This window comes from Streptomyces sp. NPDC031365 (assembly GCF_055569765.1).
In genome coordinates this window covers 1-90,192 of record NZ_JBVIIM010000031.1, presented here as the reverse complement: position 1 = coordinate 90,192, position 90,192 = coordinate 1, and the positions used below count along the sequence as shown (strand labels likewise).

Sequence of the window (90,192 nt, the reverse complement as noted above, 5' to 3'; positions counted from 1 at the left end):
TTTGTGTCTTGTGCCTTGCTTGCCTTCCCCCCCCCCCCCCCCCCCCCCCCCCCCCCCCCCCTCTTCCCCCCCCCCCCCCCCCCCCCCCCCCCCCCCAAGACCGGCCTCAAGGGCATGGCCCTCGGAGTCAGAGGACTGGGTAGGAGCGCGGGCGCCCTCGGCCGGCAGATGAAGAAGCTCATCACGCGCGGCGATCCGGTCGATCTGGCCACCGGGGAAATGGTCATGTCCGCCACCGACGTGACGCTGGACGGTCTGCTGCCGCTGGTGCTGGAACGCCACCACCGCACGCGCACGCGCAGCGGCCGTCTTCTCGGCCCGAGCTGGACGTGCACGCTCGACCAGCGTCTGGTGCTGGACGCCACAGGTGTGCGGTTCGCCACCGACGACGGCATGGTGCTGCACTACCCGATCCCCGACCCAGATGCTCCGGTCCTGCCGGTCACCGGTCCGCAGTGGCCTCTGAGCTGGGATGGGGCCGCTGACGGAGAGTTGGTCGTACACCGGCCGGAGACCGGGCACCGGCTGCGCTTCCGTCCCCTGCCCGACCGGTCACCCGCCGAACTGCCCCTGGCGTCGATCAGTGACCGCAACGGCAACACCATCGGCGTGGCCTACAGGCCGGATGGCACACCCGAGGAAGTCGTCCATCACGGTGGCTACCGTATCGGCGTGACCTGCGAGAACGGCAGGATCACCGAACTGGTGCTGCGGAATCACCCCGAGCGGCCGACCCTGGTCCGGTACGGCTACGACGACCGCGGCAACCTCTCCGCCGTGTTCAACTCCTCCGGCCTGCCCCTGCGGTTCGCCTACGACGACAGCAGGCGCATCACCCGGTGGGAGGACCGCAACGGAGTCTGGTACCGCTTCGACTACGACGCGGCCGGTCGCTGTGTGGCCGGCCACGGCACGGACGGATTCCTGTCCTACACGTTCACCTACGACGACCGGTCCCGTCGCACGGTCGCCGTCGACTCTCTGGGACATGCCACGCACTACCGGTTCAACGACGCCTACCAGCTGGTCGAGGAGACCGACGCGCTCGGGCACACGGTGGTTCAGGAGTGGGACGACCACGACCGTCTGCTGTGCCGCACCGACCAGCTGGGGCGTTCCCTGCACCTCGAATGGGACGAGGCCGGTCGGCTGGCGGCTGTCCGGCTGCCCGACGGCTCCACCTCGACCACCCGCTACGACGACCTCGGACGTCCGGTGGAGATCACCGAGTACGACGGCGCGGTCGTTCGTCAGGAGTGGGACGACCGCGGCAACTGCACATCGGTGACCACCGCGGACGGCGCCACGACCCGGTTCATCCGTGAGTCGTCGGGCGCACTGGCCACCCTGACGGACGCGAGCGGCGCCGTGTACCGCTTCGCCAACAACGCCGCCGGGCAGCCGACGTCGGCCGTCGATCCGCTCGGGGCGGTGGTCACGTACGCGTACGACTCCTTCGGGCACAACTCTGTCGTCATCGACCCTCTGGGCGGGGAAGTCCGCCGTACCTGGTCCCCGGAGGGTCTTCTCACATCGGTGACCGAGGCGGACGGCACCACCGAGTACTGGACGTACGACGGTGAGGGAAACCAGCTCACCCACACGGACAAGCTGGGCCGCACCACTCGCTTCACCTACGGCGCCTTCGACCTGCTCACCTCGCGCACGACACCGGACGGGGTCCGGCACACCTTCACTCACGACACCGAGCTGCGGCTGCTCCAGGTGGCCGACTCGCGCGGGCTGACCTGGGACCATCGCTACGACGCGGTCGGCAACCTGGTGTCGGAGACGGACTTCGACGGCCGGACCCTCGCCTATGCCTACGATGCCGCACGCCAGTTGCTGAGCCGCACGAACGCCGTCGGGCAGACGGCCGTCTTCTCCTACGACGCGGTCGGCAACCAGGCGGAGGCGGCACTCGACGGCAGTGTCACCACCTATCACCACGACCGGGCGGGTCGCCTCGTCCGGGCCGCCGGCCCCGACGCCACGCTCGTGTACGCCTACGACAAGGTGGGGCGGATCACCGCCGAGAGCGTCGACGGACGGGTCCTCTCCACGGTCTACGACATCGTGGGCCGCCCGATCTCCCGGACCACTCCGAGCGGTGTCGTCACCGCGTACACATACGACGGGGCCGGGCAGCGCACCGCGCTCGCCACGGCCGGCCGCACCCTGTCCTTCGCTCGTGACCCCCTGGGGCGCGAGACCGGGAGGAGGACCGACGCCGGTCTCGCGCTCACCTCGGACTGGGACGCGGGGGACCGCCTGACCAGCCAGCGACTGACCTCGACGAGCAGTGCGCGCACCCTGACCCACCGGACCTACACCTACCGGCCGGACGGTCACGTGACCGCGCTCGACGACCGCGGATCCGGGCACCGCACGTTCGACCTCGATCCCGCGGGACGTGTGCTCACCGTGCGTGCGGAGGAGTGGACCGAGTCGTACGCCTACGACGGGCACGGCAACCAGACCCGGGCCTCGTGGCCGGACCGGTACCCCGCCCAGGAGGGCCGGGGGGAACGGGTCCACCGGGGCAACCGTGTCCTGCGCGCGGGAGGAATCCACTACGAGTACGACGCCGCGGGACGGGTCGTGCTGCGCCGTAGGACCCGGCTGTCCCGCAAGGCCGACCTCTGGCGCTACACCTGGGACGGTGACGACCGGCTCACCTCCGTCGTGACCCCCGACGGCACGGTCTGGCGCTACCTCTACGATCCCCTCGGCCGGCGCGTCGCCAAGCAGCGGCTGACGGCCGACGGGCGGGACGTGGCCGAGGAGACCCGCTTCACCTGGGACGGCCCGCACCTGGTGGAACAGGCCACCACGGGTGCGGGTTCGTCCGAGGCGTCCACACTGACCTGGGAACGGGAGGGCGTCCGGCCCCTGACCCAGACGGAGCGCACCACTCCCGCCGACGCGCCCCAGCACGTCGTCGACGAACGGTTCTACGCCATCGTCACCGACCTCGTCGGCACCCCGACCGAGCTCGTCTCCGAAGGCGGTGAGGTCGTCTGGCGCGCGGACGCCACGCTCTGGGGCCTCATGGCGGGTGAGGGCCGGGGAGCGTCGACTCCGCTGCGGTTCCCCGGCCAGTACACCGACCCCGAATCGCAGCTCCACTACAACTTCTTCCGGTACTACGACCCGGTTGCCGCCACCTACGTCAGTGCGGATCCGCTGGGACTGGACGCAGGGCCCAATCCCCGGGCGTACGCGTCGAATCCGATGACGTGGCTCGACTACCTGGGGCTCCTGAGCTGCGCCGAGAACGCTGAACTGCTTGCCAAGAACCTTGCGAGGGAGGGCCGGGCCAAGGGACCGGGAGAGGCCGCCGCACACATCGTGCCGTCCGGCATGAAGCGCAACGGAGCAGCGCAGGCACGGGCGCTGCTGGAAAAGTACGGTGTCGACATCAACGACGCCGCGAACGGTATCCCGCTGGGGCATCCGAGGCCGCACAACTTCACGCACCGGAAGAAGTTCCTCGAGCGCTTGAACACGCATCTCCAGGACGTCGCCACCGAAATGAAGAACGACGGCTATGGAGCACGTGCCATTCGAGGAGCGCTCCGACGCGAACTGCGCGGCGTCGGTCAGCAGGTCGAGAGGGAGCTCGCGGGTGGACAGCCGGGGCCGGGCGCCGTATGGACGGCACCATAATGACTGGCATGTCAGAGAAGCCCCTGTCGGTGTACCGACTTCTGCCGAGCCTGAGCGACTGCCGACCGCTGCGTCTCGACGATGTCGGGCTCTCCCGGCTCATGCGGTGGCAGCGGAGCGGGGCGGAGGCGGACCGTCCGGTCCGGCTGCGCGCCGAGTGGGGCGGAGAGCGCCGCTGGCCCAAGGGACAGTTCCCGTCGGGCCACCGGGGCGCACCGATTCTCAGTCGTCGGCTCGTCGACTGCTTCGAGGGCGAGTTGGCGGCGTCCGGCAGTCTGGTGCCCGTCGACATCGACGGGGCGGAGGAGGACGAGTACTACCTCCTTCTGGTGGAGCCGATGGTCGACTGCCTGGATCTGCGCAGGTCGTCGAAGCCGAAGAAGGGGAGCGGCGAGGTCAAGAAGGCGGTGTTCCGGGCCGACGCGCTGCCGGTCGGTCTGCCGGCTTTCCGTCTGCCGCAGTTCCCCCGTGCCGTCCAGTGGAACGGATGGGCGGTCGAGCGGCTGATCGGTCTCACCGGTGACGAGATCGAGGCCCGGCTGCTCTGGTCCGAGGATCCGGCGGCGGTGCCGCACCCCGACCCGTGGGGCTTCTGAGAGCGGCCGGCGGACCGGGTGGACACCGGGGCGCACACGCCCACGCGGATCGTCGTGGTCCTCGGACGACAAGGCCACGGTGATTCCCGACAGTAAGGCAGGACGTCATTGCCCCAGAAGCGCGGCAGCCGATGCCACCAGCACAAACCTGCTATCTCGATGTCTCGACTGGGGTCCGGTACGACGGCCACTCATCCCACTCGCTTCCACTCCTGGCAACGGTTGGTTTTGAAGTACTCGCCCTTGGTGAGGGTCACGCGGCCCGGGCCGTTCAAGATGTTGTTGGCGATGATCGAGCCGAACTCGCCGCTGGCGTTCTTGGCCCGCTCCCAGTAGCAGCCGAGCTCGTCCTCCGAGCCTGCGGTCTTGTAGGTGCCGGCCTTGATGTCCTCGCCGACGACGTACTCGCCCTCGCCGGAGAAGCTGGTCGCCTGGCCGGGCTTCTCGGTCTTCTTCGGCTTCGGCTTGGCCGTCACCGTCTCGGTCTCGGTGACCGTGGGGGCGGGTTCGGCCTCGGCGGTTTCGGTGACGGTGGCCGTGGGGCGGGGGCCGGCCTTGGTGCCGGCGGCCGTCGCCTTGCCGGTGTCCGCCGAGCCGCTGCTCGTGCCGATGCCGACGCCCATGAGCAGGGAGACCAGGGCGACCCCTCCGTACTTCAGCCATCGTCTGCGGTCGCCTGCGGGCCGCCCCGGGCCGGTCGGGGTGCCGAGGCCGAAGGGGCCGGCGCCCTGCGGGGGCTGGTCGGGAAGCTGCGGCGGCTGGTGGAAGGTCATGGCGTGCTCCGTTTCGGGCGTGCGTGATGTGTGGTGGTGGGTGCGATGTGGGGTGTCCGGCTGTGCGTGCGCCGGGGCTCAGAGGCCGCGGATCCTGCGGCCCGCCTCGGTCGCCGGGTAGAGGATCGCCTCGGCGACCCGGCCGCCGGAGTCCTTGACGCCGCCGCTGAAGTTGAGGCGTCCGGAGGTGCCGGTCTTGGCGGCGACGCCGTCCCAGTACTTCGCCTCGCGCTCCCAGCGGATGTCGTCGAGGAGCCGGACCAGGTCGTCGGTGCGGAAGGCGGACGCCGTGTCGGTCCACGGCATGGTGTGGTGGGCGGCGATGCCGATTCCGGCGAGGACGGCGGGCGCGGTGATGGCGCTGCGCGAGGTGAAGTGGTGGGCGTGGCGGGCGATGAGCTGCGCCAGGACCGGTACGACGGTGGCCTCGACCTGTTCGGGCCGGTAGGCCGCCGGCAGGTCGTCCTCGTGCACGGACTCGGCGGAGACCTGCACGCCGTTGCGCCCGTAGAGCGTGGTGACGACGAGGGCGCGCAGCGCGGAGAGGGTGACGACCTCGCGGTCGCTCGCGGACACCTGCCGCTTGCTGACGTTCACGAACCGTGCGAAGGAGACGCGCTGTCCGTCCACGTCGACGTGCACCGCGTCGGCGACCAGGTGCGCGAGGCGGGTGCCGTAGTCGCGCTGGTCCATGGACATGGCCAGGTTCTTGGCGACGGCCACGCCCTGCACGTTGCGGTCGTAGAAGATCTGCCGCGCGTCGGCGGGCGCGAGGTCGATGTACAGCTCGAACGGCAGGCGCACCTGGGCCAGTTCGGGGTAGGTCAGGCCGTACGTCTCGGGGTCGTCGTAGAGGTCGTGCCAGGCGGTGGTCTGGGTCTCGCCGTCGATGGCGATGACCATCGTGCCGGGCGCGACGGTGAGCGTGCGCAGGCCGCTGCCGAGGACGAGTTCGTCGCTGAGTGCGGCGAGCGGGCCGGCGTGCCAGAGGGTGACCGGCGGCGTGGACCAGGCGGCGCCGAGCTCGCCCTTCAGTCCGGTGGCGATGTACTCGGCGTACGGGGCGACGTTCTTGCCCTTGTGGGACGACTTCAGCGTGCGCTGCACGGTGGCCCGCAGCTCGGCGTGCCGCCGCACCAGGCCGGACGCCGCCTTCAGTTTGCGCGGGTCCTCCTCGGCACGGGGCGACGGTACGAGCTGGACGAGCGTGGGCACGGACATCGTTCCGACGACGGCGTCGGCGCGGAACGGCATCACGGTGAGCTGGGTTCCTTCGACGACGGCCGTCGGCATGGTCAGAGGCATGGGACTCCCCCCGGAGTGCTTGCGGCTTCCACTCGGAAGCAACACCAGAGAAGCACGGCATTGAAAGCATCGTCAATCACGTTGACAGATTTGACGGGCGCTGTAGGTTGTTGACTGTTCACTCCAGAGAGGCTCAGGACTCCCGCCATGCCCCAGTCATCCGCTCAGGTGACCGCCGCCGAGATCTCCCGCATCGCCGGGGTCACGCGCGCCACGGTCAGCAACTGGCGCCGCCGGCACGAGGACTTCCCCGCGCCGTCCGGCGGCACGGACAGCAGTCCGCTGTACGACCTGGAGTCCGTGCGCGCCTGGCTCGCCTCGCGCGGTCACACCTCGGCGGCGACCCCGTCGGAGGAGCTGCGTACGACGCTGCGTCTGCGCGCGCAGAGCGGCGGCAGCGGTGCCTCGGAAGGGCTGCTGCTCCTCGTCCACGCGGCGGCGGGGCGTACGGCGAAGGAGCTGACGGCCGCCACAGAGCTGCCGGACGCGGATCTCGTGGCGCACGCGCAGCGTGACACGGCGTCCGCGGCGGACGCCGTGCCGGCCGCCGACCCGGTGCGTTTCGAGGCGGGTGACGCGACGGTGCTGCGCGCGCTGTACGCGTGTGTACGGGACGAGGGCGGCCAGGCCGCACTGGGCGTGCTCGCGGAGCGGGAGCTGGAGGACAGCGCCGCGTCCGGCGCGTATCTGACGCCCGCGCCGCTGGCCGAGCTGATGGCCCGCCTGGTCCCGGGGCCCGTGTCGAGCGTGCTCGACCCGGCGTGCGGTGGCGGCACGCTGCTGGCGACCGCCGCCCGCCGGGGGGCGCGTGAGCTGTACGGCCAGGACAGTCTGCCCGTGCAGGCCCGGCGCAGTGCCGTGAGCCTGATGCTGCTGGCACCGGAGGCCACGGTCACCGTGCGCGCCGCCGACAGTCTCCGCGCGGACGCCTTTCCCGGGCTGGTCGCCGACGCGGTGCTGTGCAATCCGCCGTACGGCGTCCGGGACTGGGGGCACGACGAACTGGCCTACGACCCGCGCTGGGCGTACGGCGTACCGGCCCGCGCGGAGTCCGAGCTCGCGTGGGTGCAGCACGCGCTCGCCCATCTGGCGCCCGGTGGTCACGCGGTGCTGTTGCTGCCGCCGGCCACGGCGGGGCGTGCGTCGGGGCGGCGCGTGCGGGCGGAGCTGGTGCGCAGCGGTGCGCTGCGGGCGGTGATCGCGCTGCCGGTGGGCGCGTCGTTGCCGTTGCACGTCGGGCTCCAGGTGTGGGTGCTGCAACGGCCCGAGCCGGGCGGTCCGGAGCGCAAGTCGGTGCTGTTCGTGGACACGGCGGCGGAAGCGGCGGCCGGTGCGGCGGGGACGACGGCGTCGGGCCGTACGCGGGGCGGGAGCCGGTCCGCCTCCCTGGACTGGCCCGGCGTCACGGCGCGTGCCCTGGATGCGTGGCGGGCGTTCACGGAGGACCCCGACACGTTCGAGGGCGAACCCGGTGTCGCGCACGCGGTCGGTGTGGTGGATCTGCTCGACGACGTGGTGGATCTGACCCCGGCCCGGCTCGTACGGGCGTCACGGTCCGAGGCCGATCCGGCGGAACTGTCGGCGGAGGTCGACGCCACCCGCCGGGACCTCGTCCGGGCCGCGAAGTCGCTCACGCGGGCGGCCGGTCACGAGGAGTGGAGCGCGGCGGGGGCCGCGGCGCGGGAGTGGCGCACGGCCACGGCGTCCGACCTGGCGCGCGGTGGGGCGCTCACCCTGCTGCGGACGGTGCCGGAGGGAGGGCGCGGGCGCGCGGAGGACTCAGGCGGGGGGCAGGCGGAGGTCCGTGTGGTGCTCACCGGGTCGGACATCTCGCGCGGGTCCGGTCCCACGGGCGACCCGGCGGAGCTGCGGAGTGACACGGCGCCCGTGATCGCCGTGGGGGACGTTCTCGTACGGGCGGTCGTGGGCGGGGACGGGCCGATGGCCCGGGTGGCGGGCGAGGAGGACGCCGGCGCGCTGCTCGGCCTCCACGTCCACCTGTTCCGTCCGGATCCGAAGCGCCTGGACGCGTGGTTCCTCGCCGGGTTCCTGGGCGCGGACGGGAACATCGCGGGCGCGTCCACGGGCAGCACGGTGCTGAGTGTCAGCCCTGGCCGGCTGCGGGTGCCGCTGCTGCCGCTGGAGGAGCAGCGGCGGTACGGGGAGGCCTTCCGGCACGTGCACGCGCTCCGGGCGGAGGCTCGGCGGGCGACGCGGCTGGCGGAGGAGACGGCGCGGTTGCTGGCGGGCGGGCTCACGGGCGGGCAGTTGCTGCCGTCGCGGGAGGCGGCGGAGGTACGCGGTCAGGGTGGCGATTCGCCCCATTAGGCACGCGGCCCTTCATACATAGACCACACTTGTCGGACCGTCCCGGCCGGCTGATCGGCTCGGGCGGTGGGGTCGGGACATTTCGGAAGGAATCCGGGGATCCAGTTGAACAGCAGTAAGCACACGGAGTTGGCGAACCACGCGTGGTCCGTCGCCGACCTCCTGCGGGGGGACTACAAGCAGTCCGACTACGGCAAGGTCATCCTGCCGTTCACGGTCCTGCGGCGACTGGAGTGCGTGCTCGATCCGACCCGCGAGAAGGTCGCGGAGATCGCGGAGCAGCACAAGGAGAGCGGGATCGACCCGGACCGCTTCCTGCGGCGGGCCTCGGGCCACTCGTTCTACAACCGGTCGAGCCTGACCCTGAAGAAGATCGCCGCGGACCCGCAGAACGCGGCGCAGAACCTCCAGGTGTATGTGGGGGCCTTCTCCGACAACGCGCGGGGAGTACTGGACCGGTTCGAGTTCGCTCAGCAGATCAAGCGGCTGGACAGCGCCGGGCTGCTCTACAAGGTCCTCGGCAAGTTCACGGACCTGGACCTGCGTCCGGAGGTCGTGCCCAACCACAACATGGGCTACATCTTCGAGGAACTGATCCGCCGGTTCGCGGAACAGTCGAACGAGACGGCCGGTGAGCACTTCACGCCCCGCGAGGTCATCCAGCTGATGGTGCGGCTGCTGGTCGCCCCGGACGGCGACGCGTTGCAGCTTCCGGGTGCGGTGCGCACGGTCCTCGACCCGGCCTGCGGCACGGGCGGCATGCTGTCCGCGATGGACGACCTCATCAAGGAGCTGAACCCGGACGCCACGGTGGAGGTGTTCGGGCAGGAACTCAACCCCGAGTCATGGGCGATCTGCCGGTCCGACCTGATGATCAAGGGCCAGGACCCGGAGAACATCGCCTTCGGCAACTCCTTCTCCGATGACGGGCACGCGCGGAAGTCCTTCGACTACATGCTGGCCAACCCGCCGTTCGGCGTGGAGTGGAAGAAGGTCAAGGACGAGGTCGAGCACGAGCACAAGGCGCTGGGCGAGGCCGGCCGGTTCGGGGCGGGGCTGCCGCGCATCAACGATGGATCACTGCTGTTCCTCCAGCACATGATCTCCAAGATGAAGCCGGTGGACGTGAACGGCGGGGGCGGTTCGCGGCTCGCGATCGTCTTCAACGGTTCGCCCCTGTTCACGGGCGCGGCGGGCTCGGGCGAGTCGGAGATCCGGCGCTGGATCCTGGAGAACGACTGGCTGGAGGGCATCGTCGCGCTGCCGGACCAGTTGTTCTACAACACCGGTATTTCGACTTACTTCTGGATTTTGACGAACCGGAAGAGCCCGGACCACAAGGGCAAGGTCGTGCTGCTGGACGCGCGGGACCAGTGGCAGAAGATGCGGAAGTCGCTGGGCGACAAGCGGAAGGCTCTGGGCAAGGAGCACATCGCCGAGGTCGTCAAGCTGTACGGAGAGGCGCTGGCCGTGGCGGGGGATGCGGAGCATCCGTTGCACGGGAAGGTCAAGGTCTTCGCGAACGAAGCCTTCGGGTACCAGCGGATCACGGTGGAGCGTCCGCTGAAGCTGCGGTTCGAGGTGACGGAGGAGACGCTGACGGCGCTGGAGGCGTCCAAGGCGATCCAGAGGCTTCCGCAGGCTTCGGCGTTGGCGGATGCGTGCAAGTCGCTGGTCGGGGCGAGTTGGGGCACGAAGCAGGAGGCTTGGCTCGCGTTGAAGGACGCGGTGGTGCAGGCCGGCGGGACGTGGCCTACGGGGGCGCCGTTCAACAAGGCGCTGCGGGATGTGCTGGGGGTGCGGGATCCGGGGGGTGAGGTGCAGCTCGTCAAGGGGCAGCCTGAGCCGGATGGGGAGCTTCGGGACTACGAGAACGTGCCGTTGGGGGAGGACGTCGAGGAATACTTGGTGCGGGAGGTTCACCCGCATGTGCCGGATGCATGGATCGACAGCAGTAAGACGAAGATTGGGTACGAAATTCCGTTTACACGGCACTTCTATGCGTATGAGCCGCCGCGGCCACTCACGGAGATCGATGCCGAGCTGAAGTCTCTTGAGACCGAAATCCAGGCTCTACTCGGGGAAGTGGCCCGGTGAGCACATCAGCCTTCACTCCGCGGTCCCTTACACTCCCTGACACCTACGAATTCGTGCGCCTCGGCTACGTCGCCCGCTTGCAGAACGGGCTGACCGTCGACGCTAAACGAGACGTCACAGGTGATGTCGTCACACGCCCCTACTTGCGTGTTGCCAACGTCCAAGCAGGAAGTCTGAACCTGGAATCGGTCACTGAGATCACCGTGCCCCGAAATGTGGCCGAGCGCAGCACTCTTCGTCCTGGTGACGTCCTGATGACCGAAGGTGGGGACTTGGACAAGCTGGGCCGTGGAACTGTCTGGCAGGGCGAACTTGAGGGGTGCCTGCACCAGAACCACATCTTCGCAGTTCGTCCCGATCCGATGCGTCTCGACGGTCGGTTCCTCGCCTACGTGACCCAGTCTCGGTACGGACGCCACTACTTCGAAAGTACCGGAACGAGAACCACGAATCTGGCTTCGACCAATAGCAGTAAAATTCAAAGTTTTCCTCTACCGCTACCACCCCTGGTTCAGCAGCGCCGCATCGCCGACTTCCTCGACGCCGAGGCAACCCGCATCGATAAGCTCGCGACGCTAAGGAAACGACACCAGTCACTGCTAGGCGAACGCAATCGACGCGCTATCGAGGATCTAGCAACAGGAGCAAAGCTTCCGTCTAGCCCGTCAGGAAACCCTTGGATCCCTACCGTGCCCGATGGCTGGGCTGTACTGCCACTCAAGCGACGTTGGCAGATCATTGACTGCAAACATAGAACGCCAGAATATGTTGACAGTGGCTACCCCGTCGTGAGCCCAGGAGATGTGTCTCCGGGCCGTTTGAACCTGTCACGCGCTCACCGCTTCGTTAGCGAGCATGACTTTCGCGACTTGGCCGATGATCTGAGGAGACCCCGACGTGGAGACATTGTCTACAGCCGAAACGCCTCGGTTGGCACAGCTGCATACGTTGACATAAGCGCGCCTTTCACCATGGGGCAAGACGTGTGTCGAATCACGAGTTCGGACCAGGATCAGCTCTTTCTGAGCTACGTACTGAACACCGTAGCTTTGGCTGAATTGCAGAGCCTTCAAATCGGTAGCACCTTCACGCGCGTGAACATCGGGACGCTACTTCAGCTGTCAATTCCATGCCCACCGCCCGCAAGGCAGCGTCAAATCGCAAAGCGGATGGATGAGACAAATGAAGCTTGGCATCGTCTCGACAACCTCCTCACCCGTCAACTCAACACCTTGCTTGAACGCCGCCAGGCCCTCATCACCGCAGCCGTGACTGGCCAGTTTGACGTAACTACGGCCAGCGGTCGCAACGTGACCGATGGAGTCGCCGTATGAGTCCCGTGCACGACGAGTCCTCCTTCGGGGCCGCCATCGTTGGCGTCCTCTGCGAGAGAGGCTGGCAAGAGGCGAACCCCGAGGACTATCAGGCCGACCTCGGGCTCGACACCAACGAGCTGTTCACCTTCATCGGCAAGAGTCAGCCTGACGAGTGGAATGAAATCCTTACCGTCTACGGTGGCAATCCCAACGAGGCCCAGCGTGGTTTCGCACAGCGGCTCGACCGGGCCATCGCCGATGACGGGCTACTTCACGTCCTCCGGAACGGCGTCAAGGACCGAGGGGTCCGACTTCGTGTCGCCTACTTCAGGCCCAACCTCATCTCCGCTCCCTCCGTCCTCAACGGCTACCGGGCCAACCGTCTCACCGTCGTCCGTGAACTCCCCTACGCCACCAAGCAGGCCGACTGGGGCCACCGGCTCGACCTGACCCTGTTTCTCAACGGCATCCCAGTCGCCACGGCCGAGTTGAAGAACCCGCTCACCGGGCAGGGTGTCGAGCAGGCCAAGGAGCAGTACCGGACCGACCGGGACCCGACCGAGCTGATCTTCACCCGCCGCGTCATCGCGAACTTCGCCGTCGACCCGGACCTGGTCTTCGTCACCACGCAGCTGCGCGGCAAGAACACCCAGTTCCTGCCCTTCAACACCGGCTCGAACGGCCCCGGCCAGCCCGGCGGATCCGGCAACCCCGCGCCCACCACCCACGGCACATACGCCACCTCCTACCTCTGGGAACAGGTCTGGCAGCGGGACAACTGGCTCGACCTCCTCCAGCGTTTCGTGCACCAGCAGAAGCACAAGACGCCCGGTGGCGGCACCACCAAGACGACGATCTTCCCTCGCTTCCACCAGTGGGACGTGGTCAAGAAGCTCACCACACACGCGTCCGTTCACGGTGCCGGCCAGAACTACCTGGTGATGGCCTCCGCGGGCTCCGGCAAGTCGAACACCATCGGCTGGCTGGCCCACCGACTCAGTGACCTGCACGCCCGGACCGATCCGAGCGTCCTGAACCCCGAGGCTCTCGCCGAGGGCCGTATCAAGCCGGGCGAACCCGTCTTCGACAAGGTCATCGTCATCACCGACCGCCGGAACCTGGACGCCCAGCTCCGGGAGACCGTCGGCAGCTTCAGCCAGACCGACGGCCTGGTCGTCAAGGTCGACGAGAAGCACGGCGCCAAGAGCGAGCAGCTCGCCCGTGCCCTCTCCCGGGACACCGGGAAGATCGTCACGGTCACCCTGCACTCGTTCCCGGCGCTGCTGGACTACATCAAGCGCAACCCCACCGAGATCAAGGGCACCCGCTTCGCGGTCATCGTCGACGAGGCGCACTCCTCGCAGTCCGGTGACGCCGCCACCGCCGTGAAGTCCGCCCTGCGGGACCTCGGCCTGGACGCCGACTCGGGCGACGAGGGCGCGACCACGGTCACCGTGGACGGCCAGCTCAAGGCGAAGGCGGTGGCGCGCTCCCGCGCCACCAACCTCTCCTACTTCGCTTTCACCGCCACACCCAAGTCCAAGACACTCGAACTCTTCGGCACGGAAGGCGTGGAGAACGGCACAACCGTCTACCGCCCCTTCCACACCTACTCCATGCGCCAGGCCATCGAGGAAGGCTTCATCCTCGACCCCCTGCGCAACTACGTCACCTACAACACCTACTGGAAGCTCGCGAACCTCAACCGCGACGAGAAGGAGGTCGACCCCTCCAAGGCGAACAGCCTGCTCGCCCGGTTCGCGCTCATGCACGAGCACACGGTGTCGCAGCACGCCCAGGTGATCGTCGAGCACTTCGTCCACCACACCCGCGGCCGGCTCGGCGGACGCGCCAAGGCCATGGTGGTCACGGCGTCCCGTCACTCCGCCGTCCAGATGGCCCGCGCCATCCGCAGCTACATCGCCGACAGCGAGTACGACACCAAGTACCCGGACCTGGGCGTCCTGGTCGCGATCTCCGGCACCCTCGCCATCGACGGTGAGGAGACCACCGAGGTCAAGGAGAACGGCGGCATCTCCGAGGCCGCGCTGCCGAAGGCGTTCGGCTACACCCGCGCCGACGACAAGGCCGCGAAGGCCGGCGGCAAGGGGCAGCAGGAGTACCGGATCCTGGTCGTCGCCGAGAAGTACCAGACCGGCTTCGACCAGCCGCTCCTCACGACGATGTACGTCAACAAGACGCTGACCGGCATCGCCGCCGTGCAGACCCTCTCCCGCCTCAACCGCACCGCCGAGCGCAAGTCCCAGGCCGACCTCGCCGTCCTCGACTTCGTCAACGAGGCCGAGGACATCCAGGAAGCCTTCCGTCCGTACTTCGAGGAGGCGCACACCCTGCCCTCCGACCCGAATCTCCTCTACACGGCCCAGAGCCGCGTCATGTCCGCGCCGATCATCTCGGAGCAGGACATGGACGAGTTCGTCGCCGCGTACTTCGAGGCGGAGGAGAAGGCAGGCGGCGTCCAGTCCAAGTGGGAGAGGCTGCACGCGGAGTTGTACCGGCTCCTCTCCCCCGCCGTCGTCCGCTTCGCCGCTCTGCTGGAGAGCGAGGAGGAGGACGACGTCGAGACGGCCGAGGAGTTCCGTGCCAACCTCAATGACTACGTCCGCAAGTACGGCTTCCTCGCGCAGATCGTCCCGTACCGCGATGCCGAGTTGGAGCGCCTGCACCTCTACGGGCGCCACCTGCTCAACCGACTCCCCCGCCTCGCGGACGGTGGAGTCGACATAGGCGAGGTCGACCTCAGTCACCTGCGCGTCGAGAAGACCGGCGAGCACGACGTGTCCCTCACGCCCGAGGGTCCCGCCGAGCTCAAGGGCTTCGGTGACGGGGCGGGCGGGGCGAAGGACTCGGACAAGTCACTGCTGTCCGAGCTGATCGAGAAGTTCAACTCCAAATTCGGTACGGAGTTCACCGAGGAGGACGTCCTCCCGGCCTTCAACGCGACGAAGAAGGACCCGAAGGTCCGGGCCGCGGCCGTCGTCAACGACGAGGAGAACTTCGGGATCGTCTTCGACAAGAAGTTCGAGGAGAACATGATGGATCATGTCTCCACCATCGACACCCTCGGCAGGCGGTACTTCGGTACCGACCGGGACTTCAAGTCCAACCTCGACCGCAGCGCTCGCCGCGCGGCCTGGCGGATGATCCGCCGAGAGGAAGGGCTGGACGACTTTTGACGGACGACGAGTGGGGCCCGGTGCGTTTGCCGCACCGGGCCCCACTCGTCGTCCGTCCGCCGGTTCAGCGCTCGGCAGCCATCCGCACGAAACCGCCCCATGCTTCGGGGCCGAAGGCAAGCCTGGCCACTGCGGGCTGCTTCGAGTCCCTGACGAGAACGGCCCCAGAGGCTGCGGCGACCTCGACGCACTCGCCACCGTTGCCTGTGCTGTAGCTGCTCCTGACCCAAGCGGCCTCGGGCACAGCCGCCTTGCTGTGCTGCACGCTCATGTCTCTCCCATCAGTTGCTTGATGAACGCCGCTGACTCGCTCGGTGTCAGGGCTTGTGATCGGAGGATGCCATAGCGTGCTTCCAGCGTGCGCACGTATCCAGCGTCGGTGTAGATGCTGCTGTGATCTTGTACTTCCGCGTACGCGATCCGCTGGCCTCTGTCGGTGTCGATCAACGAGAAGGGGCCACTCAGCGCCCCATTGTCTTCCCGCTCAATCGGCATGACCTGCACCTCCACGTTCCTAGACTGACCCGTGACGAGGATGTGTTCCAGTGTCTCGCGCAAGACTTTCGCTCCACCGATCGGCCTGCGCAGCACGGCCTCTTCGATCACGAAGCTCATCAAGGGTGCAGGGCGACGGGAGAAGATCTCCTGGCGCGCCATCCGTGCCTCAAGCCTCTGCTCGATCACGTCGTCCTCCAGCAACGGCCGCTGCATGTGGAAGACCGCACGTGCGTAGGCTTCGGTCTGCAACAGACCAGGCACTGCGTACATGGCGTACAGGTTCAGGGCCGTGGCTTTCGACTCGATCCCAGCCATGTCCCGGAACATCGCCGGGTACTGAGCCTTCCCCACTTCCTCCTTCAGTGCGCGGAGTACACCCCCTGCCTCCAGAACCTCATCCGCCTTGTCGATGAACGACGCCTGCGGAATCCGCCTCCCCTGCTCGATAGAAGCAACCGTCTCCCCCGAGTACCCCACCCGCTTCCCGAACTCCGCCCGCTCCATCCCCGCCCGCGTCCGCAGCAGCTTCAACTGCCGTCCGAACGCCGTCACCACGCCCGTCCCGGGCTCATCCTCCGGCCGCCGCTGTTGCCGTACCGTCTCCTCGTCCCGCACCTCGGTCACCGCCCTTGCCGCCTCTCCCCGCGTACCGTCCCGTACAGCACCCGCACCCACCCCCGTACGAACGTCCGGAAGTAGCACGCCACCGCCGGTCACGCTAGGCCACAACCAGCCACTGTAAGTACCTGACCGTCACACAACCACCCGTCAAGGTGAACCGGTTCGCGATGGGCTCGCCCGCGACGCTCATCTCTGGAGTACTGATCCGGTCAAAGATCGAGTGAGGCCAGGGCGTTCGCGATCAGCTCCCGTGCCGCCGTTCCCCGCACGGCGTGCTCGGCGAGTCGGTCAAAGGCCCGTACATACAGGTCCACCTGACTGGGTTGGGTCAGGGTCTGGGCCGCGTCCAGGGTGTCCGCGTGGACCCGTCCGCCGTCGAACACGGTGAAGGTGGCCATCGGCCAAACGGCCCGCTCAGCGGCGAACGGGATGATGCCCACGGCGACCCTGGGCCGAGCCATGACGGCCAGCAGGTGACCGTACTGAGCGGCCATCGTTTCGGCGTCGGCGACGCGGTGTCTCAGGACCGACTCCTCCAGCACGATCGAGAACCGGTGGTCGCCCTCCCGGATGACCCGGTTCCGTTCCATGCGGGCCGCTACGGCATCGCTCACATCGTCGGGAGTCCCCCGGAATGCCGCAATGGACGAAAGCAGTGCCGTGGCGTATGCGGGCGTCTGGAAAAACCCCGGCACGACGTCGGAGCAGTAGACACGGAACAGGCCTGTGCGTTCGTAGAGAGACGCTCCTGCCTCCTGAAGGCGGCGCAAGCCGGTGCGCTGCAACCGCTGCCACCGGACATGTGCCTCGGCAGACTGCCGGTTGGCTGCCGTCAGGTCCGCTGCTTCCTCCGCCGATGCCCCACACGCGGCGCACCAGGCCCGGATGTCGTTGTCGGACGGAGGAGTCCGGGCATGTTCGATGCGGGAGGTCTTCGACTCGTGCCAGCCGCACCGGGCGGCCAGTTCGCGCCCTGAGATCCCCGTGTCCAACCGCAGCTCACGAAGTCGCGTGGCCAGGGCTTCGCGTGCCTGCTGGACGCTCGGGGAGGGATGTCGGGACAACGAACCGGTCGATCCGTCAGAGCTCGAAGCGTTCGTGCGGGACGGCGAGCCGCCAGACCTCTTCGAACGCGGAGCGACAAAGCTCCACGGAGGCCGGGTCATCCGTGATCTCGTCCTCCACCACCGCACCATCACCCGAGAAGTGATGGACCCTGAGCAAGGTGTCATCGAACAGCCAGAAGTCGTTCCCCGGAAGCGCAAGGCCTGTTGTCAGTCTTCGTGGCAGCCATCGGACCTGCTCACCCGCCGTCACGTTGGCGTGCGTGACGTAGTGCTCCCACCTGATGTAGTCGCTGACGGGCTGCGAAACGATCCGGGCCCGTCGGATCACCACACCACGGGCCACGGTGTCACTGATCAGTTGGTCGTAGGGATGCCACCAGGACTCTCTGTCCGCCCAGTCGATGCGCTCTCCCCGGCGCCACGCCTCGAAGCGTTCAGTGGGCGCATAAGAATCGCGCGTCTCCAGGTGGACAGCGGAACGCTTGCACTCACCCAGGAGTTCACCGAAGCCGGGCACGCTCGACGGCATCGCAGGCCTCCCTGATCATGGGGATCATCCGGGCCGGGATCCGGATGACCGCTTCCGTTTCCGGTACTGAGCCGTTCGCCGGACTCGTCGCCTCGCATCGGGCCTGAGTCTCGGCGTCAGCCTGCCAGCCCTGAAGCAGGACTTCCTGAGCCTCCGTGTCGACCCACACCGTCGGGCAGTGGTCGCGGTCGGTGTCGGGGTCGATTCCAATGAACTCTACGGACATGTCGGCCTCCTCGCCTGGGCGCTTGCTCAGACTTGCACAAGCCTTCCCGACCTGCCGCTGGAGCGTCAACACGGCACCCGTACAGCTGAATTGGTGTGCAAGCTCGTGCAAGGAAGTGGAGTACCCGGAGCGGCGGTCTCTAGCGTTCCGGGACGGGGCCCGGACTCCGGGCCGACAAGCACCGTTCGACATCGGGAGGAACACCATCGTGAGCACCGCGACGACCGAGCTGCACCGGTTCCTGACCATCACCGGCCGGCTCCTGAAGGACGGCCGGCCCGCACCTGAGATGTTCTCCCCCGCCGTGGACGCCGTCTGGCACGAGATGCTCGGCACTCCCGAGTATGCGGCCCTCTGCCATGAGACCGCCGGGCAGCTGATCCGCCACGTCGCAGCGAGTGGCCACGGCCCGATCTCCTGGGCGGACGCCTACGAGGAGGCGTACGGCCCGTTGCCGGAGATCTGGTTCGCCGACGCCGACGGCACCATGGACCAGGAGGCACTCACCCGCTACCGCGCCACCGGCACCGTGGTCGCCGAGTGGGACTGCACCCCGACCGGCGGGGACGGCGACGACGACTTCGTTCCCGGACAGTCGGAGGCCGGTCGACGGTGACCACCCTCCCCACCACGTCGGCGCCCCGGCCCACTGCCGGGGCGCTGCGCCTCGTAGAGGCCCGCACCACCCGGCCGACGACCGTGGGCATCAGCGACTACGTGCGGCAGATGACCGCGTACTGCCCCTACCTCGCCCCCTCGCTCCGGCAGGACCTGACGACCTGGACGGTCTACCGTGCCGACGGCGACGCGGCCGCGGTGGAGGCGGAGCTCTTCCACGCGGGCGTCCAGGCCGCGGAGTGGCTGCGGCCTCTGCTGAAGCGACCGCACGGCCTTCTGCGATGCGAGAACATCGTCCTCCTCGGCGAGGTGTCCGGCACCACGCACCGCGATCTGCTGGCCTGGCCGCACTGGGTCCTGAAAAATCTGTACGGGCCGGTCGGTGTGATGTTCGGCAAGTTCTGCGCGGGAGCAGAGGAAGTCACCGCGCTCGGTGGGCGGATCCCGCCCGCACCCGCCTCGTTTCTCCCCGTGAGAGCCGCCGTCCGTCGCCGCGACCCGCGTTTCCTGCGCGCGACCCCAGAGCTGGCCGCGGCCCTCGCCGTGGCCGAGGACGACGGCCGCGACGTCTTCGAGCACGTTCCCACGCAGTGGAAGGAGATCCGCACATGGGCCAGCCACCTTCTCCCCCCGGCGAAGCCGTCGACCTTCTCACCGGACACATCGGTGAGCCCACCTCCGCACGGCTGCTGAGCGACCGGCGAGGCTCGCGGGCCTGGAAAATCCAGGGACCCGACGGTGCGGTCGCGCTGAAAGCCAACGACCCCCACGGCGACGACGCCCGTGACAAGGCCGCCGAGATGGCCCAGGAGGACGATCACCTTCTCCGCCTCACCGAAGCCGGCGCCCTCAGCCCCGCCTATCGGGTCGGTGCCGGAACGTGGGAGGGCGGCCGGTGGCTCGCCGTGAACTGGATCGACGGCGCACCCCTGTGGCGCGCCCTGGCCCTCGCCCGCGGGCCGGAAGGAGACCGCCCTTCGACCCGCCCTTGGCTTTTGGGCATCACCCGTACCTGGGCGGAACACCTCGCCCCTATGCATGCCATCGGCTGGGCACACGCCGACGTCCAGCCCACCAACACCCTCATCACCAACGACGGCCGCGCGGCAGTCATCGACTACGCCCTTGCCTGCGGCCCAGGTGACGGCCATCGCCTCCCTTACCGGGGCGCGCTCACCCACACCACCGCCCCCGAAGTCGCCGCCGCGATCCTCACCACCCCTGCCGACGCCCATGTCCAAGCCAGGCCGGCCGCCGACATCTGGAGTCTGGGGGCCTCCCTCTTCTGGTGCTGGACCGGTCACCATCCCGTCCCCTACCCCGATGAGGCCAACCGGACGGACAAGCTGCGGGCCATCGCCAAGGGCAGTACCACGGCCCTCGACGACATCCGGCCATGGCCGTTCGCCGCCTTCGAAGAAGTCATCACCGCCTGCCTGTCCGCTGACCCCGCCGACCGCCCCACCGCCGAGGATCTGGCGGCCTCATGGTGATTCTGCGCAACCTGGCTCCCGACGACGCCCCGGCCCTCCAACGCATCTACGGCGCCGGCTCGGTCCGTTACACGACTGGCAAGCCCCTCACTCTCGGCGAGGCCGAGAACAGGATTCGTACGGCCCTCGCAAGAGCCGCTCAGAATCCCTGTCAGCAGTGGACATGGGGCATCGTCATCGAGAAGGACCTGATCGGTCAGATCACCCTGCGGGAGAGAGCCCCGGCCCTGGCCACCCTGAGCTACATTCTCCGCGAGGACACCTGGGGCAACGGCTACGCCACCGAAGCCGCCCGGCACGTCGTCCGGTTCGCCTTCGCAGTCGTCGGTCTCGACCGTCTGGAAGCCACTCACCATCCTGCCAACATGGCCTCCGGACGCGTCCTGGCCAAAGCCGGGTTCACCCGCATCGGATCCGACCGGCATACTGGGAACGGACCTCCCGTGCCTTACCCGGCGTACACATCGGCAACGTTCATGACGCCGGTCGACCTCCAGAGCCTCCCACCCGCTGCGTCTCCCCTCGTACCGATCCGTACAGCGCCCGCGCCCGTCCCGTACGAACCCTCGGAAGCAGCGCGTCACCACTGGTCACGCTGGGAGATGACACGCGACGGTGAGTGCATGACAGCAACACCATCACCCGTCACTGTGCATCAGTTCTCGATGCGCTTCAGCTCCACCCCGCGCGGTGCCCGCCTCGCCCGGCGCATGTGCGAGCACTGCCTCGACGCTTGGGGCGTCCCGTACGACAGCGACGCCCACGACGTCGTCACGCTCGTGGCGGCCGAGCTGTGCGCCAACGCCGTGCGGCACGGGCACGTCGCCGGCCGGGACTTCCACGTACGCCTGGCCGCCGACCCGGCCGCCCGCACCGTACGGATCGAGGTCACCGACACCCGGGACGAGCGCCTCCCCCATCTCCCCGCCACACCACCGCGGGACGGCGAGAGCGGGCGCGGTCTGCTGCTCGTCGCCGCGCTGGCCGACCGCTGGGGCTGCTCGCCCCGTGCCGGGGGCGGGCCGGGCAAGACCGTCTGGGCGGAGTGCACCGCCTACCCCGCCTGACCTGATCACGCAAGCACCGCCCGCCCTGGTTGGACGCGCACGCCCTCGCCCGGAAGACTGATCCCCGATCACAGCGCAGAGCTCTTCGGGCACTCGACGCGAGCGGGGGCGGGACCAGGTGCCGGACGTACGACGGATCGCGGAACGCTACGAACTGCTGGACCAGTTCGGCCACGGCGGCATGGGGGACGTCTGGCGCGGTTACGACGTCGTACTGGACCGGCCGGTCGCCGTGAAGCTGATCCGGCCGCAGGCCGTGACGTCCCCGCATCTGGCGGAGGAGTTCGAGAAGCGCTTCCGGCGCGAGGCACGCGTCACCGCGCGGATCCAGCACCCGGGCGTCCCGCAGGTGTACGACGCGGTCCTTGACGAGTCGTACGAGCAGCTGTTCCTCGTCATGGAGCTGGTCGACGGCGTGCCGCTGACCGCCTACGTGCGCCCCGACCAGCAGCCGCCCCTCCCCATCGGCTGGGCGGTGTCTGTGGCGGCGCAGGTCGCGACCGTGCTGTCGTACGCGCACGACGTGCCCGTGGTCCACCGTGACCTGAAGCCGGGCAACATCCTGGTCGCCCGGGACGGCACGGTGAAGGTGCTGGACTTCGGCATCGCGGCGATCCTGCGGACGGACGTCACCAAGCTGACCGCGACGGGCAGCCCGGTCGGGACGTACCAGTACATGGCACCGGAGCAGGTGCGCGGCGCCCGGGTCACACCGCGCACCGACCTGTACGCGCTCGGCTGCGTGCTGCACGAACTGCTCTGCGGGCGGCCCCTGTTCGCCGGGGACGGCGAGTGGCAGCTGATGATGCAGCACGTCAACGCGGCTCCCACTCCGCTGCGGCAGCTGCGTGCCGACGTACCGGAGGCCCTGGAAGCGCTCGTCCTGCACCTGCTCCGCAAGGCACCCGAGGCGCGTCCGGCGGATGTGCAGGAGGTGTACGAGCGTCTGCGGCCGTTCCTGCCGGCACCCGGCGAGGAGTCCGCACCGGGCGAGGCGGGGCCTTCCGGGGCGCCCGATCCGACCGGGATCTTCCGCCGCCCCTACGCACCCCGCGCGCGTGCCGGTACCTCGGGCACCCGGCCCGCCACGGCGCCGGACGCACCGCCCGCCCTCCCCGCGGCGGAGAAGGAGGAGCTGCGGGAGCAGCTGCGTGAAGTCGACGCGCACTACCGTGCGTTGCTGGAGGAGGAGCGGTACTCGCAGGCCGCCGAGGTGGTGGGCGAGATGATCGAGCCGGTGGCGCGGGTGCTCGGCCCGGACAACAAGGCCGTGCTCAGACTGCGCAGGCGCCGCGCGGACAGCCGCCAGCTGGCCGGTGACCACCGGGCCGCGCTGCCCGAGTTCGAGTCGCTCGCCGACGCCTACGCCCGGGTGAGCGGTCCGGGTGGCGAGGAGGCTCTGTACTGCCGTGCCCAGGCGGCCCGCTGCCGCGGTGAACTCGGCCGGGTGACCGAGGCGCTGGCCGGCCTGAACGGGGTACTGGACGCCGTACGGGCCGTCGACGGGGACGTGAGCGAGAACGCGGTGGAGCTGCGCCGCGACATCGGCATGATGCTGCTCGCACAGCAGCGTGCGGCGGAGGCGTACGACGTCCTGGAGCCGCTGCACACGGACCTGTGCGTGGTGCTGGGCCCGGACGACGAGCTGACCGCCGAGGTGGCGGAGACGCTGGACGTGATCCGGCTGGATCTCGACGGTGGCGACTCGGGTTCCTCCCCCTGACCTGGCCTTCCTCTCCGGCCCCGCCCGCACGGACACTAGGATCCGCCCATGCCTCGACTCGCCTTCGACATCGGCTTCTTCGCCGAACTGCCCAAGCTCCAGCCGCCGGTCAGGAAGGGCGTGCTGGACGCCTGGGAGAAGTTCGACCGGCTCACCCTCGATCAGCTCTTCAAGGACCCGGGGCTGAAGCTGGAGAGCCTGACGAAGGCGCAGGACAAACAGATCCGGACGATCCGTATCGACCAGTTCTGGCGCGGGGTGGTGCTGGCGCCGGATTCCGGGGACACCTTCGTTCTGCTGCGGGTGCTGCCGCACGACAAGGCCATCGCCTGGGCCATGAAGCAGAAGTCCAGCATCAACGCGGTGACGCGCGCGGTCGAGATCCGGGACGCGGCGACCCTGGACGAGATCACGCCCGCATACGAGCGGGTGGCGGAGTCGTCGCCGAAGCCCCGGCTGTTCGCGAAGTTCTCCGACGGGGACCTCGGCGCGCTCGGTATCGACGCCGAGACGTTGCGGCAGGCGCGGTCGATGGTCGACCAGGAGCAGTTGGACGTCTTCGCGCCGCTGCTGCCGCAGGACCAGCGGGAGGTACTGCAGTATCTCGCCGCGGGCTGCACGGTGGAGGAGGTCTGGCAGGACATCGTGGCGCCCGCCCTCCAGGCGTCCACGCAGCCGGTGGACACGCGGGACTACGAGACGGCGATCCAGCACACCCGGGCTCGGTTCGCGCTGGTGACGGCCTCCGAGGAACTGCGGGACATCCTCGAGAAGCCCTTCGCGGCCTGGCGGGTCTTCCTGCACCCCTCGCAGCGGAAGGTGGCGTACCGGGCGTCGTACTCGGGGCCCGCGCAGGTCACCGGCGGGCCTGGCACCGGCAAGACGGTCGTCGCGCTGCACCGGGTCAAGCATCTGCTCGGGCATCTGCGGGACGGCGACCGCATCCTGTTGACGACGTACACCAACGCCCTGGTCAACGCGCTCCGGTCGGGTCTGGAGTCGCTGGTGGACGATCCTGAACTGCGCGACCGCGTGGACATCTCGACCGTGGACGGCTTCGCGAGCCGTGTCGTCGCGGAGGTACCGGACGCGGTGGCCCTGCGTCCGCTGATGAGCAACGAGGAAGTGAGCCGCTGGGGGAAGGCCGCGAAGGCGACCGGCTTCACCGGCAGCGCGCAGTTCCTCGTCCAGGAGTACCGGCACGTCGTCCTGGCGCAGGGCATCGGCAGCCTCACCGAGTACGAGGCGGCGGACCGGCGGGGCCGGGGCAGCCGGCTGACGGCGGCCGAACGTCCGCTGGTGTGGCGGACGGTGGAGCGGTTCACGGCGGACCTGGCGGCGGACGGGTGCCGTACCTGGCTCCAGACGTGCGCGGAGGCGGCGCGGCTGCTGGAGGCGAAGGGGCCCCGGTACCGGCACGTGGTGGTGGACGAGGCGCAGGACCTGCACCCCGCGCAGTGGCGGCTGCTCCGCGCGGCCGTGCCGGTCCGCCCGGACGACCTGTTCATCGCGGGCGACCCGCACCAGCGCATCTACGACTCCAAGGTGTCGCTGAAGTCGCTCGGCATCAAGGTGACCGGGCGGTCGGTGAAACTGCGCAAGAACTACCGCAGCACACAGGAGATCCTGCGCTGGTCCACCGCCCTGCTGATCGGCCGGCCGGTCGACCGGCTCGAGGACGAGGGCCGCCACGAGACCCTGCTCGGCTACCGCTCCGCCCTGCACGGCGACGGGCCCGTCGTGCACGCCGCGGCGAGCGAGGAAGCCGAACTGGACGCGCTCGTCGACCAGGTGCGGGACTGGATGGACGCGGGTGTCGGCGCCGGGGAGATCGGAGTGAGCGCCCGGTTCAACAAGACGTGCGCGAAGGCGGTGGCGCGTCTGAAGGACGCGGGCATCCTCGCGGTCAGCCTGCGCAACGCCTCCGGCGACTCCTCGGCGGGCGAGGTGACAGCCGTACGGGTCGGCACCATGCACTCCTTCAAAGGGCTGGAGTTCCGCTGCGTCGCGGTCATCGGCGTCGACGACGAGGCACTGCCGTTCCAGAAGGCGGTCACGCCTGCCGAGGTCGACTCCAAGCAGCACGAGACGGACCTGATGTCCGAACGCTGCCTGCTGTTCGTCGCCTGCACGCGCGCCCGGGACAGCCTCTCCGTGTCCTGGTCGGGTGACCCGAGCACCTTCCTGACCGAGGCGGGCGTCACCGCCGCCTGAACCGTCGACGACCGGCGCCGCGCGTGATGCGCGGCCGCTTCGGCGTTCCCTCGCCACCGTGGCGCTTCTCTGAGCCCCAGCCCTTCAGCACTGCAACCACCACACCCTCGAACACATTCGATTGACAGTGCTTTCAGCGCCATGGTTAGGTAACCATGCTTGCGGTGATGCCTGCGGAACAGCACCGCAAGCGCCTGCCCCTTGCACCCGAAGGGCCTCCAAGTGCCTTGCACTTGCGGCTCGTTCGTTCGAAACCGCACCGCAGCCGTGGGCCTTCCACGCCGCCACACGTCAGGAACACCATGAAGATCAAGCGCGCCCGTATCGAGAACTTCTGCTGCCTACGCAGCCTCGACGTCTCCTTCGACTCCATCACCTCGCTCATCGGCCCGACGGGTGTCGGCAAGTCCACCGTGCTGCGCGCCCTGGACTGGTTCTTCAACGGTGAGAAGGGCGGCGTACTCGGTGAGGAGGACGTGCACTCCGCCGCGGACACCAAGCGGATCCGCGTGGAAGTCGAGTTCGACGGCCTCACCGCCTCCGACCGCGAGGCCCTCGGCCACTACGCGCCGGACGGCGTCGAAAGTCTGAGTATCTGGCGCACCTGGGAGAACGGGGAGGACCGCATCACGGGCAAGGCCCTGGCCTACGCCCCCTTCGAGAGGATCCGGGCGTGCGCGGGGAACCGGGAGAGGACGGCCGCGTACAAGGCCTTACGTGACCATGACCCTGCGCTCGGGCTGCCTGCCGTCCGCAGTTGGGACGCCGCCGAAGCCGAAATGCGCTCCTGGGAGGCCAGGAACCGGGACAGGCTCACCAAGGCGGAGGTGGAGGGCACGCACTTCTTCGGCTTCGCCGGCCAGGGCCTCCTCGGCAAGCTGATCGACTTCGTCTTCATCTCGGCCGATCTGCGGGCCTACGAGGAGACCGACGACAACAAGGCCTCGGTGGTGGGCCGGATCCTTGAGCACGCCGTCGACCGCTCGGAGGCCGAGGCTCAGTTCACGGCCATCGACGAGGACGCGCAGGCGGCCCGCGAGAAGGTGCACAAGGAGATCTACGAGCCGGTGCTCGCGAAGTTGTCCGGCGCCCTGTCTCAAGAGGTCGGCCGGTTCACCACCGGACGGGACGTCGTCGTCACCCCGACTGCTCAGGTCCCGAAGCGGGCCAGGACCGCGTTCGCGGTCAACATCCGTGACGGGGCGGCCCTGACCCCGGTCCGCCGCCAGGGGCACGGGTTTCAGCGCGCGCTGATCATCGCCGCGCTCAGGTATCTCTCGGAGTGCCGCCGCCCCGAGAGCGGTACGCGCTCCCTGTGCCTGGCGATCGAGGAGCCCGAACTGTTCCAGCACCCGGCACAGACCCGGGTGTTCGCTCAGGTGCTGCGCAGCCTGGTCGAATCGGCCGAGGACCAGACCCAGGTGATGTACGCGACGCACAGTCCGGTGTTCATCGACCCGAGCGACTACCAGCAGGTGCGCAGGCTGTACCGCATCGGGGGTGGTGAGCATCCGGAGGTGCGCCTGCGGGAGCTCACCGAAACGGAGCTGCGGCAGTCCCTCGACGGCCATGTACCGGAAAGGTCCATCGCGCGACGAGGAGCCACGCGGTACATCAAGGAGCTTGCCGAGGCGCTCTTCGCCGACGTCGCCGTCCTGGTCGAGGGCGCCACGGACGAGAGCGTCCTCCTGGCCTTCGCCGAGCGTCAGGGCTTCAGCCTCGGCGCCGAAGGCATCTGCGTGGTGAACGCCGAGGGCAAGGGCAACATGATCCTCTGCCACGCCGTCCTCACCGGGTTCGGCGTAGCCTGCCACCTCGTCTTCGACGCGGACACGGGGCCGAGGAAGGTGGCCGACGCAGACACGGAAAAGAAGGCGACGAGCATTCGAGAGAGCATCGGGAAGAACGCGAGGATCTTCGGCTACCTGGGGGTCAACGCAGAAGCCAGTCCCACGAGCATGAGCGAGGCCACCCATACCCTCTTCGAGGACGACCTCGACACCTACCTCAAGGACGACTGGCCCGCTTGGAACGCCTGCCGCCAGGAACTGATCGCGCAGGGCGATGGATACGTGGACGGCAAGCACGGGCCGACCTACGCCGAGGCCGCACGCACCGCCGGCGGTGAGCCCAAGCTGCTGCACGCGCTGCTGGAGAACGTACGGGCCATGACCGGGCGGCCGACGCCCGGCAGGTCACACCATCCACGGGATTCATACCGTTCCTGTCGGGCGCCGACCGTAGGCTGTGGCCGGAGAAAAAGGGGAGACGATGACTGACGACCGTAAGGGAACCGTTCCGGTGTGGACGCTGGCGACCGGTGATGTCCGGGTGCCCGTGTTGACCGGGGACGGGCCGATGACGGCTGAGCGCCTGACGGAGCTGCGCAGTGCGCTGGCGATCCTGGCCGAGGAGCCGATCGCCACGCTCGAGGTGCACCCGCTGCCCGACCGGATCGACCGCGGCCGAGGCATCCCGCTCGATGCCACGAGTCCCTTGGCGCAGCACCTGTCGCAGCTCATCACGCAGTCAGCGCGTGGTTCCTCCGCGTCGGTGACAGCAGGGACCGCTTCCGGCGAAGGTCTGTATCGCATGGTGATTCCGGCGAAGGTCGCCGCGCAGTGCGGTCAGGGCATCATTCGCCCGATGGTGGCGAAGGGCGCGGACGGCGCCATCCGCGGCCCATTGGTGAACTCGGCGGGAAAGATCGTCGGCGCCGCGACGTTCGTGCCGGCCGGTCAAGCGGCGACGGCCGGCGCGGTCGGTGGAGCCGGTGCGACAGCCGGTGTGGCGATCGGCGGCAGTGCGATGCTCACCGTGGCCGCGCCACTCGTCCTCATGGCCGTGGCGGTGGGGGTGAGCGCGCATGCCGACGGCAAGCGCCAGCAGGCCATCGAGCACATCACCGAACTGCTGGAGCAACTGCACGAGCAGAAACTCGTGGAGGAGCACAGCGAACTCGACGGCTGCCGTGACGCCATCGACAAGGCCACCGCCATTCTGCTCGACCAGGGCAAGCCCGGTGTCTCGCTGGGCCTGGACTCGGCCGTGCACGCCATCAACTCGGCGCTGGGCGCCGCCGACCGCCGCCTTGCCGGGTGGCGGAGCGCACTCGACAAGCTGCCCGAGGACAAGGCCGTCGATCTCGGCACGCTGACCAAGTCGTTCCCCGGCATCGACGACCACGGCGGCATCTTCCGCGCCCACCTCGAACTCGCCTCCCTGGCGATCGCGTTGAAGCGGCGGGTCGTCGTCCTCCAGGCCGTCGAGCACGCCCAGTCCGACCCCGGCAACCTGTTCGAGAACTTCACCCGCACGCTCAAGAGCGACCAGAAGCGCCTCGACGAACTGGAGTCGAGCATCGCCGAGGTCCTGGTCCGCCTGTCGGCACTGGAGTTGGCGCGCCCGCACGGTCTGCGGCCCGTCTTCACGACCGCGGAGGTAGACCGCCTCATGCGGGCGGCACACCGGATTCGTCAACTGGGCGACGGCGCCGTGGTCGACGGCCGCGCGACGGACGTGGCGATCGAGATTGCCCGCGACGAGGACGGCTCGGTGATCGTGTTCCCCGCGCTGCCGGCGTCGGCGTAGGGGGCTCTCACCAGTCAGCCGGAAGCTCGGACCCGCCGTTGACCAGACAGTCCGGGGGCATGGCCGGTGAACCGCGGCTCACCGGCACCGCGCCGAACTGTCCGGTCCACACCCGCAACCCAGTTCTACGGTGCCAGGCTGCGCAGTTTGGACACCTCGTCCTCGGTACTGGGGTCGACCGGGCTGGCGTCGAGGTGGAGCTGTACTTCAAGGGCTGCAACACCGGTGCAGCGAGCTCTGTCTGCGAGATGAAGACAGCCGTAGCCCCGGGCCCTCGGGTCAGTGGACGGGGTGCCAGTGCTCCAGCGCATCGTCCAGCAGCGGCGCCTCGGGGTCGTCCCAGATCAGGCAGCCCCACACCAGGCCAGGCACATCCGGGCCCCTGGCATCGGCCGGCCCTTCGGTGAGCGTGCGGTGCACGGCGTCGAGATACGCGGCGATCGACGGATGGCCCGGCTTGTCGCAGGCCACGTTGTCCGGCAGCGACCAGCGGCCGACGCCGTCCGCGCCCACGTAGTGCCCGGATTCGGGACCCGCTTCGTCGCCGGTCAGCCACGGCACCACCGCGGCACCCCACACGTCGCCGCGGCCGGTCTCGGGCAGCCGCGCCCTGAGCGCGTCCGCCGGGCCGAGCAGAATCCCGCCGGGCAGGAACGCCCCACAGCCGACCTCGCCCTCTTCCTCATTGGCCTCGATGTACTGGTGCTCCACACCGCCGCAGAGCCGCCAGAGAGCACCCAGCTCAGCGGGAAGACCGAAGCCGAGGTACTGCCTCAGCTGGGCGTCGGCAGCCTCAATGGCCTGCTCCGGGGCGGGCGGCAGCAGGGAGGCGTACGAGACCGGGGCGTTCGCCTTCAGCCAGTCGGTGAGGCGGCGCCAGGCCATCTCCAGATTCCATTGGTCACTCACCCCGCCAACCTACTGTTTTCCCGTCCAAAGTTGACGGTGGGCTTCAGCCCCGAATGAGTCGCGTACCGGGCGGAAAGGCGTGCAGCGGCCAGGAGCGCGCTGCCGACGCTGGAATTGGCCCGCCCCGGCGATCCGCGGCCCGTCGTCACGACCTCGGAAGCCGACCGCCTGATGCGCGCGGCACGTCGGATTCACCAGCGGGGCGACGGTGTCATGGTCGATGACCGCGCGGCAGACGTGGTGATCGAGGTCGCCGCGAAGAGGACGGTTCGGTGGTCGTGCTCCCTGCGCTGCCCCCGTAGGTGGTGGGCCCGCTCGCACTCACTTGGGCGGCGCTTCTGCACCGTGCGCGAAGCAGCGTGGTCCGGAGAAGCAGCTCACGCCCTTCGCGGGTGCCGCTGTCAAAGTGCCGTTCGCGGCGCTGGTCACCTCGCCGCATCACCATGAGGTGTGATCACCGATGACGTTCAGGGCGCGGTCAGCGGGAACAGCATGCACGTGCTGGTGGCGTGGGCGAGGACGCGGTCCGTCGCGTCGAGCAGCCGGGCCTCGGCGAGGGCGGTCCGGCGGCCGCTGTGCACGACCGTGCCGATGGCGCGGACCCGGCCGGTGTCGACCGTGATCCGGCGCAGGAACTTCACGTTCAAATCGAGCGAGGTGTAGCCCGTGCCCGGCGGCAGGGTGGACTGGACGGCGCAGCCGGCCGCCGAGTCGAGCAGGGTGGCGTAGATCCCGCCGTGCACGCTGCCGATGGGGTTGTAGTGCTCCTCGCCCGGGAGCAGTGAGAAGACGGCGCGCCCCTTCTCCACCTCGTCGAGGCTCATGCCCAGCGTCGCGCCCACTGGCGGCGCGGGCAGGTTTCCCGCCTGCAGTTCGCGCAGGAAGTCCAGGCCGGAGGAGAGCCCGACGGCGGCTGCCGAGGATGCGGGATCCCCCCACTCGTACGTACGCGTCCGTCCCACAGCCCCGCTCCTCCCGGTCTGACTTCCGAAAGCGAAGTTAGTGGTGTGTCACCCTGGCTGTCAATCACGAAGCCAGGCTCCTACGATGGTGGGATGGAGTGGCTTGAGACGAGCACGGAGAACTGCCCGGTCCAGCTCACGCTCGGCGTGGTCGGCGAGAAGTGGACCCTGCTGATCCTGCGTGACGCCTGCAACGGGGTCCGTCGCTTCGACGAGTTCCGCCGTCACATCGGCCTGTCGGAGGCCGTCCTCAGCGACCGCCTCCGGAAGCTGACCGCCGCGGGCATCCTGCGGTCCGTGCCGTACCAGGAGCCCGGCAGCCGTTCCCGCAACGAGTACCGGGTGACGCGCAAGGGCTGGGACCTGTGGCCGGTGCTGGTGGCGCTGAAACAGTGGGGTGAGACGCACCTGGGGGACGGGGGCGGGGACGGGTCGGTCCTCGATCTGCGGCACGAGGAGTGCGGGACCCTGGTACGCGTGGTGGTCGAGTGCGAGCGGGGGCACACCGCGCTGTCGCCCGGCGAGGTCGTCGCGAGGCCGGGCCCCGCGGCCCTGCCCCACTCCTGACGTACGCGACGGCGTCAGCCGTGCGGGACGTCCTTGACGAACACGACCCCGTCGGTGCGCGGCAGACGGTCCGGGTCGAACGGGGCGTAGCCGAAGTACGGGGAGACGCGGGGAGCGGGGCACGCGTCGCCGAGGGCGGCGGACAGGCGGCCGGCGTCGAGTACGTACCGGTCCTCGGGGAGGGCGTACAGGAGCCCTTCGAGGGTGTCCGGGGGCGGGGTGTCCACTCCGTGGTGCCGGATGGTGCCGAGGGCCGTGGCGAGGAAGGCGTACTGGTCGCCGAGCCGGGCGCTCACGAGGGCACCGGCGCTCCACCACTCGAGCAGCGGATGGTCCCACATGCGCATCGTGCTCCTGTCCCGCTGGAGGTGGCTGTTGTGGGCGTGGACGAGTACCGGTCCCCGTGCGGCGAGGGCGAGGAGGTTGCCCGCCATCATCGCGTCCCGCGTGGCCAGGAGGCGGGTCATGCGGGCCGGTGAGGGGTCGGCCATCCAGGAGTGGTAGCGCAACAGGCCCGTGGCGGTACGTCCGTGCAGGTGTGCCCGGTCCCAGTCGTCCCGCGATGCCGCCTTGAGCAGGTGCGGCGTCCGGGTGTCGAGCAGCGCCACCAAGTCGTCGGTGAGCAGCCGCAGTTCCTGTGCCCCGGCCGACCGGCCCACGGACCGGGACGGGTCCCTCATGGCGGCCGGGTCGGTCCACGGATCGTCCGTTCCGAGGAGCTGGTCGAGTACTTCCGCCGTGCAAGGGAGCAGGGCCGCCTCGACGTGGGCCGCGAGGTAGCCGTGGAGGGCGGTGAGGGACTGCCTCGGGCTCGCGGCGCCGGTGATCTCCAGCGGGCCGTCGATGCCCGCGAAGTGGAGCTGGTCGGATGCGGGGCGGTCGTCGTTGTACTCCCGCATCCAGCGGACGAGTTCGCGGTTGGCCGCCGAGGCGCCCCACTCGTGGCTGAAGCCGTGTTCCATGACCGCGTCGAGGGTGCCGGTCCCGGAGGTGACGTACGCGTCCACGGCGAGGCCCCGCAGGCAGTCGCTCTCGAGTGCGATCGTCCGGTATCCCTCCTGCTCGACGAGCTGCCGGAAGAGTTCGTTGCGCAGGTCGAGCAGAGTGTCCTCACCGTGAGTGGGTTCTCCCAGGGCGAGGACGCGTGGGCGGGCCGGAAGCAGCTTCATCACGGCCGGGGCGTCGACGGCATGGGCGACGTCGTTCAGATCGGGTGCCATACCCTCAACGGTATCGTTGAACATTCGGTGGAAACTTTTCCGCGATATTGTTCGCCGTATGGGGCAGAACCTTCAAAGCGGTGGCAAGCTCAGGCCGGTCGATCTGGCCCGACGGCACGGCCTGTCCACGCAGGCGGTCCGGAACTACGAGGAGGCGGGCATCCTTCCTGCCGCCGACCGCACGCCGCACGGCTATCGCACCTACACACCGCTGCACGCACTGGCCCTGCGCGCGTTCCTCGCCCTGGTCCCCGGCCACAGCCACCGGACGGCGACGGCGATCATGCAGGCCGTGAACCGGGACGCGGCCGACGAGGCGTTCCGCCTGATCGACGAGAGCCACGCCCAGCTGCTCGACGACCGGCGCACGCTCCAGTCCGTGGAGAGGGCTCTCCGCGACCTCTCCCCCCGGACGGGAGCCGCACAGGACAGCGCGGTGCCAGTGCCCCGGACCGGCCGTACGTTCATCGGCCCGTTGGCCGGGGAGCTCGGCATCCGGCCGGCGACCCTGCGCAAGTGGGAGAACGCCGGGCTCGTACGGCCACGCCGCGACCCGGTGACCGGATACCGGGTCTACGACGAGGCGGACGTGCGCGACGCACGACTGGCCCATCAACTCCGGCGCGGCGGCCACCTGCTGGAGCAGATCGCCCCACTGCTCGCACAGGTGCGGACGGCCGGTGGACCGGAGCCTCTGGAGGGCACACTGCGCGACTGGCACGGCCGGCTGTCCGCCCGCGGACGGGCCATGCTGACCGGCGCCGCCGAACTGGATGCGTACCTCAGCGCACGCGCGTGAACATCCGCGCACGCGCGTGAACACCCTCGCCACCGGAGCCCCGCCCGCTCCCGCGGGGACGCGGGTGACACCGGCGGTAGCCGGTGTCACGGGCCGCGACGCGCTCCTGCCGCCTGGGTGTCGCCGCACGCGGCAGTCCGACCAGCTGGGGAGCGGTCGTCGAGTACGGGCAGGACGATCAGCCGGCCGGAGGTCCGCTGAAGGCGACCAACTGTTCCCCGTTGAGCACCACGACCGCAGCGCAGCCCTCGCGGTACTCCGCTTCGCTGTCGGACTCCCGGTGGTGGGACGGCAGGGGCCAGGACGGCCGGAACGGATCGGCGGCACATCCCCGGTCCTCAGCGGGCAGGAGCCCCGGTCCGCCGGTTCCGGTGGGGTGTTCCCTCGGCGGACGGCTCAGAGGTGACCGGGTCCGGAGCGGCCGAGTGCGGCATCGGTGTCGTCGTTCTTCGACGGGGCAGCGTCCCCTGCCTGCGGGACGGGCTCGGGCAGCATGCGGAAGAACAGCCAGCCGAGGACGGGCATCAGCACGAGCGGGGCCAGGGCGGTGCGCAGTGAGGTCGCGTCGGCCAGGTGCCCGATCAGAGGGCTGGCCAGGCCGCCGACACTGACGGTCAGGCCGAGTGTGACGCCGGCGGCGGTGCCCACACGGGAGGGCAGGTAGTCCTGCCCGAGGGTGATGAGCAGGGAGAACGGCACGTACAGGCTCGTCGACGCCAGGGCCACGAACGGGTACAGCGCCGGGCCTGGTGCGAGGAGCAGGCCCGGCACGGATACGGCGGTGAGCAGACAGGACCAGCGGCAGACGGCGACCCGGTCCCAGCGCTGGGCCAGGGCCCCGCCCAGCACGGAACCGACCGCGCCGCCGACATAGAGCACGAACAGCGCCGCGGTGCCCGCCGCCGTGCTGCCCCCCATACGCTCGGTGGCGTACAGGGACAGGAACGTGCTCAGTCCGGTGAAGACGACCGACCGGCACACCACGGCCAGCGTCAGCTTCACGAACGAGGCGATGTCGTCGGTCCGGTCCGCCACCGCGGCGCCGCGTCCGGCACCGGTGTGCCGTTCCAGCGCCCTCAGCACGGGCAGGCACAGCACTGCGCCGACGAGCGCCGGCAGGACCAGGAGCGGCGTCAGATGCAGGCCTCCGGTGGCGACGACCGTGGCGACCATGAGCGGGGCGAGTGCGAAGCCGAGGTTGCCCCCCAGCGAGAACCAGCCCATCGCGCTGTGACTGCCCCCGCTCACGATCCGGGCCACCCGGGCGGACTCGGGGTGGTAGGCGGCCACGCCGACTCCGGAGACGGCCACGAACGCGAGGGTCAGCGCGTAGGAGCCGCTGAGCCCACTCAGCCCGATACCCAGACCGCCCAGTAGCGTGCCGGTCGGCAGCAGCCAGGGCACGGGCCGGCGGTCGGTCAGCGCGCCGAACACGGGTTGCGCCACCGAGGAGAGCAGGGAGGCCGCGAGCACGATGCCCGAGACCGCGGCATAGCCGTAGGCGCGCTCGGCCGCGAAGAACGGCACCAGGGACGCCACAGCGCCCTGGTAGACGTCCACGCAGGCGTGACCGGCGGTCAGCAGGACGATCGATCGATTCCGTCGCACCCCGCCATGGTGGGCTCCCCGTCGGGTGTCGCACTTCCGATAAACTGCCACGCGATGACGGAAATCCGCCACACGTCGACCGCACCGACCCGCACACAGCGGTTGGCTCCCGGCGCCGCGATCGACGCCCACCGGCACGACGACCACCAGATCGTCTACGCCGGCCGCGGGGTACTGGCCGTCACCACCGACGCCGGCTCCTGGGTCGCCCCCGCCAACCGCGCCATCTGGGTCCCCGCCGGCACCGTCCACGCCCATCAGGCGCACGGTGAGATCCGGTTGCACCTGGTGGGACTGCCCGCAGTCGTGAATCCGCTGGGCCTCGCCACGCCGACCGTCCTCGCCGTGGCCCCACTGCTGCGTGAACTGATCATCGCCTACACCCGCTCCCCGGGCGGCAGCGGTCCCGAACGGGACCGGTTGCGCGCCGTGCTGCTCGACCAGTTGCGGGCCTCGCCGCAGGAACCACTGCACCTGCCCACCCCGGCCGATCCCCTGCTACGGAGGCTGTGCGACACCCTGCGCGCCGATCCGGCCGACGGCCGCACCCTGGCCGAGCTGGGCCGGGTCGTCGGGGCGAGCGACCGGACCCTGTCCCGGCTCTTCCACAGGGACCTCGGCATGACGTTCCCGCAATGGCGCACCCAACTGCGCCTCCACCACGCGCTGGTGCTGCTGGCCGAGGATATGCCGGTGACCACCGTCGCGCACCGGTGCGGCTGGTCGTCCGCCAGCACCTTCATCGACGTGTTCCGTCGCGCCTTCGGCCACACACCCGGCGCCCGTCTCGGAAGCTGACGACCCGGCACGGTCCCGCCCGGCTCCCGGCTCCCGGCACCCGCTGACGCGTTTCGGGATCGCTCCATGCCGCACCTCGCCTTCGGCATCGGCGTCTTGGCCGGACTCGGGACGTCGTCGCCCCGACGGCGGCACGCCGTCGGCTCACATGGGCCGACCACCCTGCGCCCGGTCCGGCGTGTGCGTCACACCGGCAGCGCGTGCAGCTTCTTTCCGTGCAGGGCGAGGACGCGCTTGCCGTCGGTTGCCACCAGCCAGGAGTGGTGGTCGCCGCTGCCGTCGTTGAACGTCCAGCGCACCTCACCGGTCTTCGCGTCCATCGCGATGATGCCGCCCTTCTCGTCCAGGTCCGTGGCACCGTAGAGGGTGCCGCCCGCCTTGACGTACTGCCGCGGCACCTGGAGTTCGGCGGCCGCGAGCGCCTCTGACTCCCAGAGCAGCTTGCCGGTCCGCGGTTCGACGGCCCGCACCGTCCTGGCGCTGTCGGCGATGTAGAGCACGTCCTCCACCACGGCCGGCTCCTTGAAGAGCGTGAAGTCCGATGTCTCCAGGGCCCACTTCTCCTTGCCGTCGGACAGGTTGAAGGCCTGGATCCTCTTCCCCTGGGGGACGATCACCAGTTCCCCGTGTACGGCGAAGAAGCCGTAGTTCGTCTTCGTTGTCTTGTGCGTCCACACCTGCCGGCCGGTGGCGGTGTCGCGCACGGTGAGGTTCTTCTTGAAGTCGGTGTAGACGAGGTGGCGGTCACGCACGGCGGCGTGGATGCCGTTCTGCAGGGTGCCGAGGTCGCGCTGTTCCTTCCAGGCGATCCTGCCGGTGGTGCTGTCGAGGGCCGCGATGACGTTGGTCCTGGACGAACCGTCGTCCTCGAGGATCTCGGCGATGACGTACACCTGGTCCTCGTCCACCGCGATCGGCCGCGGCTGCCGGTAGCCCTTGCCCAGGTGGCTGCGCCAGGTCTCCTTGCCGGAGGCCGGGTCGTATCCGGTGACGGTGCCGTCGTACTCGCTGCTGGCGAGGTACAACGTGTCCTTGCCGAGCAGCAGGGGTGCGCCGGGGACCGTGCCGCCCGGCAGCGACCACTTCCGCCTGCCGGTCGCGGCGTCGAGAGCGGCCAGCGGACTTCCGCTGGCGATCACGACGCCGCCCGCGACCACGAGCTCGTCGTTGTCCCCGTAGGTCTCGGCCGAGGTCGACTTCGTCCACAGCGGCTCAGGGGCCCGGCCGTTCCTGTCGGTACCACCGCCGTCGCCAGAGCCGTCGTCGCCACCGCCCGGCTCGTCGCCGCCGGCGCTTCCGGGGTCCTGGACGTCCACCGCTTCCCCGTCGCAGCCGACCGTACCCGCGGCCAGGGCGGCCAGCGCGAGACCGCCGCCGGCCAGCCGCAGCACACGCCGACGGGAAGCAGTCCGGGGCATCCCCCACGACCTGGACGAGCTTCCGTCCGACATGCTGTCTTCGATGGCCATTCGCCGTACCCCCGTGATGCGCCAGAGCAGGAACATGAGCAGGACAGCACACGCCGTACCGAACATACGGACGTACGACCCCGCTACCAGGAACGTTAACCGGGACCCTGCGACGCGTACGGCGCCGGATCCCAAACAGGACAACACCGTGAAGCAATCGAGACAGCGCGACACGGACCGCCCAGGAGTACCTGGTTGTAGGGCCGCAGCAGGTCGGACAACCTCGACCTGTCCAGGGTCCGGGAACGTCGGGCGGAGCCCGAGGAGTGCGGTTCCCCCCGGACCGGGGCCGCCGGGCCGGCGGCGTCGCTCCGCACACGCGTGAACGTCCTCGGCACCGGAGCCCGCCCCACTCCCACGAGGGCGTGGGCGACCGGCGGGGGCTGGTGTCACAGGCCGTGCCGCGACGGCCGTGCGCGGCAAAAAGCGGTCGACAGACCGCCGCTCCGCTCGGTGTGATGGTCCGTGACCGTCCCCCACCCGGAGCGGGCCGACCACAGGAGCTGCCTTGGCGACCACCGAAGCCGCGGACACCCGCCCCGAGATCGATGCCGCGCTGGCCAGACGCCTGGTGGACGCGCAGTTTCCGCAGTGGGCGGCGCTGCCGCTGGAGCGGCTCGACCCGGCCGGCCTGGATCATGTGATCTACCGGCTGGGCGAGGAGTTGTCCGTCCGGCTGCCCCGTCACGCGGGGGCGATCGGGCAGGCCAGGAAGGAGTCACGGTGGCTGCCCCTGCTCGCCCCGCACCTCCCCCTGACGATTCCGGTACCGGTGGGAGTGGGTGAGCCCGCCTTCGGCTATCCGTGGCCGTGGGCGGTGTCCCGTTGGCTGGACGGCGAGGTGGCCACCGTCGAGACACTGGCGGACTCGGAGACGGCCGCCGTCGAACTGGCGCGCTTCCTCACCGCGCTGCAGCGCTTCGCGCCACCCGAGGCGGCCACTTCGGCCGATCACCGCACCGAGGACCTCACCGGCCACCCTTTGGCCGACCGCGACAGCGCGACGCGGGCCGCCATCGCCCGGGTCGACGGCGTCTTCGATGCCACGGCGATGACCGGACTGTGGGACGCGGCACTCGACGCACCGGGGTGGCACGGCCCTCCGGTCTGGTTCCACGGCGACTTCCACACCGGCAATCTGCTGACCCGCGGAGGACGGCTCAGCGCCGTCCTCGACTTCGGCGGGCTCGGCGTCGGTGACCCGGCCTGCGACCTGATGATCGCCTTCACGCTGATGACGGCCGGCAACCGGGCGGTCTTCCGCGACGCGCTGGGCGTCGACGACGCCACCTGGCTGCGGGGCCGCGGCTGGGCGCTGGCCACCGGCCTCAACGCCTACACCTCCTACGCCGCCGTCAACCCCCGGATCGCCGCCCAGACCACTCGGCAGATCACCGAGGCGCTGATCGGCTGAGAGTCCGGCCCTCTACAGGGTCCGGTCCCCTGCCGGGTCCGTCCGGCAGTCCGGTGGATACGTCGGCCGGTCTGCCGGGGTCTGTGGACCGGCAGCCACCGCCCGCATGCGCGGGAAGCGGGATATCTCTCTCTTCCTCTCTCACTCTCCGGTGGCGGTGCGGGAGACATGTTCGTGCCGGGAGCCGGCGGAGGGAACCTGCAACCTTTCAGGGTCACTTCGCTTCCCCCTTGTTCAAACATGTGGGTCAAGGACCGACGAGGGAGGAGCAGTACGGATGAGGATCAGACGACAGTGGGGTGCCCTGCTCACAGGAGTGGTGATCATGACGGCGGCCGCTCTCGGCGCGGCTGCGCCGGCGCAGGCCTACAACCCCGACCCGAAGGTGTCGTTCAAGTACGTCGACACGGACAACTGCCCGTGCTCCGTCAGCGACTCGTACGACGGCACCTACTTCCGTCATGACCCCGACGGGAAGGCCGTGAAGATCAACCTGTACCACCCCGACTCAGGAGCCTGGCTGGGGAAGATCGAGTTCCACCCGTACGGCGAGAAGCTCTGGGTCTACGACACCAAGAACGACGGCGACACCTTCTACGTCCAGCTCAATTTCGCCACAGTCTCCAACATCTACCCGGTGGGGCCAGTGGTGTCGGCGCCCGGCACATCCGCCGCCGTCGACTACACGACGTACGACTACGACCTCGCTGAGGGAGGGGCCTTCCACGTCTCGGTGTACGACGACGCCGGCAAGAAGGACCACATCACCTCGACCGGCGCCGTCGTGAGCTGACCGCGCACCGTCAGGCGTCGACCCGCAGGGCGTTGAGCAGCATCGGGAGTGAGGCGTGCAGTTCGCGTTCCCAGTAGGCCCAGGTGTGGGTGCCGGGGCCGTAGAAGTGGGTGGTGACGTGTTGCGCGCCCACGCGCTGCAGTTCGGCGGCCAGGGCGTGGTTCTGGCGGTTGAAGTCGGCCTCGAGGGCGCTGGTGCTGCCCGGTGGGTCCAGGGGGCCGGTGGTGCCGTCACCGCAGGACAGGTACACGGGGAGGGACTTGAGTCGCTTGGCGAGGTGGACGGGGTCGTGGGCCTGCCAGATACCGCGCTGGGCGACCGGGTCGCCCCAGACGCGGAGCGGGTCGTTGTTCTGGCCCGCGAAGAAGCCCATGATGCGGTTGACCGACTCCTCGTTCAGGAGCGGGTGCGCGGAACCGGAGTAGGCGGCGGTCGCCCTGAACATGCCGGGGTGGCGGGCGGCGTACAGCAGGGCGCCCTGGCCCCCCATCGACAGGCCGGCCACCACGCGGTCGCGTCCGGCGCCCCAGTCGCGCTCCAGGAGGTGGCGCAACTCCACGGTGTGGAAGGTCTCCCACGCGGGGTCACCGCCCTCGCCGTGGTTCCACCAGTCGCTGTACCAGCCGTTCCAGCCGGCTTCGGGCATGACGACGAGGACGTTGCGCAGGCTGTCGATGTCCGCGACGTCCGTCTTGGCGGTCCATGACGTGTAGTCGCCGCAGCAGCCGTGCAACAGCCAGAAGGTGGGCCAGTGTTGGCGGCGGTCGGCCGGGTTCCAGCCGTCGGGCGTGAGGAGACGGACCTTGACCGTCCGGCCGCCGAGGGCCGTCGAGCGGACGGACAGGTCGACCTGGCGGTCCGCGACCTGGGTGACGGCGACGACCTCGGCGCCGTGCGGTCGTGGGGCGGCGCGGGCGGAGACCTGCTCACCGGTGGCGGCGGCCGTGGCGGACGGGGCGGCAAGTGCCGGTGTGATCGGGACGAGGGTGAGGAGCAGTACGGCGAGGACGAGTCGTAGACGGGTTCTGAGGGTCAGGACGGCGGTCACAGCGGCTCCCTGCGGTGCGGTTCGTCGCTTCATGAACGGTTCAACCGGGCTCGGAGACTTGCTGTGAGGCAGCATTCACCACGGGGCACTCGTGCAACAGTGCTCGCGTTCGTACGTCGGGGGCAGCCGGGCCGGATTCGGCCGTCACGGGTCCACCTGTGACGGCGGGGGGTACCGGGCGCATCCGCGATCCGCCCGGTATCGCGATGATGGCCGACGAGTCCGTGTGGGGCGTACCGGCCGGGGTGCGACGGTACGTTCCAGCAGGCCGACGGGGGGCATGGCGGACTCGCAGCGTAGGTTTCACAGCGCTGGGCGGCTCGGAGCGGAGTGGACGGGGCCGGGGGTGCTCCTGTGTGTGAGGGCGCCGTGCGGTTGCCTCTGCCTTTCCGTCCGGATGAGTGCCGAACGGACTAGAATACCCTGCGGGGTATCAATGGAGGAGGCTGTGTGGAACTGGACATGGCGGCCGACGAGCTGAAGAGCGTGCTCAACCGGCTGCGACGGGCGCAGGGACAGATCGCGGGGATCATCAGGATGATCGAGGAGGGGCGGGACTGCGAGGATGTGATCACGCAGCTCGCCGCGGTCTCCCGGGCGCTCGACCGGGCCGGTTTCGCGATCATCGCGACGGGGTTGCAGCACTGCATGGCCGAGGGCGGACAGATGGACGGCGACCGGGACCAGATGCGCGCCCGTCTGGAGAAGCTGTTCCTGTCGCTGGCCTGAGCACCGTTCCCACGTCGCGGTCCCGGCGCACACGAAGGCGGCCGCGAGGCCGGCGGGGCCACCGCGAAGCCAGGGCACACCGCGGGCGGGGCGCGGAGACCTGCGCGGCGGGGCACTTCGCCCGTCCCGGGCGCCGCCGGGGTGGCTTCCCGCACGGCCGGGCTCCGGCGGCGGCGCGCCTGGGCGAGCCGACAGGGGCCGAGAGCGAAGGGCCCGGCGGCCCGGCGGCCCGGACCTGCCCGTGGATCAGGGCGTTCAGCCGCGACGGGTGCCGCAGGATGGCGTACCGCCCGGTGCGCCGGAGAATCGACCGCCCTGACGGTTCCGCGCGCGGGTCGGCGAGACGGCGCCCCGGGATTCCTCGCCCGGTCGTGGCCCGCCCGGTGAGGGCGGGAGTGTCTCAGGAGAGGGAGAGGAAGAGCTTCTCCATCTTCTGGGTGTCGAGGCTGTCGGCTCCGCCCTCCTGGGTCAGGCACTGCTTGAGACCGCTGGCGACGATGGCGAAGCCGGCCCGGTCCAGGGCGCGGTTGACCGCGGCGAGCTGGGTGACGATGTCCTCGCAGTCGCGCCCTTCCTCCAGCATGCGCACGACGCCGGCGAGCTGGCCCTGGGCGCGCTTGAGCCGGTTGGCGGCCGACCGTACCTGGTCGGCGGGGAGCTGGACCATGGGTGTTCCTCTCTACGGACCGGGCGGGGACCCGGCTGCGGTCACTGGCCGGAGCTCTGGGTGGCGAGGGAGGCGCGCACCTCGTCCATGTCGAGCCCGCGGACGGCGGTGATCACCTGGTCCAGGGCCTGGGGCGGCAGGGCGCCGGGCTGGGAGAAGACCAGGACGCCTTCGCGGAAGGCCATCAGGGTGGGGATGGAGGTGATGTCCGCCGCGGCGGCCAGGGCCTGCTCGGCCTCCGTGTCGACCTTGCCGAAGACGATGTCGGAGTGTGCCTGGGAGGCCTTCTCGTAGACGGGGGCGAACATCCGGCACGGTCCGCACCAGGCGGCCCAGAAGTCGACGAGGACGATGTCGTTGCCGGTGACGGTCTGCTCGAAGTCTGCGGCGGTGAGGGCGACGGTGCTCATGGGACGGTTCCTTCCGTTTCACCGAAGTTCGGGGGCCGAATACCCCCTGGGGTACATAACACCGAGGTGGGGCGGGTCATTCCGCCGGCGCTCCACGGGTGCTCCCGCCTGCCCCGCGGGGAGCGTATGGGGACGGCGGCACGACATGCCGCTGCCCCGGCGCGCCGAAGGGGCGTGCGCCGGGGCAGCGGGGGGCCGGGGCGGCAGGGGACTAGGTCCGGTGGACGGCTCGCCGCAGCGGGCAGCGGGCGACGAAGCCGTAGCAGACACCCGCACCGGCGCCCAGTGAGGCGATGGCTGCGAGGACCGGGACGGCTATGTGGGCGGGGGCCTGCTGGATGAGGACGAAGGTGCCCATGGCCAGCACGAACCAGGCGAAGAGCCGGGAGAGGACGTGGGCGGGGACGCGCCCGGCCAGCCGCGCCCCGGCGAGGCTGCCGACGACCGCGAAGCCGGTGACGGCCAGGGTCAGGCTCCAGTTGATCTGGACGCTCGAGAGGTAGCCGGCGAAGCCGGCGGCGGACTTCATCGCGATGACGAGCAGTGAGGTCCCGATGGCGACCGGCATGGGCAGCCCGCCCAGCAGGGCCAGAGCGGGGACGACGAGGAAGCCGCCGCCCGCGCCGACCAGGCCGGTGGCCAGGCCGACGGCCGCACCGTCCAGCAGGATCCTCCCCACCGGGAGCTGCGTATGGGTCCGGTCGGGGCCGTCGGTGCGGCGGCCGGACCGGAGCATGGCGGCGGCGGTGACGATCATCATGACCGCGAAGGCGATGAGCAGGACGGCGTCGGGAATGCGGCCGCCGAGGAGTCCACCGGTGTAGGCGCCCGCCATGCCGGCCGCCCCGAACAGGACGCCGGTGCGCCAGCGGACCCGTCCGCCGCGGGCATGGTTGATCATGCCCACGGCGGAGGTGACGCCGACGACGAACAGGGAGGTGGCGATGGCCTCCTTGGCGTCCATGCCCGCGACGTAGACCAGCAGCGGCACGGTCAGGATCGACCCGCCTCCCCCGAGCAGCCCGAGGGAGACGCCGACCAGCAGCGCGAGGACCAGGACGAGCGTCAGCATCATGCTGATCACCTGCCGTCGGCCAGCTGGGCGACGGCCTTGCGCGGGTCGAAGGACGGGGTGCGGTTCCACGGCATCTTCGACAGCAGTACGCCCATGGCGCAGGTGTTGCTGAGGGCGGCGAAGGCCAGTCCGCCGCCGACGAACGCGGACAGCGCCTGCAGACCGGGGACGGCGAAGCTGCCGAGGGCGCCGACCAGCACCAGGGAGCCGGCGGCCAGGCGGACCTGGCGCTCCATGTCCCAGCGCTCCTGACCGTAGTTGGTCGGGGCACCGGACTTCTCCCAGGCGGTCATGCCGCCCGAGAGGACCGCCAGGCCGGGGAGCCCTGCTTCGGCGAGGGCGCGTTCGGCCTGGCCGGCGCGCTGGCCGGAGCGGCACACCAGCACCACGTCGGTGTCCAGGTGCCGGGTCAGTTCCTCGCGGTGCTCGCGCAGGGTGTCGAGCGGGACGTTGTAGGAGCCGGGGATGTGGGTTCCCTCGAACTCGGCGGGCGAGCGGACGTCGAGCAGGCGCGGCGGGTGGGTCGAGTCGAGCCTGGCGCGCAGTTCGTCGATGGTCAGGCTGCGGGGGGTGGTGGGGGTGGTCACGCGTTGGTCTCCTGTCGGTTGTCGCGGGTCGCGGGGATGTCGGAGCGGAGGGTGCACAGGCCCAGGTCGAGGGCGTTGTCGAAGCTGTCGTCGACGGCGACGACGTCGCGGCCGCGGGCGTGGAGCAGCGCGGCGACGACTCCGGCGCGGTAGCCGCCGGCGCAGTGCACCCAGAGGCGGCCCGCGGGGATCTCCGACAGGCGCCCCGGCACCTCGTGGATGGGGATGTGCACCGAGCCGGGGATGTGCGCCTCGTCGCGCTCCTGGTTGCGGCGCACGTCCAGGACGACGAGGTCGTCGTCGCCGCCGGCCAGGGCGGCCTCGAGGTCGCCGAAGGTGGCGCGGTCGTAGGAGGCCGGGGGCTCGCCGCCGGTCCAGTCCTCGGGCCCGCCGGTGGCCATGGCGGCCGGGCGGTCGATGCCGATGCGGACCAGCTCACGCTGGGCCTCGGCCACGTCCGCGGCGCTCTCGCCGAGCAGGGTGACCGGGGTGCCCCACGGGATCAGCCAGCCCAGGTAGGTGACGAACTGGCCGTCCAGCCCGAAGTTGAGGCTGCCGGCCAGGTGCCCGGCGGCGAAGGCGGTGCGGTCGCGCAGGTCCACCACCCACTCCCCGGCCTCGATCCTGCGCCGCAGCTCGGCCGGTTCCGCCACGGACGGCGCGGACAGGTCCGGCTTGCCGGGCGCGCCGGAGTTGGCCGGGCCCATGTGGGCGTAGTAGGCCGGGTAGGCATCCAGGCCCGCCAGGAGCTGCTCGACGTAGGCCTCCTCGTCGGCGGTCAGCGCGGTGTTGGTCCGCTTCTCCTCGCCGATCGTGCTGGACAGTCCGGCGGCCTGGGTCGCGGAGCAGAACGAGCCGAACCCGTGGGTGGGGTAGACGGCCGTCTCGTCCGGCAGTTCCTTCGCCAGCCGGCGCGCCGAGCGCCACTGTGCCCGCACCAGGGTGTCGGTGTGGTCCGGCCCCAGCAGGTCGGGCCGTCCGGTGGAGCCGTACAGCAGGGAGCCTCCGGTGAACACCGCGACCTGCTGCCCGTCGGCCTCAAGGGCGTAGGACAGGTGGGTGTGGGTGTGGCCCGGGGTGTGGATCACCCGCACCCGCAGGGTGTCACCGACGTCGATCACCTGGCCGTCGCGCACCGGGGTGCGCTCGTAGGAGACCTCGTCGTCGGCGTTCACCAGGTACTGCGCGCCCACCTCACGGGCCAGGGCCAGGCCGCCGGTGACGTAGTCGTTGTGGATGTGCGTCTCGAACACGTGGGTGATCCGCACTCCGGCGGCGTCGGCCAGCGCGGTGACGCGGTCGTAGTCCCGCTGGGGGTCGACCACCAGGGCCACGACGCCGTCGTGGGCGAGATAGGTGCGGTCCCCCAGGCCGGGGGTCTCGACGGGCAGGACGGTGATCATCGCGTCTCCTCCGAAGTGGTCGGGACAGGGCGGGTGCCGGGCTCGTCACCGGTGACCACGGGGCGGTCGGCGTCGATCCAGGCGGCGGTGCCGCCGCTGACGCTGTGGGCGTCGTAGCCCAGGTCGCGGAGCAGGGAGGTCGCCTGTGCGCTGCGGCCGCCGCTCTGGCAGATCACGTGGACCGGCCGGTCCTTGGGCAGCCCGGCGAGTTCGAGAGGGAGGTTGGGAAGAGGTGCCGACCGGGCGCCGGGGACGTGGCCGGCGCGGTACTCGCCGCTGTTGCGGACGTCGACGACGAGGGCGCCTGCCGTGTGCGCCTCGGCGAACCGCTGCTGGTCGATCTCGGGAACCATGCGGGGAACTCCTGCTCGCTTGCCTTCAGAAATACCCAGGGGGGTATGCCATGACTCAACCGTAGCAGGGCCCGTCTTATGCCCCGGGGGGTATCCAGGAGTGATGCGCCTCACGCGTACGGGACTCGCCTGCCGCCATGAATCGGGGAGGTGGCCCGTCACCACCCCGCGCCCCCGGGGCCGGCTCCTGGTGATGCGTCGCCCGCGGCCGGTGCGGGTGGCGCCTGCGGGACGGACGGGAAGCGCACATTTCCACCGGTGGGGCCCATCGTCCTGGCCACCCGTGGGACCTGCTACGCCCCCGGACACCGGCGGTGCCGCGCGGCCGGGTGGTCGACGGCGGAAAGGTGCCGCCGCACACCGCGTCCTCCGCCGCGCGTCAAGAGCGCCCGCAGGGCCGGGGCCCCGGTCCGGGCGGCGTTGTCAGTGGTCGTCGATAGATTCTTTCGTGTTCCGCCGGTTCGGCGAGGACGTCCCCTTTCGCATGTATGGGAGATGGTGCGTTGTCCGTCTGGGAGAGGTCGAGCACGGCGCGGGTGGTGCCGTCCGCGCGGCCGCGGAAGCTGGCCAAGGTGCCGTTCGTCGAGTTGGCCGACGGGCGCTTGCAGGGTGTGGTGTCCAGCGGGTCGGACATCGGGCGGGTGTATGTGTCGTCGGTCGAGACCGGGACGTACGCCTTCGCGTGCAGCACCAACAACAACCGTCCCTGCGGCGGGGCGCGCGGCGGTTTCTGCAATCACATACGCGCGCTGGTGGATGAGGCCGTGCTGCAGTACGGCGTCGAGCGCGTGGCCCGGTACCTGAAGGCCGAGGTCACCGACGAGGACCCGGGCGCGCACTCCGTGTTCAGTGCCATGTACGCCACGCGGCCCGCTCAGGGGGACAGTTCGGCCGCGGCCCAGGTGTTCAGCCGGTTCCTGCGGCATCTGGCCTATCTCGAATTCGCGCCGACCACCGCTCCCTTGCCGGAGATGCAGTGGTTCCCGACGACGAGGGCGGTGGCCTGATGCGCACCGATCTGCTGACCGACGTCATCACCGGGCTCGACGAGGCACTCACCGCCGTGGACGGATTCGACGAGGCCCTCGTCGACGGGCTGCTCCGTCCGCAGCCGGCGCAGGCCGTCGGGCTCGCCGGGCTCGCCGAGGCCGTCGCCGGGTCACCGCTGGCCGGACGGGTCGCCGAGGCGGCCGAGAAGACGGCGGCCGGTGCGGCCGGTGAGGACCACTTCGTGGCGCTCGCCGCCGCGCGCACCGCACTGCTCGGTTCCGTGCACGACGCGCTCGTCGTGCGGGCCGAGGAGGCCGTCGGGCGGCCGCGCGCCGGGGAGGACGGCGGCACCGCTGCGGCCGGGGATGCGGCGCACGCGGTCAACCTGCATGTGGCCGCGCGTAGTTGGCTGTGTGATCTGGCGCGCGCCGGATGGCACGGGATCGATCACGACCTGGTCGCCGGGGCCGCGCCCGTGGTGTCCGCGATGCTCCCGGAACCCGGTCTGCGCCGCCTTGCCGCGCTGCTCGACGGCTTCGCCGCGGAACTCGCCGCGTCCTGCCCCGGAGCGTCCCTGGAGCACGTTCCCGTGCGCCGGTGGGCCGATCTGTGGTCGCGGGCCATGCTGCTGACGCTGCCCGGTGCGGTCTCCGCCCCCGCTGTCGCGGAGGTGACAGGCCGTCTGCTGCCGCTCGGTGTCGACGTCCAGGAGCACGCCACCGCCGTACAGGCGCAGGTACACGCCGTGTTCGAGCCGGCGGACGGGGGCGCGCCGCGGCTGGTGCGGGCCAGTGTGTCCGCGCCGAAGCCCGACACCGTCGTCGGGGCGGGGCTGTGGCAGCTGCTCCGGCCGCACATGTCCCTGCTGGCCGCCGTGGGTGAGGGGCGTGCCGTGGACGTGGACGCGATGCCCGTCACCGGTGAGGGCGATCTGGTCTGGGACGACACCCGGGCCAGGACGGGCGAGCCCGCCGACGTGTTCGCCACCGCGCGGGTGGCGCTGCCCTCCGCGGCCGCCTCCCCGGTCTCGCCCCTGGACCGGCATCCCGCGCGGATCGCCGTGCCCGTGCTGGTGGAGGGGTACGGCGTGGAGGACGGCGAGGACGGGGTGGCCTTCCGGTTCGCCGGGGGGCGTCTCGCCGTGGACGTCGGCCGGGTTCCGGCCGCCGGTCCGCTCACCCCGGAGGCCGTCGCCTCGTCCGGTGCGTGTGTCGGGCTGCTGCGCTGGGACGCCGGGGAGTTCCTGCTCCAGCCGCTCGCCGTCGAGCGGACCGTGCGGAAGAAGCCCGTCGCCGTGCATGCGGGGGCATGGGCCGGGGGTACGACCGACAAGGCCGGCGTGCGGGCCGAGAAGGCGGCGACCGACGCCGTCACCGTGCTGCGCGAACGTGCCGGAAAGCTGCTGCGGAAATGAGCGAGGAGAGCGTTGCCGGGGCCGCGGTCCCCGATCCCGACGAGAACCGGCGGCAGGTGCTGTACTGGCGGCTGCTGGCCCGCCTCTTCGATCCCGAGGAGCAGGCCTCACTGGAATCCGCGAGCCTGGCCGTGGTCGAGGACATCGGTCTGCCGTCCGCCCTGCTCGACCCGGGGGCGTCGGTCGACTCGGTGGTGCAGCGGCATCCGGAGCTGGCCGCCGAGCTCGACGGGCTGATGACGCCCGCACCGGACGAGGACGCCACGCGTGACCGGGCGGCGGAGGTGCGGCGCGCGGCGCTCGCGTCGAAGGTGCTGCTGAATGTGTTCTCCTCCGGCTCCGGTACCGTCACCGCCGAGCAGCTGGCCCGCTGGCAGTCCGACGCGGGCTGGCTGGAGCGGGCGCTGGGGTGCCGGCCCGGGGACCTGCGGGGCGGGCGTGGCGGCGGCGTTCAGCCGGCGGGGGCCGGAGGGGGCGTCAGTCCGACCGGTACCGGTGTCGGCGGGCCCACGCCCGATCTCAGCCGGCTGATTCCCGGGATCGGGCCGGAGCTGGGCTCCATCGAGGCCGGTCTCGTCAAGCGGATGCACCTGCGCGAGGTGCTGGCCGACCCTGCCCTCGCCTCCCGGCTGACGCCGAGCATGTCGCTGATCGAGCAGTTGCTGCGGGACAAGGACAACCTCTCGGGGGTGGCCCTGGCGAACGCCAAGGCGCTCATCCGGCGTTACGTCGACGAGGTCGCCCAGGTCCTGCGCAGCCAGGTGGAGAAGGCCACGGTCGGCGACATCGACCGGTCCGTCCCCCCCAAGCGGGTCTTCCGCAACCTCGACATCGACCGCACCATCTGGAAGAACCTCACCAACTGGAGCCCGGAGGAGGAGCGGCTCTACGTCGACCGGCTCTACTACCGGCACACCAGCCGCAAGACGACGCCGCAGCGGCTGATCGTGGTCGTGGACCAGTCGGGCTCCATGGTCGACTCGATGGTCAACTGCACCATCCTGGCGTCCATCTTCGCCGGGCTGCCGAAGGTCGACGTGCACCTCATCGCGTACGACACGCAGGCGCTGGACCTCACGCCGTGGTCGCACGACCCGTTCGAGACGCTGCTGCGGACGAAGCTCGGCGGGGGCACCGACGGCACCGTCGCCATGGCGCTCGCCCAGCCGAAGATCGCGGAGCCGCGCAACACGGTGGTGGTGTGGATCTCCGACTTCTACGAATGGCGCACGCACGAACTGTTCGACAGCATGGCCGCCATCCACCGTTCGGGGGCGAAGTTCATCCCGGTGGGCTCGGTGACCAGCGGGGGCCGCGGCAGCGTCAACCCCTGGTTCCGGGAGCGGTTCAAGGACCTCGGTACGCCGGTGCTCTCCGGCCACATCAAGAAGCTCGTGCACGAACTCAAGACGTTTCTCACGTGATCGACGCGGCAGCGTCACACGTCTCTCTTCGATCACCGTACGAAAGGCTCTTCCTTCATGTCCGACCTGCTGCGCGCGCCCGCCGAGATCAAGTTCGCCGAGGAGCTCGACTGGCTGGAGTCGATCGACGACAACCCCAAGCCGTTCTCGTGGCGTCTGTCCCCGAAGATGGTCCGTCTGTTCATCCTCGGCTCCGAGCGGGCCGACGGACTGGACCGGGAGGTGTCGCAGAAGTGGTTCGGTGACCGGAGCTTCGTCGAGCGGTCCATCGTCACGCTCGCCTCCGACCGCGGCCTGCTCCTCATCGGCGACCCCGGCACGGGCAAGAGCTGGCTGGCCGAGCTGCTGTCGGCCGCGATCTGCCGCAACTCCACGCTCGTGGTCCAGGGCACCGCCGGCACCACCGAGGACCACATCAAGTACTCGTGGAACGTCTCCATGGTCATCGCCAAGGGGCAGTCGCGGGAGTCGATGATCCCCTCGCCGATCATGACCGCGATGGAGGGCGGCGTCATCGGCCGCTTCGAGGAGCTGACCCGGTCCACGAGTGACGTGCAGGACGCGCTGATCTCGATCCTCTCCGAGAAGTACATCTCCGTCCCCGAGCTGGAGAGCGGGGGCGGCGACGACAACATCGTGTTCGCCAAGCCCGGCTTCTCCATCATCGCCACGGCCAACAGCCGCGACCGGGGGGTCAACGACCTGTCGTCCGCGCTCAAGCGCCGCTTCAACTTCGTCCGCATCCCGGTGGTGACGAACAAGAAGAGCGAGGCGGAGATCGTCCGGTTCCGCACCGAGGAGCTGCTGCGCCGGCACTCGATCGAGCTGGATGTGCCGCCTACCCTGCTCGACGTGCTGCTGCAGAGCTTCGCCGATCTGCGCGCCTCGGCCGCGGCGGCCGGCAGCGACGACGAGAAGCTGGAGTCGGCGCTGTCGACGGCCGAGCAGATCGGTGTCCTGGAGGACGCCGTCCTGCACAGCAACTTCTTCGGCGAGCGCGCTCTCACCGCCCGTACCCTCGCCTCCTCGCTGGTCGGCTCACTGACCCGGCGCGAGCCCGAGGACCTGGCCATCCTCAACAAGTACCTGCACGGAGTGGTCGAGCCGCGCAGCAAGGAGGAGGGCGGCTCCTGGCCCGAGTTCCTGGAGGGCGGCCGCGACGCGATCGCCACCCTGTCATGAGCGGGCCCCAGCAGAGCACGGAGGGCACGTCGTTCGACGCGCTGCGTGGGCAACTGCGGGAGGCGGCCACCACGTTCGCGGGCGGGCAGGACGCCCTGGAGGGCATCCTGCTCGGCATGGTCGACGACGTGGACCGCGCGGTGCGCGAGCCGCTGGAGATCTTCCCCGTCTGTCACCACTCCCCCGCCTCGGCGCTCGCCATGGCCCGCAGGCTGCGGGAGAAGCAGCCCAGGGTCGTGTACCTGGAGCTGTGCGAGGACATGGCGCCGCTCCTCACCGAGTTGCGCAACTGCCGGCTTCCGGTGGCGGTGCAGGCGTTCGCCGGTGACATCGACGGCTTCCCCCAGGAGTGGGCACCGCTGTCGGTGGTCGCGCCGATCACCGAGGCGTCGGCCGAGTACCAGGCCATCGCGTACGCCCTGGACACGCCCGGGGTGGAACTCGTCCTGGTCGACCGGTCCTCGGACCATGTCTTCCAGTGGGACAGCAGGGGCGAACAGGTCCCGGAGGGGAGCGAGCCACCGGCCGGGGCGGAGGCCGCGCTGCACGGTGAGGCCGTCGGGGTCGAGATCGGTGACCTGCGTCCGCGATTCGCCGAACTGGAGGAGCACCTGCTGCGCCACGGCAAGGTGCGGCACTGGTCGGAGTGGTGGCACCAGTACGTCGAGGTGCCGCTCGGCGACAGCGCCGCCGGCCATGACACCTACCGCCAGGTCATGTTCCTCATCGGCAGCCTGTTCCGGCGGCTCGCCCCCGGTGACGGCGCCCGGGTCCGGGTCGACGAGGACCGCGAGCGGTACATGTGGACGCGGATGCGCGAACACCTGGCGGCGACCGGCACGGACCCGGAGGACTGCCTGTACGTGTGCGGGGCGTTCCACGCGGCCAGCCGGGTCGAGGAGTTCGGCGTCCACGGCAGCGCCGGTACGTTCACGATCTCACCGCGTACCGCCACCACCTGGCAGTACGGGCTGATCCCGTCCAGTCACGCCGCGATCGAGGCGCAGTTCGGCCTCGCCCCGGGCTCGGTGTCGATCGCGGCGACGGAGTGGGCGAAGAACCTGAAGCGGACCCGGGTGAAGCCGTACCGGCTCCAGGGTCAGGCGGGGACGAAGAAGTCCGCGAAGAAGCCGGCGGCCGCCGCTCCGGCCGTATCGGCGCCGCCGGCCACGGCGGCCGACGACCGGCTGACCGGCTTCCTGCGCAGGCCACCCGTGCTCGACTCTCTGGACGAGGCCGAACTGCTCGGCTGGTCGGTGGACATCGTGCGCGCGGCCCGGCGGGACGGCTACCTCGCCTCCACGGCCGACGCCATCGCCGTGTTCGAGACGTCCATCCTGCTCGCCGGCATGCGCGACCGGGCCAAGCCGACGCCGTACGACTTCCAGGACGCGGCGGTCACCTGCATAGAGAAGGACAGCGTCCCCGGCCGGCGGGACGTGCGGCGGCTCGTCGAGATCATGATGGGCGGCGACCGGATCGGACAGGTGGGCTACGAGGCCCTGCCGCCGCTCGCCCGCGACGTGTACGACCGGCTCGAGCCGCTGGGGCTGAAGCTGCAACAGCGCGGTGTGCAGCGGGCCCTGCTGGACATGACGTCCCGGCCGGAGCTCGAGACGTGCTCCGACATCCTGTGGATGCTGCGTCGGCTGATGCCGCACGGTGCGGCACGGCCGATCATGGGTGAGCGGCGGCTCGGTGAGCGGTCGATCCAGGAGTCCTGGGACCTGGCCCTCGGCACCCACCAGCGCGCCCTCATCGAGCTCGGCTACGAGGGTGTCAGCGTCGAGCAGGTACTGGAGCAGCGGCTGCGGCGCGACGCGTACGGGCCGCAGGCGACGACCGCGACCGTGCTGGCGGCGGTCGAGGACACGCTGCTGTTTCTGCGCGGCCGCCGTCTGGCCGACGAGCTCGGCACGCACGCGCTGAAGGTGCTGGCCGCGGAGCGCGGTGTCGACGGGGCGCCGGAGGTGCTGCGCCGGGCACGTGCGCTGCTGGCGTACTACCGCACCAGCGAGCCGGTGCTGCCGGGGTGGATCGAGTCCTTCGTCAAGACGGGGTACGCCCACTACTGCACGCTGCTGCCGACGGCGTTCCGGGACGAGGACGCGACGGTGGGGCAGGTCGCGGCGATGCTCGGTTTCCTGTTCAGCATGGAGAGCCTCGCGCTGTCGCTGGGATGCGACCGGACCCAGCTGGAGCTCGCGGTCGCCCAGTCGCACCCGGACGACCCGTCAAAGACGGCTCTGCTGTGGGCGGCGCAGGTGCAGCTCGGCACCCTGTCCCGGGCGGAACTGCGGGCCCGGTGCGACGAGTTGCTGGACAACCCGCTGGTGGTGCCCGCCTACCCGCGCTACCTCAGCGGCTTCGTGCAGGCCCTGGAGCCGGTGCCGGGGCTGGCGGACGTGGTGGTGGAGGCGGTGTCGAACGCGTTCGGGCGGCTTCCGGACACGGTGCTGCTGCCCTGGCTGCCCCTCCTGATCACCACCCTGCGCTCCGGCGCGGCGGACCTCGCTCCGCTGCTGGTCCGCGAGGCGGGGCGGATCTTCCCGGGCCGGCTGGCGGCGCTGGACGCGTGGATACCGCCGTGGCGGATGCCGGAGACGGGTCCTTTCGGCGTTTCCCGGGCGAAGGCCGCGGCCGAGGTCCCCCTCGGCGCCACGCTGCTGACGGCTCATCCGGAGGCGTGCGACGCGGTGGCGGAGCTGCTCGGCTGTGAGGAGGGCTGGGCATCCTCCCGCGCCCCGGTCCCGTCGGGCGCCGGGCTGCTGGCTGCGCATCCGGCGGCGTGCGACGCGGTGTCGGTGTTGCTGGGGTGTGACGGCGAGTGGGCCGCGGGGGCCGGTGGGCCCTCGCCGGGCGTCACGCTCGTGAGGCGCCATCCAGCCACGTCACAGGCCGTTGAGTCACTGCTCACCGCCACCTGACGGCTGCGTCGGGACCCCGGAGTCACCGGAGCCCCGACGCACACCAGGAGAAGCCCCGCCGCCGTGGCCGGGCCCCGGAGTCACCGGAGCCCGGCCGGGTGCGGGCGCCCGGTGGGAGAGGCGTGCCCGGCCGGCACGCCACCGGGCCCGTGGTCAGGCGAACGGGATGGTCAGCACCGAGCCCTTGCCCACCTGGAGGGTGGAGGGGCCGTTGCCCAGTGCGCTCCAGACCTCGACGCGAACGGTGCCGCCGTCCAGGTCACCGAGGGTGCCCGAAGCGGAGTGCAGCCCCTGCCGGGCCGAGGAGTACTCCTCCCAGCCGGGGACCGGGTCGGTGGCGAAGTAGCGGTACGTCTCCACGCGGTCGAACGTGCCGTCGCCGGTCAGGTCGTACGACACCCGGGCCTGCTGGGCGTGTCCGACGGAGGTACCCGCGTCCACGGCGAAGGTGAACGCCGTGGTGGAGCCCGCTTCCAGTGTGCCCTTGACGTTCTTCACCTCGTAGACGAGCGGAGTCCTCGGGGTTCCGTCGTTGTTCTGTCCGCCGGCCGAGGGGATGGTGTCGGAGCCGGCCGTCGCGGTCGCCTCGGTGGCGAGCCCGCCGCCCGAGCGCGGGTAGAAGGTGTCCCCCGTGACGTGTGGCGGAGGAGCGTCACCGGTGGTGGTGACGGTCACGGTGCCGCTCGCCGGGCCGACCTGGCCGGAGGTGTCGCGGGCCTTGACGCTGTAGGTGTACTCGGTACCGGGGGCCAGCCCGGTGTCGGTGTGCGTGGTCCCGGTGGCGGTGGCGACCTTGGCGGTGCCGCGGAAGACGTCGTAGTTCGTGACGCCCTTGTCGTCGGTCGCCGCGGCCCAGGTCAGCTTGACGGAGGTGTCGGTGACGTCGCTCGCGGCCGGGGTGCCGGGCGCGGTGGGCCTCTCGTCGTCCGGCGGCGGTTCCTCACCGCCGCCTACGGCGCCGCAGAGCGTATCGAGCCTCGTGTCGTCGCCCGCTCCGGACGCGGTCGACTTCGCCGGGACGTTCAGGACGCCGCCGTCGGAGAAGACCACGGAGCACTCCTGGGTGCCGTAGTTGTGCGCGGCGTACGTCGTGGTGCCGTCCTTGTCGAAGGCGACAGCCGTCGGCATGTTGGCGGTGACGGACATGTCCGGGGCGCCGATGGAGTTCATCGTGGAGACCCAGTGGTACGTGTGGGCCTTGGTCTCGCCCTCCTCGGGCACGTATCCGCCGTTCCCCTGGTTCCACTGCTGCATCGCCTTGGCCGGGTCGTAGAGTGCCTGGACCTGCCAGAAGATGTCGCGCCACTCGACGGCCGGTCCGCCGTTCTCCCTCTCCATCTCCGCGACGCTGCGGCGCAGCATGTCCTTCTCCCGGGCCAGGTGCAGCGAACCACCGGTCATGGGAAGGAAGTTGATGCCGTGGATCTCCTCGGGGTTGGCGGTCCACCAGGTGGCGTAGGCGCCGCCGCTGCTCCAGACCATGCCCACGGCGTCATGGGTGAAGTCCTCGGGGTAGACCTGCTGGTCGGCGTCGAACCAGTACTGCGCGATCGACTCCGACTCGGTCATCATCATGTAGACGCCCTGGTCGCGCAGCGCCTTGTCGCCCACGGCCGAACCCCACATGATCAGGCCGGCGCTGAGGTTGATCGACTCCGAGGACGACTCCTGGTTGTTGCCGGCGGCGAAGGCCTCGTGGCCGGCGGCCCAGCTGTGGCCGGCGTAGACGTCGAAACCCCGCAGGAAGGGGTACTTGGTGTCGTTCCTGGCCGGGTTGGCGGCGTCCTTGACCAGTTCCCCGACCATGCCGCCCCACTCCGAGTCGGCGGCCCACTGCGGGTCGTACTGTGCGACGACGGCCGCGGCCATCACGTAGTACGAGTAGTGGAAGTGGTGGTCGTTGAGTTCCTGGTCGCTGCCGTAGGAGGCGGGGTAGCCGATGAGGGTGCGCCACTTCTGGTCGTAGGAGAACTCCGAGGGCCCCCCGACGGTGAACCACTCCTGCATACGTGCCTTGAGCAGTCCAAGGAGCTTGTCGCGGCTCGCGGTGTCGCCGATCTGGTCGGCGATCGGCACCAGCTGGGCGAGCTTGCCCAGGGCCTTGCCGGTCCAGTAGGTGTCGACGGCGCCGCTGAACGGGTCGTCCTGCGCCAGCACGTCCTCGATGTACGTCCTGAGCTTGGCCCGGTCGACGCCCGCGGCGCTCGGCAGCCCGGGCAGGACGCCGTTCACCTTCTGCACGGTGGTGAAGGACGTGCCCTCGCGGACCTTCATCTCACCGCGCGGCGAGACGTAGGTGTAGTCGGTCAGCGGGTCGGAGGTGTGCAGCCACTGGTGGCGGTACAGCGCCTGGAGGGTGCCGGTCTCCTCGCCCTCCTTCGGCTCGGTGATCAGCTTGTAGGTGGCCTCCACCTCACCGTCGCCCTCCCGGTAGTCCCAGTCCACCTGGGAGCCGGTCACGAAGCTGAAGGCGTACTTCTGGTAGTCGGCGAGCGCGTCCTTGCTCGGCAGGACCGCCAGGGAGAAGTAGTCCTCGGAGCCGAGGTCGGCCCGGATGTCGCTGCCGGAGACGGTCCAGTCGCTGCCGCTCGGGGCGAACAGCGCGTAGTGGTGGCCGGAGATGGTGACCCCGAGGACGTTGCCGCGGTCGGCGAACACGGCCGGCGTGGCCGCGGCGCTGATCTGCGCGGCGCCGCCCGTGCCTTCGGCGTACACGTACGGCATGCCGTGGCCGATGGTCGCCCGCAGGGTGCGTGTCCCGTCGTTCCAGTACGGAGTGACGGTCCAGTCGCTCCAGCCGTCCGCCTTGGCGTCGGGTGAGTTGAGACCCGTGAGACCGAGGGTGAGGTCGGGCTTGTGCGGGAACTCGTACTGGCGGCCCTCACCGACGATCTGGTGCGTGGTCGGATGGCCGACCTCGAGTCCGCCGGACACCGCCTTGTAGGTGAGGGGGTGTCCGTACATGTTCTCGGACCACGGGTTGGCGGCGAAGCGCTGGAAGGCCAGTGAGGACCACCAGTCGTTGGTCGGAACCGGCTTGTCCGCCACGGCGGACGTGACCTTCGGCTCGACCGCCTGACCGCTGTTGTTGGACGGTCCCTGCGTTCCGGCCGGCCGGACATCGCTGTGACTTCCCTTGCCCACGGGGACGGTGGCGGCCGAGGCGGACCCTGCACCAGCGGTCGCCACCAGTCCCGTGGCGGCCAGGGCAGCCGCCGACAGGAGGGCGAGACGTCTACGGAATCTCATGAGCCACCTTTCTGAGAGCGCTCTCAAGAGTCCCGTCAACGTAGGGGCATGACGATGAACGGTCAACAGTTGTAACCAAGAACGACCCGTCGGGCAGGGCGGGTTCAAGCGCTGACGCCTCGGCGCGCACGGACGGGGAGCCACGGTGTGCAGGGGTTCCCTCCCCCGCACAGGGGGCCCGGGCGTCGGACCGCCCACCCCCGCCGGGTCGACTCGAAGCGAGCCGGTGCCGGACCGGCGGACATGGTCGTGGAGGCGGTGTCGAACGCGTTCGAACGGCCGCCGGACACGGTGCTGCTGCTCTCGCTGCCCTTCTGATCACCGCCCCGCACTCCGGCGCGGCGGACCTCACCGTGCTGCCGATCCGCAAGTCCGGCCGGACCCTTCCGGCCGGCGGCGCCCGACCGCCTGGCCACCACCGCGCCGGCGGATCCCGGAGACCGTGTCTCCGTGCGCGGTGGGGACGACCGGGACACGCCGTCCCGGGTGCGGGCGTCCCGGCTCGGCCGCGTCCCGTCAGGGTGCGGGGTCGACGACGTCCTGGGTGCCGAGGACCGCGAGAAGGCCGAGCAGGTCGGCGCTGTCGGTGCCCAGGGCGGGGGTGAACCAGAGCAGGCGCTGCCTGCCGTCCTCGCTGAACAGGTTGAGGCAGTTGACCGCGACGACGCCGAGTGCGGGGTGCTGGATGCGTTTGCGGTCGTCGCGCCGGAAGGCCACGTCGTGGTCGGCCCACAGTGCGGCGAACTCGGGCGAGGTGTCGAGCAGCGACCGGATCATCGACGTGGCCTCGACGTCCTTGGCGTCCCGCCGGGCTGCGGCCGCCCGCAGGTCGGCGACGAACGCACGGGACTGGGTGGCGTGGTCGGCCTCCGGGTACAGACGCCGGGCGTCGGCCTCCGTGAACCACCGGTGGACGAAGCTGGCCCGGGGCCCTTGGAAGCGGGAGTGGTCTCCCAGAAGCGCCACCGCGAGAGGGTTCTGCACCAACGTGACATGCAGATCGGTGATGACCTGCGCGGGTGTCGAGGGCATCCGCTGGAGCAGGTCGAGCATGCCGGGATGGACGTGTGAGGCCGGACCGCCCGGGGCGGGCACCGGGCGGTCCGCCAGATGGTAGAGGTAGTCCCGCTCGTCGGCGGTCAGGCGCAGCGCCCGGGCCAGTGCGGCGATCATCTGCTCCGACGGCTGGGATCCGGCGCCCCGCTCGAGCTCGTTGTAGTAGTCCACGGATGCCCCGGCGAGCTGGGCGACCTCGTCCCGGCGCAGCCCCGGCACCCGGCGCCGGGGCCCGGCCGGAAGCCCCACGTCGGCCGGCCGGATACGGTCACGCCGCGACCGCAGGAACGCTCCCAGCTCGGTGTACTTCGCAGAACCCATGTCGGCCATTCTCCGCCCGGCCGGGGCGCCGGCCCAGGGGATGACATCACCTGGTTCCGCCGGCCGGCACCGCGCATCGTGGAGGACATGACTACGAACGACTTCCCTTCCACGCCTTCCACACCGGCACCCCCGCGGGTTGCCGTCGTCACCGGCGGATCACGCGGCATCGGCCGCGCGGTCTCGCTCGAGCTGGCCCGGGACGGTCTGGCCGTCGTGGTGAACTACGCCAGGGACGCGGCCTCGGCCGAGGAGACGGCCGGGACGATCACCGCCGCCGGCGGGCGGGCGGTCCCCGTGCGGGCGGACGTGGCGGACGAAGAGGCGGTCGCCGCGCTGTTCGACCGGACGGAACAGGAGTTCGGCGGCGTGGACGTCGTCGTGAACTGCGCCGGCCGTCTCGCCCTGTCGCCCATCGCCGACCTCGATCTGGCGGTGCTCGACGCGGTGCACCGCACCAACATCCGCGGCGCCTTCGTGGTGGCCCAGCAGGCCGCTCGGCGGCTGCGGGCGGGCGGCTCCTTCCTGGGCGTGTCGACCTCCGTGGTCGGTGCGCGTTTCCCCGCTTACGGGGCGTACGTGGCGAGCAAGGCCGCCATCGAGTCGATCACGCTGATCCTCGCCCGCGAGCTGCGCGGCCGGGACATCACGGTGAACACCCTCTCCCCCGGGCCGACGGCCACGGACCTGTTCCTCGACGGCAAGACGCCCGAGGAGATCGACAGGCTCGCCAAGACCCCGCCGTTGGAACGGCTGGGCACCCCGGAGGACATCGCCCGGGTCGCCGCCTTCCTCACCGGTCCGGCAGGGCACTGGGTGAACGGGCAGGTCCTGCGGGCCAACGGGGGCATGGTGTGAGCATCCGACCGCGCATCGTGCCGGTCACCCCCGAGACGTCCGTACGACGTCCCGTGACGGCCTACGACGTCCGCATCATGAGACAGAGCTTCCGGAGGAGAACAGCCATGCCTTTCGCCAACTTCAAGGTCCCCGCGGGCACCCTCACCCCCGAGGACAAGAAGAAGATGGTCGAGCGCACCACCGACCTGTATGTGGAGATCTACGGTGAGCGGGCCCGTGCCACCACTGTCGTGCTCGTCGACGAGGTTGTCGACGGGGGCTGGGGTGTGGCCGGCGACGTCCTCACCGCCGCCGTGCTCAACGGCGACGCCTGAGCCCCGGCGCCGGTGGGCGCGGGGGCCCGCCCCCGCGCCCACCGGAACGTCAGGCCGCGCGCCGTGCACGGGCGCGGTGAGCGCGGATGATGTCCGCGTACCGGTGGCCGGAGCCCTTGATGGTGCGGGTCTGGGTGTCGTAGTCGACGTGGACGAGCCCGAAGCGCTTGTCGTAGCCGTAGGCCCACTCGAAGTTGTCCAGCAGCGACCAGGCGAAGTAGCCGGCCAGCGGAGCACCCTTGCGGGCGGCCGCGGTGCAGGCGGCCAGGTGCCGTGCGAGGTAGTCCTGGCGTTCCGGGTCGTCGACGGAGCCGTCGGGGCGGACGACGTCGGGGAAGGCCGAGCCGTTCTCGGTGACGTAGAGCTTGCGGGCGCCGTACTCGTCGGTGAGGCGCAGCAGCAGTGCTTCGATACCGCTCGCGTCGATCTCCCAGTCCATGCCGGTGCGCGGGACGCCGTCGCGGCGGACGAACGCGGCGTAGGGGGCGGGGCCGTTCGGGTCGGCGGCGACCACCTGGGGGAAGTAGTAGTTCAGGCCGAGCCAGTCGAGTGGGGCCGCGATGGTCTCCAGGTCGCCTTGCCGCTCGGGGAGTTCGACGCCGTAGACCTCGCGCATGTCCTCCGGGAAGCCGCGGCCGTGGACCGGGTCGAGCCACCAGCGGTTGGTGTGGCCGTCCATGCGGACGGCAGCGGCCCAATCCTCGGGACTGTCGCTCGCGGCGTGGATCGTGGAGAGGTTGTTGACGATGCCGACCCGGGCGTCCGGGGCGGCGGCGCGGATGGCGCGGGCGGCCAGACCGTGGCCCAGCAGGAGGTGGTAGGAGGCGCGGACGGCGGCGGTCAGGTCCGTCCGGCCGGGGGCCATCGTGCCCTCGAGGTGGCCGATCCAGGCGGCGCACAGGGGCTCGTTGAGGGTCGCCCAGTGGTTCACGCGGTCGCCGAGGCGTTCGGCGACGACGGAGGCGTACGCGGCGAAGTGCTCGGCGGTGTCGCGTTCGGGCCAGCCGCCGCGGTCCTGGAGGGTCTGCGGCAGGTCCCAGTGGTAGAGCGTGACCGACGGGGTGATGCCGGCCTCGAGCAGGCCGTCGACCAGCCGGTCGTAGAAGGCCAGGCCCTTGTCGTTCACCGGGCCGTCACCGCCTGGCAGGACCCGCGGCCAGGCGATGGACAGACGGTAGGCGTTGGTGCCGAGACGGCGCATCAGGCCGATGTCCTCGCGCCAGCGGTGGTAGTGGTCGCAGGCGATGTCGCCGTGGTCGCCGTGGTCGATGGTGCCGGGGGTGTGCGAGAAGGTGTCCCAGATCGACGGGGAACGGCCGTCCTCCGCCACGGCCCCCTCGATCTGGTACGCCGAGGTGGCCGTGCCCCACAGGAAGTCGTCGGGGAGGGCGGCGTAGTCGATGGTCACGGAAGTCCTTTCGGGATCAGGGGAGCCGGTCACTTGACGGCTCCTGCCGTCAGGCCGGCGACGAGGTAGCGCTGGAGGAGCAGGAATCCGGCGACCACGGGGACGCTCACCACGAGGGAGGCGGCCATGATCTGGTTCCAGTACACGTCGTTGAGGGTGGAATAGCCCTGGAGGCCGACCGCCAGGGTGCGGGTGGTGTCGTTGGTCATCACGGACGCGAAGAGGACTTCGCCCCAGGCGGTCATGAAGGCGTAGACGGCGACCGCGACGATCCCGGGGACGGCCGCCGGGACGACGACGCGAAAGAGCGCGCCGAGCGGGCCGCAGCCGTCCACCAGCGCCGCCTCGTCCAGGTCGCGCGGGACGGAGTCGAAGTAGCCGATCAGCATCCAGATGGAGAACGGCAGCGAGAAGGTCAGATACGTCAGGATCAGCCCGCCGCGGGAGCCGAACAGGGCGATGCCGGTGGCGTTGCCGATGTTGACGTAGATGAGGAACAGCGGGAGGAGGAAGAGGATGCCCGGGAACATCTGCGTCGACAGTACGGTCACCGTGAAGACGCGCTTGCCCCGGAAGTCGTAGCGGCTGACGGCGTACGCGGCGAACACCGCGATGACGACCGAGCAGACGGTCGCGGCGCCCGCCACGACGAGCGAGTTCACGAAGTAGCGGCCCAGCGGGACCGTGGACCAGATGTCGATGTACGGGCGAATCGTCAACTCGGTCGGCAGCCAGCGGAATGCGCCCGTGACGTCGGAGAGCGGCTTCAGCGAGCTCGAGATCATGACGTAGACCGGGACCATGACGAAACCCGTGAGCAGGGTCAGGAAGATCCGCCGGTACCACAGGAAGGAGCGGGGCGGGGCCATCGGGGACCGGGGCAGGCTCATGAGGCGGTCCTGTGCCGGCGCGAGGTGAGCACGAGGTAGACGCCCGTGACGACGAGCAGGAACAGCAGGAGCAGGACCGACATCGCGGATCCGGTGCCGAAGTTCCAGGTGACGAAGGACGCCTGGTAGATGTGGACCGAGATGAGGTCCGCTGCTCCGGGGGCGGCCTTGCCGAAGAGGACGTAGGGGGTGTTGAAGTCGTTGAACGTCCACAGGAACAGGACCAGGACCAGCACCTGGTTCACGGGGCGGAGCGAGGGCAGGGTGATGCGGCGTATCTGCTGGATCATTCCGGCGCCGTCGAGGGCGGCGGCCTCGTACAGCTCGCGCGGGATGTTCTGCAGGCCGGCCATCACGATGAGGAAGGCGAACGGCCAGCCCTTCCACACCGACACTGTCAGCAGGGCGACGAAGCTGTTGTCGCCGATGAGCCAGAAGGACGGCTTGTCGGTGATGCCGAGCTGGTCGTGCAGGACGTGGTTCACCAGGCCGTTGTCGTGCTGGAACATGAACACCCAGGTGATGACGGCCGCGTAGACCGGCAGGGCGTAGGGCACCAGGAACAGGGCGCGCAGCAGGCCGCGGCCGCGGAAGGTGTCCTGCAGGAAGACGGCCGCCGCCGTGCCGATCAGCCAGCACAGCCCGACGGACAGGAGGGTGAAGGCGATGGTGACGAGGAACGAGTGGAGCAGTGCCTCTCCGACGGGGGCGTCGAAGTCCACCGACACGGAGTAGTTGTCGAAGCCGGCCCAGGGGGCGGTGCCCCAGTCGCGGATGTAGAACTGGGTGAGTTCCTTGAAGCTCATCACGAAGCCGATGACCATCGGCACCAGGTGGACGAGCAGTTCGAGGAGGAGTGCGGGCAGGAGCAGCAGGTAGGGCAGTCCGATACGGCGGATCCGCCCGGTGCGGCGGCGAGGGCCGGCCGCACCGGGGGAGCTCTTCCGCACGGCCGCCTCCGCTGCGGGAGCAGTGGCAGTCATCGCGGCGTCGGGGCTCACTTCCTGGGCATCTGCTGCTGCGCCTTGGTGAGCGCGGCCTTCACCGAGCCGGTGGTCACCTCGCGTCCGGCGGCGGCGTCGGCGAACAGTTCCTTGACGGCCGTACCGACGGCGGTCTCGAACTGCGACTCGTCGGGCACCTGCGGCAGGGCGACGGCACTCGTGGCGAGGGTGTCCTTCAGCACGGCGTTGGCCGGGGAGTTGAAGGCCGCGTCCTCCTGGGCGGCCTTGACCGGCGGGATGGAGCTGTACGCCGTGTTGAGGATCTTCTGCTCGGCGTCGCTGGTCATGAACTTCACGAACTTCGTGGCGCCGTCGAGGTTGTCGCTGTTCTTGAAGACGGCGAGGTTGATGCCGGCGACCATCGAGTTGACCTGCTTGCCCGTGCCGGGGGTGCCGGACCGCACGGGCACCGGGGCGATGCCGTAGGTGTCCTCGCTCATGCCCTGGGACTTGAGGTTGGCGGAGGCGGACTGCCACAGCAGCATGCCGGTCTTGCCCTTGGCGAAGTCGCTCACCGACTGGTTCTGGGCGTACTCGGCGTTGCCCGGGGCGATGATCTTGTCCTTGGCCATGAGATCGACGTACTGCTTGACCGCTGCGACCGCGCCGTCGCTCGTGAAGTCGGCCGTGCCGTCGGCGGTGAAGAAGTCGGCACCGTGCTGCTTGGCGAAGACGAAGGCGTGATGGATGTTCTCGGCGGGGTTCGAACCCTCCACTCCTATGCCCCACTTGCCGTCCCTGGACAGCTTCTTGCCGGCGGCGATCAGTTCGTCCCAGGTGGCCGGCGGGCCGTCGATGCCGGCGTCGGCGAACATCTGCTTGTTGTAGTAGAGGGCGTACGCCATCGAGTAGAGCGGGACGGCGGCAGGGTCCTGGCCGGCGGCACCGGTGGAGCCGAGCGCGGAGTCGACGAAACGGTCCTTGCCGCCGATCCTCTCGAACCGCTTCGCGTCCCACGGCTGCAGGGCACCGGTCGCCTGGAGCGACGCGGACCAGGTGTTCCCGATGTTCAGCACGTCCGGGCCCTGGCCGGAGGTGGTGGCGGTCAGGATCCGGTTGAGCAGGTCGGACCAGGGCACGACCTCCAGCTTGACCTTGATGCCGGTCTGCTTCTCGAACGTGTCGAGTTCGGGCTGGAGGACCTTCTTGTCGATCTCGATACTGGCGCCCTGGTTCGAGGCCCAGTAAGTGAGTTCCTTCGGTGAGTCGTTGGACCCGCCCGTGCTCGACCCGCCTCCGCAGGCCGAGGCGGCGAGTGCGAGAGACAGCATGACGGCGCCTGTGGCCGCGGCTCGGATACTGCGCATGGCTCCTGGTGTCCCTTTCCGGGAAGTGCGTACGGGACGTGCATACGGGCAGTGCCTACAGCCGTGACAGCAGTCGCACCGGCAGTGCCTCATGGCTTAATTTAGGACGTGAGTTAAACCCTGCGGACGCGCCGCGTCAAGGGTTTGGACGGAGTCACCCAACTCGTGCGGCACCCCTTGACTCATTCGTTCCGCGGATGAACCATTCAGCGGCGAGAGAGCGCTCCCACCACCCCACGCCGTTCACTTCCTGAACCAGGAGCCGCCCCATGACGTCCGACTCCCCGTCCGTCCCGTCCTCCCCGCCGCCCTCCCGGCGGCCCGCGATCGGCCGCCGTGCCGTTCTCGGCGCCGCAGCCGTCGCTCCCGTGCTGGCCGGACTGCCCTCGGCCGCCTCGGCCGCGCCCGCGGCGGGACGCGGGAAACCGCGCCGGCTGAAGGGCGGCGGCGATCTCGGCCCCAACGTGATCGTCTTCGACCCGTCGACGCCCGGCATCCAGGCCACGCTCGACGAGGTGTTCGCCCGCCAGGAGTCGGCACAGTTCGGCACCGGCCGCTACCAACTGCTGTTCAAGCCGGGCACGTACCACGGGCTCAACGCACAGATCGGCTTCTACACCTCGGTCTCCGGGCTCGGCCTCTCCCCCGACGACACCACGATCAACGGTGACGTGACGGTCGACGCCGGCTGGTTCGACGGCAACGCCACACAGAACTTCTGGCGTTCGGCGGAGAACCTGGCGCTCGTCCCGGTCAACGGCACCAACCGCTGGGCGGTCGCCCAGGCCGCGCCGTTCCGCCGGATGCACGTACGCGGCGGCCTCAACCTGGCCCCGTCCGGCTACGGCTGGGCGAGCGGCGGCTACATCGCCGACAGCCGCGTCGACGGCACGGTCGGGCCGTACTCGCAGCAGCAGTGGTACACCCGGGACAGCTCGGTCGGCGGCTGGACCAACGCCGTGTGGAACATGGTGTTCTCCGGCGTCGAGGGCGCACCCGCGCAGAGCTTCCCCGACCCGCCGTACACCACGCTCGAGACGACACCGCTCTCCCGCGAGAAGCCCTTCCTGTACCTCGACGGCGACCGGTACCGGGTCTTCCTGCCCGCACTGCGCGCCAACGCGCGCGGTGTCACCTGGGGCAACGGCACCCCGCGCGGCACCTCCCTGCCGCTGGACCGCTTCTACGTAGCGAGGCCCGGCGACTCGGCGGCCACGCTCAACCAGGCGCTCGCCCAGGGCCTCGACCTGCTGTTCACTCCGGGCATCTACCGGGTCGACCAGCCCGTACGGGTGAACCGCCCGGGCACGGTCGTCCTGGGCCTCGGTTACGCCACCCTGATCCCCGACAACGGCGTCACCGCCCTGAAGGTCGCCGACGTCGACGGCGTACGGCTGGCCGGCTTCCTGATCGACGCCGGGCCGGTCAACTCCCCCACCCTGCTGGAGATCGGCCCGGACGGCGCCTCCCGGGACCACTCCTCGAACCCCATCACCGTGCAGGACGTCTTCATCCGGATCGGCGGCGCGGGGCCCGGCAAGGCGACCACCAGCATGGTGGTCAACGCCCGGCACACCATCATCGACCACACCTGGGTCTGGCGCGCCGACCACGGTGACGGCGTCGGCTGGGAGACCAACCGCTGCGACTACGGAGTCGTCGTCAACGGGCACGACGTCCTCGCCACCGGTCTGTTCGTCGAACACTTCAACAAGTACGACGTCCAGTGGAACGGCGAACGCGGCCGCACGATCTTCTTCCAGAACGAGAAGGCGTACGACGCACCCGACCAGGCCGCCATCCAGAACGGCTCGACGAAGGGCTACGCGGCGTACAGGGTCGGCGACCGGGTCACCGCCCACGAGGGCTGGGGCATGGGCAGTTACTGCTACTACAACGTGAACCCGGGCATCGTCCAGCACCACGGCTTCGCCGCCCCGGACCGGCCGGGTGTGCGCTTCCACCATCTGCTGGTCGTCTCGCTGAGCGGGCACGGGCAGTACGAGTGCGTCATCAACGACACCGGGGCTCCGACCTCGGGCAGCGACACCGTGCCGTCCAAGGTCGTGTCGTATCCCTGACCCCGGCGCCGGGGCACGTCCCTGACCGACGCCGACGGTCGGGCGTTCCCCTACGGCGGCGGTGGCGGCCCCTCCCGGCTGAGTTGCGGGAGGGGCCGCCGTTCATGGCCGCCGTTCAGGCCTTACCGCGCCGGTGCGGGAGCCGGTGCGGGGGCGTGGCCGGTGGGCCGGGTGGTGAAGGTGCCACGGCCCTGGGTGCGGCTGCGCAACCGGGTCGCGTACCCGAACAGTTCGGCCAGCGGCACGGTCGCGGTGACGACCGTGCCGCCCGCCCGGGTGACCGAGCCGGTCACCCGGCCGCGGCGCGCGGCCAGATCACCGAGCACGCCGCCCACCGCGTCCTCGGGCACGGTGACCGTGACCTCGACCACCGGTTCCAGCAGGACCATCGCGCAGGCCCGCAGGGCGTCCCGCAGGGCGAACCGTCCGGCGGTGCGGAAGGCGGTGTCCGAGGAGTCCTTCACATGGGTCGACCCGTCGGTGAGCGTGACCCGCAGCCCGGTCACCGGATGCCCGCCCAGGGGCCCCTCGGTGAGTGCGTCCCGGCAGCCGGCCTCGACGGCGCGGACGTACTCCTGCGGAACGCGCCCGCCGACGACCGTCGAGCGGAACTCGAAGCCGGACTCCGGGCAGTCCAGAGGTTCGACCTCGAGGACGACATGGGCGAACTGGCCCGCCCCGCCGTCCTGTTTGACGTGCCGGTACACGAACCCGGACACTCCGCGGCCGACGGTCTCCCGGTAACCGACCCGGGGCCGGCCCACGTTGACGCCCAGTCCGTGATCACGCCGGACCTTCTCCACCGCGACCTCCAGATGCAGCTCACCCATGCCGGACAGCACCGTCTGGCCGGTCTCGGGGTCGGTGCGCACCACCAGCGAGGGGTCCTCCTCGGCGAGTCTCGCCAGCGCCGACGCCAGGCGTCCGGTGTTCGTGCCCTTCAGTGCCTCGACGGCCACGGAGACGACCGGTTCGGCGACACCAGGAGGTTCCAGGAGCAGCGGGGCGCCGGGCGCGCACAGGGTGGAGCCGGCGCGGGTGGACCTCAGTCCGACCACGGCGACGATGTCCCCGGCGGTCGCACGGTCCAGCCGGTCGTGCCGGTCGGCCCGGACGCGCAGGATGCGGCCGATGCGCTCGGTGCGGCGTGCGGTGGCGTCCCACACGGTGTCTCCCTTCTCGATCGTCCCCGCGTAGACGCGCAGGTAGGTCAGCCGCCCGGTGGCGGTCGCGTTCACCTTGAACGCGAGGGCGGCCAGCGGTGCCGCCGGGTCGGCGGCCCGCAGCCGGTCGGTGCCGTCGTCGTGCGTGCCGCGCACCGGTGGCACGTCGAGCGGCGACGGCAGATAGGCGAGTACGGCGTCGAGCAGCGGTTCGATGCCGCGGTTGCGGTAGGCGGAGCCGCACAGGACGACGACGGCGTCACCGCTGCGGGTCAGGTCCCGCAGGGCGCCGGTGAGCGTGCCGGTGCCGATCGCGCCCGTGTCGCAGAACTCCTCCAGCGCGCCGGGATGCAGCTCGGCGACGGCCTCCTCCAGCAGCCGGCGCCGTCGGTGCGCCTCCTCACGCAGTTCCTGCGGCACGGGCGCCGCGTCGCGTGCCTCGCCCTCGTCGGACCAGGTCAAGGCCCGCATGCGGAGCAGGTCGACGACACCGCTGAAGGTGTCCTCCGCACTGATCGGCAACTGCACCGGCAGGGGTGCGGGGTGCAGCCGCTCCCGTATGGAGGCGACGGCAGCGTCCAACTCGGCTCCGGCCCGGTCCATCTTGTTGACGAACGCGATGCGCGGCACACCGTGCCGGTCCGCCTGCCGCCACACCGACTCGCTCTGCGGCTCCACACCGGCGACCGCGTCGAACACGGCGACCGCGCCGTCGAGGACGCGCAGGGAGCGCTCCACCTCGTCGGCGAAGTCGACGTGGCCCGGGGTGTCGATGAGGTTGATCCGGTGACCGTCCCAGGCACAGCTGACGGCGGCGGCGAAGATGGTGATGCCCCGGTCGCGTTCCTGCGGGTCGAAGTCGGTGACCGTGGTGCCGTCGTGCACCTCACCGCGCTTGTGCGTGGTGCCGGTGGCGAACAGGATCCGCTCGGTGACGGTGGTCTTTCCGGCGTCGACGTGGGCGAGGATGCCGAGGTTGCGGACGGCGGCGAGTGGGTTGGCGTTCATCGGGTTGCGCATGGCCCGTGGCCTTTCGGGTGTTCCGGGAAAGGGCAGCGCGATGTGCCCGGCGCACGGCGTCGGACGCCCCTTGATGCGGGGGCGTCGTCGGTGGTCAGACGTGCGTCATGGGCATCCGGTGCCGGGCGCGCAGCGGGCACCGGACGGCCGGAGACACCAGGATCACCATGGACCGGCGGGACCGGGAACGGGGAGCGGCGACGGCGGCGTGGTCACGCACGGCCGGACTCCCCTCACTGGTCATGGATACGCGGCCCCGGGAAGGGGGCGGCGCCTGCCCGGTGAGTGTAGGGAGGGCAGGGAGGAGGGTGCCACGCATTTGTCGGTCTCTCCGAGCTCACGCCGCAGAGGTCCACGAGAGGACTGTTGACGTTCCCTCAGCGGCACCGGCCGATTGCCCTGGCCTCGCCTCCCCACCGAGTTCGCCATGGCGTTCACCTCGACCCCGCGCGGTGCCCGCCTCTCCCGGCTCTTCGTCGCGCAGTGTCCGGACTCCCGGGGCCACCCCTACGACAGCGACGTCAACGAGACGCTGGCCGTGATCACCGCCGAGCTGTGCGCCAACGCCGTACGGCACGGACGTGTCCCCGGCCGGGACTTCCACGTCCGGCTGGCCGCCGAGGCGGACGGCGTGCGGCTGCGCGTGGAGGTCTCCGACACCCGCGCCGAACGCCGTCACCGCCGTCACCGCCGCCACTGGCAATAACTCAGGTGGGCGCGGCGCACTATCTGGATAAGGTCGGGCAATGCCCGTGCTGAAGCGGCTGTGTGCCGGTCATGCCCCGGCGGTCCTGGCCTTCGAGCTGGCGAACCGCGCCTACTTCGCTGCCTCGGTACCCGACCGCGGCGACGACTTCTTCGACCAGTTCGCCGCCCGTTACAACGCCTTGCTGGCTGAGCAGGCAGCCGGTATCTGCGCCTTCCACGTGCTCGTCGCCGAGGACGGCTCGGTACTCGGCAGGTTCAATCTGATCGACATCGAAGACCACACTGCGGAACTCGGCTATCGGGTCGCCCAGCATGTTGCCGGCCGTGGCGTGGCGACCGCGACCGTGCGGGAGCTGTGCCGGCTGGCGGCGGCCCGGCACGGGCTGCGCACATTGCGGGCTGCCACCGCCCGCCGGAACGCAGCGTCCCAGAAGGTGCTGACCAAGGCCGGGTTCCTCCCTGTCGGCCCGGCCGACCCGGCCCACCTCAGCGGTGAGCCAGGCACCTGGTATCAGCGCGACGTGGTGCTCCGGCCGGACCGTGCGACATAGCAAGCCGGTTCGCGCGTGCCGAACCCCGTCGGTTCGGTGCTGAGGTTCGAGGATGTCAGTGGAGCGACTCGGCGGCGATCCGCGCGTAGCGCTCCCGCAGCAGGTCGACGACCGGGTGATCGCTGGAGAAACCGGTGGCCCCCAGGGCGGCCAGTGGGCGCAGGCCCACCGCGGCATTCGTGGCGAACGCGGCATCCATCGAGCCGAGTTCCCGGACGGACACCGGCCGCGAGACCCAGGGAACTCCGGTGCGCCGTAGCAGGGCCTGGGTGACGCCCGGCAGTTGGGGAGCCTCCGGCCAGACCACCCGGTCTCCTTCGACGAAGCCCACATTCCATGTGGCGCCCTCGGCGACCAGGCCGTCCGGCGTGGTGAACAGGACGTCGTCCCAGCCGTCCAACTGCGCCGCCCGCCGCAGGTGCAACGCCTCGAAGAGGCCGGTGTGCTTGACCGAGAACACCTGCCGCACGTACGGAACGGGCAGCGCACGCTGCGGAGGCAGATCGAGGGCGGGGGCGGGGCGGACGGTGACCAGGGTCCGCGGACGGGCCGCTGCGGCCGGTAGCCCCAGGGACAGGTCCGGGTCGAAGACCGTCACCCGCACGGTCAGCGGTTCTGCCGCGTCCGCGACGGCCGCCGCGACATCACCGCGAACGGCCGCGGGGTCCAGCGCGACACCGAACACCGCACGGCAATCCCTGACCAGGCGCTCGAGATGCAGCGTCAGACCGCGAACCGCGCCCTTCTCCACCCGCATCGTGGTGAAGTGGCCGTAGTTGACCAATGCCAGCGCGGCCCACTCGGCGACCGAGGCAGGCGGTTCCAGCCACTGTCCCTGTGCCCCCATGACGCACAGTGTTCCATTCGGTGGGCGCGGCAGGCCGGCCACAGAAGTGATCATCATCACAGCTGGACGCGGGTGGCAGGAACAGGGGGTTTCTGACACCATCGCCGCGACTCTGATCACTTGCACCGCTTCGACGTCGACCGCGGAACGAGGACCCGGCACGGTGACGCAGACCTTCGAAACCGCGGCCGGCCGGGCGGGTTTCACACTGGACGACTCACAGCGCGCCGCTGCCCGTCGGCTCACCCGGCTCGGCGAGGAGATCGCGGGGAGACGCCGCTTCCTCCGGCGCGGCGCCACTCCTCGTAGCCTGTACCTGTGGGGGCCGGTCGGGCGCGGCAAGAGCTGGCTGGCCGACGTCTTCTTCGACTCGCTGGACTTACGGCACAAACGACGCTTCCACTTCCATGAGTTCTTCCGGGAGTTCCACACCGCGTACGCCCGTCACCGGACCGACCGGCGCGCCTGCGACCTGGCCGTCGCCTCGCTTCTTGAGGGCTGCGGGCTGCTGTACTTCGACGAGTTCCACGTACACGACCCCGGCGACGCCGTCATGATGGGCCGGGTTCTCACCTCCCTGTTCCAGCAGCGGATTCCGCTGCTGGCGACTTCGAACTACGCTCCCTGCGATCTGCTGCCCAATCCGGTCCATCGCCCTCTCTTCGAGTCGACGATCGCTCTGCTGGAACGCTCCATGGACATCGTCGAAGTGGCCGGTCCCGCCGACTACCGGTCCGCGGGACGCCCGGAGGAACCCAGGGCGGAGTTCCAACGGGGCTTCTACCTCTGGCCGGGCGCCGAGGAGCAGCTCGCCGCGGCGGGTCTGGCACCTCCTACGGCCGGGGAACGGTGCGCGGTGACCACTGGTGGACGGGACCTCCCCGCACTCGCCGTGCGCGGGCGCCTGGTCTGGTTCGACTTCGACGAACTGTGCGACTCGGCGACCTCGACGGGCGACTACCTCTCCCTGACAGACCGTTTCGACACCTGGGTGCTGTCCGGGCTGCCCCTCCTGACGCCGGGCCACCGTGACGCGGCGCAGCGGTTCGCCAACCTCGTCGACGTGCTCTGTGACCGCGACGCGCGCCTGAGTCTGGTCGGTGAGGGCCCTCTGGAGGCCTGCCTCCGAGACGGGGCCCTTCCGATCGACATGAACAGGACCATCAGCCGCCTGGGCCTGCTGCGGACCCTCACCGGTCCGGACGGCGGCTCCGTCGCCGTCGCTCCGGCACCGGGCGACAGCTCCACAGGAGGAGACGGATTCCATGGCGGCTGACGAGAAGCTGCGCGACTATCTGAAGCGGGCGACCACCGAGCTGCGCCAGACGCGTCAGCGACTGCAGACACTGGAGAACGCGGCACACGAGCCCCTGGCCGTCATCGGCATGGCCTGCCGCTATCCCGGAGGCGTCAACTCGCCGCAGGACCTGTGGCGGCTCGTGGATTCCGGCACCGACGCGGTGGGTCCGTTCCCCGACGACCGCGGCTGGGACAACGAGGGCATCTACCACCCGGACCCGGACCGCCCCGGCCACACGTACACCCGCGAAGGCGGGTTCCTGCGGGAGGCCACCGGCTTCGACGCGGACTTCTTCGGCATCAACCGCCGAGAAGCGTTGGCCATGGATCCGCAGCAACGACTCCTCCTGGAGATCTCCTGGGAGGCGGTCGAACACGCGGGCATCGACATGTCGATGCTCAAGGGCAGCAGCACCGGCGTGTTCGCCTCGGCGATGTACCACGACTACGAGGCTCTGCTGAAGGACCAGGACGAGCTCGCCGGCTACGTCATCAACGGCAGCGCGGGCAGCGTCGCCTCAGGACGGATCTCCTACACCTTCGGCTTCGTGGGCCCCGCCGTGACCACCGACACGGCCTGTTCGTCCTCCCTGGTCAACCTGCACCTGGCAGCCGAGTCGCTGCGCCGCGGCGAGTGCGACCTGGCCCTCGCGGGCGGTGCCACCGTCATGTCCACCCCCGCGTCCTTCATCGAGTTCAGCAGGCAGGGTTCCCTCTCCCCGGACGGCCGCTGCAAGGCGTTCTCCGACCGCGCCGACGGCACCGGCTGGAGCGAAGGGGTGGGCATGCTCCTGCTCGAGCGGCTCTCCGACGCCCGCCGTAACGGGCACCGCGTCCTCGCCGTGCTCCGCGGGTCGGCGGTCAACCAGGACGGTGCCAGCAACGGCCTGACCGCCCCCAACGGCCCCTCTCAGCAGCGGGTCATCCGGCAGGCTCTCGCCAACGCGCGGCTGCGCCCCGACGAGGTGGACGCGGTCGAGGCGCACGGCACCGGCACCACGCTCGGGGACCCGATCGAGGCTCAATCGCTGCTCACCGCCTACGGTCGGGAGCGCTCACCGGAACGGCCGCTCTGGCTCGGTTCGCTGAAGTCGAACATCGGGCACAGCCAGGCCGCGGCGGGCGTCGGCGGAGTCATCAAGATGGTGATGGCGATGCGGCACGGCGTCCTGCCCCGGTCGCTGCACTGCGAAGAGCCCACCGGGCACGTCGACTGGTCGTCCGGCACCGTCCGGCTGCTCGACCGGGCCCGTCCCTGGCCCGAGACCGGACGCCCCCGCAGGGCGGCGGTCTCCGCCTTCGGTATCAGCGGCACCAACGCGCACGCCGTCCTGGAGGAGGCCCCGCCGCCCGAGCAAGCCGTCCCCGAGGGGTCGCGGAGCGCGAGGCAGGACGCCGCCGGGCCACGGGTGTTCACCGGCGACAGCGGCCTTCCGCTGCCCTTCGTGCTCTCCGGGGCCGGTGAGGCGGCACTGCGGGCCACCGCCCGCGCCCTGCTCGAGCACCTGTCCGCGTGGCCCGAGGGCACCGCCCCGTCCGCCGAGGACCTCTCCGTCGCCCTCACCCGCACACGGGCCCTGCACGGGCACCGCGCCGTCGTCCTCACCCCCGACGTGGGCGGGTTCCAGGGGGCGCTCGCCCTGCTGGCCGAGGGGGCGGAGGGTGCCGGCATCGTCAGGGGCCGGGTGTCGAACGCGGCCTCCCGGCCGGTGTTCGTCTTTCCGGGCCAGGGCTCCCAGTGGACCGGCATGGCGCGGGAACTGCTGGACTCCTCACCCGTGTTCGCCTCGCGTATCGCCGACTGCGAGAAGGCCCTGGCCCCGTACGTGGACTGGTCACTGACCGGCGTCCTGCGCGGGCTCGACGGAGGACCTTCCCCGGAGCGGGCGGACGTGCTCCAGCCCTCGCTGTTCGCCGTCATGGTGGGCCTCGCCGACGTCTGGCGGGCTCTGGGGGTGGAACCGGCCGCCGTGGTGGGGCACAGTCAGGGCGAGGTGGCGGCCGCGGTGACGGCCGGGGCGGTCTCCCTGGACGAGGCCGCACGGATCGTCGCCCTGCGCAGCAAGGCGCTGTACGAGCTGTCCGGCACCAGTGGCATGGCGTTCGTGACCCTCTCGCCGGAGGAGGCCCGCGAGCGGATCGCTCCGTGGGGGGACCTGCTCTCCGTGGGCGCGGTCAACGGCCCACGCTCGGTCGTGCTCTCCGGAGACGACACCGCCCTCGCGGAGGCTCTGGCGTCCTTCGCAGCGGACGGCGTGTGGGCCCGCCGGGTGCATGGCGTGGACATCCCGAGCCACTCCGCGCGGGTCGAGGAGGTACGGGAGCGGATCCTCGCGGGCTTCGAGGGGATCTCCCCGGTTTCCTCACCCCTGCCGTTCTGCTCCACCGTGACCGGCGACTTCCTCGACACGGACGCGCTCGGCGCGGACTACTGGTACCGCAACATGCGGCAGACGGTGCTCCTGGAGCCGGCCGTCCGCCGGCTGGCCGCCGAGGGGTACACGCACTTCCTCGAGATCAGTCCCCATCCGGTCCTGCGGATCGGCCTCCACGAGACCTGTGAGAGCGCGGGCGTACAGGTCTTCGTCGGCGAGACCCTGCGACGCGGGCAGGGTGGGGCGGCCCAGGTTCTGGCCGCGGTCGCCGAGGCCCATGTCCATGGTGTCGACGCCGACTGGGGCGCGCTGCACCCCGGCGGTCCCGCCGCGCACGTGGACCTGCCGACCTACCCCTTCCAGCACGAGCGTCTCTGGCCGCAGCGCCCCGCCGCGCACGGCGACGCGTCCTCGCTCGGCCTCGAACCGTCGGGAAGCCCGCTCCTCGGGGCCGCCGTGCCGCTGCCCGGCGGCGACGGCTTCCTCTTCACGGCGCGGTGGTCCCTGTCCTCTCACGCGTGGCTCGCCGACCACGTCCTGCACGGCAGCGCGGTGCTGCCCGGCACCGCGTTCCTTGAGATGGCCCTGCACGCGGGGGCCGCGGTCGGTCTCCCTCGTGTCGAGGAACTCCTGCTGGAAACCCCCCTGGAGCTGACCGCGCCGGGCGGTGTCCAGGCACAGGTGGTCATCGGCCCCCCGGACGCGCGCGGTGGCCGCGGGATACAGGTGTTCGCCCGCTCCGGTGACGGTACGGAGACCGCCGGGGAATGGACCCGCCACGCCTCCGGCCTGCTCGCTGCCCCGCTCGCCCCCGCCGCCCCTCCCGCGGGCAGCTGGCCGCCGCCCGGTGCCGATCCTGTCGGCCTCGACGGCGTCTACGAGGAGTTCGGCGCGGCGGGTTTCCACTACGGTCCCGCCTTCCGGGGCCTGCGCTCGGTCTGGCGCCGCGGCGAAGAGATCTTCGCCGAACTCGCCCTGCCCGCCGAGAGCGAACAGCAGGGTTCGGCCTTCGGGCTGCACCCTGCGCTGCTGGATGCCGCCCTCCAGTCGATCGCCGTCGGCGGTATGCCCGGTGAGGACGGCGGTGTCTCGGGCGGACGCCTTCCCTTCGCCTGGCAGGGGGCCGAACTCCAGGCTCGGGGCATCACGGCGCTGCGGGTGAGGATCGCTCCGGCCGGCGAGGAGAAGGTGTCCCTGTGGCTCTCCGACCCGTCGGGGCTGCCGGTCGCGAGCATCGACTCCCTGGCCCTGCGGCGCGGGCGGCAGGACCTGTCGGCCCGGCGCCGTGCCGACTCGCTGTTCCGGCCGGTCTGGCAGCGGATCGAGACCCCGGCCACTGGGCGGGTGACATCCGTGGAGATCGGCTCCGGAGGGCTCGGCGGCGACCGGCGACAGGCCTCGTTCGCGGACTTCGTGACCGGGCTCGCGTCTGCCGACGCCCCTGACCTGGTGCTGGTCGAGGTGGCCGGCGACGACGACGTGTGTGCGGCTGCGGGCGAACACCTGGCCCTCCTGCGTGCCTGGCTCGACGAGCCGCGCCTCGAGCGGTCCCGTCTGGTGCTGGTGACCCGCAACGCCGTCGTCCTTCCCGACGAGGGGAGGGCGCCCGGCCTCGCGGTCGCCGCGGTGCGCGGTCTCGTCCGCTCGGCCCAATCCGAGAACCCCGGAACGATCACCCTCGTCGACCTCGACGAGGGGGACGCCGGGGGCGCGGACCTGCTCGAAGCCGCCGCGGCCTGCGAGGAGCCGGACGTGGCGGTGCGTGACGGTCAGCTCTTCGCGCCGCGACTGGTACGGGCCGCCCCGGCCGATGCTCCGGCCCTCGACCCGGAAGGGACGGTCCTGATCACCGGGGGTACCGGGGCTCTCGGAGGCGCAGTCGCCCGCCATCTGGTGACCGCGCACGGGGTACGCCATCTGCTCCTGGTGAGCCGTGGCGGGCACGCTCCGGCGCTTGCCGCCGAACTGGCGGCCCTCGGCGCGGACGTACGGGTGGCGGCCTGTGACGCGGCCGACCGGGAGTCGCTGGCCGGGCTTCTGGCCTCGGTCCCGGCGGACCACCCGCTCACCGCGGTGGTGCACGCGGCCGCCGTCCTGGACGACGGCGTCGTCCAGTCGCTGACGCCCGCACGGCTCGAATCGGTGCTGCGCGCCAAGGCGATCGCCGCACTGCATCTGCACGAGCTGACACGTGAGGCGGACCTGCGGGCCTTTGTCCTGTTCTCCTCCGCCGCGGCCTTGTTCGGGGCTCCCGGGCAGGCCAACTACTCGGCCGCGAACGCGGTCCTCGACGCGCTCGCCCAGGTGCGCCGGTCGCAAGGGCTTCCTGCGGTGTCGCTGGCCTGGGGGCTGTGGGCGACGTCCGGCGGCATGACAGGGCACCTGGACGCGGCGGGGCTGGCGCGCATCGAGCGCGACGGCCTCAAGGCGCTCACCGTCGAGGAGGGCCTCGCCCTCTTCGACGCCTCCCTCGGCCATGGTGAAGCGGTCCTGGCCCCGTTCCGCATCGACCTGGCGGAGCTGCGCCGCGGAGCGGGCGACGGCCCCGTCCCTCCGCTGCTGCGCGCCCTGTCGCCCGCCGCGGCCGACCCGAGGGCGGCGGCCGGCGCTCCTCCCGCGGGCACCCTGGCGCAGCGACTCGCCGCGGTGCCGGAACCCGAGCGCGGCCGGGTCCTCCTGAACCTCGTACGGGGTCACGCGGCCGCTGTCCTGGGGCTGCCCGACGCCCGTGCCGTCGAGGAGGACAAGGGGTTCTTCGCCCTGGGACTCGACTCGCTCACCGCGGTCCAGCTCCGCAACCGTCTCGGCGACGCTGCCGGGATCAAGCTGCCCACCACGCTCGTCTTCGACCATCCGACCGCCGCGGCGCTCAGCGCGCACCTGCTGAGTCTGATCACCGTGGTGGAGGACCGGTCTCCTGTGTTCGAGGAACTGGACGGTCTGGAGGCCACGGTGCGCACGCTCGTGGCCGAGGCCGGGGACGACTCGCTGCGCACCCGGCTCCACGAGCGGCTGACCGAGCTGGCCGCGCTCTGCGCCGTACCGGACGGAGCGGCGGGTGGCACGGGTCAGGACGGTGCGGGTCAGGACGGTGCGGGTCAGGACGGTGCGGGCGGGAACGGAACGACCGCCGATGCCCTGGCCTCGGCCTCTGCCGACGACATCTTCGACTTCATCCAGAAGGAGTTCGGGAGGTCCTGACACGGACGGCCCGGTGGCTCCCACCTCGGAGGTGAGGGCCGCCGGGCCGTGATCAGGGCCTGTGGGCGCGCCGGGGAACACCGGCGCGCCCGGTCGTTCACCCGGGCGCCAGCTCCACCAGGACCTTGCCGGTGTTCCCGCCGTTCATCATGTGCAGGAACGCGGCCGGTGCCGATTCCAGGCCGGTGAAGACCTCCTGCGGGCAGGTGATCCGGCCCGCGCGGATCAGCGACGCCAGACGGGAGTAGATCTGTTCGGCGCGGTGCTCGTGCTCGACGGCGATGAATCCCTCCATGCGGATCCGCTTGGCGATGAGGAGGGAATGGTTTCGCGGCCCGGGCGCGCTGTCGGCCAGCCTCTCGTCCAGGACCGCCCCGCACACGGCGATCCGGCCGTGCGGCGCCATCCGGCCGATCGCGGCCTCCAGCTGGGCGCCTCCGACGTTGTCGAAGTAGACGTCGATCGGACCGTCCGCGGCCTCCGCCAAGCGCTCGACCACGTTGCCGTCGCGGTAGTTGAACGCGGCGTCGAAGCCCAGCTCCTCCACCAGGTGGCGCACCTTCGCGTCCGTTCCGGCGCTGCCGATCACGCGGCGGGCCCCGTGCAGCCGAGCGAGCTGCCCGACTGTGGACCCGACCGCCCCCGCGGCGGTGGAGACGAAGACGCTCTCTCCGGGCGTGAACCCGGCGATGGTGAACAGACCCACGTGGGCGGTGAGCCCCGGCAGGCCCAGCACCCCGAGGTGAGTGCCCGGCGGCACCGTGGCGGCGTCCACACGTCGCGCCTGGTCGGCTCGCACAGTGGTGTATTCGCGCCAGCCCAGTTTGTGGAAGACGAAGTCCCCCGGCGACAACCGGTCGTCGCACGACTCGACGACCTCACCGACCGCACCGCCCTCCAGCGCCCTGCCCACCTGGAACGGCGGCGGATGGGACCTCCCCTCGTACATCCGGCCCCGCATGTAGGGGTCCACGCTCATCACCACGTTGCGCACCAGGATCTCGCCCGTCGCCGGCGGGATGACCGGGGCCTGGGCGAGCTCGAAGTTCCTCTCGGTGGGCCAGCCCTGCGGCCGGGACGCGAGGCGGACCTCGCGTGCGTGGACGGGCCGGCTCATCGCTCGGGCTCCTCGACGCGGACGACGGCGGTCAGGGGCAGATCGCCGGCGGAGGTGCCGACCATCACGCGTCGCTCGCCGGTACCGAGCGTCCAGGCCCCCGTGGCGGGGTCGAAGCCGCTCAGCGCACGGCGGTCGGCCTCGATCCGCACCCGGGTCCTCGCGCCCGGTTCGAGGCGCGCCTTCACGTAACCCACCAGTGCCCTCTCGGCCTGGGGGAAGGAGACGTCGGAGCTGGGCCCGACGTAGACCTGCACGACCTCGCTGCCCGCGCGGTCCCCGGTGTTGCGCACGTCGACCTCGACGGACACCGTGTCGCCCAGAGCGCGGACCGCGGCGTTCTCCAGCACGAAGGTCGTGTAGGAGAGGCCGTGCCCGAACGGGAACAGCGGTGCCACCTCGTGGTGGTCGTGCCAGCGGTATCCGACGAAGATCCCCTCGGAGTAGTGCTGTACGTCCTCGACGCCGGGATAGCGCTGTTCGTCCCCGGCCACGGCCGTCTCGTCCGCGCTCCGCACGAAGGTCTGCGTGAGTCTTCCGCCTGGTTCGGCCTCGCCGAAGAGGACGTCGGCGCACGCCTCCGCCCCCTGCTCGCCGGGGTACCACATGGCCAGCACGGCGGCGGTCCGGTCCAGCCACGGCAGGAGAACCGACGACCCGGTGTTCAGCACCACCACCGTGTTCGGGTTCGCCTCGGTGACCGCCTCGATCAGCTCGTCCTGGGGACCGGGGAGGGACAGCTCCGGCCGGTCGTAGCACTCCGCGATGTAGTCGTGGACGAACACGATCGCGGCGTCGGTGGACCGGGCCGCTTCGGCCGCGTCGGCGATCATCCGCCGGGCGTGGCTCGGGGTGGTCCAGGTGAACTCCAGCTGGACGGGCGTCCTGGGGTGCGGAAGCGCGCTCAGGACGAGTTCGTGCTCGCCCACCCCGAGGTCGAGGCTCAGCGTCGTGGAGTCGCCGAAGGACTTCCCGGAGAAGTGCGGCGGCCTCCCGTCCACCTCCATCGCGGCCCATCCCCCGATCGCGGTGAGCGTGAGGTGGTGGATACCGGGTTCGTCGACCCGCAGCGTGCCCTCGTACACGGGCTGGGGAGAGCCCTTCCCCGAGGGCAGCTCGCCGCGGCGGAAGGGAGGCGTCAGCGCCCCCTCGGGCGGTACGCCCACCGGTTGGTATCCGGGCGCGTACACGACCCGGCTCGCGGGGCCGATCGTCCGGCGGATCGCCTCGAGTGGCGAGGTGGGCCGCGCGGGCACCTTCACACTCCCCTCGGGCGCGTACCTGGGATCCAGCGCGGTGGCACCGATGACGGCGTAGCTGCTGGGTGCCGCGGCATCGAAGGGGAGCAGCGCGCGGGGGTTGTGCAGAAGGACCGCGCCCTCCCGCGCCACCTTCCGCGCGACACGGGCGCCGGCCTCGAGGTCCAGGGCGGGGCGCTGCGGGGCTTCCGCGTCCAGCAGCCCGAATCGTTCGAACTGGCCCAGCATGCGGCAGACCGCTTCGTCCAGGGCGCTCTCCGGTATCTCCCCCGACACGATCGCCGCTCGCAGCGTCGCGCCGAAGTGATCGGTGTCGGGCATCTCCTGGTCCAGCCCTTGGGCGAGGTAGTCGGCGGCGTGCGTGGCGTCCCAGTCCGAGACCACCCAGCCCTCGAAACCCCATTCACCCTTGAGGAGTTCCTGGAGCAGCCAGGGGTTTCCGCCGCTGAACGCCCCGTTGACGCTGTTCGACGCGGCTACCACCGAGCCGGCGCCGGCCCGCACGGCCGCTTCGAAGGCCGGCAGTTCGATCTCGCGCAGCGCCTGGTCACCGATCCGCACGTCGACCTTCATCCGGTTCAGCTCCTGGTTGTTGCACACCAGGTGTTTGACGGAGGCGATCAGGCCGGCGTTCTGGATGCCCTCGACCAGGGAGCTGCCGATCCGGGAGCTGACCAACGGGTCCTCGCTGAGCAACTCGGCGTTCCGGCCCCCGTTCGGCACCCGGATGATGTTGACCATCGGGCCGAGCACGACGTCGTGCCCGAGGGCACGCCCCTGGGTTCCGACGACGGCGCCGTACTCATGGGCGAGGTCCTCGTCGAAGCCGGAGGCCAGCGCGACCGGGGCCGGCAGGGCGGTGGCCCGCTGCGGCGCCCTGATGCCCGCAGGGCCGTCGGTGACCAGTACGTCGGGCACACCGAGCCGCGGCACACCGGCGATGCGCCCGGTGTTGGCGGGCACGTCCGGGTGCGGGGTGTACCTGACGAAGCCGAGCTTCTCGTCCAGTGTCATCTCCGAGACGAGTCCTGCGACCCTCGGGGACGGCGTGAATGTCACGACTGTTTCCATTCCTCGGAATTTCGGTGGTTTCGGCGGAACTCAGCCCTGGCTCTTCTTCCTGCCGAGTTCACGCAACTTCGTCGCCACCCGGTAATCCAGATAGGTGCAGTCGCTCACGATCCGCCCCTCTTCGTTCAGTGTGAGCACGGCGCAGAACCTGGACGGTTCCTCCTCGCCGCCTTCGGGGTTGAACGTCAGTCCGTCCACCACCACGACGTCGCCGTCCGCTATCAGCCGGGAGACCTCCAGCCGCCGACCGGGCGTCTCCTTGTCGATCCGCTTCTCGGTCTCGTACAGCCGGTCCCTCCCCTGGAAGGAGAAAAGGCCGGGGCTTTCGATCCGGACGTCCTCCGCGTAGAAGTTGAGCACGAAGTCCGCACCCTCGGAGTTGTAGCTCCTGATCCAGTCCTCGACGATCGAGCGATTGCGTTCGGTACGGCTCATTTTCCGCTCCACAGGGTTTGTGACGGCCTGGCTGACAGCTCAGCAGGACATCGGGGGGGAAGGAGGTATTGCTCTTCCGGATCACCGGGCGGCCTCGGACTCCCGCAGCCACCGGTCGACCGCGTCGGCGGTCGTGCCGGCCTGGTCCTCCAGCATGGTGAAGTGGTCCCCGGCGCCGTCCAGCGCGCGGTGCGGCAGCGGCCAGGACGGCCCTGGACCGCCTCCGAGCGACCGCTCGGCGCGCACCAGGAGGGTGGGTGTGGCGCTCGGCGCGGGAGTCCAGCCGTGGAAGATCCCGAAGTAGCCGCCCATCGCCGTGAGCCGGACGTCGGTCGCCCACCCGAACTCCTGGTTCCGGTCGACCATCGCGTCGGTCATCTCGGTGCGGAAGGCCGGGTCGGCCGCCTGGTCGGGCAGGTAGGTGTCCAGCAGGACCAGGGCGTCCGCCGGTGTGCCGACCTGTTCCAGCCGTACGGCGACCTCGTGGGCCAGCCAGCCGCCCGAGGAGTAGCCCATGACCGCGAAGCGGGCGCCGCCCGCGGTCCGTGCCACCGCCTCCGCGGCCCACTCGACCACGGCCTCGGCGCTGTCCGGCAGTGCGTCGCCCTCCTGGTATCCCGGCAGGGACAGCACGGACAGCGCACGCCTGCCGCGCAGCGCGGCGCCGAGGCGCGCGTACTGGTGCGGGCTGGACATGGCTGTGAGGGAGGGCACGGCTATCAGCGCCGTCCCGTCGAGGTCGTCCCCACCCTGGGCGAGGCGCACGGGCGCCGCCGCCTCCGGGCGTGCGCCCGGCGTGAAGCACGGGCGGAGGCGGGCTGCGGCGACCAGCAGTCCGGTCGCCTCCTCCACCTTGCCGTCCGCGCAGGCCTGCCGGTAGAGGGCGGTGACGGGCCCTTCGGCCACCGGAGCCGCAACGGGTTTCTCCCGCTCCCGGAGCAGCCCGGCCAGATGCTCCGCGAGCCGCGCGGCCGTCGGATGGTCGAAGATCGCCGTGGCGGTGAGAGGCAGGCCCGTCGCCGTGGCCAGCCGGTTGCGCAGTCGCACCGAGGTCAGCGAGTCGAACCCGAGTTCCAGGAACTTGTGGTCCGGGTCGACCTGATCGCCCGAGGCGTGCCCCAGAACCGCCGCGGCATGGGCCCGGACGAGGTCCAGCGGGTCGGCGAGGCCGCCGTCGTGCGCCTGCTCGGCGGGCGCGACCGGGCGTTCCGCGGGCACCAGATGCCGCAGCGGGTGGGGCACTCCTTCGTCCCGTGCCCGGGCCCGCAGGCTCCGCAGGTCGAAACGCACCGGGGCGAGAAGGGGATCCGGCCGGCTGCGGGCCGCGTCGAAGAGAGCGAGCGCCTCCTCCGTGTCCAGCGGCAGGACGCCGCCGCGCGACAGGGCCGCGAGGTCCTGCTCGTCGAGCGCACCGGTCATGCCGCTCCGCTCGGCCCACAGACCCCAGGCCAGCGACAGGCCGGGCAGGCCGGCGGAGCGCCGCCGCGCGGCGAGCGCGTCGAGGTAGGCGTTGGCCGCCGCGTACGCGGCCTGCCCCGGTGCGCCGAGGAGTCCGGAGGCGGAGGAGAACATCACGAAGGCGGTGAGCCGCTGGTCGTTCGTCAGTTCGTGCAGGTTCCGGGCCCCTTCGATCTTGGGCCGCAGAACCGCGTCGAGACGTTCCGGAGTCAGCGACTGGACCACACCGTCGTCGAGCACGCCTGCCGCGTGCACGACACCGCGCAACGGGGCGGTGTCGGGCACGCCGGCGAGCAGCGCGGCGAGTTCCTCCCGGTCCGCCACGTCGCAGGCGGCCACCCGGACCGACTCGGCTCCCAGCTCGGTGAGTTCAGCGGTCAGCCGCTCCGCGCGGGCGGACGGCGCACCGCCGCGGCCCACGAGCAGGAGGTGCCGCACCCGGTGCCCGGAGACCAGATGCCGGGCCACGGCCTGGCCCAGGACGCCGAGGCCGCCGGTGATCAGGACGGTGCCGTCCGGTCCGAACTCCCCGCCGGGCAAGGACGGAGGATTCCCGTCCGCACGCGCCGCGATCGCCGGGGCCGCCAGGACAAGGCGCGGCGCGAGGACGGCTCCGGAACGGACGGCGAGCTGCGCCTCGTCGAGCGAGGCCAGTGCGGCGACCGTCTTCGCTGTGTCCGTCTCCGACCGCTGGTCCGCGGCAAGGTCCACCAGCCGGAACCTTCCGGGGTGCTCGGCCTGCGCGGAGCGCACCAGCCCCCAGACAGCGGCCGCGGCCGGGTCCGGCGACTCGTCCGGCCGTACGGCCATGGCCCCACGGGTCACGAAGACGGTCGTGGGCCCGCCGGGCTCGGCGGCGGTCTCCCGGACGACACCGAGCACCGCGTGCAGGGCGGCAGGCGCGCCGTCGCCCGCGTCGACCTCCACGATCCGGACGGGCGCGGGGCGGGCGCCCGAGCCGCCGGGCGCGGGGACCTTTCGCCAGTCGACGCGGTACAGGGCGTCGCCACCCACCGGCCGGGCGGCGGCGAGCGGGCGCAGCAGCAGGGAACCGACGGTGGCCACGAGCGCGCCGGTCTCGTCGCGAGCGGTCAGGGACACCGAGTCGGTACCCGCCGGGGTGATCGCCACCCGCAGGACGGAGGCGCCCGTCCGGTGCACGGCGACCTCGCTCCAGGAGAACGGCAGCCGCACGCCGGCGGGTTCGAGGAAGGCGCCGAGCCCGATCGCGTGCAGGGCGGAGTCCAGCAGCGCCGGGTGCACCGAGAAGCGGCCGGACTCCTGCCGCCCCCCGCCCGGGCGGACCTCGGCGAGGATCTCGTCGCCGCGACGCCACGCTGCGGACAGACCGCGGAACGCGGGGCCGTAGTCCAACCCGGCCGCGGCCAGTTCGTCGTAGAACCCGTCAATGGCGAGTTCCTCGGCGTCCCGGGGCGGCCAGCTCTCCGGCGCGGCGGTGGCGGCGGGCGGGGCGGCGGACAGTGTGCCCGAGGCGTGTCGGGTCCAGGGGGCACCGGGCAGGCCGTCGGGGCAGGCGTGGATCGCGAGGGTGCGCGCGCCGGCGGGGTCCTCGGCGCCCACCAGCACCTGGATCCTTACCCCCGCGTCCTGCGGCAGGACCAGAGGGCCCTCCAAGGTCAGGTCCGCGACATGGGGGGCGCCGAGGTGCCGGCCGGCCTCCAGGGCGAGTTCCAGCAGCACGGTGCCCGGGAGCAACGGTTCGCCCGCCACGGAGTGGTCGGCGAGCCACGCCTGGTTCCGCAGGGACAGGCGCCCGGTGAAGACCGTGGTCTCCTCGTCCGCGAGGGTGAGGCCGGCGGAGAGCAGCGGATGGCCGAGCGCGTCGGCGCCGATGGCGCTCACATCACCGCCGGCGGTGGGCGTCAGCCAGTAGCGCTCGCGCTGGAAGGCGTAGGTGGGCAGCCCGGTGTGCCGGGCTTCGGGGAACACCGTGGGCCAGTCGACGGCCACGCCCAGGGTGAAGGCCTCCGCGAGCGCGGTCGTCATGCGGTCGGGTCCTCCGTCGCCACGCCGCAGTGTGCCGAGCGCCGGGGGCGCCAGGTCGGCGAGGAGGACCGGATGGGGACTCACCTCGATGAGCACGTGGCCGCGCGCGGCGAGGAGGTCAACCGCCTCGGCGAAGCGCACGGTCTGCCGCAGGTTGCGGTACCAGTAGCCGCCGTCGAGTTCGGTGCCCTCGAGCCACTGCCCCGTCGTGGTCGACAGGAACGGCACGGTGACGGGGCGCGGCGCGAGAGCGGTGAGGGAGCGGGCGAGTTCCTCCTCGATGTCCTCCACGTGTACGGAGTGCGAGGCGTAGTCCACCTTGACGCGGCGGGCTCCCTCGACTCGGGACACCAGTTCCCCGAGCGGACCGGCGTCGCCGGACACCACCACCGACCGGGGTCCGTTCACCGCGGCGAGCGACAGGCCCTCGGTGAGCAGCGCCTCGGCTTCGTCCGGGGCGACCGGCAGGGCGGCCATCCCGCCCCTGCCGGACAGGGCTCTCAGGGCCTGGGAACGCAGGGCCACGAGCCGGGCGCCGTCCTCGGTGCTCAGTGCCCCGGCGACGCAGGCCGCGGCGATCTCGCCCTGTGAGTGTCCCACCACGGCGGCCGGTTCCACTCCCGCCGCACGCCAGGTCGCGGCCAGCGCGACCATCACCGCCCAGAGCGCCGGCTGCACGACATCGACGCGTGCCAGCGCCTCCTCGTCCCCGAGCACGTCGTCGAGGTTCCAGTCCGCATAGGGCGCCAGTGCCTGGCCGCACTCGGCCAGCCGGGCGGCGAACACCGGGTTGTCGGCCGCGAGCCGGGTCGCCATACCGGCCCATTGCGAGCCCTGACCGGGGAAGACGAAGACCGGTCCGGCACTGCCCTGGGCGGTGCCCTCGACGAGGGTGCCGGCCGGTTCGCCGGCCGCCAGCGCCCGCAGGCCGGCGAGCAACTCCTCGCGGTCGGCGGCGACCACGGCGGCGCGGTGCGGGAAGGCGGTGCGGGCCGTGAGCGAGAGACCGACGTCCGCCGGGTCGAGGCCGGGGGCCGCGGTGACGTGCTCGGCCAGCGCTCGTGCCTGGGCGCGCAGCGCGGCCCGCGTCCTCGCGGAGAGCACCCACGGTGTCGTCCCCCGCTCCGCGACGGGCGTCGCGGGGACGTGGCGGGGCGCGGGCGCGTCCGGCGCCTGCTCGACCAGGACGTGGGCGTTGGTTCCGCTGATGCCGAAGGAGGACACGGCCGCCCGCCGCGGGCGGGCGGTCTCCGGCCAGGGACGGCCTTCGGTGAGCAGCGACACCGCTCCGGACTCCCATTCCACGTGGGGTGTCGGCCGGTCGACGTGGAGCGTCTTCGGCAGGGCGCCGGCACGGATCGCCATGACCATCTTGATCAGGCCGCCGATGCCCGAGGCCGCCTGGGTGTGCCCGATGTTGGATTTCAGCGAGCCCAGCCACAGCGGCCGGTCGGCGGGCCGGTCCTGACCGTAGGTGGCCAGCAGGGCCTGCGCCTCGATGGGGTCGCCCAGCCTGGTGCCGGTGCCGTGCGCCTCCACGGCGTCGATCTCGTCGGCACCCAGCCCCGCCTGTGCCAGAGCCTGCCGGATGACACGTTGCTGGCTCGGGCCGTTGGGCGCGGTCAGCCCGTTGGAGGCGCCGTCCTGGTTCACGGCGGAACCGCGGATCACGGCGAGCACCTGGTGTCCGTTGCGCCGGGCGTCGGAGAGCCGTTCGAGCAGGACGAGTCCCACCCCCTCGCCCCAGCCGGTTCCGTCCGCGGAGGCGGCGAAGGACTTGCAGCGCCCGTCGGCGGCGAGGCCGCCCTGGAGCGAGAACTCGACGAACGTGGAGGGGGTGGCCATCACCGTGACGCCTCCGGCCAGCGCCAGCGAGCACTCCCCCTGCCGCAGCGCCTGCGCGGCCAGGTGGAGCGACACGAGGGAGGAGGAGCAGGCGGTGTCGACCGTGATGGCCGGGCCTTCCAGTCCGAGCGCGTAGGAGACGCGTCCGGAGAGCACACTGCCCGCGTTGCCGGTGCTGAGGTAGCCGTCCACGCCCTCGGGTGCCTCGCCGAGGCCGGCGGCGTAGTCGTGGTACATGACGCCGGCGAAGACTCCCGTGTCGGTGCCCCGCACGGAGGCGGGGTCGATGCCGGCACGCTCGAACGCCTGCCAGGCGGTTTCCAGCAACAGCCGCTGCTGGGGGTCCATGGCGAGTGCCTCGTGCGGTGAGATGCCGAAGAACCCGGCGTCGAACTCGGCAGCGTCGTAAAGGAATCCGCCCTCGCCGACGGAGGAGCGGCCGGTCCTGTCAGGGCCTCCGAGGAGGCCGTCGAGGTCCCAGCCTCGGTCCTGCGGGAAGCCGGAGATGCCGTCCCGGCCCTCCGCGACGAGGTTCCACAGGTCCTCCGGGGAACGCACACCGCCCGGATAGCGGCAGGCCATGCCGACGACCGCCACCGGGTCGCCGTCATCAAGGACCGCCCGCGCCGGCGGTGGAGTCGCCGCCGCGGAGGCCTCCCGGTCCAGCAGTTCCTCGCCCAGGTGGCCGAGGAGCGCCGCGGGCGTGGGATGGTCGAAGACCAGGGTGGTGGGCAGACGGAGTCCGGTGTCGGCGGTCAGCCTGTTGCGCAGCTCGACGGCTATGAGGGAGTCGAAGCCGAGTTCCGTGAAGGCCCGGTCCAGAGCCACGGTCTCGCCTGTGGGGTGCCCGAGCACGGCCGCGATGTGGGTGCGCAGCAGGTCGGCGAGCTGGTGCTCGGTCCAGTCGGCGTCCTGACGGCGGACGCTCTGCGCGGTGGCCGCCGAGCGCCGGGCCGGGCCACGCAGCAGTCCGCGCAGGAGGGGCGGTACGGGTGTGTCCGCGGGGGCGGCGGGACGCAGGTCGAGTTCGGTGGGCACCAACAGCGGCTCGTGCAGGCCCAGGGCGAGGTCGAACAGGGCGAGGCCGTCCTCGGACCGGAGGGCGGTGAGGCCCGATCCGGTGATGCGGTCGCGGTCGCCGTCACGGAGCCGCCCTCCCATGCCGTCGGCCTCGTCCCACAGCCCCCAGGCCAGCGACACCGCGGGCAGGCCGAGGGCGTGCCGGTGCTGGGCAAGGGCGTCGAGGGCGGCGTTTCCGGCCGCGTAGTTGCCCTGTCCGGGTGCGCCGAAGACACCGGAGGCGGAGGAGAAGAGGACGAACGAGTCGAGGTCGTGGTCCCGTGTGAGGTCGTGCAGGTTCCAGGCGGCGTCGGCCTTGGGCCGGAGGACGGCGTCGATCCGTTCCGGCGTCAGGGAGGCGATCACTCCGTCGTCCAGGACACCGGCGGCGTGCACCACGGCGGTGAGCGGCCGGTCGTCGGGGATCGCGGCGACGAGGCGCGCGAGGGCCGCCCGGTCGCTCACGTCGCAGGACTCGATGTGGGCGGTGCCGCCCAGGGCCGCGATGTCGGCGGCGAGTGCACCGGCTCCCTCTGCGGTGGCGCCGCGGCGGCCGGCCAGGAGCACGTGCCGCACGCCGTGCGTACCCACCAGGTGGCGGGCGAGCAGAGCGCCGAGGCCACCGGTGCCGCCGGTGATCAGTACGGTTCCGTCGGGGTTCCACGTGTGGGGGGCGGCTGCGGAACCAGCTCTGGCCAGGCGGGCTGCGTAGGGGCGGCCGGCACGGACGGCGAGTTGCGGCTCGTCGGAGAGCACGGCGGTGGCGAGCACGGCCTCGGACTCCGGCGTGCCGTCGAGGTCGACGAGCTGGAGGACGCCCGGATGTTCGGCCTGTGCGGAACGTGCCAGTCCCCAGGCCGCGGCCTGGCCGGGGTGGGGAACGGGCTCACCCAGGCGTGCTGCCAGCGCGCCGTACGTGACGAGGACCAGCCGTGAGTCCGTGAACCGTCCCTCACCCGTCCAGAGCTGGAGCAGGGCGAGGGCACGGTGCGCGGCCCCCGTGGCGCCGGGCCCGGCGTTCCCGGGTTCGGGGAAGATCGCGTACACGGTCCCGGGCACCTCGGTGAGGGCGGTCAGTTCCTCGGCCGAGGTCACCGTGGCAGACGAGGTGGTCGCGCCCTCGGGCACCGGGAGCGGCACCCAGTCGATCCGGAACATCGCCTCATGACGGAGGTTCCCGCCCGGGGGCCGGGCGACCGGACGCAGGACGAGCCTGTCGACCGTGGCGACGGGCGCGCCGGCGGGGTCGAAGACCTCCAGCGCGACCGCGTCGGTGCCGGCCGGGGTGAGACGTACCCGCAGGGCGGCGGCCCCCGAGGCCTGGAGACTCACACCCGACCAGGAGAAGGGCACACTCGGCCGGTTGTCGGTGACGAAGGGTCCCAGGCCGACCGCGTGCAGGGCGGCGTCCAGCAGTGCCGGGTGCAGCCCGAACCGGCCGGCGGTCGCCACCTGGTCGGCGGGCAGTCCGACTTCGGCGTACACCTCGTCCGCGCGGCGCCAGACGGCGCGCAGTCCCTGGAAGACCGGGCCGTAACCGAAGCCGGATGCGGCGAGGTGCGCGTAGAGGCCGTCGACCGGGACGGCCTCGGCATCCGCGGGCGGCCACGCGACGGGGGTGGTCCGGGGCGCCGACGCGGGGCTGAGGCGTCCTGTGGCGTGGCGGGTCCAGGGCGCGTCGTCCCGGCGGGAATGGAGGCTGAGCGGTCGTCCGCCGTCCGGCCCCGGGCTGCCGACGGCCACCTGAAGCTGCACCTCGCCCCGCTCCGGAAGGACCAGAGGCGTCTCGATGACGAGTTCCTCGATGTACGTGCAGCCGACCTCGTCCCCCGCGCGGACGGCCATTTCCACGAAGGCCGTCCCGGGCACCATCACCGTGTCCTCGACCTTGTGGTCGGCCAGCCAGGGGTGGGTGCGCACGGACAACCGGCCCGTGAACAGGATCTGGTCGTCGTCGGCCACCGTCACCAGCGCGCCGAGCAGCGGGTGTGCCGCACCGCGCAGTCCCACGGCCGTCACGTCACCCGAGCGGGCGGTGTCCGGCCAGTGGCGCTGCCGGGCGAAGGGGTACGGGGGCAGGTCCACCCGGCGGCCCGGCAGCAGGGCACTCCAGTCCGGCCGGACGCCCTGGACGAAGAGTTCGGCGAGGGCGCTCAGCACAACATCCGCCTCGGGGCGGTCGGGGCGCAGGAGGGTGATGAACCGCGGTGCGGCTCCCTCCTGGGTGAGGCCGTCGAGGCTGTCCTGGGCCATGGCGGTGAGGACACCACCCGGCCCGAGCTCGACGTACCGCGACACACCCTCCGCGGCCAGCACCCCCACACCCGCATGGAACAACACCGGCTCCCGCACCTGCCGCACCCAATACCCCGGATCCGACAACACCCCCACACCCGCACGCTCACCCGTCACCGTCGACACCACAGGAACCACCGGCTCCGACAACACCAACTCCCCCACAACAGCCGCAAACTCCTCCAACATCGGCTCCATCAACGGCGAATGAAAAGCATGACCAACCACCAAACGCCGCACCCGATGACCCGCCGCACGAGCCCGCCCCTCAACCCCCTCAACAGCCCCCACCTCACCCGACACCACAACCGACCG

At 70.9% G+C, this 90,192-nt stretch carries 63 protein-coding genes and 2 pseudogenes; 34 read left to right on the top strand and 31 right to left on the bottom strand.

The features are described from left to right. Positions 1 to 114 precede the first annotated feature (114 nt). Both ACZ5C2_RS32330 and ACZ5C2_RS32325 read left to right on the top strand, forming a co-directional pair. Positions 115 to 3,669 (top strand): DUF6531 domain-containing protein, encoded by a 3,555-nt coding sequence (locus tag ACZ5C2_RS32330; RefSeq protein ID WP_468799326.1) that lies wholly within the window; start codon positions 115 to 117, stop codon positions 3,667 to 3,669. An 8-nt stretch (positions 3,670 to 3,677) separates the two neighbouring features. Continuing rightward, positions 3,678 to 4,265, top strand: coding sequence for a hypothetical protein (locus tag ACZ5C2_RS32325; protein ID WP_468799324.1), 588 nt, complete (start codon positions 3,678 to 3,680; stop codon positions 4,263 to 4,265). Between the two features lie 191 nt (positions 4,266 to 4,456). Here the strand turns inward: ACZ5C2_RS32325 and ACZ5C2_RS32320 are convergent, their stop codons facing one another. Further along, a complete protein-coding gene (locus tag ACZ5C2_RS32320; protein WP_468799322.1) occupies positions 4,457 to 5,038 on the bottom strand; it encodes a hypothetical protein in 582 nt (193 codons plus the stop codon). Between the two features lie 78 nt (positions 5,039 to 5,116). Continuing rightward, the gene (locus ACZ5C2_RS32315) at positions 5,117 to 6,343 is read right to left on the bottom strand and encodes a DNA sulfur modification protein DndB (protein WP_468799320.1); all 1,227 of its coding nucleotides are present in this window, start codon (positions 6,341 to 6,343) and stop codon (positions 5,117 to 5,119) included. A 147-nt stretch (positions 6,344 to 6,490) separates the two neighbouring features. On the opposite strand from ACZ5C2_RS32315, the gene ACZ5C2_RS32310 reads away from it, so the two are divergent. The 4 genes from ACZ5C2_RS32310 (at position 6,491) to ACZ5C2_RS32295 (ending at position 15,281) form a co-directional block, all read left to right on the top strand. Beyond that, the gene (locus tag ACZ5C2_RS32310) at positions 6,491 to 8,671 is read left to right on the top strand and encodes an N-6 DNA methylase (RefSeq protein ID WP_468799318.1); all 2,181 of its coding nucleotides are present in this window, start codon (positions 6,491 to 6,493) and stop codon (positions 8,669 to 8,671) included. A 105-nt stretch (positions 8,672 to 8,776) separates the two neighbouring features. Further along, positions 8,777 to 10,768 carry a type I restriction-modification system subunit M gene (locus ACZ5C2_RS32305; RefSeq protein WP_468799316.1) on the top strand — a complete coding sequence of 664 codons (1,992 nt, stop codon included), beginning with the start codon at positions 8,777 to 8,779 and terminating at the stop codon, positions 10,766 to 10,768. Beyond that, positions 10,765 to 12,102, top strand: coding sequence for a restriction endonuclease subunit S (locus ACZ5C2_RS32300; RefSeq protein WP_468799314.1), 1,338 nt, complete (start codon positions 10,765 to 10,767; stop codon positions 12,100 to 12,102). Before ACZ5C2_RS32305 ends, ACZ5C2_RS32300 begins: the two co-directional genes overlap by 4 nt. Next, positions 12,099 to 15,281: a type I restriction endonuclease subunit R gene (locus ACZ5C2_RS32295; protein ID WP_468799312.1), complete on the top strand. Its 3,183-nt coding sequence runs from the start codon at positions 12,099 to 12,101 to the stop codon at positions 15,279 to 15,281. The genes ACZ5C2_RS32300 and ACZ5C2_RS32295 overlap by 4 nt, the downstream gene beginning before the upstream one ends. Positions 15,282 to 15,345: 64 nt before the next feature. Here ACZ5C2_RS32295 and ACZ5C2_RS32290 read toward each other — a convergent pair whose 3' ends face one another. The 5 genes from ACZ5C2_RS32290 to ACZ5C2_RS32270 all read right to left on the bottom strand — a co-directional run bounded on the left by ACZ5C2_RS32290 (position 15,346) and on the right by ACZ5C2_RS32270 (position 18,222). Then, a complete protein-coding gene (locus ACZ5C2_RS32290; RefSeq protein WP_468799310.1) occupies positions 15,346 to 15,552 on the bottom strand; it encodes a DUF397 domain-containing protein in 207 nt (68 codons plus the stop codon). Beyond that, positions 15,549 to 16,403, bottom strand: coding sequence for a helix-turn-helix domain-containing protein (locus ACZ5C2_RS32285; protein ID WP_468799308.1), 855 nt, complete (start codon positions 16,401 to 16,403; stop codon positions 15,549 to 15,551). The genes ACZ5C2_RS32290 and ACZ5C2_RS32285 overlap by 4 nt, the downstream gene beginning before the upstream one ends. Positions 16,404 to 16,609: 206 nt before the next feature. After that, positions 16,610 to 17,464, bottom strand: a complete 855-nt coding sequence (locus ACZ5C2_RS32280) for a helix-turn-helix domain-containing protein (protein ID WP_468799306.1) — start codon at positions 17,462 to 17,464, stop codon at positions 16,610 to 16,612. Positions 17,465 to 17,480: 16 nt separating this feature from the next. After that, positions 17,481 to 17,996, bottom strand: coding sequence for a DUF6879 family protein (locus ACZ5C2_RS32275; protein ID WP_468799304.1), 516 nt, complete (start codon positions 17,994 to 17,996; stop codon positions 17,481 to 17,483). Then, positions 17,968 to 18,222, bottom strand: coding sequence for a hypothetical protein (locus ACZ5C2_RS32270; RefSeq protein WP_468799302.1), 255 nt, complete (start codon positions 18,220 to 18,222; stop codon positions 17,968 to 17,970). Before ACZ5C2_RS32270 ends, ACZ5C2_RS32275 begins: the two co-directional genes overlap by 29 nt. Before the next feature lie 208 nt (positions 18,223 to 18,430). Between ACZ5C2_RS32270 and ACZ5C2_RS32265 the strand changes: the two genes are divergently transcribed. From ACZ5C2_RS32265 to ACZ5C2_RS32225, 9 genes and pseudogenes are all read left to right on the top strand, one after another. Then, on the top strand, positions 18,431 to 18,838 hold the full coding sequence (locus tag ACZ5C2_RS32265; protein WP_468799300.1) for a hypothetical protein: 408 nt from the start codon (positions 18,431 to 18,433) through the stop codon (positions 18,836 to 18,838). Beyond that, entirely contained in the window at positions 18,835 to 19,533 is a 699-nt protein-coding gene (locus ACZ5C2_RS32260) for a hypothetical protein (RefSeq protein WP_468799298.1), read from the top strand. The genes ACZ5C2_RS32265 and ACZ5C2_RS32260 overlap by 4 nt, the downstream gene beginning before the upstream one ends. Beyond that, positions 19,449 to 20,333 carry a protein kinase domain-containing protein gene (locus ACZ5C2_RS32255; protein ID WP_468799296.1) on the top strand — a complete coding sequence of 295 codons (885 nt, stop codon included), beginning with the start codon at positions 19,449 to 19,451 and terminating at the stop codon, positions 20,331 to 20,333. Before ACZ5C2_RS32260 ends, ACZ5C2_RS32255 begins: the two co-directional genes overlap by 85 nt. Then, positions 20,327 to 20,722 (top strand): annotated as a pseudogene (locus ACZ5C2_RS32250) (GNAT family N-acetyltransferase); the annotation flags it as partial. The gene ACZ5C2_RS32255 and the pseudogene ACZ5C2_RS32250, both read left to right, overlap by 7 nt. Before the next feature lie 276 nt (positions 20,723 to 20,998). Then, positions 20,999 to 21,400, top strand: a complete 402-nt coding sequence (locus tag ACZ5C2_RS32245; protein ID WP_468799334.1) for an ATP-binding protein — start codon at positions 20,999 to 21,001, stop codon at positions 21,398 to 21,400. A gap of 118 nt (positions 21,401 to 21,518) precedes the next feature. Continuing rightward, complete coding sequence (locus ACZ5C2_RS32240; protein ID WP_468799294.1) at positions 21,519 to 23,123, top strand: serine/threonine-protein kinase; 1,605 nt, start codon at positions 21,519 to 21,521, stop codon at positions 23,121 to 23,123. Between the two features lie 48 nt (positions 23,124 to 23,171). Next, a complete protein-coding gene (locus tag ACZ5C2_RS32235; protein WP_468799292.1) occupies positions 23,172 to 25,337 on the top strand; it encodes a UvrD-helicase domain-containing protein in 2,166 nt (721 codons plus the stop codon). Positions 25,338 to 25,639: 302 nt separating this feature from the next. Next, positions 25,640 to 27,616 carry an ATP-dependent nuclease gene (locus ACZ5C2_RS32230; protein ID WP_468799290.1) on the top strand — a complete coding sequence of 659 codons (1,977 nt, stop codon included), beginning with the start codon at positions 25,640 to 25,642 and terminating at the stop codon, positions 27,614 to 27,616. Continuing rightward, the gene (locus tag ACZ5C2_RS32225; protein WP_468799288.1) at positions 27,609 to 28,928 is read left to right on the top strand and encodes a hypothetical protein; all 1,320 of its coding nucleotides are present in this window, start codon (positions 27,609 to 27,611) and stop codon (positions 28,926 to 28,928) included. The genes ACZ5C2_RS32230 and ACZ5C2_RS32225 overlap by 8 nt, the downstream gene beginning before the upstream one ends. A 279-nt stretch (positions 28,929 to 29,207) precedes the next feature. Here ACZ5C2_RS32225 and ACZ5C2_RS32220 read toward each other — a convergent pair whose 3' ends face one another. Continuing rightward, complete coding sequence (locus ACZ5C2_RS32220; RefSeq protein WP_468799286.1) at positions 29,208 to 29,837, bottom strand: SMI1/KNR4 family protein; 630 nt, start codon at positions 29,835 to 29,837, stop codon at positions 29,208 to 29,210. A gap of 467 nt (positions 29,838 to 30,304) precedes the next feature. Continuing rightward, the gene (locus ACZ5C2_RS32215; protein ID WP_468799284.1) at positions 30,305 to 30,799 is read right to left on the bottom strand and encodes a PaaI family thioesterase; all 495 of its coding nucleotides are present in this window, start codon (positions 30,797 to 30,799) and stop codon (positions 30,305 to 30,307) included. A 93-nt stretch (positions 30,800 to 30,892) separates the two neighbouring features. On the opposite strand from ACZ5C2_RS32215, the gene ACZ5C2_RS32210 reads away from it, so the two are divergent. Continuing rightward, positions 30,893 to 31,366, top strand: coding sequence for a winged helix-turn-helix transcriptional regulator (locus tag ACZ5C2_RS32210; RefSeq protein WP_468799282.1), 474 nt, complete (start codon positions 30,893 to 30,895; stop codon positions 31,364 to 31,366). 14 nt (positions 31,367 to 31,380) lie between these two features. Here the strand turns inward: ACZ5C2_RS32210 and ACZ5C2_RS32205 are convergent, their stop codons facing one another. Further along, positions 31,381 to 32,586: an erythromycin esterase family protein gene (locus ACZ5C2_RS32205; RefSeq protein ID WP_468799280.1), complete on the bottom strand. Its 1,206-nt coding sequence runs from the start codon at positions 32,584 to 32,586 to the stop codon at positions 31,381 to 31,383. Positions 32,587 to 32,644: 58 nt separating this feature from the next. Here ACZ5C2_RS32205 and ACZ5C2_RS32200 point away from each other — a divergent pair, with 58 nt between their 5' ends. After that, positions 32,645 to 33,385, top strand: a complete 741-nt coding sequence (locus tag ACZ5C2_RS32200) for a TioE family transcriptional regulator (RefSeq protein WP_468799278.1) — start codon at positions 32,645 to 32,647, stop codon at positions 33,383 to 33,385. Positions 33,386 to 33,781: 396 nt separating this feature from the next. Here ACZ5C2_RS32200 and ACZ5C2_RS32195 read toward each other — a convergent pair whose 3' ends face one another. Then, positions 33,782 to 34,993, bottom strand: a complete 1,212-nt coding sequence (locus ACZ5C2_RS32195; RefSeq protein ID WP_468799276.1) for an MFS transporter — start codon at positions 34,991 to 34,993, stop codon at positions 33,782 to 33,784. A gap of 54 nt (positions 34,994 to 35,047) precedes the next feature. Between ACZ5C2_RS32195 and ACZ5C2_RS32190 the strand changes: the two genes are divergently transcribed. Next, a complete protein-coding gene (locus tag ACZ5C2_RS32190) occupies positions 35,048 to 35,791 on the top strand; it encodes an AraC family transcriptional regulator (RefSeq protein WP_468799274.1) in 744 nt (247 codons plus the stop codon). A gap of 185 nt (positions 35,792 to 35,976) precedes the next feature. On the opposite strand, the gene ACZ5C2_RS32185 is transcribed toward ACZ5C2_RS32190, so the two are convergent. Then, a complete protein-coding gene (locus ACZ5C2_RS32185) occupies positions 35,977 to 37,260 on the bottom strand; it encodes a PQQ-binding-like beta-propeller repeat protein (protein ID WP_468799272.1) in 1,284 nt (427 codons plus the stop codon). A gap of 508 nt (positions 37,261 to 37,768) precedes the next feature. Here ACZ5C2_RS32185 and ACZ5C2_RS32180 point away from each other — a divergent pair. Continuing rightward, positions 37,769 to 38,674 carry an aminoglycoside phosphotransferase family protein gene (locus tag ACZ5C2_RS32180; RefSeq protein WP_468799270.1) on the top strand — a complete coding sequence of 302 codons (906 nt, stop codon included), beginning with the start codon at positions 37,769 to 37,771 and terminating at the stop codon, positions 38,672 to 38,674. Positions 38,675 to 38,951: 277 nt separating this feature from the next. Next, positions 38,952 to 39,467: a hypothetical protein gene (locus tag ACZ5C2_RS32175; RefSeq protein ID WP_468799268.1), complete on the top strand. Its 516-nt coding sequence runs from the start codon at positions 38,952 to 38,954 to the stop codon at positions 39,465 to 39,467. A gap of 10 nt (positions 39,468 to 39,477) precedes the next feature. Here the strand turns inward: ACZ5C2_RS32175 and ACZ5C2_RS32170 are convergent, their stop codons facing one another. After that, positions 39,478 to 40,515, bottom strand: a complete 1,038-nt coding sequence (locus ACZ5C2_RS32170; RefSeq protein WP_468799266.1) for an alpha/beta hydrolase — start codon at positions 40,513 to 40,515, stop codon at positions 39,478 to 39,480. A gap of 450 nt (positions 40,516 to 40,965) precedes the next feature. Here ACZ5C2_RS32170 and ACZ5C2_RS32165 point away from each other — a divergent pair, with 450 nt between their 5' ends. Next, positions 40,966 to 41,244 carry a metal-sensitive transcriptional regulator gene (locus ACZ5C2_RS32165; protein ID WP_468799264.1) on the top strand — a complete coding sequence of 93 codons (279 nt, stop codon included), beginning with the start codon at positions 40,966 to 40,968 and terminating at the stop codon, positions 41,242 to 41,244. A gap of 400 nt (positions 41,245 to 41,644) precedes the next feature. Here the strand turns inward: ACZ5C2_RS32165 and ACZ5C2_RS32160 are convergent, their stop codons facing one another. The 6 genes from ACZ5C2_RS32160 to ACZ5C2_RS32135 all read right to left on the bottom strand — a co-directional run bounded on the left by ACZ5C2_RS32160 (position 41,645) and on the right by ACZ5C2_RS32135 (position 45,739). Further along, positions 41,645 to 41,911, bottom strand: coding sequence for a metal-sensitive transcriptional regulator (locus ACZ5C2_RS32160; RefSeq protein ID WP_468799262.1), 267 nt, complete (start codon positions 41,909 to 41,911; stop codon positions 41,645 to 41,647). A gap of 41 nt (positions 41,912 to 41,952) precedes the next feature. Then, complete coding sequence (gene trxA, locus ACZ5C2_RS32155; RefSeq protein WP_468799260.1) at positions 41,953 to 42,321, bottom strand: thioredoxin; 369 nt, start codon at positions 42,319 to 42,321, stop codon at positions 41,953 to 41,955. Positions 42,322 to 42,532: 211 nt separating this feature from the next. Beyond that, positions 42,533 to 43,393 (bottom strand): sulfite exporter TauE/SafE family protein, encoded by an 861-nt coding sequence (locus tag ACZ5C2_RS32150; RefSeq protein ID WP_468799332.1) that lies wholly within the window; start codon positions 43,391 to 43,393, stop codon positions 42,533 to 42,535. Between the two features lie 8 nt (positions 43,394 to 43,401). After that, positions 43,402 to 43,983, bottom strand: coding sequence for a rhodanese-like domain-containing protein (locus ACZ5C2_RS32145; RefSeq protein WP_468799258.1), 582 nt, complete (start codon positions 43,981 to 43,983; stop codon positions 43,402 to 43,404). Beyond that, a complete protein-coding gene (locus tag ACZ5C2_RS32140; RefSeq protein ID WP_468799256.1) occupies positions 43,980 to 45,386 on the bottom strand; it encodes an MBL fold metallo-hydrolase in 1,407 nt (468 codons plus the stop codon). The genes ACZ5C2_RS32145 and ACZ5C2_RS32140 overlap by 4 nt, the downstream gene beginning before the upstream one ends. Then, positions 45,383 to 45,739, bottom strand: a complete 357-nt coding sequence (locus tag ACZ5C2_RS32135) for a rhodanese-like domain-containing protein (RefSeq protein WP_468799254.1) — start codon at positions 45,737 to 45,739, stop codon at positions 45,383 to 45,385. Before ACZ5C2_RS32135 ends, ACZ5C2_RS32140 begins: the two co-directional genes overlap by 4 nt. Positions 45,740 to 46,227: 488 nt before the next feature. Here ACZ5C2_RS32135 and ACZ5C2_RS32130 point away from each other — a divergent pair, with 488 nt between their 5' ends. The 5 genes from ACZ5C2_RS32130 to ACZ5C2_RS32110 are packed head-to-tail and all read left to right on the top strand — an operon-like array spanning position 46,228 to position 53,676. Continuing rightward, positions 46,228 to 46,746: a hypothetical protein gene (locus tag ACZ5C2_RS32130; protein WP_468799252.1), complete on the top strand. Its 519-nt coding sequence runs from the start codon at positions 46,228 to 46,230 to the stop codon at positions 46,744 to 46,746. Beyond that, positions 46,716 to 48,143, top strand: a complete 1,428-nt coding sequence (locus ACZ5C2_RS32125) for a hypothetical protein (RefSeq protein ID WP_468799250.1) — start codon at positions 46,716 to 46,718, stop codon at positions 48,141 to 48,143. The genes ACZ5C2_RS32130 and ACZ5C2_RS32125 overlap by 31 nt, the downstream gene beginning before the upstream one ends. Beyond that, entirely contained in the window at positions 48,140 to 49,567 is a 1,428-nt protein-coding gene (locus ACZ5C2_RS32120; protein WP_468799248.1) for a vWA domain-containing protein, read from the top strand. The genes ACZ5C2_RS32125 and ACZ5C2_RS32120 overlap by 4 nt, the downstream gene beginning before the upstream one ends. 57 nt (positions 49,568 to 49,624) lie before the next feature. Beyond that, a complete protein-coding gene (locus ACZ5C2_RS32115; RefSeq protein ID WP_468799246.1) occupies positions 49,625 to 50,749 on the top strand; it encodes an ATP-binding protein in 1,125 nt (374 codons plus the stop codon). Next, complete coding sequence (locus ACZ5C2_RS32110) at positions 50,746 to 53,676, top strand: DUF5682 family protein (protein WP_468799244.1); 2,931 nt, start codon at positions 50,746 to 50,748, stop codon at positions 53,674 to 53,676. Before ACZ5C2_RS32115 ends, ACZ5C2_RS32110 begins: the two co-directional genes overlap by 4 nt. A 153-nt stretch (positions 53,677 to 53,829) precedes the next feature. Here ACZ5C2_RS32110 and ACZ5C2_RS32105 read toward each other — a convergent pair whose 3' ends face one another. Then, a complete protein-coding gene (locus ACZ5C2_RS32105; RefSeq protein ID WP_468799242.1) occupies positions 53,830 to 56,925 on the bottom strand; it encodes a glycosyl hydrolase in 3,096 nt (1,031 codons plus the stop codon). A gap of 147 nt (positions 56,926 to 57,072) precedes the next feature. On the opposite strand from ACZ5C2_RS32105, the gene ACZ5C2_RS32100 reads away from it, so the two are divergent. Beyond that, complete coding sequence (locus ACZ5C2_RS32100) at positions 57,073 to 57,243, top strand: hypothetical protein (RefSeq protein WP_468799241.1); 171 nt, start codon at positions 57,073 to 57,075, stop codon at positions 57,241 to 57,243. Positions 57,244 to 57,441: 198 nt separating this feature from the next. Here ACZ5C2_RS32100 and ACZ5C2_RS32095 read toward each other — a convergent pair whose 3' ends face one another. After that, positions 57,442 to 58,302 carry a helix-turn-helix transcriptional regulator gene (locus ACZ5C2_RS32095; protein WP_468799240.1) on the bottom strand — a complete coding sequence of 287 codons (861 nt, stop codon included), beginning with the start codon at positions 58,300 to 58,302 and terminating at the stop codon, positions 57,442 to 57,444. 87 nt (positions 58,303 to 58,389) lie between these two features. Between ACZ5C2_RS32095 and ACZ5C2_RS32090 the strand changes: the two genes are divergently transcribed. Both ACZ5C2_RS32090 and ACZ5C2_RS32085 read left to right on the top strand, forming a co-directional pair. Continuing rightward, on the top strand, positions 58,390 to 59,160 hold the full coding sequence (locus tag ACZ5C2_RS32090; protein WP_468799239.1) for an SDR family oxidoreductase: 771 nt from the start codon (positions 58,390 to 58,392) through the stop codon (positions 59,158 to 59,160). 107 nt (positions 59,161 to 59,267) lie between these two features. Continuing rightward, the gene (locus ACZ5C2_RS32085) at positions 59,268 to 59,477 is read left to right on the top strand and encodes a 4-oxalocrotonate tautomerase family protein (protein ID WP_468799237.1); all 210 of its coding nucleotides are present in this window, start codon (positions 59,268 to 59,270) and stop codon (positions 59,475 to 59,477) included. A gap of 49 nt (positions 59,478 to 59,526) precedes the next feature. Here ACZ5C2_RS32085 and ACZ5C2_RS32080 read toward each other — a convergent pair whose 3' ends face one another. The 4 genes from ACZ5C2_RS32080 to ACZ5C2_RS32065 are packed head-to-tail and all read right to left on the bottom strand — an operon-like array spanning position 59,527 to position 64,086. Continuing rightward, entirely contained in the window at positions 59,527 to 60,885 is a 1,359-nt protein-coding gene (locus ACZ5C2_RS32080; RefSeq protein ID WP_468799235.1) for a GH1 family beta-glucosidase, read from the bottom strand. 29 nt (positions 60,886 to 60,914) lie between these two features. Continuing rightward, a complete protein-coding gene (locus tag ACZ5C2_RS32075) occupies positions 60,915 to 61,754 on the bottom strand; it encodes a carbohydrate ABC transporter permease (protein WP_468799330.1) in 840 nt (279 codons plus the stop codon). A 17-nt stretch (positions 61,755 to 61,771) separates the two neighbouring features. Next, positions 61,772 to 62,758, bottom strand: a complete 987-nt coding sequence (locus ACZ5C2_RS32070) for a carbohydrate ABC transporter permease (protein ID WP_468799233.1) — start codon at positions 62,756 to 62,758, stop codon at positions 61,772 to 61,774. A 14-nt stretch (positions 62,759 to 62,772) separates the two neighbouring features. Then, positions 62,773 to 64,086 carry an ABC transporter substrate-binding protein gene (locus tag ACZ5C2_RS32065; RefSeq protein WP_468799231.1) on the bottom strand — a complete coding sequence of 438 codons (1,314 nt, stop codon included), beginning with the start codon at positions 64,084 to 64,086 and terminating at the stop codon, positions 62,773 to 62,775. Positions 64,087 to 64,355: 269 nt separating this feature from the next. Here ACZ5C2_RS32065 and ACZ5C2_RS32060 point away from each other — a divergent pair, with 269 nt between their 5' ends. After that, positions 64,356 to 66,167: a coagulation factor 5/8 type domain-containing protein gene (locus ACZ5C2_RS32060; RefSeq protein WP_468799229.1), complete on the top strand. Its 1,812-nt coding sequence runs from the start codon at positions 64,356 to 64,358 to the stop codon at positions 66,165 to 66,167. A 122-nt stretch (positions 66,168 to 66,289) separates the two neighbouring features. Here ACZ5C2_RS32060 and fusA read toward each other — a convergent pair whose 3' ends face one another. After that, complete coding sequence (fusA, locus tag ACZ5C2_RS32055) at positions 66,290 to 68,338, bottom strand: elongation factor G (protein WP_468799227.1); 2,049 nt, start codon at positions 68,336 to 68,338, stop codon at positions 66,290 to 66,292. Positions 68,339 to 68,777: 439 nt separating this feature from the next. Here fusA and ACZ5C2_RS32050 point away from each other — a divergent pair, with 439 nt between their 5' ends. Next, positions 68,778 to 69,056: an ATP-binding protein gene (locus tag ACZ5C2_RS32050; protein ID WP_468799225.1), complete on the top strand. Its 279-nt coding sequence runs from the start codon at positions 68,778 to 68,780 to the stop codon at positions 69,054 to 69,056. Positions 69,057 to 69,096: 40 nt separating this feature from the next. Further along, positions 69,097 to 69,609, top strand: coding sequence for a GNAT family N-acetyltransferase (locus tag ACZ5C2_RS32045; RefSeq protein WP_468799223.1), 513 nt, complete (start codon positions 69,097 to 69,099; stop codon positions 69,607 to 69,609). 55 nt (positions 69,610 to 69,664) lie between these two features. Here ACZ5C2_RS32045 and ACZ5C2_RS32040 read toward each other — a convergent pair whose 3' ends face one another. Further along, positions 69,665 to 70,456: an aminotransferase class IV gene (locus ACZ5C2_RS32040; protein WP_468799221.1), complete on the bottom strand. Its 792-nt coding sequence runs from the start codon at positions 70,454 to 70,456 to the stop codon at positions 69,665 to 69,667. 163 nt (positions 70,457 to 70,619) lie between these two features. Here ACZ5C2_RS32040 and zapE point away from each other — a divergent pair, with 163 nt between their 5' ends. Both zapE and ACZ5C2_RS32030 read left to right on the top strand, forming a co-directional pair. Continuing rightward, complete coding sequence (gene zapE / locus ACZ5C2_RS32035; RefSeq protein WP_468799219.1) at positions 70,620 to 71,732, top strand: cell division protein ZapE; 1,113 nt, start codon at positions 70,620 to 70,622, stop codon at positions 71,730 to 71,732. Beyond that, positions 71,725 to 77,331, top strand: a pseudogene (locus ACZ5C2_RS32030) (SDR family NAD(P)-dependent oxidoreductase); the annotation flags it as partial. The gene zapE and the pseudogene ACZ5C2_RS32030, both read left to right, overlap by 8 nt. Positions 77,332 to 77,428: 97 nt before the next feature. Here the strand turns inward: ACZ5C2_RS32030 and ACZ5C2_RS32025 are convergent. The 4 genes from ACZ5C2_RS32025 to ACZ5C2_RS32010 form a co-directional block, all read right to left on the bottom strand. Then, on the bottom strand, positions 77,429 to 78,448 hold the full coding sequence (locus tag ACZ5C2_RS32025; RefSeq protein ID WP_468799217.1) for an NADP-dependent oxidoreductase: 1,020 nt from the start codon (positions 78,446 to 78,448) through the stop codon (positions 77,429 to 77,431). Next, the gene (locus tag ACZ5C2_RS32020) at positions 78,445 to 80,766 is read right to left on the bottom strand and encodes a beta-glucosidase (protein ID WP_468799215.1); all 2,322 of its coding nucleotides are present in this window, start codon (positions 80,764 to 80,766) and stop codon (positions 78,445 to 78,447) included. The genes ACZ5C2_RS32025 and ACZ5C2_RS32020 overlap by 4 nt, the downstream gene beginning before the upstream one ends. 42 nt (positions 80,767 to 80,808) lie before the next feature. Next, positions 80,809 to 81,213 (bottom strand): nuclear transport factor 2 family protein, encoded by a 405-nt coding sequence (locus ACZ5C2_RS32015; RefSeq protein ID WP_468799213.1) that lies wholly within the window; start codon positions 81,211 to 81,213, stop codon positions 80,809 to 80,811. An 81-nt stretch (positions 81,214 to 81,294) separates the two neighbouring features. Continuing rightward, positions 81,295 to 90,180, bottom strand: coding sequence for an SDR family NAD(P)-dependent oxidoreductase (locus tag ACZ5C2_RS32010; protein WP_468799211.1), 8,886 nt, complete (start codon positions 90,178 to 90,180; stop codon positions 81,295 to 81,297). Positions 90,181 to 90,192: the final 12 nt, after the last annotated feature.

Bases quoted from the DNA above. Each gene is read 5' to 3' on its own strand.
- ACZ5C2_RS32330 (WP_468799326.1), top strand. From the start codon at position 115: ATGGCCCTCGGAGTCAGAGGACTGGGTAGGAGCGCGGGCGCCCTCGGC.
- ACZ5C2_RS32325 (WP_468799324.1), top strand. From the start codon at position 3,678: ATGTCAGAGAAGCCCCTGTCGGTGTACCGACTTCTGCCGAGCCTGAGC.
- ACZ5C2_RS32320 (WP_468799322.1), bottom strand. From the start codon at position 5,038: ATGACCTTCCACCAGCCGCCGCAGCTTCCCGACCAGCCCCCGCAGGGC.
- ACZ5C2_RS32315 (WP_468799320.1), bottom strand. From the start codon at position 6,343: ATGCCTCTGACCATGCCGACGGCCGTCGTCGAAGGAACCCAGCTCACC.
- ACZ5C2_RS32310 (WP_468799318.1), top strand. From the start codon at position 6,491: ATGCCCCAGTCATCCGCTCAGGTGACCGCCGCCGAGATCTCCCGCATC.
- ACZ5C2_RS32295 (WP_468799312.1), top strand. From the start codon at position 12,099: ATGAGTCCCGTGCACGACGAGTCCTCCTTCGGGGCCGCCATCGTTGGC.
- ACZ5C2_RS32290 (WP_468799310.1), bottom strand. From the start codon at position 15,552: ATGAGCGTGCAGCACAGCAAGGCGGCTGTGCCCGAGGCCGCTTGGGTC.
- ACZ5C2_RS32275 (WP_468799304.1), bottom strand. From the start codon at position 17,996: ATGCCGTCGAGCGTGCCCGGCTTCGGTGAACTCCTGGGTGAGTGCAAG.
- ACZ5C2_RS32270 (WP_468799302.1), bottom strand. From the start codon at position 18,222: ATGTCCGTAGAGTTCATTGGAATCGACCCCGACACCGACCGCGACCAC.
- ACZ5C2_RS32255 (WP_468799296.1), top strand. From the start codon at position 19,449: ATGGGCCAGCCACCTTCTCCCCCCGGCGAAGCCGTCGACCTTCTCACC.
- ACZ5C2_RS32245 (WP_468799334.1), top strand. From the start codon at position 20,999: ATGCGCTTCAGCTCCACCCCGCGCGGTGCCCGCCTCGCCCGGCGCATG.
- ACZ5C2_RS32235 (WP_468799292.1), top strand. From the start codon at position 23,172: ATGCCTCGACTCGCCTTCGACATCGGCTTCTTCGCCGAACTGCCCAAG.
- ACZ5C2_RS32230 (WP_468799290.1), top strand. From the start codon at position 25,640: ATGAAGATCAAGCGCGCCCGTATCGAGAACTTCTGCTGCCTACGCAGC.
- ACZ5C2_RS32225 (WP_468799288.1), top strand. From the start codon at position 27,609: ATGACTGACGACCGTAAGGGAACCGTTCCGGTGTGGACGCTGGCGACC.
- ACZ5C2_RS32210 (WP_468799282.1), top strand. From the start codon at position 30,893: ATGGAGTGGCTTGAGACGAGCACGGAGAACTGCCCGGTCCAGCTCACG.
- ACZ5C2_RS32205 (WP_468799280.1), bottom strand. From the start codon at position 32,586: ATGGCACCCGATCTGAACGACGTCGCCCATGCCGTCGACGCCCCGGCC.
- ACZ5C2_RS32200 (WP_468799278.1), top strand. From the start codon at position 32,645: ATGGGGCAGAACCTTCAAAGCGGTGGCAAGCTCAGGCCGGTCGATCTG.
- ACZ5C2_RS32190 (WP_468799274.1), top strand. From the start codon at position 35,048: ATGACGGAAATCCGCCACACGTCGACCGCACCGACCCGCACACAGCGG.
- ACZ5C2_RS32185 (WP_468799272.1), bottom strand. From the start codon at position 37,260: ATGGCCATCGAAGACAGCATGTCGGACGGAAGCTCGTCCAGGTCGTGG.
- ACZ5C2_RS32175 (WP_468799268.1), top strand. From the start codon at position 38,952: ATGAGGATCAGACGACAGTGGGGTGCCCTGCTCACAGGAGTGGTGATC.
- ACZ5C2_RS32160 (WP_468799262.1), bottom strand. From the start codon at position 41,911: ATGGTCCAGCTCCCCGCCGACCAGGTACGGTCGGCCGCCAACCGGCTC.
- trxA (WP_468799260.1), bottom strand. From the start codon at position 42,321: ATGAGCACCGTCGCCCTCACCGCCGCAGACTTCGAGCAGACCGTCACC.
- ACZ5C2_RS32150 (WP_468799332.1), bottom strand. From the start codon at position 43,393: ATGCTGACGCTCGTCCTGGTCCTCGCGCTGCTGGTCGGCGTCTCCCTC.
- ACZ5C2_RS32140 (WP_468799256.1), bottom strand. From the start codon at position 45,386: ATGATCACCGTCCTGCCCGTCGAGACCCCCGGCCTGGGGGACCGCACC.
- ACZ5C2_RS32135 (WP_468799254.1), bottom strand. From the start codon at position 45,739: ATGGTTCCCGAGATCGACCAGCAGCGGTTCGCCGAGGCGCACACGGCA.
- ACZ5C2_RS32130 (WP_468799252.1), top strand. From the start codon at position 46,228: ATGGGAGATGGTGCGTTGTCCGTCTGGGAGAGGTCGAGCACGGCGCGG.
- ACZ5C2_RS32120 (WP_468799248.1), top strand. From the start codon at position 48,140: ATGAGCGAGGAGAGCGTTGCCGGGGCCGCGGTCCCCGATCCCGACGAG.
- ACZ5C2_RS32115 (WP_468799246.1), top strand. From the start codon at position 49,625: ATGTCCGACCTGCTGCGCGCGCCCGCCGAGATCAAGTTCGCCGAGGAG.
- ACZ5C2_RS32110 (WP_468799244.1), top strand. From the start codon at position 50,746: ATGAGCGGGCCCCAGCAGAGCACGGAGGGCACGTCGTTCGACGCGCTG.
- ACZ5C2_RS32105 (WP_468799242.1), bottom strand. From the start codon at position 56,925: ATGAGATTCCGTAGACGTCTCGCCCTCCTGTCGGCGGCTGCCCTGGCC.
- ACZ5C2_RS32095 (WP_468799240.1), bottom strand. From the start codon at position 58,302: ATGGGTTCTGCGAAGTACACCGAGCTGGGAGCGTTCCTGCGGTCGCGG.
- ACZ5C2_RS32090 (WP_468799239.1), top strand. From the start codon at position 58,390: ATGACTACGAACGACTTCCCTTCCACGCCTTCCACACCGGCACCCCCG.
- ACZ5C2_RS32085 (WP_468799237.1), top strand. From the start codon at position 59,268: ATGCCTTTCGCCAACTTCAAGGTCCCCGCGGGCACCCTCACCCCCGAG.
- ACZ5C2_RS32075 (WP_468799330.1), bottom strand. From the start codon at position 61,754: ATGGCCCCGCCCCGCTCCTTCCTGTGGTACCGGCGGATCTTCCTGACC.
- ACZ5C2_RS32070 (WP_468799233.1), bottom strand. From the start codon at position 62,758: ATGACTGCCACTGCTCCCGCAGCGGAGGCGGCCGTGCGGAAGAGCTCC.
- ACZ5C2_RS32065 (WP_468799231.1), bottom strand. From the start codon at position 64,086: ATGCGCAGTATCCGAGCCGCGGCCACAGGCGCCGTCATGCTGTCTCTC.
- ACZ5C2_RS32060 (WP_468799229.1), top strand. From the start codon at position 64,356: ATGACGTCCGACTCCCCGTCCGTCCCGTCCTCCCCGCCGCCCTCCCGG.
- fusA (WP_468799227.1), bottom strand. From the start codon at position 68,338: ATGAACGCCAACCCACTCGCCGCCGTCCGCAACCTCGGCATCCTCGCC.
- ACZ5C2_RS32050 (WP_468799225.1), top strand. From the start codon at position 68,778: ATGGCGTTCACCTCGACCCCGCGCGGTGCCCGCCTCTCCCGGCTCTTC.
- ACZ5C2_RS32045 (WP_468799223.1), top strand. From the start codon at position 69,097: ATGCCCGTGCTGAAGCGGCTGTGTGCCGGTCATGCCCCGGCGGTCCTG.
- ACZ5C2_RS32040 (WP_468799221.1), bottom strand. From the start codon at position 70,456: ATGGGGGCACAGGGACAGTGGCTGGAACCGCCTGCCTCGGTCGCCGAG.
- ACZ5C2_RS32025 (WP_468799217.1), bottom strand. From the start codon at position 78,448: ATGAGCCGGCCCGTCCACGCACGCGAGGTCCGCCTCGCGTCCCGGCCG.
- ACZ5C2_RS32015 (WP_468799213.1), bottom strand. From the start codon at position 81,213: ATGAGCCGTACCGAACGCAATCGCTCGATCGTCGAGGACTGGATCAGG.